Source organism: Leclercia sp. Colony189 (assembly GCF_009740165.1).
Classification (GTDB): Bacteria; Pseudomonadota; Gammaproteobacteria; order Enterobacterales; family Enterobacteriaceae; genus Enterobacter.
The window spans coordinates 1781111-1895102 of record NZ_CP046557.1 but is presented as its reverse complement, the minus strand read 5'-3'; the positions used below and the strand labels follow the sequence as shown (position 1 = coordinate 1895102).

General features: G+C 55.7%; 114 protein-coding genes, 2 tRNA genes and 2 other RNA genes (2 of these 118 cut by a window edge). 48 read left to right on the top strand and 70 right to left on the bottom strand.

Features of this window, described 5'->3' with window-relative positions; all coding sequences use genetic code 11:
- The 7 genes from GNG29_RS08910 to GNG29_RS08880 all read left to right on the top strand — a co-directional run.
- A protein-coding gene (locus tag GNG29_RS08910) for an NUDIX domain-containing protein (protein WP_103179178.1) crosses the window boundary here: on the top strand, window positions 1-195 show its 3' portion. Its footprint begins 279 nt before the window's first position; 195 of the gene's 474 nt are visible here — the last part of the coding sequence; the start codon falls outside the window, past its left edge; the stop codon is at window positions 193-195.
- Window positions 196-236: 41 nt separating this feature from the next.
- Entirely contained in the window at window positions 237-1346 is a 1110-nt protein-coding gene (mnmA, locus tag GNG29_RS08905; RefSeq protein ID WP_139156335.1) for a tRNA 2-thiouridine(34) synthase MnmA, read from the top strand.
- Between the two features lie 27 nt (window positions 1347-1373).
- Window positions 1374-2003: a high frequency lysogenization protein HflD gene (hflD, locus tag GNG29_RS08900; protein WP_103179176.1), complete on the top strand. Its 630-nt coding sequence runs from the start codon at window positions 1374-1376 to the stop codon at window positions 2001-2003.
- Window positions 2004-2022: 19 nt separating this feature from the next.
- Window positions 2023-3393 (top strand): adenylosuccinate lyase, encoded by a 1371-nt coding sequence (gene purB / locus GNG29_RS08895; RefSeq protein WP_103179175.1) that lies wholly within the window; start codon window positions 2023-2025, stop codon window positions 3391-3393.
- 124 nt (window positions 3394-3517) lie between these two features.
- Window positions 3518-4189 (top strand): two-component system response regulator PhoP, encoded by a 672-nt coding sequence (gene phoP / locus GNG29_RS08890; RefSeq protein WP_039028964.1) that lies wholly within the window; start codon window positions 3518-3520, stop codon window positions 4187-4189.
- Entirely contained in the window at window positions 4190-5653 is a 1464-nt protein-coding gene (gene phoQ / locus GNG29_RS08885; protein WP_103179131.1) for a two-component system sensor histidine kinase PhoQ, read from the top strand.
- An 89-nt stretch (window positions 5654-5742) separates the two neighbouring features.
- Window positions 5743-6864, top strand: a complete 1122-nt coding sequence (locus GNG29_RS08880) for a cupin domain-containing protein (protein WP_103179130.1) — start codon at window positions 5743-5745, stop codon at window positions 6862-6864.
- A 139-nt stretch (window positions 6865-7003) separates the two neighbouring features.
- Here GNG29_RS08880 and GNG29_RS08875 read toward each other — a convergent pair whose 3' ends face one another.
- Together GNG29_RS08875 and pepT are read right to left on the bottom strand one after the other, a co-directional pair.
- On the bottom strand, window positions 7004-7495 hold the full coding sequence (locus GNG29_RS08875) for an REP-associated tyrosine transposase (RefSeq protein ID WP_103179129.1): 492 nt from the start codon (window positions 7493-7495) through the stop codon (window positions 7004-7006).
- Between the two features lie 88 nt (window positions 7496-7583).
- The gene (pepT, locus tag GNG29_RS08870; protein ID WP_156654294.1) at window positions 7584-8807 is read right to left on the bottom strand and encodes a peptidase T; all 1224 of its coding nucleotides are present in this window, start codon (window positions 8805-8807) and stop codon (window positions 7584-7586) included.
- 248 nt (window positions 8808-9055) lie between these two features.
- Between pepT and potA the strand changes: the two genes are divergently transcribed.
- From potA to GNG29_RS08845, 5 genes are all read left to right on the top strand, one after another.
- Window positions 9056-10192 carry a spermidine/putrescine ABC transporter ATP-binding protein PotA gene (potA, locus tag GNG29_RS08865; protein ID WP_103179126.1) on the top strand — a complete coding sequence of 379 codons (1137 nt, stop codon included), beginning with the start codon at window positions 9056-9058 and terminating at the stop codon, window positions 10190-10192.
- Window positions 10176-11033 (top strand): spermidine/putrescine ABC transporter permease PotB, encoded by an 858-nt coding sequence (gene potB, locus GNG29_RS08860; RefSeq protein WP_103179125.1) that lies wholly within the window; start codon window positions 10176-10178, stop codon window positions 11031-11033. Before potA ends, potB begins: the two co-directional genes overlap by 17 nt.
- Window positions 11030-11818: a spermidine/putrescine ABC transporter permease PotC gene (gene potC, locus GNG29_RS08855; RefSeq protein WP_103179124.1), complete on the top strand. Its 789-nt coding sequence runs from the start codon at window positions 11030-11032 to the stop codon at window positions 11816-11818. Before potB ends, potC begins: the two co-directional genes overlap by 4 nt.
- Entirely contained in the window at window positions 11818-12864 is a 1047-nt protein-coding gene (potD, locus tag GNG29_RS08850; RefSeq protein WP_156654293.1) for a spermidine/putrescine ABC transporter substrate-binding protein PotD, read from the top strand. The genes potC and potD overlap by 1 nt, the downstream gene beginning before the upstream one ends.
- A gap of 189 nt (window positions 12865-13053) precedes the next feature.
- Entirely contained in the window at window positions 13054-13932 is an 879-nt protein-coding gene (locus GNG29_RS08845; protein WP_156654292.1) for a DUF6708 domain-containing protein, read from the top strand.
- Between the two features lie 88 nt (window positions 13933-14020).
- Here GNG29_RS08845 and GNG29_RS08840 read toward each other — a convergent pair whose 3' ends face one another.
- The 6 genes from GNG29_RS08840 to lolC form a co-directional block, all read right to left on the bottom strand.
- Window positions 14021-14326, bottom strand: coding sequence for a hypothetical protein (locus GNG29_RS08840; protein ID WP_103179121.1), 306 nt, complete (start codon window positions 14324-14326; stop codon window positions 14021-14023).
- Window positions 14327-14391: 65 nt separating this feature from the next.
- On the bottom strand, window positions 14392-15213 hold the full coding sequence (gene cobB / locus GNG29_RS08835; protein ID WP_103179120.1) for a Sir2 family NAD+-dependent deacetylase: 822 nt from the start codon (window positions 15211-15213) through the stop codon (window positions 14392-14394).
- 15 nt (window positions 15214-15228) lie between these two features.
- Entirely contained in the window at window positions 15229-16140 is a 912-nt protein-coding gene (gene nagK, locus GNG29_RS08830; RefSeq protein WP_103179119.1) for an N-acetylglucosamine kinase, read from the bottom strand.
- Between the two features lie 51 nt (window positions 16141-16191).
- Window positions 16192-17436, bottom strand: coding sequence for a lipoprotein-releasing ABC transporter permease subunit LolE (lolE, locus tag GNG29_RS08825; RefSeq protein WP_156654291.1), 1245 nt, complete (start codon window positions 17434-17436; stop codon window positions 16192-16194).
- Window positions 17436-18137, bottom strand: coding sequence for a lipoprotein-releasing ABC transporter ATP-binding protein LolD (gene lolD, locus GNG29_RS08820; RefSeq protein ID WP_103179117.1), 702 nt, complete (start codon window positions 18135-18137; stop codon window positions 17436-17438). The genes lolE and lolD overlap by 1 nt, the downstream gene beginning before the upstream one ends.
- Complete coding sequence (gene lolC, locus GNG29_RS08815; protein ID WP_103179116.1) at window positions 18130-19329, bottom strand: lipoprotein-releasing ABC transporter permease subunit LolC; 1200 nt, start codon at window positions 19327-19329, stop codon at window positions 18130-18132. The genes lolD and lolC overlap by 8 nt, the downstream gene beginning before the upstream one ends.
- A gap of 271 nt (window positions 19330-19600) precedes the next feature.
- Between lolC and GNG29_RS08810 the strand changes: the two genes are divergently transcribed.
- The 3 genes from GNG29_RS08810 to GNG29_RS08800 all read left to right on the top strand — a co-directional run bounded on the left by GNG29_RS08810 (window position 19601) and on the right by GNG29_RS08800 (window position 25350).
- Complete coding sequence (locus GNG29_RS08810) at window positions 19601-20674, top strand: acyltransferase family protein (RefSeq protein WP_156654290.1); 1074 nt, start codon at window positions 19601-19603, stop codon at window positions 20672-20674.
- A gap of 120 nt (window positions 20675-20794) precedes the next feature.
- On the top strand, window positions 20795-24241 hold the full coding sequence (gene mfd / locus GNG29_RS08805) for a transcription-repair coupling factor (protein WP_156654289.1): 3447 nt from the start codon (window positions 20795-20797) through the stop codon (window positions 24239-24241).
- A 152-nt stretch (window positions 24242-24393) separates the two neighbouring features.
- Window positions 24394-25350, top strand: coding sequence for a L,D-transpeptidase family protein (locus GNG29_RS08800; protein WP_139156332.1), 957 nt, complete (start codon window positions 24394-24396; stop codon window positions 25348-25350).
- Window positions 25351-25427: 77 nt separating this feature from the next.
- Here GNG29_RS08800 and bhsA read toward each other — a convergent pair whose 3' ends face one another.
- The gene (gene bhsA, locus GNG29_RS08795; protein ID WP_103179112.1) at window positions 25428-25685 is read right to left on the bottom strand and encodes a multiple stress resistance protein BhsA; all 258 of its coding nucleotides are present in this window, start codon (window positions 25683-25685) and stop codon (window positions 25428-25430) included.
- 242 nt (window positions 25686-25927) lie between these two features.
- Here bhsA and GNG29_RS08790 point away from each other — a divergent pair, with 242 nt between their 5' ends.
- The gene (locus tag GNG29_RS08790; RefSeq protein ID WP_156654288.1) at window positions 25928-26563 is read left to right on the top strand and encodes a TetR/AcrR family transcriptional regulator; all 636 of its coding nucleotides are present in this window, start codon (window positions 25928-25930) and stop codon (window positions 26561-26563) included.
- Window positions 26564-27052: 489 nt separating this feature from the next.
- Here GNG29_RS08790 and GNG29_RS08785 read toward each other — a convergent pair whose 3' ends face one another.
- The 8 genes from GNG29_RS08785 to hinT form a co-directional block, all read right to left on the bottom strand.
- Window positions 27053-27592: a glycine zipper 2TM domain-containing protein gene (locus tag GNG29_RS08785; RefSeq protein WP_103179110.1), complete on the bottom strand. Its 540-nt coding sequence runs from the start codon at window positions 27590-27592 to the stop codon at window positions 27053-27055.
- A gap of 195 nt (window positions 27593-27787) precedes the next feature.
- Window positions 27788-29092 carry an NAD(P)/FAD-dependent oxidoreductase gene (locus GNG29_RS08780; protein WP_103179109.1) on the bottom strand — a complete coding sequence of 435 codons (1305 nt, stop codon included), beginning with the start codon at window positions 29090-29092 and terminating at the stop codon, window positions 27788-27790.
- Between the two features lie 233 nt (window positions 29093-29325).
- Complete coding sequence (ycfP, locus tag GNG29_RS08775; protein WP_103179108.1) at window positions 29326-29868, bottom strand: alpha/beta hydrolase YcfP; 543 nt, start codon at window positions 29866-29868, stop codon at window positions 29326-29328.
- A gap of 34 nt (window positions 29869-29902) precedes the next feature.
- On the bottom strand, window positions 29903-30928 hold the full coding sequence (nagZ, locus tag GNG29_RS08770) for a beta-N-acetylhexosaminidase (protein WP_156654287.1): 1026 nt from the start codon (window positions 30926-30928) through the stop codon (window positions 29903-29905).
- Window positions 30929-30939: 11 nt separating this feature from the next.
- Window positions 30940-31764, bottom strand: a complete 825-nt coding sequence (gene thiK, locus GNG29_RS08765) for a thiamine kinase (RefSeq protein WP_156655458.1) — start codon at window positions 31762-31764, stop codon at window positions 30940-30942.
- Window positions 31745-32395, bottom strand: coding sequence for a penicillin-binding protein activator LpoB (lpoB, locus tag GNG29_RS08760; protein ID WP_103179105.1), 651 nt, complete (start codon window positions 32393-32395; stop codon window positions 31745-31747). The genes thiK and lpoB overlap by 20 nt, the downstream gene beginning before the upstream one ends.
- 10 nt (window positions 32396-32405) lie before the next feature.
- Entirely contained in the window at window positions 32406-32774 is a 369-nt protein-coding gene (locus tag GNG29_RS08755; protein WP_103179104.1) for a YcfL family protein, read from the bottom strand.
- Between the two features lies 1 nt (window position 32775).
- Window positions 32776-33135 (bottom strand): purine nucleoside phosphoramidase, encoded by a 360-nt coding sequence (gene hinT / locus GNG29_RS08750; protein ID WP_139156331.1) that lies wholly within the window; start codon window positions 33133-33135, stop codon window positions 32776-32778.
- Between the two features lie 351 nt (window positions 33136-33486).
- Between hinT and fhuE the strand changes: the two genes are divergently transcribed.
- Window positions 33487-35676 (top strand): ferric-rhodotorulic acid/ferric-coprogen receptor FhuE, encoded by a 2190-nt coding sequence (gene fhuE, locus GNG29_RS08745; protein WP_156654286.1) that lies wholly within the window; start codon window positions 33487-33489, stop codon window positions 35674-35676.
- 205 nt (window positions 35677-35881) lie between these two features.
- Here the strand turns inward: fhuE and ptsG are convergent, their stop codons facing one another.
- The 14 genes from ptsG to yceD all read right to left on the bottom strand — a co-directional run bounded on the left by ptsG (window position 35882) and on the right by yceD (window position 48209).
- Complete coding sequence (ptsG, locus tag GNG29_RS08740) at window positions 35882-37315, bottom strand: PTS glucose transporter subunit IIBC (RefSeq protein ID WP_156654285.1); 1434 nt, start codon at window positions 37313-37315, stop codon at window positions 35882-35884.
- 297 nt (window positions 37316-37612) lie between these two features.
- Window positions 37613-38407: a metal-dependent hydrolase gene (locus GNG29_RS08735; RefSeq protein WP_103179099.1), complete on the bottom strand. Its 795-nt coding sequence runs from the start codon at window positions 38405-38407 to the stop codon at window positions 37613-37615.
- A gap of 10 nt (window positions 38408-38417) precedes the next feature.
- The gene (holB, locus tag GNG29_RS08730) at window positions 38418-39422 is read right to left on the bottom strand and encodes a DNA polymerase III subunit delta' (RefSeq protein ID WP_156654284.1); all 1005 of its coding nucleotides are present in this window, start codon (window positions 39420-39422) and stop codon (window positions 38418-38420) included.
- A complete protein-coding gene (gene tmk / locus GNG29_RS08725; protein WP_156654283.1) occupies window positions 39419-40060 on the bottom strand; it encodes a dTMP kinase in 642 nt (213 codons plus the stop codon). The genes holB and tmk overlap by 4 nt, the downstream gene beginning before the upstream one ends.
- Window positions 40050-41072: a cell division protein YceG gene (gene yceG / locus GNG29_RS08720; protein ID WP_103179096.1), complete on the bottom strand. Its 1023-nt coding sequence runs from the start codon at window positions 41070-41072 to the stop codon at window positions 40050-40052. Before yceG ends, tmk begins: the two co-directional genes overlap by 11 nt.
- Window positions 41073-41074: 2 nt before the next feature.
- Complete coding sequence (gene pabC / locus GNG29_RS08715) at window positions 41075-41884, bottom strand: aminodeoxychorismate lyase (protein ID WP_156654282.1); 810 nt, start codon at window positions 41882-41884, stop codon at window positions 41075-41077.
- Window positions 41885-42007: 123 nt separating this feature from the next.
- Complete coding sequence (fabF, locus tag GNG29_RS08710) at window positions 42008-43249, bottom strand: beta-ketoacyl-ACP synthase II (RefSeq protein ID WP_103179094.1); 1242 nt, start codon at window positions 43247-43249, stop codon at window positions 42008-42010.
- A 91-nt stretch (window positions 43250-43340) separates the two neighbouring features.
- The gene (acpP, locus tag GNG29_RS08705; protein WP_000103754.1) at window positions 43341-43577 is read right to left on the bottom strand and encodes an acyl carrier protein; all 237 of its coding nucleotides are present in this window, start codon (window positions 43575-43577) and stop codon (window positions 43341-43343) included.
- A 154-nt stretch (window positions 43578-43731) separates the two neighbouring features.
- Window positions 43732-44466, bottom strand: a complete 735-nt coding sequence (fabG, locus tag GNG29_RS08700) for a 3-oxoacyl-ACP reductase FabG (protein WP_103179093.1) — start codon at window positions 44464-44466, stop codon at window positions 43732-43734.
- 13 nt (window positions 44467-44479) lie between these two features.
- The gene (gene fabD, locus GNG29_RS08695) at window positions 44480-45409 is read right to left on the bottom strand and encodes an ACP S-malonyltransferase (protein ID WP_103179092.1); all 930 of its coding nucleotides are present in this window, start codon (window positions 45407-45409) and stop codon (window positions 44480-44482) included.
- A gap of 14 nt (window positions 45410-45423) precedes the next feature.
- Window positions 45424-46377 carry a beta-ketoacyl-ACP synthase III gene (locus GNG29_RS08690; protein ID WP_103179091.1) on the bottom strand — a complete coding sequence of 318 codons (954 nt, stop codon included), beginning with the start codon at window positions 46375-46377 and terminating at the stop codon, window positions 45424-45426.
- Between the two features lie 6 nt (window positions 46378-46383).
- Window positions 46384-47418, bottom strand: coding sequence for a phosphate acyltransferase PlsX (gene plsX, locus GNG29_RS08685; RefSeq protein WP_201304714.1), 1035 nt, complete (start codon window positions 47416-47418; stop codon window positions 46384-46386).
- 79 nt (window positions 47419-47497) lie between these two features.
- The gene (rpmF, locus tag GNG29_RS08680) at window positions 47498-47671 is read right to left on the bottom strand and encodes a 50S ribosomal protein L32 (RefSeq protein WP_003857964.1); all 174 of its coding nucleotides are present in this window, start codon (window positions 47669-47671) and stop codon (window positions 47498-47500) included.
- 16 nt (window positions 47672-47687) lie between these two features.
- Window positions 47688-48209: a 23S rRNA accumulation protein YceD gene (gene yceD / locus GNG29_RS08675; protein WP_103179089.1), complete on the bottom strand. Its 522-nt coding sequence runs from the start codon at window positions 48207-48209 to the stop codon at window positions 47688-47690.
- A gap of 141 nt (window positions 48210-48350) precedes the next feature.
- Here yceD and GNG29_RS08670 point away from each other — a divergent pair, with 141 nt between their 5' ends.
- The gene (locus GNG29_RS08670; protein WP_156654281.1) at window positions 48351-48935 is read left to right on the top strand and encodes a nucleoside triphosphate pyrophosphatase; all 585 of its coding nucleotides are present in this window, start codon (window positions 48351-48353) and stop codon (window positions 48933-48935) included.
- Window positions 48936-49015: 80 nt separating this feature from the next.
- Here the strand turns inward: GNG29_RS08670 and rluC are convergent, their stop codons facing one another.
- Complete coding sequence (gene rluC, locus GNG29_RS08665; RefSeq protein WP_103179087.1) at window positions 49016-49963, bottom strand: 23S rRNA pseudouridine(955/2504/2580) synthase RluC; 948 nt, start codon at window positions 49961-49963, stop codon at window positions 49016-49018.
- Between the two features lie 571 nt (window positions 49964-50534).
- Here rluC and rne point away from each other — a divergent pair.
- Window positions 50535-53750 (top strand): ribonuclease E, encoded by a 3216-nt coding sequence (gene rne / locus GNG29_RS08660; protein ID WP_156654280.1) that lies wholly within the window; start codon window positions 50535-50537, stop codon window positions 53748-53750.
- A 40-nt stretch (window positions 53751-53790) separates the two neighbouring features.
- On the opposite strand, the gene GNG29_RS08655 is transcribed toward rne, so the two are convergent.
- Window positions 53791-54729 carry a LysR family transcriptional regulator gene (locus GNG29_RS08655; RefSeq protein WP_156654279.1) on the bottom strand — a complete coding sequence of 313 codons (939 nt, stop codon included), beginning with the start codon at window positions 54727-54729 and terminating at the stop codon, window positions 53791-53793.
- Window positions 54730-54838: 109 nt separating this feature from the next.
- Here GNG29_RS08655 and GNG29_RS08650 point away from each other — a divergent pair, with 109 nt between their 5' ends.
- On the top strand, window positions 54839-56053 hold the full coding sequence (locus GNG29_RS08650) for an MFS transporter (RefSeq protein ID WP_156654278.1): 1215 nt from the start codon (window positions 54839-54841) through the stop codon (window positions 56051-56053).
- 79 nt (window positions 56054-56132) lie between these two features.
- Here GNG29_RS08650 and flgL read toward each other — a convergent pair whose 3' ends face one another.
- The 11 genes from flgL to flgB all read right to left on the bottom strand — a co-directional run bounded on the left by flgL (window position 56133) and on the right by flgB (window position 66040).
- Window positions 56133-57086: a flagellar hook-associated protein FlgL gene (gene flgL, locus GNG29_RS08645; RefSeq protein ID WP_156654277.1), complete on the bottom strand. Its 954-nt coding sequence runs from the start codon at window positions 57084-57086 to the stop codon at window positions 56133-56135.
- A gap of 14 nt (window positions 57087-57100) precedes the next feature.
- Window positions 57101-58747, bottom strand: a complete 1647-nt coding sequence (gene flgK, locus GNG29_RS08640) for a flagellar hook-associated protein FlgK (protein WP_156654276.1) — start codon at window positions 58745-58747, stop codon at window positions 57101-57103.
- 75 nt (window positions 58748-58822) lie between these two features.
- Window positions 58823-59776, bottom strand: a complete 954-nt coding sequence (flgJ, locus tag GNG29_RS08635; RefSeq protein WP_103179081.1) for a flagellar assembly peptidoglycan hydrolase FlgJ — start codon at window positions 59774-59776, stop codon at window positions 58823-58825.
- Window positions 59776-60873, bottom strand: coding sequence for a flagellar basal body P-ring protein FlgI (locus GNG29_RS08630; protein WP_103179080.1), 1098 nt, complete (start codon window positions 60871-60873; stop codon window positions 59776-59778). Before GNG29_RS08630 ends, flgJ begins: the two co-directional genes overlap by 1 nt.
- A gap of 12 nt (window positions 60874-60885) precedes the next feature.
- Window positions 60886-61584, bottom strand: coding sequence for a flagellar basal body L-ring protein FlgH (gene flgH / locus GNG29_RS08625; protein ID WP_039028917.1), 699 nt, complete (start codon window positions 61582-61584; stop codon window positions 60886-60888).
- Between the two features lie 57 nt (window positions 61585-61641).
- A complete protein-coding gene (gene flgG, locus GNG29_RS08620) occupies window positions 61642-62424 on the bottom strand; it encodes a flagellar basal-body rod protein FlgG (RefSeq protein ID WP_032617536.1) in 783 nt (260 codons plus the stop codon).
- 11 nt (window positions 62425-62435) lie between these two features.
- Complete coding sequence (locus tag GNG29_RS08615) at window positions 62436-63191, bottom strand: flagellar basal body rod protein FlgF (protein WP_103179079.1); 756 nt, start codon at window positions 63189-63191, stop codon at window positions 62436-62438.
- 20 nt (window positions 63192-63211) lie between these two features.
- Complete coding sequence (gene flgE / locus GNG29_RS08610) at window positions 63212-64474, bottom strand: flagellar hook protein FlgE (protein ID WP_156654275.1); 1263 nt, start codon at window positions 64472-64474, stop codon at window positions 63212-63214.
- A gap of 26 nt (window positions 64475-64500) precedes the next feature.
- Window positions 64501-65205 carry a flagellar hook assembly protein FlgD gene (gene flgD / locus GNG29_RS08605; protein ID WP_103179077.1) on the bottom strand — a complete coding sequence of 235 codons (705 nt, stop codon included), beginning with the start codon at window positions 65203-65205 and terminating at the stop codon, window positions 64501-64503.
- An 11-nt stretch (window positions 65206-65216) separates the two neighbouring features.
- Window positions 65217-65621 (bottom strand): flagellar basal body rod protein FlgC, encoded by a 405-nt coding sequence (gene flgC / locus GNG29_RS08600; RefSeq protein ID WP_103179076.1) that lies wholly within the window; start codon window positions 65619-65621, stop codon window positions 65217-65219.
- Window positions 65621-66040, bottom strand: coding sequence for a flagellar basal body rod protein FlgB (gene flgB / locus GNG29_RS08595; RefSeq protein ID WP_103179075.1), 420 nt, complete (start codon window positions 66038-66040; stop codon window positions 65621-65623). Before flgB ends, flgC begins: the two co-directional genes overlap by 1 nt.
- Window positions 66041-66200: 160 nt before the next feature.
- On the opposite strand from flgB, the gene flgA reads away from it, so the two are divergent.
- From flgA to flgN, 3 genes are all read left to right on the top strand, one after another.
- Window positions 66201-66857 carry a flagellar basal body P-ring formation chaperone FlgA gene (gene flgA / locus GNG29_RS08590; protein WP_156654274.1) on the top strand — a complete coding sequence of 219 codons (657 nt, stop codon included), beginning with the start codon at window positions 66201-66203 and terminating at the stop codon, window positions 66855-66857.
- A gap of 94 nt (window positions 66858-66951) precedes the next feature.
- Window positions 66952-67239 (top strand): flagellar biosynthesis anti-sigma factor FlgM, encoded by a 288-nt coding sequence (gene flgM / locus GNG29_RS08585; protein WP_103179073.1) that lies wholly within the window; start codon window positions 66952-66954, stop codon window positions 67237-67239.
- Window positions 67240-67246: 7 nt separating this feature from the next.
- Window positions 67247-67669 carry a flagella biosynthesis chaperone FlgN gene (gene flgN, locus GNG29_RS08580; RefSeq protein WP_103179072.1) on the top strand — a complete coding sequence of 141 codons (423 nt, stop codon included), beginning with the start codon at window positions 67247-67249 and terminating at the stop codon, window positions 67667-67669.
- Window positions 67670-67724: 55 nt separating this feature from the next.
- Here the strand turns inward: flgN and murJ are convergent, their stop codons facing one another.
- The 4 genes from murJ to rimJ all read right to left on the bottom strand — a co-directional run bounded on the left by murJ (window position 67725) and on the right by rimJ (window position 71578).
- Window positions 67725-69260, bottom strand: a complete 1536-nt coding sequence (gene murJ, locus GNG29_RS08575) for a murein biosynthesis integral membrane protein MurJ (protein ID WP_103179071.1) — start codon at window positions 69258-69260, stop codon at window positions 67725-67727.
- A gap of 150 nt (window positions 69261-69410) precedes the next feature.
- A complete protein-coding gene (locus GNG29_RS08570) occupies window positions 69411-70334 on the bottom strand; it encodes a Gfo/Idh/MocA family protein (protein WP_156654273.1) in 924 nt (307 codons plus the stop codon).
- A gap of 2 nt (window positions 70335-70336) precedes the next feature.
- Window positions 70337-70984 (bottom strand): YceH family protein, encoded by a 648-nt coding sequence (locus tag GNG29_RS08565; protein WP_103179069.1) that lies wholly within the window; start codon window positions 70982-70984, stop codon window positions 70337-70339.
- Between the two features lie 9 nt (window positions 70985-70993).
- Entirely contained in the window at window positions 70994-71578 is a 585-nt protein-coding gene (gene rimJ, locus GNG29_RS08560; protein WP_103179068.1) for a ribosomal protein S5-alanine N-acetyltransferase, read from the bottom strand.
- A gap of 358 nt (window positions 71579-71936) precedes the next feature.
- On the opposite strand from rimJ, the gene mdtH reads away from it, so the two are divergent.
- The 9 genes from mdtH (at window position 71937) to GNG29_RS08515 (ending at window position 78639) form a co-directional block, all read left to right on the top strand.
- On the top strand, window positions 71937-73145 hold the full coding sequence (gene mdtH, locus GNG29_RS08555; RefSeq protein ID WP_103179067.1) for a multidrug efflux MFS transporter MdtH: 1209 nt from the start codon (window positions 71937-71939) through the stop codon (window positions 73143-73145).
- Between the two features lie 119 nt (window positions 73146-73264).
- The gene (locus tag GNG29_RS08550) at window positions 73265-73825 is read left to right on the top strand and encodes a lipoprotein (RefSeq protein WP_103179066.1); all 561 of its coding nucleotides are present in this window, start codon (window positions 73265-73267) and stop codon (window positions 73823-73825) included.
- Between the two features lie 109 nt (window positions 73826-73934).
- A complete protein-coding gene (gene pyrC / locus GNG29_RS08545; protein WP_156654272.1) occupies window positions 73935-74981 on the top strand; it encodes a dihydroorotase in 1047 nt (348 codons plus the stop codon).
- Window positions 74982-75055: 74 nt separating this feature from the next.
- Window positions 75056-75301, top strand: coding sequence for a DNA damage-inducible protein I (gene dinI, locus GNG29_RS08540; protein WP_103823692.1), 246 nt, complete (start codon window positions 75056-75058; stop codon window positions 75299-75301).
- A gap of 273 nt (window positions 75302-75574) precedes the next feature.
- Complete coding sequence (gene bssS, locus GNG29_RS08535; RefSeq protein WP_103179063.1) at window positions 75575-75829, top strand: biofilm formation regulator BssS; 255 nt, start codon at window positions 75575-75577, stop codon at window positions 75827-75829.
- Between the two features lie 116 nt (window positions 75830-75945).
- The gene (gene solA, locus GNG29_RS08530) at window positions 75946-77064 is read left to right on the top strand and encodes an N-methyl-L-tryptophan oxidase (protein ID WP_156654271.1); all 1119 of its coding nucleotides are present in this window, start codon (window positions 75946-75948) and stop codon (window positions 77062-77064) included.
- Between the two features lie 56 nt (window positions 77065-77120).
- Complete coding sequence (locus GNG29_RS08525; RefSeq protein WP_103181065.1) at window positions 77121-77234, top strand: YceO family protein; 114 nt, start codon at window positions 77121-77123, stop codon at window positions 77232-77234.
- Between the two features lie 261 nt (window positions 77235-77495).
- Window positions 77496-78062: a cytochrome b gene (locus tag GNG29_RS08520; protein ID WP_103179062.1), complete on the top strand. Its 567-nt coding sequence runs from the start codon at window positions 77496-77498 to the stop codon at window positions 78060-78062.
- A 1-nt stretch (window position 78063) separates the two neighbouring features.
- A complete protein-coding gene (locus GNG29_RS08515; RefSeq protein ID WP_103179061.1) occupies window positions 78064-78639 on the top strand; it encodes a YceI family protein in 576 nt (191 codons plus the stop codon).
- 39 nt (window positions 78640-78678) lie between these two features.
- On the opposite strand, the gene GNG29_RS08510 is transcribed toward GNG29_RS08515, so the two are convergent.
- On the bottom strand, window positions 78679-79728 hold the full coding sequence (locus GNG29_RS08510) for a rhodanese-related sulfurtransferase (protein WP_156654270.1): 1050 nt from the start codon (window positions 79726-79728) through the stop codon (window positions 78679-78681).
- Between the two features lie 220 nt (window positions 79729-79948).
- Here GNG29_RS08510 and GNG29_RS08505 point away from each other — a divergent pair, with 220 nt between their 5' ends.
- The 3 genes from GNG29_RS08505 to GNG29_RS08495 all read left to right on the top strand — a co-directional run bounded on the left by GNG29_RS08505 (window position 79949) and on the right by GNG29_RS08495 (window position 82745).
- On the top strand, window positions 79949-80875 hold the full coding sequence (locus GNG29_RS08505; protein WP_103179059.1) for a Kdo(2)-lipid IV(A) acyltransferase: 927 nt from the start codon (window positions 79949-79951) through the stop codon (window positions 80873-80875).
- 146 nt (window positions 80876-81021) lie between these two features.
- A complete protein-coding gene (mdtG, locus tag GNG29_RS08500) occupies window positions 81022-82272 on the top strand; it encodes a multidrug efflux MFS transporter MdtG (protein WP_156654269.1) in 1251 nt (416 codons plus the stop codon).
- Between the two features lie 98 nt (window positions 82273-82370).
- The gene (locus tag GNG29_RS08495) at window positions 82371-82745 is read left to right on the top strand and encodes a MysB family protein (protein WP_103179057.1); all 375 of its coding nucleotides are present in this window, start codon (window positions 82371-82373) and stop codon (window positions 82743-82745) included.
- Here GNG29_RS08495 and GNG29_RS08490 read toward each other — a convergent pair whose 3' ends face one another.
- The 3 genes from GNG29_RS08490 to mdoG all read right to left on the bottom strand — a co-directional run bounded on the left by GNG29_RS08490 (window position 82746) and on the right by mdoG (window position 87150).
- The gene (locus tag GNG29_RS08490) at window positions 82746-82973 is read right to left on the bottom strand and encodes a YceK/YidQ family lipoprotein (protein WP_103179056.1); all 228 of its coding nucleotides are present in this window, start codon (window positions 82971-82973) and stop codon (window positions 82746-82748) included.
- A 120-nt stretch (window positions 82974-83093) separates the two neighbouring features.
- Window positions 83094-85622 (bottom strand): glucans biosynthesis glucosyltransferase MdoH, encoded by a 2529-nt coding sequence (mdoH, locus tag GNG29_RS08485; RefSeq protein ID WP_103179055.1) that lies wholly within the window; start codon window positions 85620-85622, stop codon window positions 83094-83096.
- Window positions 85615-87150 (bottom strand): glucans biosynthesis protein MdoG, encoded by a 1536-nt coding sequence (gene mdoG / locus GNG29_RS08480; protein ID WP_139156330.1) that lies wholly within the window; start codon window positions 87148-87150, stop codon window positions 85615-85617. Before mdoG ends, mdoH begins: the two co-directional genes overlap by 8 nt.
- Window positions 87151-87423: 273 nt before the next feature.
- On the opposite strand from mdoG, the gene mdoC reads away from it, so the two are divergent.
- Window positions 87424-88584, top strand: coding sequence for a glucans biosynthesis protein MdoC (gene mdoC / locus GNG29_RS08475; protein WP_156654268.1), 1161 nt, complete (start codon window positions 87424-87426; stop codon window positions 88582-88584).
- Between the two features lie 34 nt (window positions 88585-88618).
- Here mdoC and GNG29_RS08470 read toward each other — a convergent pair whose 3' ends face one another.
- The 6 genes from GNG29_RS08470 to csgB form a co-directional block, all read right to left on the bottom strand.
- Window positions 88619-90103: a phospholipase D family protein gene (locus GNG29_RS08470; protein WP_197431847.1), complete on the bottom strand. Its 1485-nt coding sequence runs from the start codon at window positions 90101-90103 to the stop codon at window positions 88619-88621.
- Entirely contained in the window at window positions 90039-90581 is a 543-nt protein-coding gene (gene ymdB / locus GNG29_RS08465; RefSeq protein WP_103179050.1) for an O-acetyl-ADP-ribose deacetylase, read from the bottom strand. Before ymdB ends, GNG29_RS08470 begins: the two co-directional genes overlap by 65 nt.
- Before the next feature lie 84 nt (window positions 90582-90665).
- The gene (locus GNG29_RS08460; protein WP_231736605.1) at window positions 90666-90968 is read right to left on the bottom strand and encodes a type 1 fimbrial protein; all 303 of its coding nucleotides are present in this window, start codon (window positions 90966-90968) and stop codon (window positions 90666-90668) included.
- Window positions 90969-91122: 154 nt separating this feature from the next.
- Window positions 91123-91449: a curli assembly chaperone CsgC gene (csgC, locus tag GNG29_RS08455; protein WP_103179049.1), complete on the bottom strand. Its 327-nt coding sequence runs from the start codon at window positions 91447-91449 to the stop codon at window positions 91123-91125.
- A gap of 61 nt (window positions 91450-91510) precedes the next feature.
- A complete protein-coding gene (csgA, locus tag GNG29_RS08450) occupies window positions 91511-91960 on the bottom strand; it encodes a curli major subunit CsgA (RefSeq protein ID WP_156654267.1) in 450 nt (149 codons plus the stop codon).
- A 40-nt stretch (window positions 91961-92000) separates the two neighbouring features.
- Complete coding sequence (csgB, locus tag GNG29_RS08445) at window positions 92001-92450, bottom strand: curli minor subunit CsgB (RefSeq protein ID WP_103179047.1); 450 nt, start codon at window positions 92448-92450, stop codon at window positions 92001-92003.
- A gap of 746 nt (window positions 92451-93196) precedes the next feature.
- Between csgB and csgD the strand changes: the two genes are divergently transcribed.
- Genes csgD through csgG form a run of 4 tightly spaced genes read left to right on the top strand, consistent with a single transcriptional unit; the run spans window position 93197 to window position 95528 of the window.
- Window positions 93197-93847, top strand: a complete 651-nt coding sequence (csgD, locus tag GNG29_RS08440) for a biofilm master transcriptional regulator CsgD (RefSeq protein ID WP_103179046.1) — start codon at window positions 93197-93199, stop codon at window positions 93845-93847.
- 4 nt (window positions 93848-93851) lie between these two features.
- Complete coding sequence (gene csgE, locus GNG29_RS08435) at window positions 93852-94241, top strand: curli production assembly/transport protein CsgE (RefSeq protein ID WP_103179045.1); 390 nt, start codon at window positions 93852-93854, stop codon at window positions 94239-94241.
- A 13-nt stretch (window positions 94242-94254) separates the two neighbouring features.
- Window positions 94255-94668 (top strand): curli production assembly/transport protein CsgF, encoded by a 414-nt coding sequence (csgF, locus tag GNG29_RS08430; RefSeq protein WP_103179044.1) that lies wholly within the window; start codon window positions 94255-94257, stop codon window positions 94666-94668.
- 26 nt (window positions 94669-94694) lie between these two features.
- Window positions 94695-95528, top strand: coding sequence for a curli production assembly/transport protein CsgG (gene csgG, locus GNG29_RS08425; protein ID WP_039032323.1), 834 nt, complete (start codon window positions 94695-94697; stop codon window positions 95526-95528).
- A gap of 42 nt (window positions 95529-95570) precedes the next feature.
- Here the strand turns inward: csgG and GNG29_RS08420 are convergent, their stop codons facing one another.
- The 4 genes from GNG29_RS08420 to ghrA form a co-directional block, all read right to left on the bottom strand.
- The gene (locus GNG29_RS08420; protein ID WP_201304715.1) at window positions 95571-96053 is read right to left on the bottom strand and encodes a DUF1097 domain-containing protein; all 483 of its coding nucleotides are present in this window, start codon (window positions 96051-96053) and stop codon (window positions 95571-95573) included.
- Between the two features lie 96 nt (window positions 96054-96149).
- Window positions 96150-96704 carry a molecular chaperone gene (locus GNG29_RS08415; protein WP_156654266.1) on the bottom strand — a complete coding sequence of 185 codons (555 nt, stop codon included), beginning with the start codon at window positions 96702-96704 and terminating at the stop codon, window positions 96150-96152.
- Window positions 96705-96724: 20 nt separating this feature from the next.
- On the bottom strand, window positions 96725-97462 hold the full coding sequence (locus GNG29_RS08410) for a phosphatase (RefSeq protein ID WP_103179042.1): 738 nt from the start codon (window positions 97460-97462) through the stop codon (window positions 96725-96727).
- Between the two features lie 83 nt (window positions 97463-97545).
- Window positions 97546-98484 carry a glyoxylate/hydroxypyruvate reductase GhrA gene (gene ghrA / locus GNG29_RS08405; RefSeq protein WP_103179041.1) on the bottom strand — a complete coding sequence of 313 codons (939 nt, stop codon included), beginning with the start codon at window positions 98482-98484 and terminating at the stop codon, window positions 97546-97548.
- 228 nt (window positions 98485-98712) lie between these two features.
- On the opposite strand from ghrA, the gene GNG29_RS08400 reads away from it, so the two are divergent.
- A tRNA-Ser gene (locus GNG29_RS08400) sits at window positions 98713-98800 on the top strand.
- Between the two features lie 537 nt (window positions 98801-99337).
- Here GNG29_RS08400 and GNG29_RS08395 read toward each other — a convergent pair.
- Window positions 99338-100243 (bottom strand): LysR family transcriptional regulator, encoded by a 906-nt coding sequence (locus GNG29_RS08395; RefSeq protein ID WP_103179039.1) that lies wholly within the window; start codon window positions 100241-100243, stop codon window positions 99338-99340.
- Between the two features lie 110 nt (window positions 100244-100353).
- Between GNG29_RS08395 and GNG29_RS08390 the strand changes: the two genes are divergently transcribed.
- The 5 genes from GNG29_RS08390 to GNG29_RS08370 all read left to right on the top strand — a co-directional run bounded on the left by GNG29_RS08390 (window position 100354) and on the right by GNG29_RS08370 (window position 102511).
- The gene (locus GNG29_RS08390; RefSeq protein WP_103179038.1) at window positions 100354-101214 is read left to right on the top strand and encodes a pirin family protein; all 861 of its coding nucleotides are present in this window, start codon (window positions 100354-100356) and stop codon (window positions 101212-101214) included.
- Window positions 101215-101234: 20 nt separating this feature from the next.
- Window positions 101235-101912, top strand: coding sequence for an isochorismatase family protein (locus tag GNG29_RS08385; RefSeq protein ID WP_103179037.1), 678 nt, complete (start codon window positions 101235-101237; stop codon window positions 101910-101912).
- 146 nt (window positions 101913-102058) lie between these two features.
- A tRNA-Ser gene (locus tag GNG29_RS08380) sits at window positions 102059-102146 on the top strand.
- Between the two features lie 46 nt (window positions 102147-102192).
- Window positions 102193-102329: non-coding RNA, RtT sRNA (locus GNG29_RS08375), on the top strand.
- 46 nt (window positions 102330-102375) lie between these two features.
- A non-coding RNA gene (locus GNG29_RS08370) (RtT sRNA) lies at window positions 102376-102511 on the top strand.
- Between the two features lie 45 nt (window positions 102512-102556).
- On the opposite strand, the gene GNG29_RS08365 is transcribed toward GNG29_RS08370, so the two are convergent.
- From GNG29_RS08365 to efeU, 5 genes are all read right to left on the bottom strand, one after another.
- A complete protein-coding gene (locus tag GNG29_RS08365; protein WP_156654265.1) occupies window positions 102557-104050 on the bottom strand; it encodes a sodium:alanine symporter family protein in 1494 nt (497 codons plus the stop codon).
- 451 nt (window positions 104051-104501) lie between these two features.
- Entirely contained in the window at window positions 104502-105293 is a 792-nt protein-coding gene (gene phoH, locus GNG29_RS08360) for a phosphate starvation-inducible protein PhoH (protein ID WP_168192048.1), read from the bottom strand.
- A gap of 501 nt (window positions 105294-105794) precedes the next feature.
- Complete coding sequence (gene efeB / locus GNG29_RS08355) at window positions 105795-107078, bottom strand: iron uptake transporter deferrochelatase/peroxidase subunit (protein WP_103823669.1); 1284 nt, start codon at window positions 107076-107078, stop codon at window positions 105795-105797.
- Window positions 107079-107082: 4 nt separating this feature from the next.
- Entirely contained in the window at window positions 107083-108210 is a 1128-nt protein-coding gene (efeO, locus tag GNG29_RS08350; RefSeq protein WP_156654264.1) for an iron uptake system protein EfeO, read from the bottom strand.
- Window positions 108211-108253: 43 nt separating this feature from the next.
- Window positions 108254-109087 (bottom strand): iron uptake transporter permease EfeU, encoded by an 834-nt coding sequence (efeU, locus tag GNG29_RS08345; protein WP_156654263.1) that lies wholly within the window; start codon window positions 109085-109087, stop codon window positions 108254-108256.
- 250 nt (window positions 109088-109337) lie between these two features.
- Between efeU and GNG29_RS08340 the strand changes: the two genes are divergently transcribed.
- Window positions 109338-110522: a NupC/NupG family nucleoside CNT transporter gene (locus tag GNG29_RS08340; RefSeq protein WP_156654262.1), complete on the top strand. Its 1185-nt coding sequence runs from the start codon at window positions 109338-109340 to the stop codon at window positions 110520-110522.
- 96 nt (window positions 110523-110618) lie between these two features.
- On the opposite strand, the gene GNG29_RS08335 is transcribed toward GNG29_RS08340, so the two are convergent.
- The gene (locus GNG29_RS08335; protein ID WP_156654261.1) at window positions 110619-111038 is read right to left on the bottom strand and encodes a DUF3574 domain-containing protein; all 420 of its coding nucleotides are present in this window, start codon (window positions 111036-111038) and stop codon (window positions 110619-110621) included.
- Between the two features lie 103 nt (window positions 111039-111141).
- A complete protein-coding gene (gene putP / locus GNG29_RS08330) occupies window positions 111142-112650 on the bottom strand; it encodes a sodium/proline symporter PutP (RefSeq protein ID WP_103179028.1) in 1509 nt (502 codons plus the stop codon).
- 420 nt (window positions 112651-113070) lie between these two features.
- Between putP and putA the strand changes: the two genes are divergently transcribed.
- Window positions 113071-113992: the 5' end (the start) of a trifunctional transcriptional regulator/proline dehydrogenase/L-glutamate gamma-semialdehyde dehydrogenase gene (gene putA, locus GNG29_RS08325; RefSeq protein ID WP_156654260.1), read on the top strand. The gene runs 3041 nt beyond the window's last position; only the first 922 of its 3963 coding nucleotides appear in the window; it begins with the start codon at window positions 113071-113073; the stop codon falls past the right edge of the window.

Here is a 113992-nt window from a genome sequence, read left to right as displayed (position 1 = left end):
ACTGAGCCGCACGACAGCGACATCGATCGTTGCCTGTGGGTGGATGCCGACACCATCCTTAACGCAACACATCTGCGCTCCCCGCTGGTTGCGGAGAGCATTCGCAGCTACCTGACCGGCCAGCGTCTGCCGCTGGAGACCATCGGCGAATTTAACTGGCCGTTTACAGAGGGTGTCAATGCCGGGGGCGCGTGATAGAATACGCCGCCTTGAAGTTCAATGTCGTGAGTATTCCAATGTCTGAAAGCCAAAAAAAAGTGATCGTCGGCATGTCCGGCGGCGTCGATTCTTCCGTCTCTGCCTGGCTGTTGCTGCAACAGGGCTATAAGGTTGAAGGCCTGTTCATGAAGAACTGGGAAGAGGACGATGGCGAGGAATACTGCACCGCCGCCGCGGATCTGGCTGATGCCCAGGCGGTATGCGACAAGCTCGGCATTGAACTGCACACCGTCAATTTTGCCGCAGAATACTGGGATAACGTGTTCGAGCATTTCCTGGCTGAATACAAAGCCGGCCGCACGCCAAACCCGGATATTCTGTGCAACAAAGAGATCAAATTTAAAGCCTTCCTCGAGTTCGCCGCTGAAGATCTGGGTGCTGACTACATCGCCACCGGCCACTACGTGCGCCGCGCGGATGTCGACGGCAAAAGCCAGCTGCTGCGCGGGCTCGACGGTAACAAAGATCAGAGCTACTTCCTCTATACCCTCGGCCACGAACAGATTGCCCAAAGCCTGTTCCCGGTGGGCGAGCTGGAAAAACCAGAAGTGCGTAAAATCGCCGAAGAGCTGGATCTGATTACTGCGAAGAAAAAAGACTCAACCGGGATCTGCTTTATTGGTGAGCGCAAATTCCGTGAGTTCCTGGGCCGCTATCTCCCTGCCCAGCCGGGTAAGATCGTGACCGTGGATGGCGATACCATCGGCGAGCACCAGGGTCTGATGTATCACACCCTGGGCCAGCGTAAGGGCCTCGGTATCGGCGGTATCAAAGAGGGTAGCGAAGATCCGTGGTACGTCGTCGATAAAGATGTTGAAAACAATATTCTGATTGTGGCCCAGGGTCATGACCATCCGCGTCTGATGTCCGTCGGGCTGATTGCCCAACAGCTGCACTGGGTCGACCGCGAGCCGCTGAAAGGCACGCTGCGCTGCACGGTGAAAACCCGCTATCGTCAGACCGATATCCCCTGCACCGTGACTGCGCTTGATGATGAACGCATTGAGGTGCGTTTCGACGAGCCGGTCGCCGCCGTGACCCCGGGTCAGTCTGCTGTCTTCTACAGCGGTGAAATCTGCCTTGGCGGCGGTATCATCGAACAACGCCTGCCGCTGACCGCGGTTTAATGCGATAACACACAGAAAGGAGCAAGTGTGGCGAAGAACTATTATGACATCACCCTGGCGCTGGCAGGAATTTGCCAGTCTGCCCGTCTGGTGCAACAGCTGGCGCATCAGGGTCACTGCGATGCTGACGCGCTGCACGTTTCGCTCAACAGCGTCGTGGATCTGAACCCCAGCTCCACCCTCGGCGTGTTTGGTGGTAGCGAAGCGAATCTTCGTCTTGGTCTGGAAACCTTGCTCGGCGTGTTAAATGCCAGCAACCGTCAGGGGCTTAACGCCGAACTGACGCGTTATACCCTCAGCATGATGGTGCTGGAGCGCAAGCTGAATGCCGCCAAAGGGGCGATGGATACCCTCGGCGAGCGCATTACCGGCCTGCAGCGCCAGCTGGACCATTTCGAGTTGCAGTCCGATACCTTACTCAGCGCCATGGCGGGCATCTATGTGGATGTCATCAGCCCACTGGGGCCGCGTATCCAGGTGACCGGCTCCCCTGCCGTATTGCAAAGCCCGCAGGTGCAGGCCAAAGTACGCGCCTCCCTGCTTGCCGGTATTCGTGCCGCGGTACTGTGGCAACAGGTCGGCGGTGGCCGCCTGCAGCTCATGTTTTCTCGTAATCGCCTGACCACTCAGGCAAAACAAATTCTTGCTCATTGTTAACCTCCCGGAGTTGCGAACTATGGAATTATCCTCACTGACCGCCGTTTCCCCTGTCGATGGACGCTACGGCGATAAAGTCAGCGCGCTGCGCGGGATCTTCAGCGAATATGGTCTGCTGAAATTCCGTGTACAGGTTGAAGTACGCTGGCTGCAAAAGCTGGCCGCGCAGGCAGCAATCAAGGAAGTTCCTGCTTTTGACAGCCAGGCAAACGATTACCTCGATAAAATCGTCGCAGAGTTCAATGAAGAAGATGCCGCGCGCATTAAGACCATTGAGCGCACCACCAACCACGACGTGAAAGCGGTTGAGTATTTCCTGAAAGAGAAGGTGGCAAGCGTCCCGGCCCTGCACGCGGTATCAGAATTTATTCACTTCGCCTGTACCTCAGAAGATATCAACAACCTCTCCCACGCGCTGATGCTCTCTACCGCGCGTGAAGAAGTCGTACTTCCTTACTGGCGCAAAATCATCGACGCGGTGAAAGCCCTGGCGGTGGAGTATCGCGATATCCCGCTGCTCTCCCGTACCCACGGCCAGCCTGCAACCCCGTCCACCATCGGCAAAGAGATGGCGAACGTCGCCTACCGTATGGAGCGTCAGTACCGCCAGCTTGAGCAGGTGGAGATCCTCGGTAAAATCAACGGCGCCGTGGGTAACTATAACGCCCACATCGCCGCCTACCCGGAAGTGGACTGGCACCAGTTTAGCGAAGAGTTTGTCACCTCTCTGGGGATCCAGTGGAACCCGTACACCACCCAGATTGAGCCGCACGACTACATTGCCGAGCTGTTTGACTGCATCGCGCGCTTCAACACCATTCTGATCGACTTCGACCGCGACATCTGGGGTTACATCGCCCTGAACCACTTCAAGCAGAAGACCATCGCCGGCGAAATCGGTTCATCCACCATGCCGCACAAGGTCAACCCAATCGACTTCGAAAACTCCGAAGGCAACCTGGGCCTGGCAAACGCGCTGCTGCAGCACATGGCCAGCAAACTGCCGGTTTCCCGCTGGCAGCGCGACCTGACCGACTCCACCGTGCTGCGTAACCTGGGTGTGGGCATTGGCTACGCGCTGATCGCCTATCAATCCACCCTGAAGGGCGTGAGCAAGCTGGAAGTGAACCGCGAGCGTCTGCTCGACGAACTGGATCACAACTGGGAAGTACTGGCGGAGCCAATCCAGACCGTAATGCGTCGCTATGGTATCGAGAAGCCGTACGAAAAACTGAAAGAGCTGACCCGCGGCAAGCGCGTCGATGCCGAAGGCATGAAGCAGTTTATCGACGGTCTGGCCCTGCCAGAAGAGGAGAAAACCCGTCTGAAAGCGATGACCCCGGCAAACTACATCGGTCGCGCTATCGCGATGGTTGATGAGCTGAAATAACGCTTTTTACCCTCTTTCCGCCCGGAAAGAGGGTTCCTTTCCCCCGGTTTACGAAATGTTTATCCCCTCCGCAACATAATCAGCGTTAAACTACTCTGACCATTCATATTAGGGAGAAGCGATGATGCGCGTACTGGTTGTTGAGGATAATGCGTTGCTACGTCATCACCTGAAAGTTCAGCTTCAGGAAATGGGGCATCAGGTGGATGATGCTGAAGATGCCAAAGAAGCCGATTACTATCTCAATGAACATCTGCCCGATATCGCCATCGTTGACCTGGGTCTGCCTGATGAAGATGGTCTGTCGCTGATCCGCCGCTGGCGCAGCCACGATGTCTCTTTGCCGGTGCTGGTGTTAACCGCCCGCGAAGGCTGGCAGGATAAGGTTGAAGTGCTCAGCGCCGGTGCCGATGACTACGTCACCAAACCCTTCCATATTGAAGAGGTTGCCGCCCGCATGCAGGCGTTGATGCGCCGCAACAGCGGTCTGGCCTCGCAGGTGATCTCCATTCCGCCGTTCCAGGTCGATCTCTCCCGTCGCGAACTGGCGATAAATGACGAGGTGATTAAGCTGACGGCCTTTGAGTACACCATTATGGAGACGCTGATCCGTAACAGCGGCAAGGTGGTGAGCAAAGATTCCCTGATGCTCCAGCTCTACCCTGATGCGGAGCTGCGCGAAAGCCATACCATCGATGTTCTGATGGGCCGTCTGCGTAAGAAAATTCAGGCGCAGTACCCGGAGGATGTCATCACCACCGTGCGCGGGCAGGGCTATCTTTTCGAATTACGTTAAATGAAAAAACTGTTTCGTCACTTTCTGCCGCTGTCGCTGCGGTTTCGATTCCTGCTGGCGACAGCAGTAGTGGTGCTGGTGCTCTCCCTGGCCTACGGCATGGTCGCGCTGGTAGGCTACAGCGTCAGTTTCGACAAAACCACCTTCCGCCTGCTGCGCGGCGAAAGCAATCTCTTCTATACCCTCGCCAGATGGGAAGACAATAAAATCAGCATCGATATGCCGGAGCATCTGGATCGCCAGAGCCCAACCATGTCGCTGATTTATGATGAAAAAGGCAAGCTGCTGTGGGCCCAGCGTGACGTGCCGTGGCTGATTAAAAGCATCCGCCCGGAGTGGTTAAGAGCCAACGGCTTTCATGAGCTGGAAGCCAATGTTGATGCCACCAGCGTGCTGGTCGGTAACGATCGGAACATGCAGCGGGAGCTGGCCGAGATCCGCGAGGATGACGACGACAGCGAGCTGACCCACTCGGTGGCGGTAAATATTTACCCCGCGACACTCCAGATGCCCCAGTTGACCATTGTGGTCATCGACACCATTCCGGTTGAGCTTAAACGCTCCTATATGGTGTGGAACTGGTTCGTCTACGTGCTCGCCGCCAACCTGCTGCTGGTGATCCCCCTGCTCTGGCTGGCCGCCTGGTGGAGCCTGCGCCCTATCGAGTCGCTGGCGAAAGAGGTGCGCGAGCTGGAAGAACATCACCGTGAAAAACTCGACCCGAACACCACCCGGGAACTCACCAGTCTGGTGCGCAATCTTAACCGTCTGCTGAAAAGCGAGCGCGAACGTTACGATAAGTACCGCACCACCCTCACCGATCTGACCCACAGCCTGAAAACCCCGCTGGCGGTCATGCAGAGCACGATGCGATCCCTGCGCAGCGCGAAGCTGAGCGCCGAGGAAGCAGAACCCGTGATGCTGGAGCAGATCAGCCGTATCTCGCAGCAGATTGGTTACTACCTGCACCGCGCCAGCATGCGCACCGGCAGCACCCTGCTGAGCAGGGAATTGCACCCCGTCGCCCCGCTGCTCGACAGTCTGACCTCGGCGCTGAACAAAGTTTACCAGCGCAAGGGGGTGAACATTACTCTCGATATCTCCCCGGAAATCAGTTTCGTCGGCGAAAAAAATGACTTTATGGAAGTGATGGGCAACTTGCTGGATAACGCCTGTAAATATTGCCTGGAGTTCGTTGAAGTCTCTGCCCGTCAGGGAGAGGACCAGCTGCATATTATCGTTGAGGATGATGGCCCCGGGATCCCTCAGGGCAAACGTGACCAGGTCTTCGATCGCGGCCAGCGCGCCGACACATTGCGCCCGGGTCAGGGGGTCGGTCTTTCGGTCGCCCGGGACATTGTGGAGCAGTATGGCGGCAGAATCGAAACCAGCGACAGCCTGCTGGGCGGTGCCCGAATGGAGGTAATTTTTGGTCGCCAGCATCTGACAAGCGACGATAGTTAAACGCCAGGGTGAAAAAAGCGTGATTCTCACACGCAGGCTGCCGAGCTTCCGTTATAATCCGAGTCATTAAAAGCCTGCGGAATATAAATATGGATTATCAATTAGCCCTTAACTGGCCCGACTTTATCGAACGTTACTGGCAAAAACGTCCGGTTGTCCTGAAACGCGGCATCACCAATTTCGTCGATCCGATCTCTCCCGATGAGCTGGCTGGCCTGGCCATGGAGAGCGAAGTCGACAGTCGTCTCGTCAGCCATCAGGACGGTAAATGGCAGGTGAGCCACGGCCCGTTTGAAAGCTACGACCACCTGGGTGAGAGCAACTGGTCGTTACTGGTGCAGGCGGTTAACCACTGGCACCAGCCCGCCGCAGCCCTGATGCTGCCATTTCGCGCCCTGCCCGACTGGCGGATGGACGATCTGATGATCTCCTTCTCCGTGCCCGGGGGCGGCGTTGGCCCGCATCTGGATCAGTACGATGTGTTTATTATCCAGGGTACCGGCCGCCGCCGCTGGCGCGTGGGTGAAAAGGTGCCGATGAAACAGCACTGCCCGCACCCCGACCTGCTGCAGGTCGATCCGTTTGTTGGCATCATCGACGAAGAGCTGGAGCCGGGCGATATTCTCTATATTCCACCGGGTTTCCCGCATGAGGGTTACTCCCTTGAGAACTCAATGAACTATTCGGTTGGTTTCCGCGCCCCAAGCGGTCGCGAGATGATCAGCGGGTTTGCCGATTACGTCCTGCAGCGCGAACTGGGCAGCCACCGTTTCAGCGATCCGGCGGTCCCTTCCCGCGAACATCCGGCCGATATTCTGCCGCAGGAGCTGGATCAGCTGCGCGGAATGATGCTGGAGATGATCAACCAGCCGGAACATTTCAACCAGTGGTTCGGGGAGTTTATCAGCCAGTCCCGACACGAGCTGGACGTCTCCTTGCCGGAGCCGCCGTATCAGCCGGATGAAATCTACGATGCCCTTCAGCAGGGCGACAAGCTGGCGCGTCTGGGTGGATTGCGGGTGTTACGTATTGGCGAAGCGGTGTATGTCAATGGCGAGCAGCTGGATTCCCCGCACCGTCCGGCACTGGAGGCCCTTGCCAGCCATATGGTGCTGACTGCCGATCATTTCGGCGATGCGCTGGACGATCCGTCGTTCCTCGCGATGATGGCCGCCCTGGTGAACAGCGGGTACTGGTTCTTCGAGGACTGAGACGTTAGTGGGTTGCCGGGCGGCACTGCGTTTGCCCGGCCTACAACGTTGTCTGTGACAATGCCCGGTGGCGCTTCGCTTACCGGGCCTACAAAATCGCAACCGTAGGCCGGGTAAGGCGTAGCCGCCACCCGGCTTTTTATCGCCGCTCTCCGGTGTCAAAATCCTCTATCTCCCCAGCCCAATCTTCCGGGTATATCCCTTCCCGTACATCACGATGAAAGGTGGAATAGGGCCACGCTTTCACGCGCGTCACATAGCCATGCTTCAGCGGGTTGATATGGATGTAATCCGTATGTCGCCGCAGGTCGTTGTCGTCCCGGATGGTATGTTCCCAGAAGCGTGGCTGCCAGATGCCTGGCATCCCCAGCACGCGGGTGAAGGTCTTTTTGATGTCTCGCCAGCGGCCGGAGTAGTCCGCGTCATTTTCGGGTAACGTCCAGATACAGTGCATATGTTCCGGCAGGATCACCCAGGCATTAATCAGAAAGGGTTTGCGGCGTTTAACACCTTGCGTTGCCGCACGAAGCGTATCGATATGTCGCGTCAGCAGATCGCTGCGCCGGTTTTGCAGGTTAACGGTGAAAAACCAGGTTCCGCCTGGCACATAATGTCGACGGTAGTTTGACATATGAGGTTCCCTCCTCATGTGTGGAAATGCCGGGCGGCACGTTGTTTGCCCGGCCTACGCGTAGACCGGGTAAGGCGTCAAACGGCGACTATTGTTTTGCGGTGAGCTCCGCAATCCGCACAATCACCTGCACCGCTTTTTCCATTCCTTCCAGGGTCACGAACTCATGCTTGCCGTGGTAGTTATATCCCCCGGTGAACAGATTCGGGCACGGCAGCCCCATAAAGGAGAGCTGCGCGCCATCGGTGCCGCCGCGGATCGGCTTGAGCTGCGGCTCGACGTCGCAGTCGCGCATCGCCTGCTGTGCCACCTCAAGGATGTAGGGATGCTCGATCACCTTTTCATGCATATTGTAATAGCTGTCTTCGATGACCAGCTCAATGTAGCAGTCCGGGTGAAGTCCTTTGCCCACCTTCTTTGCGATATCCATCATCTTGCGTTTGCGCGCTTCAAACCCTTCGCGGTTGAAATCACGGATGATGTAGTGCATATCCGCGCGGTCCACCGTCCCTTTGATGCTGGTCAGATGGTAGAAGCCCTCATAGCCTTCGGTTTTTTCCGGGCTTTCATCCGCCGGAACTTCAGCATGAATGCGGGCCGCCAGCGACAGCGCGTTCACCATCACCCCTTTCGCGGTGCCTGGGTGGACATTGTTGCCAACGATGCGGATATTCACCGACGCCGCATTGAAGTTCTCGAACTCCAGCTCCCCCACGCCGCCGCCATCGACGGTGTAGGCCCAGCGGGCATCGAACGCCTCAACATCAAAATGCTTCGCCCCTTTGCCCACCTCTTCATCGGGGGTAAAGGCCACGCGGATATCGCCGTGCGGCACGTTGTTGTTCTTCAGCACCGCCAGCGCGGTCATGATCTCGGCAACGCCCGCTTTGTCATCAGCCCCCAGCAGCGTTTTGCCGTCGGTGGTGATCAGGGTCTGGCCAAGCAACTGGTGTAATACCGGGAACATCACCGGCGACAGCACTTCGTCACCGACGCCAAGGGCGATATCACCGCCCCGATAATTCTCAACAATCTGCGGATTGACGTTTTTGCCGCTAAAATCCGGTGAGGTATCGACATGGGAAATAAAACCAATGGCAGGAATATCACCGCTCACATTCGCAGGTAGCGTGCCCATCACCGTCCCTTTTTCACTTAAGGTCACGTTAACGAGCCCCAACTCCTCCAGTTGGCTTTTTAACAGCTGCAACAGCTTCCACTGCCCTTCGGTGCTTGGCACCTGGCGGACACCCGGCTTAGATTGGGTATCCAGCGATACGTACTGTAAAAAACGCTCAAGTAATTTATCCATGCAGTCACCCTCACTTTTCGTGACAACATTATCAGTAAGCAGCAAAACCCAAATATTGCGTCAGGTCACTTTTATCCCGTAAACGAGAATATTTCCGGTTCTCTCATCGTTTGCTAATAAATGTAGCTTATCAATGGGTAACAAGGATTGGCGATTGCAGCGCTTTCCCGTAGAATGTCCGCCCTCATTACGTTTCACCAAGGTGGTTAACCACAAACCCCGCTGCGATAAGCATTTGCAGCGTCGATATGGGACTGAATCAAAAATTGAATACACAACCAGCTTCACTGTCACCGTTGGTGCAACTGGCCGGAATTCGTAAAAGCTTTGACGGAAAAACCGTCATTTCCGACCTGGATTTAACGATCAACAACGGCGAATTTCTTACACTACTTGGCCCTTCAGGCTGTGGTAAAACGACAGTGCTTCGCCTTATCGCCGGGCTGGATAACGTCGATCGCGGTCACATCCATCTGGACAATCAGGACATTACCCTGGTTCCTGCTGAACAGCGCCACGTCAATACCGTCTTTCAAAGTTACGCACTTTTCCCGCACATGACGGTTTTCGAAAACGTCGCCTTTGGCCTGCGGATGCAAAAAACGCCCGCCAGCGAAATCACGCCACGCGTCACCGAGGCCCTGCGCATGGTTCAGCTTGAAGCGTTCGCCCAGCGTAAACCGCACCAGCTTTCGGGTGGACAGCAACAGCGTGTCGCCATCGCCCGTGCCGTGGTTAATAAACCGCGCCTGCTGCTGCTGGATGAGTCTCTTTCCGCACTCGACTACAAGCTGCGCAAGCAGATGCAGAACGAATTAAAGGCGCTGCAGCGTAAGCTCGGGATCACCTTTGTTTTTGTCACCCACGACCAGGAAGAGGCATTGACCATGTCCGATCGCATCGTGGTGATGCGCGAGGGCAAAATCGAGCAGGACGGTACGCCGCGCGAGATCTACGAAGAGCCGAAAAACCTGTTTGTCGCCAGCTTTATTGGTGAAATCAACATCTTCAATGCTACCGTTATTGAACGACTCGACGACCAGCGGGTGCTGGCTAACGTCGAGGGCCGCGCCTGCAACATCTTCGTCAATTTTGCCGTTGAGCCGGGACAGCAGCTGAACGTCCTGCTGCGTCCGGAAGATCTGCGCGTTGAAGAGATCCACGACGAAACCGAAGTCGAAGGGCTAATCGGCTATATCCGCGAGCGAAACTACAAAGGCATGACGCTTGAGTCGGTCGTTGAGCTGGAAAACGGCAAGATGGTGATGGTCAGCGAATTCTTTAACGAAGACGATCCCGATTTCGACCACTCGCTCAATCAAAAAATGGTCATTAACTGGGTAGAAAGCTGGGAGGTTGTGCTGGCTGATGAAGAACACAAGTAAATTCCAGAATGTGGTGATCGCCACTATCGTCGGTTGGCTTGTGTTATTTGTCTTTTTACCCAACCTGATGATCATCGCGACCAGCTTCCTGACCCGTGACGACGCCCATTTTGTCTCGCTGGTCTTTACGCTGGAAAATTACGCGCGCCTGCTGGACCCGCTCTATTTCCAGGTCCTGCTCCATTCGCTCAATATGGCGCTGATAGCCACCGTCGCCTGCCTGGTGCTGGGGTATCCCTTTGCCTGGTTCCTGGCGAAGCTGCCGACGAAAGTGCGACCGCTGCTGCTGTTCCTGCTGATTGTGCCCTTCTGGACCAACTCGCTGATCCGCATCTACGGCCTGAAGATCTTTCTCAGCACCAAAGGCTACCTGAACGAGTTTCTGCTGTGGCTGGGCGTCATTGACACCCCGATCCGCATCATGTTCACTCCCGGCGCGGTGATTGTGGGGCTGGTCTACATCCTGCTGCCGTTTATGGTGATGCCGCTCTACTCCAGCATTGAGAAGCTGGATAAACCCCTGCTGGAGGCGGCAAGGGATCTTGGCGCCAGCAAACTCCAGACCTTTATCCGCATTATCATACCCCTGACCATGCCGGGGATCATTGCCGGCTGCCTGCTGGTGATGCTGCCGGCGATGGGGCTGTTTTACGTCTCCGACCTGATGGGCGGGGCTAAAAACCTGCTGATCGGTAACGTCATCAAGAGCCAGTTCCTCAATATTCGCGACTGGCCGTTCGGTTCAGCCACCAGTATCACCCTGACCCTGGTGATGGGCCTGATGCTGCTGGTCTACTGGCGCGCGTCGCGGCTGCTTAACAGTAAAGGGGAACTTGAATGATCGGTCGACTACTCCGCGGCGGTTTTATGACCGCGATTTATGCGTACCTCTACATTCCGATCATTATCCTGATCGTGAACTCCTTTAACAGCTCGCGCTTTGGCATTAACTGGCAGGGTTTTACCACCCAGTGGTACAGCCTGCTGGTGAATAACGACAGCCTGCTGCAGGCGGCGCAGCACTCCCTGACGATGGCGATCTTCTCGGCCACCCTCGCCACCCTGATTGGCTCCCTGACGGCGGTGGCGCTCTATCGCTACCGCTTTCGCGGTAAACCCTTCGTCAGCGGCATGCTGTTTGTGGTGATGATGTCTCCGGACATCGTAATGGCTATCTCGCTGCTGGTGCTCTTTATGCTGCTGGGGGTACAGCTGGGCTTCTGGTCCCTGCTCTTCTCACACATCACCTTCTGCCTGCCGTTTGTGGTGGTGACGGTCTACTCCCGTCTGAAAGGCTTTGACGTGCGGATGCTGGAGGCGGCAAAAGATCTGGGTGCCAGCGAGATGACCATCCTGCGCAAAATTATCCTGCCGCTGGCGATGCCCGCCGTGGCCGCGGGATGGCTGCTCAGCTTTACCCTGTCGATGGATGACGTGGTGGTTTCGTCATTCGTCACCGGGCCGAGCTATGAAATTCTGCCGTTGAAGATCTATTCGATGGTGAAAGTTGGCGTCTCACCGGAGGTGAACGCGCTGGCGACCATACTGTTGATGTTATCGCTGGTCCTGGTGATCGCCAGTCAGCTTATTGCTCGTGATAAAACAAAATCTCAGGGGACGTATTAATGAAAAAATGGTCACGCCACCTGCTCGCGGCAGGCGCTCTCGCAATGGGTATTAGCGCTGCGCACGCGGACGACAGTAAAACGCTCTACTTCTATAACTGGACCGAGTATGTGCCGCCAGGCCTGCTGGAGCAGTTCACTAAAGAGACCGGCATCAAGGTTATCTACTCGACCTACGAGTCGAATGAAACCATGTATGCCAAGCTCAAAACCTATAAAGATGGCGCCTACGACCTGGTGGTCCCGTCGACCTATTTCGTCGACAAGATGCGCAAAGAGGGCATGATCCAGAAGATCGACAAATCGAAGCTAACCAATTTTTCAAACCTCGATCCGGAGATGCTCAACAAGCCGTTTGACCCGAATAACGATTACTCTATTCCGTACATCTGGGGCGCAACGGCGATCGGGATCAACAGCGAAGTGATGGATCCTAAATCGGTGACGAGCTGGGCTGACCTGTGGAAACCAGACTATAAAGGCGAATTGCTGCTGACCGACGACGCCCGCGAAGTGTTCCAGATTGCGCTGCGTAAGCTGGGCTACTCTGGCAACACCACCGATCCGAAAGAGATTGAAGCGGCTTACCATGAGCTGCAAAAACTGATGCCTAACGTGGCCGCCTTCAACTCCGATAATCCGGCGAACCCGTATATGGAAGGGGAAGTCAACGTGGGGATGGTGTGGAACGGGTCGGCATACGTCGCGCGTCAGGCCGGTACGCCGCTGGAAGTGGTGTGGCCTGCAGAGGGCGGGATCTTCTGGATGGATAGCCTGGCTATTCCGGCCAATGCTAAAAACGTGGACGGTGCCCTGAAGCTGATTAACTTCCTGCTGCGCCCGGATGTGGCAAAACAGGTGGCAGAGACCATCGGCTACCCGACGCCAAACCTCGCCGCCCGCAAGCTGCTGAGCCCGACCGTTGCAAATGACAAGTCGCTCTACCCGGATGCTCAGACCATCAGTAAAGGCGAGTGGCAGAACGATGTGGGCGACGCCAGCCGCCTGTATGAAGAGTATTACCAGAAGTTGAAGGCAGGTCGTTAATGCAATACTATGCCGGGTTTCGACCCGGCATAACTCAATGGTACAAGGATAAGTACATATGAAGCTGAACAATAACGTTCTTTATTCTCTTTTTTCTGCATCGACATTATTTTTACTACCGTTAACAAGACATAGGCATTGAGTTTCCTGATTTAAAGGATTACAGGCAACATCATAAAATGACTCATTATGTCAAAAAAAACGCAGAGAAAAGCGCCGCCCCTATTCGGTGTAGTCGCCGTCAATGATATTAATTGCGATATCATAAGAAACGTCCCCAGAAGCGAATGGCTTGGCGTAACGATGCCGCTTCTGACCATATTCCCATTTCTGTTATCTATTTTATTTATTGGCCCAATTATTGGGTATTCTCCCATATTTATTCTGGTTGAGATTATACTTATCCTGATGTTCTATAGCAGCATCCACGCACTGCGTGTCGTCATTACCCACCCCAAAACGTTAATCGTCAGGCTGAATCGCAAGCGCCAACGGGTGTATGTTCAAACGTATCGTCCCACGCGTAATATCTTTGCGAAATGGCCTGTCGAAACGCTGATTTATGACTGGAAGGACATTGAAGCCCATTTTAGTAACGGTTCCGGAACCGCGGGTTCCCGGACATGGTATAAGTGGCAAGCACCCTCGACTGACGGGAAAAAAAACTGGATAATCATCAGCGATGATAACGCGCCTTTATTTTATCAAGTCTCTCGCTTCTCTACCGATATCGCAGATACTCTTTTGAGTTATGCGGAATCCTGGGCGTGGTGCAGAAACTATATGAATGGCCTGATGACACCCGTTCATTTAATATCGATAGAAAATAACTACTCCTTTAAATATTGCGTGACGAGATTGAGCAGCCGGATGTTGTCGCGAGTCAATGAACAGGATAAATGGACAACCATTTTTCCCGTCAGGAATCCTTTTTTCTGGCTCATTTCTTTTATTATGGTGCCAACCATTTTACTGGACGCTCTGGCAATGAGGAAAATTATGCGCAGGCTGCCGGAGACGCCGTGGTCTGATGAGGCACAGGGCGAATCAACAACAGATAAACAATAGATTAATTATTTATTTTAACTGCGTAAGGTCCTGCGTTGTCGTCAGGGCTTTGCGGGTAATCTGGCGTTGATTCGCCCCGCTCAACTATTTACTCCGATATTTTTTGCAACGCGTCATCAATTTTGCCAATCACATACATCAGCGGTTTCCACAGCACGACCAGCGTAACAATCGTGCCGAACAGCTGCACATCGCCATGCGCAAGTTGTCCGGTAAACAGAAGATATACCAGGTTAAATATACACGAGCCAGCGGAGACAATGCCGAGGTATAAAAAGAGAATGAACAGGATATTTCTGCTGTCAGAAAGGCGAGGCAGGCAACACTGGCTCCACAGACCTATCCCTACCGCCACAATAAAAATAATGGCCGATACAATTAGCGGGTTATCCATAACCTGTTCCTGTCGTTCCCTGGAAATTTGCGCGAAAAGCGTCTGCTCTTCGCGCAGTGAACCACTTACAATCCCTTAAGAAGCTTATCCACAAACTGCGGCACCACTTCGCTCGCCAGTCCGTAGGTTTTCTCTTCAAACTCGCTGCCCACCTGGCTCGGCTCAAGGTTCAGCTCCACCGTATGCGCCCCCTGCAGCTTCGCTTCGTGAACAAATCCCGCCGCCGGATAGACATGCCCCGAGGTGCCAATGGCGATAAACAGATCCGCCATCGCCAGGGCGTTGTAGATCTCGTCCATTCCCAGCGGCATTTCGCCAAACCACACCACGTGCGGGCGCAGCGGCGACGGGAACTGACAGCAGTGGCATTTGTCATCGGAGGTGACATCGCCGGTCCAGCTAAAGACCTGGCCGCTGCTGGAGCAACGCACCTTCAGCAATTCACCGTGCATATGAAGTACGTTGCGGTTGCCCGCGCGCTCATGCAGGTTATCAATATTCTGCGTTACCAGCAGGAAGCGATCCCCCAGCGCCTCTTCGAGTTTAGCCAGCGCCAGATGCGCCGCATTAGGGGCGATCTCCGGCGACTGCAACTGACGGCGGCGGGCATTGTAGAATTCCTGCACCAGCTGCGGGTTACGGGCAAAACCTTCCGGCGTCGCCACATCTTCAACCCGATGCTCTTCCCACAGCCCGTCGGTCGCGCGAAACGTTCGAATGCCCGACTCGGCGGAGATCCCCGCCCCGGTCAGGACCAGTACTCTTGGTTTTTCCATCAATTCCGGCATTGCCACATCCTGGAAGAAAATTCGCTGGCGTAAGCGCTCACGCAAGCGGCGTTTGTTTTTGCGAAAACGGCTGAGTCGAAGTGACCGTCGCGACAGCATAAAAACCTCGTATGGCTAGCGGGTGAGATGGAGGAATGCGGCGCCGCGCATTCCTCCGGCATCGCCATGTCGCGCGCGCTCAATGCGCGGGACACGGGCAACCGGCAACAAATGACGCGGCAACCGACCGGACAACCGTTCGGCGATGGCCGTAAAGTTCGATAATCCTCCGCCGATCACCAGCAGGTCAGGATCGACAATGGTCAGGATATTCCCCAGACAGACCGCCAGCAGATCGAGATAGCGCTCAACGTGCTCTACAGCCTGTTCATCTCCCTGCTCCCACAGGGCAATGATTTCCGGAGCCTGACGTTTTTGATGATAGAAGTGTTCATAAAGCCATGCAAATCCACGGCCGGAGAGGTAGTTCTCAATGCAGCCGTGCTGGCCGCAACCGCAGCGGAGGAGCGGGAAATCACGCCCCACCACCTCCAGCGCATCCACCGGCAGGCGAATATGACCAAACTCGCCGGTGATATAGCTGCGTCCGGTCACCGGTTTGCCATTCACCACAATCCCGCCGCCGACACCGGTGCCGAGGATCAGCCCCATCACCAGGGGGTATTGCTGGAACTCATCGTCCCAGGCTTCGGAGAGGGCAAAACAGTTAGCGTCGTTGTCGAGGCGCACGTCACGCTCAAGGAGGCGGGTCAGGTCGGCGCGCAGCGGCCTACCGCTTGCCGCCGGGACGTTGGCGGCGTACAGCGTACCGTCGTCGGTTTCCGGCATCCCCGGAATGCCTATGCCCACCGTGCCCTTCACGCCGAAGCGTTCATCGGCCTGGGCCACCAGCGCGGCAATGGCGGTTAAAAATTCATCGTAGCTTTCGTGGGGAGTGGGAACCCGGGTTTCCCACTGCAATTTCAGGTTGGTATCAAATACGCCAAGGGCAATTTTGGTGCCGCCAATATCAAATCCGTAATACATAGTGCATTCCTCTTTTGACCCGGCGGCAACGCTCACCGGATCATGACGTAATTACTGGCCACTTAATACCCTCGCCGGATCAATTCGGCTTGCGCGACGCGCCGGATACCAGCTTGCCAGCAGACTCAGTAAAAGTGCTGTAACCAGCACATAAAAAACATCCAGCCAGTGCAATTCAGACGGCAGGAAGTCAATAAAATAGATATCGCCCGACAGGAACTGATGCCCGATCAGGGCCTCAAGACCGTTAATAATCGGCGTCAGCTGCAATGAAACCACCACCCCGATAACCACACCGCACAGGCTGCCCAGCAGCCCCGCCAGCAGACCATACCAGACGAAGATGGCACGAATAAGACCATCTTTTGCGCCGAGGGTGCGCAGCACCGCGATGTCGCCGCTCTTGTCTTTCACCGCCATCACCAGGGTAGAGACGATGTTAAAGCAGGCCACGCCGATCACCAGCACCATCGCCAGGTACATAATGGCGCGGATCATCTGGATATCACGATACATATACCCGTAAGTGCCGATCCAGCTCTTGATGTAGACATAGCTGTCGGTCACTTCCCCGGCGTCGCGCACCAGTTTGTTGGCGTTGAAGACGTCGTTAACCTTGATGGCGATCCCGGTGACGCTGCTGCCCATATCGAGATACTGGCGCGCATCTTCCAGCGGCACCATAGCAAAGCTGTGATCGAGCTGACCGCTTAGCTGCAAAATACCGGTCACGTGCAGACGCACGCGCTTCGGCTGCTGCAGCTTATGATCGGCGCTGGCGTTCGGGATCATGATCGACACCCAGTCGCCCTGCTTCACTTTCAGCGCGTCGGCCACTCCCTTACCGAGGATAATCTGCTGATCGCCAGCTTTAAAGTTGGCCCAGGCCTCTTTCTGGATAAACTGCGGCAGCGCGCTGAGCTTCTCTTCCTGGCGCGGGTTCACCCCTTTCACCTGGATAGCGCGCAGGTTTGCGCCGCTCTCCACCAGTCCGGTGAAATTGATATAGGGCGCAGCCGCGGCAATGCCCGGCACCTTTTCCACTTTATTCAGGGCGTCGTTCCAGTTATTCCACGGCTGGTTAACCGGCTCAATTTCGCCGTGCGGCACGACTGCCAGAATGCGGTTGTTCAGCTCACGCTCAAAGCCGTTCATGGCGCTGAGGCCAACAATCAGTACCGCCACGCCCAGCGCGATACCGACGGTGGAGATGACCGAGATGAGCGACACCATGCCACTGCGGCGGCGACCCCGGCTAAAACGCAGGCCGATGAGTAACGATAACGGTGAAGCCATCAATCTGCCCCCATCAGGGTCAGTTCGGTATTCAGGCGACCGTCACGCATCTCCAGCTGGCGGGACATGCGTTTTGCCAGCTGCAAATCGTGCGTCACCACCAGGAAGGCGGTGCCCTGGGAGGCATTCAGTTCGCCGAGAAGCTGGAAGATGCTGTCGGCGTTGCGGGCATCCAGGTTACCGGTCGGTTCATCCGCCAGCACCAGGCGCGGATTATTTACCAGCGCACGGGCAATCGCCACACGCTGGCGCTCGCCGCCGGAGAGCTCGGATGGCCGATGATTACCGCGGTGGCCCAGCCCGACCGCTTTCAGCATATCGCTGGCGCGGGCGTTGATTTCAGCCGGTTTCTTTTTGCCGATCAGCAGCGGCATCGCCACGTTTTCCAGCGCCGTAAAGTCCGGCAGCAGGTGGTGGAACTGATAGATAAAGCCCAGCTCGCGGTTACGCAGATCGGCCTTCGCGCTCGAAGACATCGAACTCAGCGGCGTGCCGGAGAAGACCACATCGCCGGAGGTCGGCGTATCCAGCCCGCCAAGCAGGTGCAGCAGGGTACTTTTCCCGGAGCCGGAGGTGCCGACGATCGCCATCATCTCCCCTTCCCCGACGCTGAAGCTGACATTGTGCAGGACATCCGTCTGCACCGTGCCTTCCTGATAGCGTTTGCACAGGTTGTCGCATTGCAACAGGATCTTATTCATAACGTAAAGCCTCAGCGGGTTGGGTGGCGGCAGCGCGCCATGAAGGATAAAGCGTGGAGAGTAAGGCAACGGCCATCGCAGCCAGCGCAATGCCCACTACCTGCAGCGGCTCAATGGCCACCGGCAGTGCCGCGCCGTCGAGCAGCGCGCCGATAATCGGCATTAAATTATTGAGCTGGCTGGCAAGCAGCGTACCGAGCAACGCGCCGAGCAGCGCGCCGACAATCCCGGCGCTGGCGCCCTGCACCATAAAGACCGCCATGATCTGCCGCGGCGTCAGCCCCTGGGTTTGCAGGATCGCCACTTCGCCCTGCTTCTCCATCACCATCAGGCCCAGCGAGGTAATGATGTTAAAGGCGGCAACCGCCACAATCAGGCTCAGGAGCAGGCCCATCATGTTTTTTTCCATCCGCACGGCCTGAAACAGCTCGCCCTTACGTTCGCGCCAGTCCTGCCATTGGGTGCCTTCCGGCAGGGTTTGCTGGCTTAACACATCGACCTTCAGCGGCTCGTTGAGCCACAGACGCCAGCCGGTGATATTGCCGAGCGGGTAACGCATCAGGCGCGACGCGTCCTGGATATTGACCAGCATCTGATAGCCGTCCACTTCGCTGTTGGCGGCGAAGGTGCCGATCACATTAAACAGGCGCTGGCTCGGGAGCCGCCCCATCGGGGTAAACTGGCTGGCAGACGGCACCATCACCCGTAGCTGATCGCCGCGATTGACCCCCAGCTGTCCGGCAAGCTGTTCGCCGAGAATGACGTTGTACTGGCCGGGAGCCAGATCGCTCTGTTTGACGTTAACCAGAAACGGCGTCAGGGGATCCTTTTGCGCCGGGTCGATGCCGAGCATCACTCCGACCGCCACGCTGCGGGCGCTCTGTAGCACCACGTCACCGGAGGTGATCGGCGCCACGCGGCTTACGCCCTGGAGCTTGACGGCGCTTTGTGGCAGCTGCTGCGGATTCACCGACCCGCTGCTGGATGAGAGGATCGCCTGCGGCATCAGCCCCAGAATGTTATTTTGCAGCTCGCGCTCAAAGCCGTTCATGACGGAGAGAACCGTCACCAGCGCCATCACGCCAAGCGTAATGCCAATGGTAGAAAGCCAGGAGACGAAGCGACCGAAGCGGTCCGCGGCGCGCCCACGCATATAACGTAAGCCTATGAATAGTGCGACAGGTTGGTACATGAAATCCGTCTGTTTGCTGATAGCAGACCCACGAGTATATAAGCGAATCCGCTAAGGGTAAATGACTGAAACCGTAAGCTTTGCTTATCATTTGTCTGAAAAAGCGCGGTAAATCAGCGTAATACCCCCCTTTCGTAAGACGACCTGCCCCGCGCAGGTGTTTGCAGCTTTTCTGAAAAACATCCGGATACAGACTCTTACCCATTACATCCCGCCCGCCGCGCAACACACTTACCCGCTCGATTAAGGTAATAACAGGACCCGGAACGCGATGAAACAAAAAGCACTATGGATTAACCAGATAAAAGGACTCTGCATCTGCCTGGTGGTGATTTACCACTCGGTGATCACCTTTTATCCCCATCTCGAGGCGCTGCATGCTCCCCTTTCGGTGCTGCTCGCCAAATGTTGGGTAACGTTCAATCTCTATCTCGCCCCCTTCCGTATGCCGGTGTTCTTCTTTATTTCGGGGTATCTGGTCCGGCGCTACATTGACGAGGTCGACTGGAAAACCTGCCTGGACAAACGGCTCTGGAGCATTATCTGGGTGCTGGCGCTGTGGGGAGTATTACAGTGGCAGGCGTTGACCCATCTCAATGCGTGGCTGGCGCCGGAGCGGGATCTCAATACCGCGTCGAACGCCGCCTATGCCGACTCGCTGACCGGTTTTATCACCGGCATGCTCACTGCCAGCACCAGCCTGTGGTATCTCTACGCTCTGGTGGTCTATTTTACGCTCTGCAAGCTGCTGAGCCGCTGGCGGACGCCGCTGGTCGCGCTGCTGGCGCTCGCCAGCATCGCCATCAACTTTATGCCGCTGCCGTGGTGGGGGATGAACAGCGTGGTGCGCAATATGATCTATTACAGCCTCGGGGCCTGGTACGGCGTGCAGCTGATGGCGTGGATGCAGAGCCGGGTGTGGCGCCGTGACGCGCTGGCGGTAGCGGCGTTCGGGGCGGTCTCCGTCGTGCTGTGGTTCGTCGGGGTTCCCCTGCCGCTGTCGCTGCTGTCGATCCTGCTGATTATGGCCCTGTTCTACCGCCTGGAGCAGCGCTTCGCCGTGGGCCCTGACAATGTGCTGAACGTGGTTGGCTCCAATACCATTGCGATTTACACCACCCACCGCATTCTGATCGAAGGGGTCAGCCTGTTAATGATCCACCAGTTGAATGGCGGTACCTGGCCGGTGTGGGCAGAGCTGACGCTGGTGCTCTTCTACCCGTTTGCCAGCCTGCTGATCTGCACCCTGGTGGGGCTGGGGGCGCGTAACCTCTCCCGCGCGCTGGCCGGTGATATTTTCTTTACCCCACCCGCCCGGCTGACGCTGGTTCAGGCGACACGCTAGCGCGCCTGTGAGAGGGGGGCTTTGCGCTGCGTGCGGTTACGGTTTGCTAATGTAAAACGATCAAGGATAATAAAGACATTGTGTATCAGTGATATGCCCATACGAGATCCTGACAAAGCCATGCCTGAACAAAATCGTTTTTCCCTGCCCGTCAAAGCGGGCGACCAACGCCAGTTAGGTGAACTGACCGGGGCAGCCTGCGCCACGCTGGTGGCGGAAATTGCAGAGCGTCATCAGGGCCCGGTGGTACTGGTCGCGCCGGACATGCAAAACGCCCTGCGTCTGCATGATGAGATCCGCCAGTTCACCGATCAGCTGGTCACCAGCCTTGCCGACTGGGAGACGCTGCCTTACGACAGCTTCTCGCCGCACCAGGAGATCATCTCCTCGCGCCTCTCCACGCTGTATCAACTGCCCTCCATGCAGCGCGGCGTGCTGATTGTGCCGGTCAATACCCTGATGCAGCGCGTCTGTCCGCACAGCTATCTGCACGGCCACGCGCTGGTGATGAAAAAAGGCCAGCGCCTCTCGAGGGATGGCCTGCGCGTGCAGCTCGACAGCGCGGGCTATCGCCATGTCGATCAGGTCATGGAGCACGGGGAGTACGCCACCCGCGGCGCGCTGCTCGACCTCTACCCTATGGGCAGTGAACAACCTTATCGTCTGGACTTTTTCGACGACGAAATCGACAGCCTGCGCCTGTTTGATGCCGATACCCAGCGCACGCTGGAGGAAGTGGAGGCCATCAACCTGCTGCCGGCCCACGAATTCCCGACCGACAAAACCGCTATTGAGCTCTTCCGCAGCCAGTGGCGCGATAAGTTTGACGTCAAGCGCGACGCCGAACATATCTACCAGCAGGTGAGCAAAGGCACCCTGCCGTCAGGGATCGAATACTGGCAGCCGCTGTTCTTCAGCGAGCCGCTGCCTGCCCTGTTCAGCTATTTCCCGGCCAATACGCTGGTGCTCAACACCGGCGATCTGGAGACCAGCGCCAGCCGTTTCGAGAGTGAAACTCGCGCCCGCTTTGAAAACCGGGGGGTTGATCCGATGCGCCCGCTGCTGGAGCCCGAGCTGCTGTGGCTGCGCACCGATGAGCTGTTCAGCGAGCTGAAACGCTGGCCGCGCATGCAGCTCAAAACCGACAGCCTGCCGGAGAAAGCTGCCAATACCAACCTGGCCTACCAGCCGCTGCCGGACCTCGCGGTGCAGGCGCAGAACAAATCGCCGCTGGATAACCTGCGTAAGTTCCTCGAATCCTTTACCGGTCCGGTGATCTTCTCTGTGGAAAGCGAAGGGCGCCGTGAGGCGCTGGGCGAGCTGCTTGGCCGCATTAAGGTCGCACCGAAGCGGATCCTGCGCCTGGACGACGCCAGCGGCAACGGACGCTACCTGATGATCGGCGCCGCCGAACATGGGTTTATTGATACGCTCAATAATCTGGCGCTGATCTGCGAAAGCGATCTGCTGGGTGAGCGCGTGGCGCGCCGCCGTCAGGACAGCCGCCGTACCATCAACCCGGACACGCTGATCCGCAACCTGGCGGAGCTGCATCCCGGCCAGCCGATTGTCCATCTGGAGCATGGCGTAGGCCGTTACGCCGGGATGACCACCCTGGAAGCGGGCGGCATCAAGGGTGAATACCTGATGCTCCTGTACGCCAACGACGCCAAACTCTATGTGCCGGTGTCGTCCCTGCACCTGATCAGTCGCTACGCGGGCGGTGCGGAAGAGAATGCCCCGCTGCACAAGCTCGGCGGCGATGCGTGGGCGCGGGCGCGGCAAAAAGCGGCGGAGAAAGTGCGCGACGTAGCCGCGGAGCTGCTGGATATCTACGCCCAGCGCGCGGCGAAGGCGGGCTACGCCTTCAAGCATGATAAAGAGCAGTATCAGCTCTTCTGCGACAGCTTCCCGTTTGAAACCACCCCGGATCAGGCCCAGGCAATTAACGCCGTGCTGAGCGACATGTGTCAGCCGCTGGCGATGGATCGTCTGGTCTGCGGCGATGTGGGCTTCGGTAAAACCGAAGTGGCGATGCGCGCCACCTTCCTGGCGGTGGAGAATAACAAGCAGGTGGCGGTGCTGGTGCCCACCACCCTGCTGGCACAGCAGCACTACGATAACTTCCGCGACCGCTTTGCCAACTGGCCGGTGCGCATCGAGATGATGTCGCGTTTTCGCAGCGCCAAAGAGCAGGCGCAGATCCTGGAGCAGGCAAGCGAGGGCAAGATCGACATTCTGATCGGTACCCATAAACTGCTGCAGAGCGACGTGAAGTGGAAAGATCTGGGGCTCTTGATTGTCGACGAAGAGCACCGCTTCGGCGTGCGCCACAAGGAGCGCATCAAAGCGATGCGCGCCGATGTCGATATCCTGACCCTCACCGCCACGCCGATCCCGCGCACGTTAAATATGGCGATGAGCGGCATGCGCGATCTGTCGATTATCGCCACGCCGCCTGCCCGCCGTCTGGCGGTGAAAACCTTTGTCCGTGAGTACGATAACCTGGTGGTGCGCGAGGCGATCCTGCGTGAAGTGCTGCGCGGCGGCCAGGTTTATTATCTCTACAACGATGTCGAGAATATCCAGAAAGCGGCGGACCGTCTGGCGGAGCTGGTGCCGGAAGCGCGGATTGCCATCGGCCACGGGCAGATGCGCGAGCGCGAGCTGGAACGGGTGATGAACGATTTCCATCACCAGCGCTTTAACGTGCTGGTTTGCACCACCATCATCGAAACCGGTATCGATATTCCTACCGCCAATACCATCATTATTGAGCGAGCGGATCACTTCGGCCTGGCCCAGCTCCACCAGCTGCGTGGCCGTGTCGGACGTTCGCACCATCAGGCCTATGCCTGGCTGATGACCCCACACCCGAAAGCGATGACCCCCGATGCGCAGAAGCGTCTCGAAGCCATCGCCTCGCTGGAAGATCTGGGCGCCGGTTTTGCGCTGGCCACTCACGACCTGGAGATCCGCGGCGCGGGCGAACTGCTTGGGGAAGATCAGAGCGGCTCGATGGAAACCATCGGTTTCTCGCTCTACATGGAGCTGCTGGAAAACGCCGTCGATGCCCTGAAGGCGGGACGCGAGCCGTCGCTGGAAGATCTCACCAGCCAGCAAACGGAAGTGGAACTGCGGATGCCGTCCCTGCTGCCGGATGATTTTATCCCGGACGTTAACACCCGCCTGTCGTTCTACAAACGCATCGCCAGCGCCAAAGACGAAGCCAGTCTGGAAGAGATAAAAGTGGAGCTGATTGACCGCTTTGGCCTGCTGCCGGATGCAGCGCGTAACCTGCTGGATATCGCCCGTTTACGCCAGCAGGCGCAGAAGCTCGGGATCCGCAAGCTGGAGGGGAATGAAAAAGGCGGCATGATTGAGTTTGCCGAGAAGAACCACGTCGATCCGATGTGGCTGATCGGCCTGCTGCAAAAACAGCCCCAGCACTTCCGTCTCGATGGACCGACGCGCCTGAAATTCACCCAGGATCTGGCGGAGCGCAAAACCCGCATGGACTGGGTACGTAACTTTATGCGTCAGCTTGAAGAGAATGCCGTAGCCTGACCCTGTGCCGGGCTACCATCGGGTTGCCCGGCATGATTTTCCCTGCGCAATTTACAACTCTTTGCAATCCCCCTGGATTTCCCGACACACTCATTCGCCATAATTATCATTTAACGTTCAGATAATAATAATCTTTATTGCTATGGATTCTGGTGATGATAAAAACGTCGCGTTTTACCCGTTGGATATCGGTGGTTGCGCTCCTCGCGACCGTAGCGCTTGCCCTGCCCGCCCAGGCGAATACCTGGCCCCTGCCCCCGGCGGGTAGTCGGCTGGTGGGCGAAAATCGTTTTCATGTGGTGGAAAACGATGGTGGTTCGCTGGAGGCGATTGCCAAAAAATATAACGTCGGTTTCCTGGCGCTGCTGCAGGCTAACCCGGGCGTCGATCCCTACGTCCCCCGTGCAGGCAGTGTTCTGACCATCCCGCTTCAGACCCTCCTCCCCGATGCCCCGCGGGAAGGGATTGTGATCAACCTGGCTGAACTGCGGCTCTACTATTATCCGCCGGGTAAAAACGAGGTCACGGTTTACCCCATCGGTATTGGTCAGCTGGGGGGCGATACCCTGACGCCAACTATGGTCACCACGGTGTCGGACAAACGCGCCAATCCGACCTGGACCCCAACCGCCAACATCCGCGCCCGCTATAAAGCCCAGGGTATCGATCTGCCAGCGGTGGTCCCCGCCGGACCGGATAACCCGATGGGTCATCACGCCATTCGCCTGGCTGCCTACGGTGGGGTCTATCTGCTGCACGGCACTAACGCCGATTTTGGCATCGGCATGCGCGTCAGCTCCGGCTGTATTCGCCTGCGGGACAATGACATCGAGACGTTGTTCCGTGTGGTCCAGCCCGGTACCAAAGTGAATATCATGAACACGCCGATTAAGGTGTCAGAAGAGCCTGGCGGCGTGCGCCTGGTGGAGGTACATCAGCCGCTGTCGAAAGCGCTGAATGACGATCCCCAGACCCTACCGATTGTCCTGAATGCTGCGCAGCAGGGCTTTAAAGCCAGCGCTGACGAGGTCGTTATGGAGCGCGCCATGGAAGCGCGTTCGGGTATGCCGGTAGATGTGACGCCTCACCCCGCTACCCAGGCGCTGTAGCCTTAACAGATAAAAAAACGCTCTGCACAGGCAGAGCGTTTTTTTTCGCAGTGGCATTAATGAGGGTTAAGCCATGCTTATTTGTAGATCACTGCAGTACCGTGCAGGGTGTTCGGGCCGGTTACAGAAGTAATACGGAAAGATTTCGCCCCCATTTCATCCGCTTTTTGCGCTAACTGGCTTTCAAGAGAGCTCAGGTTAGTCCCGGCGTTCGCAGAGATGGTGCCCACCTTTTGTTGATCGGCAGGGGTAGACTGAACTTCAACCGCAGCGAAGCTGGCAAATGAGAGTGAGCTGAGTACTGCAGCGGCGATGATTGTTTTTACGTTTTTCATGATAAGGACCTTTTGCAAGTGAACGGGATGTCGTAAGCATTAACTTAACGATCGATAAAAAAATGATAGATGTGATCTACATCACACGTCAATTTATTTTTATAACGATCATTAAAATAATTTTAAAAGCGTTTAAATTCATATTGATATGATGAATAAATTTTTATTCATGCGGCGCTGGCTGCGGAAAGGGATTATTTTTATAATGGTCGTTCAACAATCCAACAGAGGTACAACGGCTCATGACAACCGATGACACGCGTTGCGAAAAGAAAAGCCGTGGCCGACCAAAAGTGTTCGACAGGGAAGCGGCGCTGGACAAGGCCATGACGCTGTTCTGGCAGCATGGGTATGAAGCCACATCACTGGCTGACCTGGTTGCCGCGACGGGGGCGAAAGCGCCTACGCTGTATGCAGAATTTACCAATAAAGAGGGGCTGTTCCGGGCGGTGCTGGATCGCTATATCAGCCGTTTTGCCGCCCGCCATGAAGCGCAGCTGTTTTGCGAGGAGAAGCCCGTTGAACGGGCGCTGGAAGACTATTTCACCGCGGTGGCGACCTGCTTTACCAGCAAAGAGACCCCTGCGGGCTGTTTTATGATTAACACGTCGGCCACGCTTGCAGCCTCTTCTGAAGAGATTGCCCATACGGTTAAATCTCGCCATGCCATGCAGGAAGAGACGCTGTGCCAGTTTTTACAGCAGCGTCAGCAGCGCGGTGAGATCCCGGCGCAGTGCGATCCGAAGAAACTTGCCCAATATCTGAGCTGCATTTTGCAGGGTATGTCCATCAGTGCCCGCGAAGGGGCCAGCCTGGAAAAACTGCTGACTGTCACCCAGATAACCCTGCGGTTATGGCCTGAACTGCTGAAAGTCTGATTTTCAGGGCGCTCTGCCGCCCTGCTCCCCCTTTTCTCGCCGCAGCTTCCGCTATACTTCGTAGAAAGATAGTTAAAAACTATCACCACGGCTTCACCGCTTGCTATGCTTAACCAGTGATTATTGATGTACTAATGATTAGTTGCATTAGTTATGGTGAAGGCGTTCTGGCTATTCACATTCAGAAGGAGAATATAATGGTTTTGCTGTTACCTTTTTTTAAGGTGTTAATAGGCATTACATTGTTATTCGGTCTCTGGGTTTTATGTGGTGGGTCAGTTTTATTTGCTTTTCTTTCCGTCCTGATAACGGGATTTATGTTACTGCGCCAGTATAATGAATTCGACCTTTGACCCCGACACCCAGCAGCATCTCCAGGAAAGACCTTACTTCTGGCGCAAGTCGCCCCGCTGTTAAGGTCTTTTTTATGCGCAAAAAAAGCTCCCCAGCCTGAGCGAATGGGGAGCTAAATGCAGAGAACAGATTTTTTTATGCTTTGTTATTCAGTACCAGCTGACCGTCGCCATTAAGGGGGATCTGCGTGCCGGGATCTTTATCCATACGGATCTTGCCCTGCTGATCGCCAATTTTGTAGGTTACATCGTAGCCGAGCATTTTTTCTGACTTGTCATAGACCGTCTTACAGCGCTGCTCGGTGGTGGTGTAGGTATCACGCTCCTGCAGGGCACCCTGCGCCTGGTTCCCCGCGTAACCGCCACCCAGTGCGCCCACGACCGTCGCGACATCTTTACCCCGTCCGCCGCCAAACTGATGACCAATCACCCCACCGGCCACCGCACCCAGTACAGAACCGGCAATGCGGTTTTCATCCTGTACAGGACGGCGATGCGTTACGGTCACATTGCGGCACTCCTGACGCGGTGTTTTCACCGTCTCTTTAATAGGCGTAGCCGAAACCACCTGCGCATATTGTGGGCCACGATCAAAAACATTAAGACTGGCAACTGCCGCCACACCTAATGCGGCGACCACGCCAATCCCTATACCTGCCACCATGGATTTATTCATGTGACGTTCTCCTTTGTATTGCTATTGGTAACAATTCTGCGACTAAAGGTGTGTGCAGGCAAATCAGAGAAAGGATTAAAAATGTGGGAACAAGCGCAAAATGAGCCGGTTTAGGAGGACTCTTAACCCTGTGAGGGCGATTTACAGAACGATATGCTGAAAAAGCCCCTTCGCGAGAGCGAAGGGGCAAAGGCATTAGTGCAGCTTCAGTCGCGGTCGGATGACGCGGTTGATGCTACCTACCAGCATCATCAGCCCGGTTTTGAAATAGCCGTGCAGCGCAATCTGGTGCATACGGTACAGCGAAATGTAGACGAAGCGGGCAATACGTCCTTCTACCATCATCGAACCGCGCATCAGGTTACCCATCAGGCTACCGACGGTGGAGAAGTTCGAGAGCGACACCAGTGAACCATGATCTTTATAGACATAGTTCTTCAGAGGCTTGCCCTTCGCCTGCGCCAGAATATTGTGCAGCGCCAGGCTGGCCATCTGGTGTGCGGCCTGGGCGCGCGGTGGCACGAACCCACCTTCCGGACGGGCACAGGAGGCGCAGTCGCCAATGGCAAAGATATCCGGGTCGCGGGTGGTTTGCAGCGTCGGCTCCACCACCAGCTGGTTAATGCGGTTGGTCTCCAGTCCGCCGATCTCTTTCATGAAATCAGGGGCTTTAATGCCTGCCGCCCAGACCATCAGATCGGCTTTGATATGTTCGCCATCTTTGGTGTTCAGACCCTGTTCATCGGCACTGGTGACCATCGTCTGAGTCAGAACACGCACGCCCAGTTTGGTCAGCTCGTTGTGCGCCGCGCCGGAGATACGCGGCGGCAGCGCAGGCAGAATACGTTCGCCCGCTTCCACCAGCGTCACGTTCAGCGCGTCGTTGGTTAAGCCTTTGTAGCCATAGCTGTGCAGCTGTTTCACCGCGTTGTGCAGCTCCGCAGAGAGCTCAACGCCCGTCGCGCCACCGCCGACGATAGCGATATTCACCTTGCCGCTTGCGCCGAGGTTATTGGAATACTTCAGGAACAGGTTCAGCATCTCCTGATGGAAACGACGCGCCTGGTGCGGGTTGTCGAGGAAGATGCAGTTCTCTTTCACGCCCGGCGTGTTAAAGTCGTTGGAGGTACTGCCCAGCGCCATCACCAGGGTGTCGTACGCCAGCTTGCGCTCCGGCACCAGCAGCTCGCCCTTCTCATCGCGCAGCTCTGCCAGGGTAATGGTTTTGCTTTCACGGTTGATATCCATCACCGAGCCCAGCTGGAACTGGAAACCGTGGTTGCGTGCATGCGCCAGATAGCTCAGGGCGTCAACGCCCTCATCCAGAGAACCGGTCGCCACTTCATGCAGCAGCGGTTTCCACAGGTGGCTGTGGTTGCGATCGACAAGCGTAACTTTGGCTTTTTTACCGCGTCCGAGCTTCTTACCCAGCTGCGTAGCCAGTTCCAGACCGCCAGCACCACCACCCACAATCACTATCTTTTTCAATGGCGTAGTCAACGTGACCCCCTAAATTATTAACCAATTGTTAACTAAAAGTTATGAAAATAACCTTTAATTAACAACAGGTTACATCGCTGAAACCGTTCAATGGACATGAGAATAACATGTTCGGTGCATTGGTCATACCAAAATTGATATGCATCAAGTTTTGCCGCTTAAAATTCACCCAAGCTTAGCAAAAAGAAAGCCCGGCTCACCTGCGTGGCCGGGCTTAGTTGAAAAAATGAGCCTTATCCTAAAGTCTTGAACGCTTTGATCCGCTGCAGATGAGGGGCGATATTTTTGAACTTGTGGGTCTGCTCTTCATCCCAGACAATTTCGTAGTAGTGGTGCAGCAGCTCCGCGGCTCGCGGGCTGTTCAGCGCCTCATCGTTGCGGGAGAGGATCACCAGGCAGCGATCGCGATTTTTCTCACGGAAATTGCTCACGCACTTGGTGGCAATATCAACATACTCTTCCGGCCTGTCGATTTTGCCTTCCATGTTCTCGTTCGGGAACAGGTTAGGATTGAACACCACCTGGCGAATATCACATAAGAACCCAATGCGCTCCGCCCAGTAGCCTCCCAGACCGACACCACAGATCAACGGGCGCTCGTCAACGTTCAGCTGCAGCATCTTGTCCACTTCTTTCAGCAGATGCTGCATATCATGTTTCGGATGGCGCGTACTGTAGCTAATCAGCCGCACATCCGGATCGATAAACTGCAGTTGCAGGACCTTCTCGTGATTCCCGGGACTGTTCGAATCAAAACCGTGCAAATAGATGATCATCGTATCCTCGTCACACTACGCTTGTCAGGAGGGATCATTGCCCCGCTTTATGCGCTTCCCAGCCCTCATGAAGCGCTTCAAGTTGAGCATTGACGGCTTTCCAGCGTGCTGAATCCCGCAGTTCCTGACGGCTAAAAGAACCTTTATGATACAATTGTGTAACACGTTCAGCCTTGATCGGCGACAGGTTATCTAACACGCTTACTGCGCCTTTACGATTATTGCAGACCAGGATCATATCGCAACCTGCATCCAGCGATGCCTGACCGCGTTCAGCGTAGCTCCCCATGATCGCCGCCCCTTCCATCGACAGATCGTCGGAAAAAATCACGCCATTAAAACCGAGTTCCTGGCGCAGGACGGTTTTTAGCCAGTGCGGCGAGCCGCTGGCCGGACGCGGATCGACGTCGGCATAGATCACGTGCGCGGGCATGATGGCATCAAGCTTATTGTCGCTGATAAGCGATTTAAAAATCGACATATCCCTGGCGCGGATCTCCGCCTGTGGCCGTGGGTCACGCGGGGTTTCTTTGTGGGAATCTGCCGTAACGGCGCCATGACCCGGAAAGTGTTTCCCCGTGGTTTTCATCCCGGCTTCGTGCATGCCGTCGATAAAGCGGGTCGCCATTTGCAGCGCCTTCTGCGGTTCGTCATGGTATGCACGCTCACCGATGGCGGCGCTGATATGGCCGACGTCCAGCACCGGGGCAAAGCTGATATCAATATCCATGGCAATCATCTCGCTTGCCATCAGCCAGCCCGCCTCCTGCGCCAGCTTGCCCCCCTCTTCCAGCCCAAGCAGCGCGGCAAACGACTGGGCAGCGGGCAGACGGGTAAAGCCGTCGCGGAATCGCTGCACGCGGCCTCCCTCCTGATCCACCGCCACCACCAGCCGGTGACGGGAGGCCTCCCGGATCTGGCGAACCAGCTCGCGCAGCTGCGCCGGATCGTGATAATTACGCGTAAACAGGATCAAGCCGCCTACCAGCGGGTGCGCCAGAATTTCGCGCTCCTCCGCATCCAGCTCATAACCTTCAACATCCAACATGACCGGACCCACACGAACCTCCCTTATTCTGTTGTTTCTAACTGGCGCCAGATCTCATCGGCCAGCGTCATAAATTGTTTATCTTGTGATTGCTGCCAGCGTAGCTCAAACCAGCCTGCCATCAGCATCAGTACCCAGGGACGCCAGCGCTTCACCTGGCGTTGCAACTGCGTCAGGTCAAGCTGAGCAGCATGGGCGTAAGCGGCGAGCAGCTGCTGACGCTCTGCGTCACTGTCCGTCCAGACGCTTGCCAGCTCCAGCGCCACATCTCCGTCACCCGCGTACTCCCAGTCCAGCAGCCGGATACCGGCATCCGTATGCACGATATTACCGGCATGAACGTCCATGTGCAGCGGCGCCAGCCGCAGTGGGCGCGGCTCCCCCCGTTTTTGCAGACGTTTGTGCCATCGCAGCCATAGCGGCGTGCGCCGGGTGGGCGAGGCCTGGAGCCAGTACTGCTCCAGTAGCGGCATCAGGGTGATACGCCAGCCAAACACGGGCTGTTGATGGAGATGATACAGCATCCCGGCCAGTGCGGGTGCAGCGGGCAACCTGGTTTTGACCTCCCCCGCCAGATAGTCCACCGCTATCCAGCCCGGACTGTAAAAGTGCGGCTGAGGAGCAATGTCGGCGGGAAGATGGCGCAGGGCATGGTACTGACGGCGAAAATGAGCAGGCGTTGCCAGGGCATCATGACGCTGGCGTAGCACCAGACGACGCGCAGCATGCTCAATAATGCAGCTCGCGCCGCTCAACCCGGTATGGGACGGCGGCGCGACGATGCGAAACTGCGGAAAATAGCGCGACAGCAGCGTGTCGCGCGTCAGGTTACTGTTGCTGAACTGCACCTTTACCCGACCAGATAATCTCACCTGTCTGAACCAGCATCAGCTGCATTTGCAGCGCCGGGGAATTGACGTTGCCGGTTGCGCTGGAGTAAAGCACATACTGCGCGCCCACGTTACGGGCAATGCCGATGGCTTTACTGCGTGAGCCCAGGCTGTCCTGCGGGGAAAGGCCCAACTGCTGCTTGGCGACAGCAAGCTGCTGCGCAGACACCAGCGTAAATTTGCCGTTATTGGCCAGCGCATTACGCAGCGTTTCGGTCGCCTCACCAGCATTCAGGCTGCCGTTAGTGCGGTTGTTGACGCTGTCCACCAGCAGCACGCTGCCTGCGTTAACGCCCTGCGCCTGGAGCATCTTACCGACCATAGGCTGCATTGCGCCGTTCCAGTCGTAGTGACGTTCACGCGGTGCAGGCTGGGCGGGCTCTTCCTGATGCTCTATCGGACCAGGCTGCGCGGGAACGCTCGGCACGGTAGGAACAACAGGAACCGGCTGGGTTGGCTGAACCGGCTGCTCGACGCCCGGTTTGACCTCTTCCACCGGTGCTGGTGGTTGCTCAGTGCGGCTAATACAGCCCGACAGGAACAGTGCAAAAGCCGTGACAAGCGCGTAACGACCGATCTGTTTAATCAAAATTCACCCCTCAGAGATATAAATAAAGTCTGACCTTATGCGCACCCAGATAATTTGCGCTGCCATATAGCTTAACCGACGATTTTGCCGGAATGGTTACGCTGCGCGGCGCCTCAAGTGGATGCATTTCCAGGCCGCGGGCGTCATACCAGAAAAAACGGTAGTGTACGGTAACTGGCGCATCTCTTTCATTGAACAGCACAGAGGAGGCGGACGGTTGAATTTCGCTGACCGACAGCGAAGGCTGATCGGCGGTAATCCCTGCCGCCAGCACCGATGACTCCATAACCAGCGTTTGATCGTCATTAACGGGAATCGACGGTTGCGAACTGCATCCCGCCAACGCTATCACCAGCGCCGCCATCCATCCTCTTTGCATCTTAAAGACCTTTATGCGCCAGCATCGGGCCCAGCGGACGACCGCCCAGCAGATGCATATGAATGTGATAAACTTCCTGACCACCGTGGCGGTTGCAGTTCATGATCAAACGGTAACCGTCCTCGGCAATGCCTTCCTGCTCAGCAATTTTCGCTGCTACTGTCAGCATACGGCCTAATGCCAGTTCATGCTCAGTTTTCACGTCATTAACCGTCGGAATCAGAATATTAGGAATAATGAGGATGTGCGTAGGCGCCTGGGGGGAGATGTCGCGAAAAGCGGTAACCAGTTCATCCTGATAGATGATATCTGCCGGGATCTCGCGGCGGACAATTTTACTGAAAATGGTTTCTTCAGCCATGAGGTTTTCCTTATTCATTAGTCTGGCGACGAGCCCGGAAACAACCCGCCCGGTGCAGGCGCAATATTTTGTGGCAAGACTAAAGAGTATGAGCGACTTTCTCCTGTCCTTTCAACCTTATCCCATGAATTCTTTGCGTGTGCGGCCCGATCTGCTCGCGGAGTAACCACCTCCCCTCCACCCGCTCTGAAACATTATTTCACTTACCGCCGCAACATCTGTTTACAGTGATAAATCGAATGCGTATATTTCGCATTTGCATTTTCATGCGCAATTTATACCTAGAAAAATGATTTCAGTCCGTCGATACGGGACTGATGCACACCATTCACCGTTCATAAGGGTTTAATGATGTCTTTCACCATTCAATCCAGGGAAGGGCAATCCCGGTCTGTCGCAACACCTTCGTTGCTGGCAGCCTGCATTGCTATGGCATTGATGCCAACCACCGCTTTCGCCGCCTCCACCGAAGATACCGTCATTGTTGATGGTTCTTCTCAGTCGGACGCCTCCGCTGATGACAGCCAGGACTACAGCGTAAAAGCCACGTCCGTGGGCACCAAAATGCAGATGATCCAACGTGACATCCCGCAGTCGGTTACCATCGTCAGCGAACAACGTATGGAAGACCAGCAGCTTCAGACCCTGGGCGAAGTGATGGACAGCACGATGGGGATCAGCAAAAGCACGACTGACTCCGATCGCAGCAACTATTACTCCCGTGGTTTCGAAATCGACAACTACATGGTCGATGGCATCCCAACCTATTTTGAGTCGCGCTGGAATCTGGGTGATTCCCAGTCAGATATGGCGCTGTTTGAACGCGTCGAAGTCGTGCGCGGCGCCACCGGGCTGATGACCGGGACGGGTAACCCGTCGGCGGCCATCAATATGGTGCGCAAGCATGCCACCAGCCGTGAATTTAAAGGCAACCTGTCTGCAGAGTACGGCAGCTGGAACAAGCAACGTTACGTGATGGACATGCAAAGTCCACTGACGGAAGATGGCAACCTACGGGCGCGTATTGTGGCGGGTTATCAGGACAGCGACTCCTGGCTCGACAACTACAATCAGAAGCGCACCTTCTTCTCCGGGATCCTGGACGCGGACCTGGCCACCAGCACTTCACTGTCGGCAGGCTACGAATACCAGCGTATCGACATCAATAACCAGACGTGGGGTGGTTTGCCGCGCTGGAACACCGATGGCAGCGTCAGACATTACGATCGCGCGCACAGCACCTCACCTGACTGGGCTTACAACGACAAAGAGTTCAACAAGGTCTTCTTCACGCTGAAGCAGCGCTTTGCCGACAACTGGCAGGCCACGTTGAATGCGACCCATACCGAGGCGAAATTCGACAGTAAAGCGATGTATCTCGATGCTTACGTCAATAAAAGCACCGGTATGCTGGAAGGCCCTTACGTGAACTACGGTCCGGACTACGGCTACATTGGCGGCACCGGCTGGAACAGCGGCAAGCGTAAAGTAGACGCAGTGGATCTCTTCGCTGACGGCGGCTACGAGCTATTGGGTCGCCAGCACACCATGATGATCGGCGGCAGCTTCAGCCGTCAGACGAACCGCTACACTAACTCGTGGGCCAACGTCTACCCGGAGGAGTTCGGCAGTTTCTACGACTACAACGGTTACTTCCCGGAAACCAACTGGGGATCGCAGTCGCTGGCCCAGGATGACACCACGAATATGAAATCGCTGTACGCCGCGACGCGCATTTCCCTGGCCGATCCTCTGCATTTAATTCTTGGCGCCCGTTATACCAACTGGAGCATTGAAACCCTGACCTACGGCATGGAGAAGAACCATACCACCCCTTATGCCGGTCTGGTCTACGACATCAATGACAACTGGTCAGCCTACGCCAGCTATACCTCTATCTTCCAGCCGCAGAACTACCGCGACAGCTCGGGCAAGTATCTTGATCCGATCACCGGGAATAACTACGAAGCGGGCCTGAAATCTGACTGGATGAACAGCCGTCTGACCACCACGCTCTCTGTCTTCCGCATTGAGCAGGATAATCTGGGCCAAAGCACCGGCCGGACGATTCAGGGATCAACGGATACAGCTTACGAGAGCGTAGACGGTACCGTGAGTAAAGGCGTGGAGTTTGAAATCAACGGCGCGCTGACCGATAACTGGCAGATGACCTTTGGCGCAACGCGTTACGTGGCGGAAGATAACGATGGCAAGGCGGTAAACCCGCAACTGCCGCGGACCACGGTGAAACTCTTCACCAGCTACCGCCTGCCGGCGATGCCTGAGCTGACCGTTGGCGGCGGCGTTAACTGGCAAAACAGCGTCTACACCTATCAGGACACCCCTTATGGCACCTGGCGTGCATCGCAGGGCAGCTATGCGCTGGTGGATCTCTTTACCCGTTATCAGGTCACAAAGAACTTCTCCCTGCAGGGTAATGTGAATAACCTCTTTGATAAGACATACGACACTAACATTGAGGGCGAAATTGTCTATGGCGAACCGCGTAACGTGAGCCTGACCGCAAGCTATCAGTTCTGATTAAGCATGCAGCGTCTAAGGGAGCCAAATGGCTCCCTTTTTTGTGCGCGCTGTTCGCCGGGTGGCGGCTGCGCCTTACCCGGCCTACGGTTCGTGCGGTTGTTGCCTTTGTAGGCCGGGTAAGTGTAGCGCCACCCGGCATGCCACAAACTACAGATATAAAAAAGGCAGCCATTCGGCTGCCTTAGTCTCCCCAGGTCACAACTTAGTTGCTGCGGATGTACTCATCCATTTCGGTTTTCAGGTTATCGGATTTAGTACCGAAGATAGCCTGTACACCGGAACCTGCAACAACTACGCCAGCTGCGCCCAGTTTTTTCAGACCCGGCTGGTCAACTTTCGCAACATCGGCAACGCTAACACGCAGACGAGTGATACATGCGTCCAGGTTAGTGATGTTCTCTTTACCGCCGAAGGCTGCAACCAGTGCCGGAGCCATTTCGCTGGTCGCACCCGCTTTGCTGTCTTCTGTTGCATCTTCACGACCTGGTGTTTTCAGGTCCAGCGCTTTGATCAGCACACGGAAGATGGTGTAGTACAGCACCGCGTAGCCCGCACCAACGATTGGGAACAGCCACAGTTTGCTGCTGTTACCGGACAGGACGATAAAGTCGATCAGACCGTGCGAGAAGGAAGTACCGTCACGCATACCCAGCAGGATACAGATTGGGAACGCCAGGCCAGCCAGAATCGCGTGGATAATGTACAGGATCGGCGCAACGAACATGAAGGAGAACTCGATCGGCTCGGTGATACCGGTCAGGAACGAGGTCAGCGCTGCGGAGATCATGATACCGCCCACTTTTGCACGGTTCTCTGGTTTAGCAGAGTGCCAGATTGCAATCGCAGCAGCCGGCAGGCCGTACATTTTGAACAGGAAGCCGCCAGACAGTTTGCCTGCGGTTGGGTCGCCTGCCATGTAGCGTGGGATATCGCCGTGGAAGACCTGACCCGCAGCGTTGGTGAATTCGCCGATCTGCATCTGGAAAGGAACGTTCCAGATGTGGTGCAGACCAAACGGCACCAGGCAACGCTCGATGAAGCCGTAGATACCAAACGCCACAACCGGGTTCTGGTAAGCCGCCCACTGAGAGAAGGTCTGGATAGCGGAACCAATCGGTGGCCAGATGAAGGAGAGGATCACACCCGTGAAGATCGCCGCCAGGCCAGAGATGATTGGAACAAAACGCTTACCGGCAAAGAAGCCCAGATACTCAGGGAGCTTGATGCGATAGAAGCGGTTAAACATATACGCCGCAATAGCACCCGAGATGATACCGCCCAGAACCCCGGTGTCAGCCAGGTGTTTAGCAGCGATCTCTTCCGGTGGTAAGTGCAGCACCAGAGGTGCAACCACAGCCATGGTTTTAACCATGATGCCGTAGGCAACGACAGAGGCCAGCGCAGATACGCCGTCGTTATTGGTGAAGCCAAGCGCAACGCCGATGGCGAAGATCAGTGGCATATTAGCAAAAACAGAACCGCCTGCTTCCGCCATCACATGAGAAACTACGGCTGGCAGCCAGCTGAAGTTTGCAGAACCGACGCCCAGCAGAATACCTGCGATAGGCAGTACGGATACCGGCAGCATCAGCGATTTACCGACCTTCTGCAGGTTAGCAAATGCATTCTTAAACATAATTGAGAGTGCTCCTGAGTATTTGTGCTTTTTTTACGTTTTCACGCATTGGCCCGGGGGGAGAACCGTGCCGTGGACAGGACATCTAAGCGCCCTTTATTTATTACGCAGAGTAAAATAAATCTGCGGATCTTTGTTTGACGGCTATCACGTTTCAGCGTTCGTTACCTGAAAAACTTTCAGATTTTTACAAAATAGATGTCTAAATGTTACCAGAAACGCATTCACCGCCCCTGTTTGGGCGGTGAACTTTACTCGCTTTAGCTATTAATTACGAGCCCAAAAAAAACTGACGAATCATACTGATTGCAGGCGGGAGGGGTCAATGTGAAACAGACTGGCGAAGTTATGAGTGGTAATGCGTGCCAGTTCTTCAACATCGACGCCTTTCAAAACGGCCATATACTCGGCCACATCCCGTACCATCGCGGGTTGGTTCTCTTTACCGCGGTGCGGTACCGGTGCCAGATAAGGGGAATCTGTCTCCACCAGCAGGCGATCGAGCGGGACGTATCGCGCAGCGTCGCGAAGCTGCTCTGCGTTACGGAACGTCACGATCCCGGAAAACGAGATATAAAAACCCAAATCCAGCAGTTTGCCCGCTGTTTCTCTGTCTTCAGTGAAACAGTGTAGTACGCCACCACAATCCGTCACCTTTTCTTCTGACAGGATCGCCAGCGTATCGGCACGGGCATCGCGGGTGTGGACAATCACTGGCTTGTTCAGCTCCCGGCCAATACGGATATGATCGCGGAATGATTCCTGCTGACGGGCTTTCGTTTCCGGAGTGTAAAAATAGTCCAGCCCGGTTTCACCCATCGCGACGACGCCCTCTTCTGCCGCCAGACGGCGTAAATCCTCGACATCATAGGCCTCATCCTGGTTCAGCGGATGCACGCCGCAGGAGAAAACGACATTGTCGCGCACGCCCACCAGCTCACGCATGGTGCGGTAGCCCGGTAACGTCGTGGCGACCGCCAGACAAAATTTCACATCGCGGGCTGCGGCTTTTTCCAGCACGTCATCGACGTTTTTATGCAGGGATTGATAATCCAGGCCATCAAGATGGCAGTGTGAGTCGACTAAAAACATAATGTCTCTCTCAGAGATGGGATACAGGCAGCGTTGTGCCCGGTTGCAGGTAATGCTCGATAGTGAGTAACAGGTCGGTCAGCACAAGCTCCCGATTCAGCCCCGTTACGCTGAGTAATTGTTCGCGACACTGGCATACGTCATGAAGGATAGCCCGTAATGACACACCAGGCAGGCGCCGGGCGAGGCTGTTTACCAGCTGCCAGGCATCAGCATTGCTGATCAAGGTCGCCCCCTGCTGAATTTTAAGGGCATCCAGCAACAATGCCGCCAGCCAGTGCAGACGATCGGGCGCCTGTTCATGATTGAGCACCGGCAGCAGACTCATCCAGTCACCACTGTCAGGTACAGCCCCAAGCGCCTGGCAAAGCTGTTCGCGTTGTCCCCAGACGTTGGGCTGCAACAGCGCCAGCGCGGCTGCAGGCGCGCCGCCGCACAAACGCAGCGCGCTGAGCGCAGCTTCTTGTGACGTTGTCACTTCTCGCGCAAGCCAGCTGATAGCCCACGCCTCCTGCGGCACGTTGAGATGATGCAAGCGACAGCGGCTTCGGAGAGTCGCCAGCAACCGTCCGGGCTCACGGCAGGCCATCAGGAACCAGGTATTTTCCGGCGGCTCTTCCAGGGTTTTTAACAGCGCGTTGGCCGCAGCTTCGGTCAGCTGGGCGGCATCCTTGACCCAGACCACTTTCGCCCCGCCAAGCCGCGCGCGCTCGTAGAGCTTCTCGCTGACCGCGCGAACCGCATCAATACCCAGCGTCGTTTTGCCCTTCTCTGGCTCAAGCGCGTAATAATCCGGGTGCGTCTGCGCCTGCATCAACTGACAGCCGCGGCACTGGCCACAGCTTTTATGCCCCTGGGGTTGCTGGCACATCAGAAAACGGCTGATAGCGTAGATCAGCGCATCATCGCCCATTCCCGGCAGCGACTGGATCAGTAACGCATGATGCCCCCGACCGGACTGATAGCTGTTCACCAGCTGTTCTAAGTGCGGGCGCAACCATGGATACCATTTCATGCCTGTTGTTCCTTCAGCCAGTCGGTGACCGTTTTACGAATGGCGTCCATCACCGCTTCCAGTGGCTGGGTGGCGTCGATGGTGCGGATGGTGCTGTCCTGCGCGGCCAGCTCAAGATAGCGGGCGCGGGTACGGTTGAAGAAGTCCAGCGACTCCTGCTCAATACGATCCAGTTCGCCACGGGCGCGGGCGCGCTTCAGGCCCACTTCTGGCGTCACGTCGAGATAGAGCGTCAGGTTCGGGCGGAAATCCCCCAGCACCGCATCGCGCAGCGTGGCGAGCATCGTCTGGTCAATGCCGCGGCCACCGCCCTGGTAAGCCTGGGTGGAGAGATCGTGGCGGTCGCCGATGACCCAGCACCCACGCGCCAGCGCAGGTTTGATGACGGTTTCGACCAGCTGGACACGCGCGGCGTAGAACATCATGACTTCGGCTTTATCCGTAATGACTTCATCGCCGACCGATTTAATGTCCAGCACCAGACTACGCAGTTTTTCCGCCAGCTGTGTGCCGCCCGGTTCGCGGGTGAAGATCATCTCTTCGATGCCGCACTGTTTTAGCGTCTCGACGACCGTATCGCGTGCGGTGGTTTTCCCGGCGCCTTCCAGCCCCTCAATGACGATGTAGTTACTGCGCATTTTTTTCCTTAAGTGCCTTCAGATAGTCCTGGACCGAACGATTATGACCGGCAAGATTGGTGTTAAAAGTATGTCCACCCTTTCCGTCAGCGACGAAATAGAGATACGGCGTTTTGGCCGGATGCGCGGCGGCATTCAGCGATGCCTGACCCGGCGTGGCGATCGGCCCCGGGGGTAATCCGCTAATGACATAGGTATTATAATCCGTTGGGGTTTCGAGATCTTTACGCGAAATGTTGCCCTTGTAGTTCTCACCCATCCCGTAAATCACCGTAGGGTCAGTCTGCAGCCGCATACCGATACGCAGACGATTGATAAACACAGAGGCCACCTGATCGCGTTCGCTGGCGACCGCCGTCTCTTTCTCGACGATAGAGGCCATGGTCACGAACTGGTTCTGATCTTTATACGGCAGGTTTTCCATCCGCCCTTCCCAGGCTTTATCCACGGCTGCAACCATCTTTTTATGCGCACGCTGCAAGAGTGCTACATCGGTGGTGCCCGCGGTGTACATCCAGGTATCGGGCCAGAACCAACCCTCTATCCTGTCAGGATGCTCAAATTTCAGGGCCTCGGCGACGGCGGCATAGCTGTCGTCCGGCAACGTATGCTTGATGTAGGGCGCATCGCGCAGCTGCTTCAGGTAGTCGCTAAGACGCATCCCTTCGACAAAACGCAGCGGGAACTGCGCCTCTTTACCGCTTTCAAGCAGCTCCAGCATCTCCTTCACAGTCATTCCTGGCGTAAAGCGGTACGTACCGGCTTTAAAATGCGACAGCTCCGGCTGCACGCGTAATAACCACTGGAATACCCGCGGGCGGTTAATGATCTTGTCGCCGTACAGCTGCTCACCCAGCGCCAGCCGTCCGGTACCGGGTTTCAGGGTAAATACCGTCTCGTCGGCGATCAGGATTTTGCTCTCCGCCAGCTGGCGAACTTTCCACATCCCCACGCCAGCGGCAATGCCCAGCACGACAACGACGAGGAGAATAAAGCGCAACATTTTCTTCATGACTATCTGGTTTGCTCACACAGAGGGGCTAAAAACGAGTACAACTCACGCGATGTAAAATGGTGAGAACCATACTGGCGCACCGGCACAACAGGCATCAGCGCATTGCATACGACGATCTCGTCAGCATCGGTCAGCGCAGCCTCGCGCGCCTGCACTTCGACCACGCGAAATCCGGAGTGCGCCAGTTGCCGCAGACAAAACTGCCGCATCAGGCCGTTAACGCCAGCCTGATCCAGACAGGGGGTAAACACATCCTTACCCTGCCGCCAGAATAAATTCGCCGCACAGCATTCCGTAATGAACCCTTCGCTGTCAAGAACCAGCGCTTCATCGGCGTCGGTCTGTTCAAGATGGGAGCGAATCAGCACTTGCTCAAGCCGGTTGAGGTGTTTTATCCCCGCAAGCTGCGGATTACGTCCCAGCCTCACCGGGCTTAATGCCAGGGTAATGCCTTCCTTGCGCCAGCGATCGTAATGGGCAGGCCAGGCTGATACCGACAGAATGCGAGCCGGATCCAGGCAGCCAGACGCGCTGTATCCTCTTCCGCCGCTTCCCCGGGTAATAATGACTTTTAATACGCCCCGATCGACGCCCTGCGCCTGGCCTGTCATTTCATTTTCTAACGCTGCCCACTGGACAAAGGGAATGAACAGTTTTTCACAGGCCGTCCGCAATCGTTGCAGATGTGCCTCAAGCAAACAGACCCTGCCTTCGACAATGCGGGCCGTTGTGAAGCAGCCGTCACCAAACTGAATCGCCCGGTCACTCGCCGGAAGCTGTGCCTGCTTTATACCATTTATCAAGAACATGGTGGCTCCTTTAAGATGGTCGAATAGTCTGGCAGGAAGGATGGCTCTGGACAAGGGAAGAAAACCGAATAAAAAAGGCCCGACAAGCGGACCTTTTTTTACTGCACTAACGACTGGTTAGCGTCAGACCTTTTTAAAGATCAGAGAGCCGTTGGTGCCGCCAAAGCCGAAGGAGTTACACAGGGTGTACTCCATACCGCTGACCTGACGCGCTTCGTGCGGAACGAAGTCCAGATCGCAACCTTCATCCGGATTATCCAGGTTGATGGTTGGCGGAACAGCCTGGTCGCGCAGCGCAAGGATGGAGTAGATAGACTCTACTGCACCCGCCGCACCCAGCAGGTGACCGGTCATGGATTTGGTTGAGCTGACCATGACGCGGCGGGCTGCATCGCCAAACACAGACTTAACGGCCTGCGCTTCAGCGATATCGCCCGCAGGCGTTGAGGTACCGTGCGCGTTCACATAGCCAATCTGACCCGGCTCGATACCCGCATCACGGATAGCGTTAACCATGGCCAGCGCAGCACCTGCGCCATTCTCCGGCGGAGAGGTCATGTGATAGGCATCGCTGCTCATGCCGAAGCCAACGACTTCTGCATAAATTTTCGCGCCGCGTTTCTTCGCATGCTCGTACTCTTCAAGTACGACCATACCGGCACCGTCACCCAGCACAAAACCATCACGGTCTTTATCCCACGGACGGCTCGCCGCCTGAGGATTATCGTTGCGGGTAGACAGCGCACGCGCTGCACCGAAACCGCCCACACCCAATGGGGTGCTGGCTTTTTCTGCCCCACCAGCAACCATCGCGTCAGCATCGCCATAGGCAATCATACGCGCCGCCTGGCCGATGTTGTGCACACCAGACGTACAGGCAGTTGCAATCGAAATGCTTGGACCGCGCAGGCCATACATGATGGTCAGGTGACCTGCCACCATGTTAACAATCGTTGACGGAACGAAGAACGGGCTAATCTTACGTGGACCACCATTGACTAAAGAGCTATGGTTTTCCTCAATTAAGCCAAGGCCGCCAATCCCGGAGCCAATAGCGGCGCCAATACGGGTTGCGTTCTCTTCCGTAATTTCAAGGCCAGAATCCTGCATGGCCTGAACGCCAGCGACAATTCCATATTGAATGAAGGCATCCATCTTGCGCTGTTCTTTGCGCGAGATGATCTCTTCACAGTTAAAATCCTTTACTAAGCCAGCAAATTTCGTTGCATAGGCGCTAGTATCGAAATGGTCGATTAGGCTAATGCCACTCTGACCGGCAAGGAGAGCTTTCCAGGTGGACTCTACGGTATTGCCGACAGGAGATAACATGCCAAGTCCGGTCACAACTACACGACGCTTAGACACGCTTGTCCTCCAGGGAGGGATAAAAAAAGAAAAACGAGGGACTACAAAAGAAAAAACTCAGGCGGTCGAATGACCGCCTGGAGATGTTCACTTACGCCTGGTGACCGTTGATGTAATCAATGGCAGCCTGAACGGTGGTGATTTTCTCAGCTTCTTCGTCCGGAATCTCAGTATCAAACTCTTCTTCCAGAGCCATTACCAGCTCAACGGTGTCAAGAGAATCTGCGCCCAGGTCTTCAACGAAAGAAGCATTGTTGGTCACTTCTTCCTGCTTAACGCCCAGCTGTTCGCCGATAATTTTCTTAACGCGTTCTTCGATAGTGCTCATACTCTTAAATTTCCTATCAAAACTCGCTTTCGCGATGGTTTTCGTAGTGTATAAAATGTTGAAAAATTTGCAACTAAATCCCGGCAGGTCTTACCACGATTTTACGTTATTTTGAGGCCAATGCCCCCAATAACGCAAATATTTTCGATCGTGATTAAACCATGTACATTCCGCCGTTGACGTGGAGAGTCTCACCAGTGATGTAACTCGCTTCGTCAGAGGCTAAAAATGCAACCGCGCTGGCGATTTCTTTAGGGTCGCCTAAACGACCCGCTGGAACTGCCGCCAGCGTACCCGCACGCTGCTCATCGGTCAGCGCACGCGTCATGTCCGTTTCAATAAAGCCCGGAGCAACAACGTTTACAGTAATTCCGCGGGACGCAACTTCGCGCGCCAGCGACTTACTGAAACCGATCAGGCCTGCTTTCGCCGCAGCGTAGTTTGCCTGACCAGCATTTCCCATGGTACCAACCACAGAACCGACAGTGATAATACGCCCATGACGCTTCTTCATCATAGCTCGCATTACCGCTTTTGACAGACGGAACACAGATGACAGGTTGGTTTCGATAATATCGTTCCACTCATCATCTTTCATTCGCATCAGTAAGTTGTCACGAGTGATTCCGGCATTATTGACCAGAATATCCACTTCGCCAAATTCTGCGCGAATATTTCCCAGAACAGATTCGATAGATGCCGGATCGGTCACATTCAACATCAGACCTTTACCGTTCGCTCCCAGATAGTCACTAATAGCCTGCGCGCCATTTTCGCTGGTAGCGGTGCCGATCACTGTCGCGCCACGCGCGACGAGGGTTTCAGCGATAGCACGACCAATACCACGGCTTGCGCCGGTGACCAGTGCGATTTTTCCTTCAAAACTCATGGTATTCCTCTTCTTACTGCGCAAGTGCCGCTGACAGTGCTTCAGGCTCGTTAATCGCCGATGCAGTCAGGGTATCAACAATACGTTTAGTCAGACCGGTGAGGACCTTACCCGGGCCCACTTCATACAGATGCTCTACGCCCTGCGCTGCCATAAATTCAACGGTTTTCGTCCACTGAACCGGGCTGTAGAGCTGGCGAACCAGCGCGTGGCGGATGGCCTCAGGCGCGGTTTCACATTGCACATCAACGTTATTGACCACTGAAATGGTCGGTGCGCTGAAGGTGATTTTTTCCAGCTCAACGGCCAGCTTGTCTGCAGCAGGCTTCATCAGCGCGCAGTGGGACGGTACGCTCACCGGCAGCGGCAGCGCACGTTTGGCGCCCGCGGCTTTACAGGCTGCGCCTGCACGCTCAACCGCCTCTTTATGGCCGGCGATAACCACCTGGCCCGGGGAGTTGAAGTTCACCGGTGAAACGACCTGGCCTTCTGCGGATTCTTCACACGCTTTTGCGATAGAAGCATCATCCAGACCAATAATGGCTGACATGCCGCCCGTGCCTTCCGGCACCGCTTCCTGCATGAATTTGCCGCGCATCTCAACCAGACGCACAGCATCCGCAAACGCAATCACACCCGCACAAACCAGCGCAGAATACTCACCCAGGCTGTGACCGGCCAACAGCGCTGGCGTTTTGCCACCCTGCTGCTGCCATACGCGCCACAGTGCGACCGATGCGGTCAGCAACGCAGGCTGCGTCTGCCAGGTTTTATTCAGCTCTTCGGCTGGCCCTTGCTGGGTCAGCGCCCAAAGGTCGTAGCCCAGCGCATCAGAAGCTTCACGAAAAGTCTCTTCGATTACCGGAAACTGCTCCGCCAATCCAGATAACATTCCCACGGCCTGAGAACCCTGGCCGGGGAATACAAAAGCAAATTGCGTCATTTTTTTTATCCTTTCTAGAAACGAACCAGCGCAGAACCCCAGGTGAAACCGCCACCGAAGGCCTCGAGCAAGACCAGTTGGCCCCGTTGAATTCGTCCATCGCGCACCGCTTCGTCAAACGCGCACGGTACTGATGCTGCAGACGTATTGCCATGACGATCCAGCGTCACCACAACGTTATCCATCGACATGCCGAGTTTCTTGGCTGTGGCGCTGATAATGCGCAGGTTAGCCTGATGCGGCACCAGCCAGTCAAGAGCGGAACGCTCCAGATTATTGGCTTCCAGCGTCTCGTCAACGATGTGTGCCAGTTCGGTCACTGCCACTTTGAAGACTTCGTTACCTGCCATAGTCAGGTAGATGGCGCTGTCCGGGTTGACACGATCCGCATTTGGCAGCGTTAACAGTTCGCCGTAGCGACCGTCAGCATGCAGATGCGTTGAGATGATGCCCGGCTCTTCAGATTGTCCTAACAGGACAGCCCCCGCACCATCACCAAAAATAATGATCGTCCCGCGATCGTTTGGATCGCAGGTGCGAGCCAGAACATCCGCGCCGATGACCAGCGCATATTTCACTGCGCCAGATTTTACATATTGATCGGCAATGCTCAGCGCATAGGTAAAGCCTGCGCAGGCAGCGGCAACGTCAAACGCCGGGCAGCCTTTAATGCCCAGCATGTTTTGCACCTGGCACGCAGCGCTTGGGAAGGCATGCGTGGCGGAAGTGGTCGCAACGATAATCAGACCGATGTCGTCTTTATCGACACCCGCCATTTCCAGCGCGCGCTGGGCGGCTTCATAGCCCATGGTGGAAACTGTTTCATCTGGCGCGGCAATACGACGTTCGCGGATACCTGTACGTGTGACGATCCACTCGTCAGACGTATCTACCATTTTTTCCAGATCGGCGTTGGTTCGCACTTGCTTTGGCAGATAGCTGCCGGTACCTAAAATCTTCGTATACATGTACGCTCAGTCACTTTTTGCTAATACAGATCCCAGGCGAGCGGCAATCCGCTGTGGGACTTGTCGCTGCACCGCCTGCACTGCCTGTTCAATGGCGACGGTAAACGCTCGCTGATTGGCCGCACCGTGACTCTTAATCACAATGCCGCGCAATCCTAACAGACAGGCGCCATTATACTGGTCGGGGTTGAGGTGACTGAATCGCCGCGCCAGGCTCTTTTGTAACCAACGCTTTAATAAAATCAGCCACCATGACCTTTTTTTACCCTCTCCCTGCGATTTAAGCAGAGAAAGAAACATCCTCACCACCCCTTCCATGGTTTTTAATGTAACGTTTCCTGTAAAGCCGTCACACACCAGTACATCCGTCTTCCCGGTCAATAATTCGTTGGCTTCGAGATATCCAATATAGTTGATGGAGTGCTCTTTTTTTAGCCACTCCGCTGCATCACGGATGCTGTCGAGACCCTTGGTCTCTTCTTCGCCAATATTTAATAAGGCAACGCGGGGATGAGAAATCCCCACCACTTCCTCTGCCAGCACCGAGCCCATGACGGCAAACTGCGCCAGCATAACGCTGTCGCAATCGACGTTCGCGCCTAAATCCAGCACTACCGTTTTGCCCTTCTGCTGATGCGGCAGTACCGTCACCAGCGCGGGACGCTCAATACCTTCAATCGGTTTGAGCAGTAATTTTGCTAACCCCATCAACGCGCCGGTATTGCCGGCGCTGACGCAGGCTTGTGCGCGGCCCTCTTTAACCAGTTCAAGCGCGATGCGCATTGAACTTCCGCGGCTGCTGCGGATCGCCTGTGAGGCCCGGACATCACTGGCAATAACTGACTGGGCAGGAATAATCTGCAGACGTGAACGTTGTTCGAAGTCAGCTTTTGCGAGTAATGGCGTGATAGCGTCGGGATTACCGACTAAAAGGAGAGCGAGTTGCGAATTAGAGTTCAGTGCCTGCAATGCTGCAGGCACTGTCACGGAAGGGCCAAAATCGCCCCCCATGACATCTAACGCCAGGGTTAGACGTGTCAAGGTATCGTCGCAGCCTGGTTCGGTATATCCCCGTTTGCACGGGGAAACCCTCACTAAGCCTAATCACGCAAACGCGTGATTACTTAGTGATAACCTTGCGGCCGCGGTAGAAACCGTCAGCAGTGATGTGGTGACGCAGGTGTTTTTCACCAGAAGTCTTGTCTACAGACAGGCTGGTAACTGCGGTCAGCGCGTCATGGGAACGACGCATGCCACGTTTGGAACGGGTTGGTTTATTCTGTTGTACGGCCATGGACCTTACTCCTTAATTACTTACGCTTTAAGCTGGCTAATACGGCAAATGGGTTTGGTTTTTGCGCTTCATCAGGCAGTTCCCCAAAGACCATGTCCGCCTCGGACACTTCACAGTGTTCAGAATCATGCACCGGAACCACTGGCAGAGCGAGGATGATTTCATCTTCAACTAACGCCAGCAGATCGATTTCACCGAATTCGTTAACCTCAATCGGCTCATACGCTTCCGGGAGTGCTTCAGCCTGTTCGTCTGAACGAACCGGACTGAAACAATATGTTGTGTGAACATGAAGTGGGAACGGTTTCCCGCAACGCTGACACTCGAGCGTAACCGAAACCTTTGCATCACCGGTTAATACGGCGAGGCGCTGGTTATCGATAGCGAACGACATGGAGCATTCCACATCACTGTCCACACTGACTACGGATTCGGCAATACGTTCAGCCTGGTCACGGGTATAAATACCTTCGTAATCGAGGCGTTTTTGAGCCGTACGAACCGGATCAAGAGTCAGGGGTAATTTTACCTTTTGCATAGGGCGCGCATATTAACTTTGTAACGTCATAGAGTCAAAGAAAAAGGCAACCTCAGGCTGCCTTTTGCCAATTATTCGCACACATTGCGGCCTGTAGTTTAAAATGGCTGGCATCGATACGCTATATCTGGTGAAAAAAATATGCCAAATCTTATTCTCGCCTCGACTTCACCCTACCGCCGCGTGTTGCTGGAAAAGCTTGGCGTACCCTTTGAATGCGCCGCGCCGAACGTGGATGAAAGCCCACAACCCGGTGAATCGCCACGGCATCTGGTGGTACGTCTGGCGCAGGAAAAAGCAAAAAGCCTGGCAGCGCAATTTCCTGACCATCTTATTATAGGTTCCGATCAGGTTTGCGTCCTGGATGGCGCTATCACGGGTAAACCGCATACCGAAGAGAAGGCGCGTCAGCAGCTGTTGAAAGCCCGCGGCAATATCGTCACGTTCTATACCGGCCTTGCTCTCTATAACAGCTCAACAGGCCATTTGCAGACGGAATGTGAGCCCTTCGACGTGCACTTCCGCCATCTCAGCGAACAAGAGATTGATGACTACGTCCGTAAAGAGCGTCCGTTAAACTGCGCGGGCAGCTTTAAGAGCGAAGGGCTGGGGATTGCATTGTTTGAGAGGCTGGACGGGCGCGACCCGAACACGCTGGTGGGATTACCGCTGATTGCGCTGTGCCAGATGCTGCGTCGGGAGCATTACAACCCGTTAATGGCCTAGCCTACTGCTTCGCCCGGCGGCGCTACGCTTGCACGGGCCTACGGTTTCCCAGGCCGGGTAAGCGCAGCGCCACCCGGCAATTAACCGCGCAGAACTTTAAGGCAGCGCTTCAGATGCTCATCCATAGGCGCTTCGATACGCATCACCTCGCCGGTACCCGGATGGGTAAACTTCAGCGCGGCGGCATGCAGAAACAGACGAGACAAGCCCGTACCCGCCAGCTGCTTATCAAACTCACGGTCGCCATAGCGATCGTCGAAGGCGATGGGGTGACCTGCATGCAGGGTGTGAACACGGATCTGATGAGTACGACCGGTCACAGGACTGCAGCGCACCAGGGTAGCGAATTCATAACGCTCTTCGACTTTGAAGCGGGTTTCAGACGGTTTGCCTTCCTGACTCACGCGAACGATACGCTCACCGCTTTGCAGAATGTTTTTCAGTAGCGGCGCCTGGACCACTTTGACATGGGACTGCCACTGGCCGCGCACCAGCGCGAGGTAATCCTTCTGCATCCCCTTCTCACGCAGCTGTTCATGCAGCGAACGCAGCGCCGAACGCTTTTTCGCCACCAGCAGTACGCCGGAGGTGTCGCGGTCAAGGCGATGAACCAGTTCAAGGAAGCGGGCTTCGGGACGCAGCGCGCGTAGGCCTTCGATCACGCCGAAGCTCAATCCGCTGCCGCCGTGAACGGCTATGCCGGAGGGTTTGTTGAGCACCAGGATATGATCGTCTTCATATAAGATCACCTCCGTCAGCGCGGCGACTTTATTCAGATGCGGCGACACCGCCTCCTCTTCCCGCTCAGCTACGCGCACGGGCGGGATGCGCACTTCATCACCCGCTTCCAGTTTGTACTCGGGTTTGATGCGCTTCTTATTCACACGCACCTCACCCTTACGCAAGATGCGATAAATCATACTCTTTGGCACACCCTTCAGTTGGGTGCGCAAAAAGTTGTCGATACGTTGCCCCGCTTCATCATCGGTAATGGCAACCATTTTTACGGCTGGAGTCTCTGTTTTCATGGGGGGCGATTCTAATTATCGGCAGCCATTAGCGCCACTCATTTTTCTATGCTTATATTTAGTTTTACCCGGTTACTGTTTCATTCACGCAATCGATTTGATGGTTATTAAACCAATCGTATGAGAGAAGTGAAAAAACTGTGAGTAACCGGGTGATAATTGGCAAAAGTCATCTTGCTATAACCCGGTTAGCAATGGAATAATGCTGCTGTTTTCCGCGTTAAATCCGGGTTTTGTAAGGATCTCGACGGAATGACCAATTTTGTCTGACCGATCATCCACGCAGCAATGGCGTAAGACGTATTGATCTTTCAGACAGTTAGCGGGCTGCGGGTTGCAGTACTTACCGGTAAATGGAATCTTCTCTGGAGAGTTTTACCCAGGCTATTCCCCTGATAATCGCGCTGTATTTCCGTATGAAATACAGGCAACCGACACTTTGCGCCTCTTAAGCGAGCGACAACCGTGAGGTTGGCGACGTGAATAGACACGAGGCCATCGGTTCATACCCCGGAAAGCGTCACCTTGCCCGCAGCTTAGTCGTCAATGTAAGAATAATGAGTAAGTTACGATGAAAAGAATGTTAATCAACGCAACTCAGCAAGAAGAGTTGCGTGTCGCCCTTGTGGATGGGCAGCGTCTGTACGATCTGGATATCGAAAGTCCCGGACACGAACAGAAAAAAGCGAACATTTACAAAGGCAAAATCACCCGCATTGAACCCAGCCTTGAAGCCGCATTTGTCGATTACGGTGCCGAGCGTCATGGTTTCCTCCCGCTGAAAGAGATCGCTCGCGAGTACTTCCCTTCCAACTATAATGCCCATGGCCGTCCTAACATCAAAGATGTTCTGCGCGAAGGTCAGGAAGTTATTGTCCAGATTGATAAAGAAGAGCGCGGCAACAAAGGCGCTGCACTGACTACCTTTATCAGCCTGGCAGGCAGCTACCTCGTGCTGATGCCAAACAACCCGCGTGCGGGAGGTATCTCTCGCCGTATCGAAGGGGACGACCGTACCGAACTGAAAGAGGCGCTGGCAAGCCTGGAGCTGCCAGACGGCATGGGTCTGATTGTCCGTACCGCAGGCGTGGGCAAATCTGCCGAAGCGCTGCAGTGGGACCTGGGCTTCCGTCTGAAGCACTGGGAAGCGATTCAGAAAGCCGCTGAAAGCCGCCCTGCTCCGTTCCTGATCCACCAGGAAAGCAACGTTATCGTGCGTGCCTTCCGCGACTATCTGCGTCAGGACATTGGCGAAATTCTGATTGATAACCCGAAAGTGCTTGAGCTGGCCCGCCAGCATATCGCTGCGCTGGGTCGTCCCGATTTCACCAGCAAAATCAAACTGTACACCGGTGAGATCCCGCTGTTCAGCCACTACCAGATTGAATCGCAGATTGAATCCGCCTTCCAGCGTGAAGTCCGTCTGCCATCCGGTGGTTCTATCGTTATCGACAGCACCGAAGCGCTGACCGCCATCGACATCAACTCCGCCCGTGCAACCCGCGGTGGCGATATCGAAGAGACGGCCTTCAACACCAACCTGGAAGCGGCCGATGAGATTGCCCGCCAGCTGCGTCTGCGTGACCTGGGCGGCCTGATCGTTATCGACTTCATCGACATGACGCCGGTACGTCACCAGCGCGCGGTGGAAAACCGCCTGCGTGAAGCGGTGCGTCAGGATCGTGCACGTATCCAGATCAGCCATATTTCCCGTTTTGGCCTGCTGGAGATGTCCCGCCAGCGTCTGAGCCCGTCACTGGGTGAATCCAGCCACCACGTCTGCCCACGCTGTAGCGGTACCGGCACCGTGCGTGACAACGAATCGCTGTCCCTCTCTATCCTGCGTCTTATCGAAGAAGAGGCGCTGAAAGAGAACACCAAAGAAGTTCACGCCATTGTGCCTGTGCCGATTGCCTCCTACCTGCTGAACGAAAAACGTGCCGCGGTAAGTGCGATCGAAGCCCGTCTGGGCGGTGTACGCTGCGTGATCGTGCCTAACGATCAGATGCAGACCCCGCACTACTCCGTGCTGCGCGTGCGCAAAGGCGAAGAGACCTCCACCCTGAGCTACATGCTGCCTAAGCTGCATGAAGAGGCGATGGCGCTGCCGTCCGAGGAAGAGTACTCAGAGCGTAAACTGCCTGAACAGCCTGCACTGGCAGCGTTTGTGATGCCAGAAGCACCGCCTGCGCCAGCGCAGGAGACCGTGGCGGCTAAACCTGCAGCCAAACCGGCGGCAGAAGTGAGCCAACCGGCTGAACAGCCTGGTCTGCTGAGCCGCTTCCTCAGTGCGCTGAAGAAGATGTTCGCGGGTGAAGAGCCGCAGCCTGCCCCGGCACCGGTTGAGAAGAAAGAAGAGAAACAGGAGCGTTCCCCGGATCGTCGTAAGCGTCAGAACAACCGTCGTGACCGCAATGAGCGCCGCGATAACCGTTCAGAGAGCAACGAAGGCCGTGAAGGCAGCGAAAGCCGTGACAATCGTGATAACCGCGAAGGTCGCGAGCGCCGTGAAGGACGTGACGAAAACCGTCGCAACCGCCGCGAGAAGCCGCAGCAGAACGCGGAAGAGCGTGAAATTCGCCAGCCGGTCAGCGAAGAGTCTGACAAAGGCAGACAGCGTGATGAGCAGCAGCCGCGCCGCGAACGTAACCGTCGTCGTAACGATGACAAACGTCAGGCCCAGCAGGAAGTTAAAGCGCTGAATCGCGACGAAGAGACCGCTCAGGATACTGAACAGGAAGAACGCGTTCAGGTGATGCCGCGCCGTAAGCAGCGTCAGATGAACCAGAAAGTGCGTTTCCAGTCTCAGGCTGAAGAAGCTGCGGTTGAAGCGATCGCACCACAGGCCGAGCCTGCACAGCGTACCGAGCTGGCTAAAGTTGATCTGCCTGCGGTGATTGAAAACGCACCTGAGCAGGAAGAAAATGCTGAAGGCCGTGAAAACGCCGGCATGCCTCGCCGTTCACGCCGCTCTCCGCGTCACCTGCGCGTGAGTGGTCAGCGTCGCCGTCGTTATCGTGACGAGCGTTATCCGCTGCAGTCGCCAATGCCGCTGGCTATTGCCTGTGCCTCCCCAGAAATGGCATCAGGTAAAGCCTGGATCCGTTATCCGGTAGCTCGCCCTCAGGAGCCACAGTTTGAAGAGCAGACCGTCGCTCAGGAAACTGCGCTCCCTGTTGCGCCAGTCGAAGTTGAAGCGATCGCTGACGCTGCTGCCGTTGTGATCCCAGAGCCGCAGGTGGCTGAAGTTGAAACTTCACATCCGGAAGTGATTACTGCGCCAGTGACAGAACAGCCGCAGATCGTCACTCCTGACGATGCGGTCGTCGCGAAGCAGATTGCAGAGGACGCTGCCGTAGCTGAACCTGCTGTCGAACAAGCCGCTGCCGTTGAAACGACTGAAACCACCGAAGCAGCCGTCGAGCCGCAGCCGGTCGTGGAAGTTGAAGTAGAAACGGAAGTTCAACCTGAGATTGAAATCGATGTTGAACCGGTTGAGGCCGCTGAAGTGGAACCTGAAGTCACTGACGTCGCTCACGTCGACGAGCCAGAAGTGAAGCCGGTTCCTGCAGTGAAGCCAGCGCCAGCCGCTCAGGTTCACGCTGAAGCCCATCACGCGACGGCTCCGATGACCCGTGCGCCGGCACCGGAATATGTTCCGGAAGCGCCGCGCCAGAGTGACTGGGTACGTCCGGCATTTGAATTTGACGGTAAAGGCTCTGCGGGGGGGCACAGCGCCACCCATCACGCCACTGCGCCAGCCACGCGCCCACAGCCGGCTGAATAAGCCTGCTTAAGCGCAAAAGCCGACCTTCGGGTCGGCTTTTTTATTGCCTCTGTTCTGGCCTGCGCATCCCTGCGATTTCAGGCATCACCTCTCTCATCATCTCCAGAAAACGACGCAGTCGCGCCGGATAGTAGCGAGACCAGGGATAGACAAGATGAACCGGCAACGCGGCGGGCTGCCAGTCAGGCACCAGATGAATCAGCCTGCCCTCACGGATATCCGCTTCGACAGTCCAGCTTGAGACCACGGCAACACCCAGCCCGGTGAGCGCGCTTTTACGCGCTACGTAGAGGCTGTCGGTACTCAAGCGCGGGGAGATAGCCACCCGCAGCGGTTGTGCGGCTTCCGCACTGAACAGTTCAACATGCTGACGATAAAAAGTATTGAGCGCCACCCAGGGCAGTGCGGAGAGATCTTCCGGTTTTTCTATTGGCGCAAACCGTGCCAGCAGCTCGGGTGACGCCACAATGCTGCGCGGCACCTCGGCCAGCAATACCGACACCGTAGCCGGGTCGATCTCCGCCCCTACCCGGATAGCGCAGTCGATATTGTCACTTAAAAAATCAGCCGAGCGGTCGTTGAGCATCCACTCCACATTGAGTCGTGGATAGCGCAGCAGGAACGCCGTTAATGGCTCCAGCAACTGCTCCTGTCCAAAGGCATGCGGCGCACGCACGCGAAGCACCCCGACCGGCTCATCTTCTGTTTGCCCGACTTCATCCTCCAGCGCGTACCAGCTGTCAATGACCCGCCGGGCATGTTGATAGCAGCGTTCGCCGTCATCCGTCAGCTTCATGGCGTGTGTCGTTCGCAGGATCAGGCGCACGCCCAGCAGCGTCTCCAGTGATTGCAGACGACGGCTGACGGTGGCCTGGCTGGTCGCCATCTGCACCGCTGCGGTAGAAAGAGAGCCCGTCTCCACGATGCGCACAAAAGTACGCATCAGCTCTACCCGGTCTATACGTTCCGAACGTTTCATTTTTAATCCGGTTATACGTTACACGTATAAGTGTTTTAACACCGGGCCCGCTACCACCGCAAGGCGTGGTGATAAAGAATAGCGACACACCCGAAATGAGGAACTGCATATGAACTCCAGTACCCTGAGCCCAGCCGTCAGCCGTTGGGTAATTTTCATCCTTGCCATCGGCGCGGGCTTTAGCGTCGCCGCCATCTATTATGCTCAGCCGCTACTGCCGCTGATGGGCGCAGATTTGCATCTCAGTATTGAAGGGATGGGGATGGTGCCCACCCTGACGCAGGCAGGCTATGCGCTGGGGATCCTCTTCCTGCTGCCGCTTGGCGATCGCTATGACCGCCGCACCCTGATTGTGGTGAAAAGCATCGCGCTGGCATTGCTACTTTTGGCCTGTAGCCTGACGGCTCAGATGCATTCCCTGCTGCTGGTCAGCCTGCTGATTGGGATGACCGCCACCATGGCGCAGGATATCGTTCCGGCTGCGGCGATCCTCGCCCCGGAGGGTAAACAGGGGAAAACCGTCGGTACGGTGATGACCGGCCTGTTACTGGGGATCCTGCTTTCCCGTACGGTGAGCGGCGTGGTAGGTGAAGCTTTTGGCTGGCGCGTGATGTACCAGCTGGCGGCAGGCAGTATTGCGATCCTCGCCGCCGTAATGTGGTTTATTCTGCCCCGCTTCGCGGTGCCGTCGAACCTGCGTTATCCGCAGCTGATGCGCTCCATGGCACACCTGTGGCGTCGCTACCCCGCTCTGCGCCGCGCCGCACTGGCACAGGGTTTTCTCTCCATCGCCTTTAGCGCCTTCTGGTCTACCCTCGCGGTGATGCTGATGGAACACTACGGTCTTGGCAGCGCCGTTGCCGGTGGCTATGGCATTGCCGGTGCCGCAGGCGCTCTGGCCGCGCCACTCGCTGGCGGTCTGGCGGATAAACTGGGCGCTGGTAAAGTCACTCAGCTGGGTGCCGCGCTGGTAACCATCTCCTTCGCCCTGATGTTTTTCATGCCGGCATTAGGTGTACAGGGCCAGCTGATCCTGATTGCCGTTGCCGCGGTAGGTTTTGATCTCGGTCTGCAGTCGAGCCTGGTGGCTCACCAGAACCTGGTTTATAGCCTTGAGCCCCAGGCCCGTGGCCGTCTGAACGCTCTGCTCTTTACCGGTGTGTTTATCGGGATGGCGTTAGGTTCCGCGCTCGGCAGTCAGCTCTATACCATGGCCGGTTGGCCGGGCGTTATTGCGCTGGCGACCCTTACAGCAGGCGTGGCGCTGATTATCCGTATGACTGGAAACGTCCGCACCCGCTCATCGGCCCTGCAAAATTCCTGAAAAAAAAGCCCAATCCGCAAAACGGATTGGGCATACAGAACATAACCAGTTTCAAGCCATGTTCAAAAGGTCAAGTCAGTTATTTATTCAACTGGAACAGAGATATACCCTGCATATCGCTGAATGCTTTATAAGATGCCTGAAGCGCCGCCTGCTGCATGGTGTAGGAGGAAATTGCAGCGTTCCAGTCGACATCAACCAGATCGCTCATCTGCTTCGACAGGCCTAATGAACGGTCGCTACCCAGCGTATCAAGTGATTCGAGCTCATTTAATTTGACACCCAGATCGGCGCGCACGGTAAGCACATTATCAAGGGAATTCCTTAAACCCCGGTTTGCTTTATCGATATCTTCCGCAAACTGGTCGGCCTTCGTCTGATCGCCTTCAACAGGAACTTTTAATGCTGCAATTGCGCTATCAAAAATTTTGAAAAGATTCTTTTCCTGGCTGCTCCCAGCGGGTTCCGGCACTGCATTGCTGGTGAAGGATTCAAACACTGCAGTACCTGTATGGCTGATTTGCATGCTACGAGCAGAATCTACCTGCTGGCTGATTGGTGTAGTACCGCCGTTATACGTCCCGGTCGCTTGATCGAATGCCGCCGCATCAGTTTTATAACCTGCAAAAATATAGCGTCCATTACCATCAGTGCTGTTTGCCAGGTTCATCAGCTGATCGCGGATACCCTGCAGATCGGTAGCAAGCGAGTTACGATCGCTATCACTCAATGTGCCATTACCTGCGTAGACAATCTTTTCCTGCGCAGCCTGCAACGCTATGGTGACCTGCCCCAAAATGTTCTCTTCCAGCGACACTTTCTGTGTAGCAAAAGAGCGGGCCAGCTTGAACTGGTCATTCTGGGCCTGCGCCTGGGACAATACTACCGCCTGAGACGCAGCGATAGGATCGTCAGAAGGACGGTTAACACGTTTACCGGTGGACATCTGCTCACCGTAGCTCAGCCACTTGCTCTGGGAGTCGGTGATCCCACGCATGTTCTGCTGGTACATCATCTGGGTGCTAATACGCATCGTTCACCTCGGCCTTAGCGAATATTGATTAACGCGTCAAAGAGCGTGCTGGCAGTTTGCAGCACCTGGGCATTGGCCAGGTAGTACTGCTGGTAGCGCTGGAGGTTGCCATACTCTTCATCGAGGTTAACCCCGGAGATCGACTGCTGCTGGTTGCTCAGCTGCGTCGTCACGTTTGCCTGGGTGGTGCTGCTGGTTTTCAGCGTCGCGGTTTTGCTGCCGACGGTACTGACCAGCGAGGCGTAGGCATCATTAAAGGTTTTATTGCCGCCGACCACTTTGCTACTTTGCAGATCCAGCAGCGCCTGGCCGTTACGGTTATCGCTTTCACCGCCGGTGGCGTCAGACGCCAGCGCCAGTTTAGACTCATCGCTAATCGCCACATCCATATTGACGATGGCATTGACGACAGGCTTAACGATAAAGCTGTCTTTGTTATTCGCCGTGCCCGATACGTTCACCGTCAGGCCATCAAAGGACAAGTTACCTTTGCCGTCATCAACTGGCTTAACCGTGGTTTTATCCGAGAGGCGGGTGATCTTCCAGCTGCCGCCGTCAAACTCCATCTTGTAGTCGGTAGCCTGTACTTTAGCGCTGTCTGCCACGTTAATGGCGGCAGTGACGGAGGCCGAGCCGGTATTTTTGGTGTTTCCCAGTACCGCGGGAGCACCAATTTTAAAAAACTCACCGCCAGCGTTACCTTCTGGATCAAAGCCCTTTGCGTGTTGGCTGTTCATCTCGTTAGCGAAAGAGAGCGCCAGCTGGTTAAGAGTGTTACGTGCCGCGTCGAGCTCTTGGGTACGGAAAGTCAACATGCCGCCCAGAGAGCCGCTGGTCAGCAGTTTTTCCGGGATCTCTACGGGGCCCGAGGTGCCGTCAACAAACGCCACCGTAGTGCGGGATGGATCGGCGCTCGACTTCACGGCCGCCAGCTGATTAGCGGTGCTGCCCTGAACCAGGTTGTAGCCATTGCCAAAGGAGACGTTATAGGTGCCGCTATCCTGAACGGAGACTTCAACCCCCACGATCTGGTTCAGCTCGCTCACCAGCTGGTCACGCTGGTCGAGCAGATTGTTCGGGGATGCGCCCGCACCCACGCCGGTCAGGCGGGAAATCTGATCGTTCAGGTTGGCAATCTGTTTAGCGTAGTTGTTGATCTGATCAACGCTGGTACCGATGGCGGTGTTGATCTGCTTATCCTGATCCCGCAGATACTGATCGTTCACCTTGAACTGGTTCACCAGACCATCAGCCTTGCCCAGTACCGTCTGGCGCGCCGCCGGATCTTCGGCGTTGCTCACCAGAGTCTGCAGACTGGTAAAGAAACCCTGCAGGGTGGTCGCCAGGCTGTTGGTGCTGCCAGAGAGAATGTCGTCAATTTTGGACATCTGCTGGTAGCGGGTCGTCAGGGCACTGCTCTGGTTCTGCGCGGTGCGCAGCTGGTTGGTAATGAATGCATCATATTCGCGTTGTACCCCAGAGACATACACGCCGTTGCCAACCCAACCGCCGCCCGTCAGCGTGCTGTTTGAGGCACTCAGCACCGTCGTCTGACGGGTATAGCCCGTCACGTTGTAGCTCGAAATGTTATTACTGGCGGTATTCAGCGCAGCCTGTGCTGCACTGAGGCCACTCATGGCGCTGTTGATCAAACTGGACATGGGGGTTCCTTTTATACTTTCAGACACGAGTCCTGCTGGAGATTATCGGCAGGCCCCAGCCGGACTTGAGAACTTTCAGAACAGATTTTCGATATCGTTGCTGTAGGCTTTGCTGACTTTTTCACCCATCGCTTTCAGCTGCTGGATCATGCTGGTCAGCTTGCGGGCATACTGTGGATCGGTGGCATAGCCCGCGTTCTGCAACGCCTGCGCACCCTGCTCTGCCGTCGCGGCCTGGGTCACTGCCGCATAGCGCGGGTTACGACTCAACAGGCCGACATAGTCTGAAAGTGCCTCGAGATAGGAGCTGTAGACGCGGAATTTGGCTTTGATCTTCTTCGCTTCGCCGTTTTCATACTCGGTGGTGGTGATCTCGGTAGTCGGCCCTTTCCAGCTCCCCGAGGCCTTCACCCCAAAGATGTTAAAGCTCGGCTCACCGTTCTCACGACGGATCTGCCGTTGCCCCCAGCCCGACTCCAGCGCCGCCTGGGCGAGGATCAGGTGATGCGGCACCCCGCTCTGCTGGCTGGCGAGACGCGCCGGCAGGGAGAGCTGCGCCAGGAAGTCTTTGCTGTCGCCGGTAAGGGGTTCATCATTGCTCTCAGGCACCTTCGGCACCGCTTTACGCACCATCTGCGTCAGAGCCTGGTTTTGATAGCTGGTGACCCTTTCCAGATCGAACTTCATCGGCACCTGCTGCGGTGCCTCTTCTGGCGGCACGCCCTGCGCGGCCGCCATCTGCTTAACGATCACATCGGCAAGTCCTAACCCTTTACCGGCAGTCATCTGCTGCGAAATCTGCTGGTCATACATGCTGGTGTACAGACGCGTGGAATCGCTGCTGAAGATGCCATCTTTTGGCAGGGCTTCACGCATGCTTTTCAGCATCATCTGGACAAACATCCCCTCCACCTGGCGGGCAACCGGGCGGATATTGCCCGCCGGATCTTTACCCGCTTTAGACTTCAGTTCGTTGAGCGACTGGGTATCCCAGGCCGCGCTGCTCAGCAGTTTGCTATCGGTCAGCATCAGATAATTTCCAGTTTGGCGCGCAGGCAGCCCGCGCTCTGCATGGATTGCAGAATCGACATCAGATCCATCGGGGTGGCGCCCAGCGCGTTCAGGGCACGTACCACGTTGTTCAGGTTGGCGCTGGAGCGCACGCTCTGCAGCGAGCCGCCGCTCTGACGCAAATCGATTTGGGTCTGCGGCGTCACCACCGTTTCACCGCCGCCAAACGGCGTATCTGGCTGGCTGACGTTAGCCGAGCGGTTGACGGTCACCGACAGGTTGCCCTGCGCCACGGCGCAGCTATCCAGCGTCACCTCACGGTTCATCACCACCGAGCCGGTGCGGGAGTTGATGATCACTTTGGCATCCTGCGGCGTGACGTTCACTTCCATATTCTGGATATCCGCCAGCAGACGCACCTGGTTACTGCCGCCGCTGGAGACGCGGATCTGCACGGTGCGGGCATCCAGCGCGGTAGCGCTGCCGTAGCCGCGGTTGCGGTTGATGGTGTCCGCAATCTGCTGCGCCATAGTGAAGTCGTCATTATTCAGCTGCAGGTTAATGGTGTTGCCGCTGCCGAACTGGGTCGGCAGTTCACGCTCAATAACCGCCCCGTTGGTAATACGGCCGCCGTTAAGCTGGTTGACCTGCACGCTGCTGCCGCCTGCGGAGGCACCCGCCCCGCCGACAAGGATATTACCCTGCGCCAGGGCATACACCTGGCTATCTACCCCTTTCAGGGGGGTCATCAGCAGAGTCCCGCCGCGCAGGCTTTTCGCATTCCCCATGGAGGAGACCACCACGTCGATGGTTTGCCCCTGGCGCGCAAAGGCCGGGAAAGAGGCGGTGACCATTACCGCCGCCACGTTTTTCAGCTGCATGTTGGTCCCGGCGGGCACCGTGATGCCGAGCTGGGAGAGCATATTATTCAGACTCTGGGTCGTGAACGGCGTCTGGGTGGTCTGGTCACCCGTCCCGTCAAGCCCCACAACCAGACCGTAACCGATCAGTGAGTTTTCCCGCACACCCTGTACGCTTGTGAGATCGCGAATACGGTCGGCCTGGGCACATGTCGCCACCAGCACCAGCAGGAACCCGAAGAGGGATTTAAACATAGGTCACCTCGATTACATCGGTGATAAGTTAAGGAAGAAACGCTGCAACCAGCCCATATTCTGCGCCTCATTGATGTAGCCGTTGCCGACATACTCAATGCGCGCATCGGCCACCTGAGTGGACGGTACGGTGTTGGAGCCACTGATGGTGCGAGGGTTAACCACACCGGAGAAGCGAATGAATTCCGTGCCCTGGTTGATGGCGATCTGTTTTTCACCCACTACATGTAAATTGCCGTTCGCCAGCACCTGGTCGACGGTTACCGTCAACGTGCCGCTAAAGGTGTTGCTGGCATTGGCGCCGCCTTTACCGTTAAAGGAGTTGCCGCCAGACGCCTCGGCATCGGCGCGCGCGTTACCGAAGAGTCCTTCGAGATAGCGTGGCACAGTGTCGAAGCCAAAATTGGTTTTCCCGTCGCGGCTGGCATTCGCCGACGAGCTCTTACTGGCGCTGACGTTTTCCTGTAGCTGGATGGTCAGCGTATCGCCGATATTACGTGGGCGACGGTCTTCAAACAGCGGCTGATAACCGTAGTTAATCGGCTGCGCGGTCTGGAAAATTGAGCCATTCACTACCGGCGTCGGGCCAGGAATGGGTTGGGCGGAAGTCGCACCCTGCACCAAAGGTTGAGACGGAACCCAGGCGCAACCGCTGAGGGTAACGGCCAGGAGAGTCACTATGGGATAACGAATCGCCGCGTGTTTTTGCATTGCCTTCATCTTCGAAAACAGGGAGCCGGTGCGGCGTGAACCGCACCGGGCTACACCTTAGAGTTGCGTCAGTTTCTGCAGCATCTGGTCGGTCGTCGACACTGCTTTACTGTTAATTTCGTACGCGCGTTGAACCTGGATCATATTCACCAGCTCTTCCGCGACGTTGACGTTTGAGGTTTCCACATACCCCTGATACAGCAGACCTGAACCGTTCAGACCCGGCGTGCTCTCGTTCGGTGCGCCGGAGGACTGGGTTTCGATGTACAGGTTTTCACCGATACTTTCCAGACCGGTGTCGTTCATAAAGGTGGTCAGGTTAAGCTGGCCAACCTGCACCGGCGCAGCCTGGCCCTGCTGGGTCACGCTCACGATCCCGTCACGCCCGATGGTAATGCTCAGGGCGTTCGCCGGAATGGTGATCGCCGGCTGCACCTGGAAACCGCCCGCGGTCACCAGCTGGCCGTTCTGATCCACCTGGAACGAACCGTCACGGGTATAGGCAGAGGTCCCGTCCGGGAGCTGAACCTGGAAGAAGCCCTGGCCCTTGATCGCCACGTCTTTGCTGTTGTTGGTCTGGGAGAGGTTGCCCTGGCTGTGCAGACGTTCAGTCGCTACCGGGCGAACACCGGTACCAATCTGCAGACCGGAAGGCAGCGTAGTCTGTTCAGACGACTGTGCCCCTGGCTGGCGAATGGTTTGATAAAGCAAATCTTCGAAAACCGCACGCTGACGCTTAAACCCATTGGTGCTGACGTTCGCCAGGTTGTTGGCGATGACATCCATATTGGTTTGCTGCGCGTCGAGGCCGGTTTTCGCGATCCATAAAGAACTGATCATAAGTAGTCCTGTTAACTCATTGACAGCAGTTGGTTGGCGCGACTGGCGTTTTCATCAACGCTGGAAATTACCTTCATCTGCATTTCAAAACGGCGGGCGCTGGCGATCATGTCGGTCATCGCGGTTACTGGCTTAACGTTACTGCCTTCCAGCACGCCAGACATGACGCGAATGGTCGGGTCAGCCTGTAACGTTGCGCCACGGGTAGCCTGCGCCGCCTGGGTCAGACGGAACATGCCGTCGTCGCCACGCTGCACTTCAAAACCTTCGGCTTTTACCAGCTTCAGGCGGCCAACCGGCGCGACGGTGTTTGGCGGATCGCCCGGGTTCAGGGCGGAGATGGTGCCGTCGGCCGCGATGGTGATCTCCGAGCCTTCCGGCACGGTGATCGGGCCACCTTCACCAATAACCGGACGTCCCTGGATGGTCAGTTGCCCGACCGCGTCCACCTGGATGTTCCCGTTACGGGTGTAGCCTTCGCCGCCGTCTGCGGTCTGAACCGCCAGCCAGCCGTCCTGCTGCAGCGCCACATCAAGCGGGCGCGAGGTGTAATCCATCTGCCCGGGCGTCATATCGGCTCCCGGGGTGGAGGCGGTCACCAGCGTACGCGTCGGCAGGGAGAGCCCTTCCACCGGGACGGCGCGCATCGCATTGAGCTGCGCGCGAAAGCCCGGCGTCGAAGCGTTCGCCAGGTTGCTGGCGGTGACGGCCTGCTGATTGAGCGTCTGACTGGCGGCGCCCATCGCGGTATATATTGCGTGATCCATTAAGCTATCCCGTCAGCCACTTAGCGGAGGTTAACCAGCGTGTTGAGGATCTGATCCTGGGTTTTGATGGTCTGCGCGTTCGACTGATAGTTACGCTGCGCGACGATCATATTGACCAGCTCTTTACTCAGGTCGACGTTGGAGGCTTCCAGCGCGCCGTTGGTCAGGGTACCGAAGTTACCGGAACCGGCGGTGCCCAGCAGCGCCACGCCTGAAGACTGCGTGGCAGACCAGACGTTGTTCCCCTCAGACTGCAGACCTTCGTTGTTGGCGAAGTTTGCCAGTACGATCTGACCCAGCACCTGGTTCTGTTCGTTGGAGTAGTTACCTACCACGGTACCGTCGTCGTTGATCTGATAGCTCACCAGGTCGCCCGGCTTGTAGCCGTTCTGGTTGGTCGCCACGATGTTGTTCGCCCCGGTGTTCTGCTGCATGGAGTTCAGGAAGCTCAGGGAGAAGGTCACCGGCAGCGCGCCGCTCAGCGGATCGGTGGTCACGTTAATGGCCGGATTGGCGTTTGGCGTCGCACTCAAAACACCGGCTGGGCTGTAGTTATAGATCCCTTCCAGGTTGCCGTTGGGGTCGAAGCTCATCTGGGCAGATTTGGTGATCTGGCCGTTCGCGGCGCTACCGTCCTGGGTGTAGAGATCCCACTTGTTGTCCGCCGTTTTCACGTAGTAGACATACATGTTGTGGGCGTTACCCTGGTTGTCATAGACGGTGATGGTGCCTTTCTTGTTGAAGCTGTCTGAATCCGGGTTGGCACTGGTCACGTCAAACGGGATGTTAGGCACGCTGTCCGTGGAGTTCAGGTTGATCTGCTGGGCTGCGGTGCTGGTCGCTTTAGCGGCCATCAGATTGTTAGGAATGGTGATCGGCTGCGGGTTCGCGCCGGTCTGTACCGTTGGCGGGCTACCCGCTGCCGGATAGCCGGTCACCTGCAGACCCTGCATGTTTACCAGGTTGCGGTTTTCGTCCAGGCTGAACTGGCCGTTACGGCTGTAATAGACGGAACCGTTGCTGTCGAGCATACGGAAGAAACCGTTCTGGCTGATCGCCACGTCCAGACCACGACCGGTATTAGTGGTGGTACCGTCGCTGAAGTCCTGAGTGATCCCGGCGACTTTTACGCCCAGACCGACTTTGGAACCGGCGAACATATCTGCGAACGACGCGCTACCAGACTTAAAGCCATAGGTCGCGGAGTTGGCAATGTTGTTACCAATGACGTCGAGGTTAGTGGCTGCAGCATTCAGGCCGCTGACCGCTTGTGAAAAGGCCATTTGTTACTCCTGATAAAGGTTAAGGCTTATATAATCTGCCGAACTTCGTCGAGCGTAGTTGTACCGTAAGTCCCCAGATCCAGCGTGTTACCGTTGCTGCTGCGGATCACACCCTGCACCATCGCGAACTGCAGTGGCTGGGCCACCAGCTGCGTACTGCCGCTGCTGGCGGAGATGGCAACGTTATAGGAACCATTTGGCGCACTGCTGCCGTCGGTCATCGTGCCGTCCCAGGTAAAGGTGTGTACTCCCGCTTTCAGTTCGCCGATATCAATGGTACGAACCACCGCACCGTTCCTGTCGGTGATGGTGGCGGTCACTTTATCGGCGCTCTGCTGCAGCTCAACACCAAACGGCGTGGTGGAGGTGGTGCTGGTGCCGTCGGTGCTGCTACTGCCTGCCAGAATGGTGGAGCCCGGGATCATCACGCCATGCCCAATCAGCGTGCTGGCCTGCATCGACTGGCTGCTGTCGAGCTGCCCGGAAATAGAACCCAACGTGGTGTTCAGTTTCTCGATGCCGCTCACCGTACTGATCTGCGCAAGCTGCGTGGTCAGTTCGTTGTTCTGCATCGGGTTGGTTGGATCCTGGTTTTTCAGCTGTGCGACCAGCAGCGTCAGGAAGCTGCTTTGCAGATCGGACGCGTTGCTGCCGGTAAGCGAACTGTTGCCGGTGGTGCCGCTGACGCCTGTGGCACTCGACCTGTCATTGACATTGACTGCAATGGACATTGATCTCTCCTTTACTGGCCCAGAGTGAGCGTTTTAAGCATCATGCTCTTCACGGTGTTCAGTACTTCAACGTTGGCCTGGTAGCTGCGGGACGCTGACATGGTGTTCACCATCTCGCCCACTACATCCACGTTCGGCATTTTGACGTAGCCGTTGGCGTCGGCCAGCGGGTTGCCCGGCTCGTAGACCAGTTTGTCCGGTGCCTGGCTCTCAATTACGCTGGCGACTTTTACCCCGCCGGTTGCGGCGCCCGGTGCCGCATCGACCTGGAACACCACCTGTTTGGCGCGATAAGGTTGCCCGTCCGGACCCGCCACGCTGTCGGCGTTCGCCAGGTTACTGGCGGCGACGTTCAGTCGTTGCGATTGCGCGGTCAGGGCTGAACCCGCGATATCAAAGATATTGAGTAAGGCCATTAACCATTGCCTCCCTGCAGAACATTCATCATGCCTTTAATCTGCCCGCCGAGAACGGTCAGCCCCATCTGGTACTGCAGGCTGTTATCGGCGAACTGCGTACGCTCCCGGTCCATATCGACGGTGTTACCGTCCAGGGATGGCTGATCGGGAATGCGATAAAGTAAATCGATACTCGGGGTGGTCACGGTCTGTGCGGGAATGTGGCGTGCAGACGTCAGCGCAAGGGCGACACCGCTATTTTCGGCCCGACCGCGCTCCATCACTTTCTTTAATTCACTGGAAAAATCGATATCGCGCGCCTGAAACCCGGGGGTGTCGGCGTTAGCGATATTGGCGGCCAGAATCTCCTGACGCTGGGCGCGTAAGTTGAGCGCTTCCTGCTGAAAACGTAGCGCGGCGTCGAGTTTATCGAGCATGTCTCCTCCGCTGATGGCAAAATTTCAGTGGATAGCTTAAATCTCACCCCGTCTACTTCATCGACGGAATAAGCACAAAATGCGTCGCTATTTATTGCGTTGATGGCAAACCCCTACAGGTAGAATTCTGCTCATCATTAAACCGACGGTAACGGGCGATATGGCACTCAAACGTGGTTTCACCGCAACCCTGCTCCTCTGGAGCGCCCTCACGCAGGCGCAGGATCTTGATGCCCAGCTGACAACATTTTTTGCGCAGCGGCTGGCGGGGTTCAGCGATGAGGTTTCGGTGCAGGTTCGCACGCCAGCCAACATGCGTCCTTCGTGCGAGACGCCTGCATTCAGCGTTCTCGGCAATACGAAGCTGTGGGGCAACGTCAGCGTTACCGCCCGATGTGGCAATGAAAAACGATTTATACAGGTTGCAGTTCAGGCCACGGGCGATTATGTTGTCGCGTCCCGGAGTATCCCCCGGGGTGCCGCCCTGCAGCCGGACAGCGTTACGCTAAAGCGCGGCAGGCTGGATCAGCTTCCGCCCCGGGCCATCCTGGACATTAACCAGGTGCAGAATGCCGTCAGCCTGCGCGATCTGGTGCCAGGGCAGCCTTTGCAGCTATCGATGCTGCGTCAGTCCTGGCGGATCAAAGCGGGGCAGCGGGTGATGGTTATCGCCAGCGGCGACGGCTTTAGCGTTAACGGTGAAGGTCAGGCGCTAAACAATGCGGCGGTTGCGCAAAACGCCCGGGTGAGAATGTCTTCGGGCCAGGTGGTGAGCGGAACGGTGGATTCTGATGGGAATATTCTGATTAACCTATAATCTTTTTAAAGATTATGCGGCGGCTGCCGATATAGAAGTAACTTAATGATGATGTCAGGCGCCAACGCCGCGAACCCTCGATGAGGACAATATAATGAGCATTGATCGTACATCGCCCCTGAAGCCGGTTAGCCCAGTTCAACCGCGCGAAATGAATGACACTGCCACTGCAAAGACTCGCCCGCAAAAATCGGCGACCGCCAACAGCACCAGCGTCACGCTGAGCGATGCCCAGGCGAAACTGATGCAGCCTGGTAGCAACGATATCAACATGGAGCGTGTTGAAGCGCTGAAAACCGCCATCCGCAATGGCGAGCTGAAAATGGATACCAGTAAAATCGCTGATGCGCTGATCCAGGATGCGCAAAGTTTCTTAGAGTAACCACTGTATGAGTCGTCTGACGGAAATAATGGATCAAATGACGGTCGTGTTGAACGACCTGAAAACGGTCATGGACGCCGAACAGCAGCAGCTCTCTGCCGGAAATGTTCATGGCAGCGCGCTGCAGCGCATTACAGAAGATAAAAGCTCACTGCTGGCCACGCTGGACTACCTTGAACAGCAGCGACGCAGCGAGCAATCCGCGCGCCATAGTGCAAATGATGATGTCGTCGAACGCTGGCAAACTATTACTGAAAAAACGCAGCATCTGCGCGATCTGAATCAGCACAACGGGTGGTTACTGGAAGGGCAGATCCTCCGTAACCAGCAGGCGCTTGCCGTGCTTAAGCCGCATCAGGAGACAGGACTGTATGGCGCCGATGGCCAGACAGCCAGCTCACGCAGCGGCGGAAAGAAAATTTCGATTTAATCAGGCGATAGCCACAGGAATGGGGAGCACCGACAGGCGCTCCCCTTTTTTTGCATTACGCCGTGCGGCGGGCAAACTCTTTCACCTTAAAGCCCAGCACCGCGAGGGTGGCAAAGTAGGCCACTACCCCCACCAGCACGACCGCCATCAGGCGCAGCAGACGATATGGCATGGTGCCCAGCGACCAGTCCGGCATTACGTAGAGCATCCCCACCAGCGCGGCCGCCATTACCAGCACCGCAATCACCAGACGCAGCAGGAAGCGCGACCAGCCCGGCTGCGGGGTAAAGATCTGCTGCTTACGCAGTTGCCAGTAGAGCAGCCCGGCGTTGAGACAGGCCGCCAGACCGATGGATAACGACAGACCGGCATGCTTCAGCGGACCGATAAATGCGAGGTTCATCACCTGGGTCATAATCAGCGTCACAATGGCGATCTTCACCGGGGTTTTGATGTCCTGGCGCGAATAGAAGCCCGGGGCCAGCACTTTCACCACGATAAGGCCCATCAGTCCCACGGAATAGGCGATCAGCGCCCGCTGGGTCATGGCAGCATCAAAGGCGGTAAATTTACCGTACTGGAACAGGGAGACGGTGAGCGGTTTCGCCAGGATCCCCAGCGCTACGGCGCTTGGCAGCGCCAGCAGGAAGCAGAGGCGTAACCCCCAGTCCATCAGGCGGCAATATTCGTCATGGTTGCCACTGGCGAAACTGCGGGAGAGTGAAGGCAGTAAAATGGTGCCCAGCGCCACCCCCAGCACCCCGGAGGGAAACTCCATCAGGCGATCGGCGTAGTACATCCAGGAAACCGACCCGGAGACGAGGAAGGAGGCGAAGATGGTGTTGATGATGAGTGAAATCTGGCTCACCGACACGCCAAGGATCGCCGGCCCCATCTGCTTCACCACGCGCATCGCGCCGGCATCGCGCAGGTTAATGCGCGGCAGGACCAGCATGCCGATTTTCTTCAGGTGCGGCAGCTGATACGCCAGCTGGAGTACCCCCCCTACCGTCACAGCCCAGGCCAGCGCCAGTACTGGCGGATGGAAATGCGGCGCGGCAAACAGCGCAAAGCCGATCATGCTGACGTTAAGGAAGGTCGGCGCAAAGGCCGGTACCGAGAAGCGGTTCCAGGTGTTGAGGATGGCTCCGACCAGCGACGCCAGGGAGATCAGCAGTATATAAGGAAAGGTGATGCGCAGCAGCTGCGTAGTCAGGGCAAACTTGTCGGCGGTATCGGCAAAGCCGGGGGCGGTCACCATGATCACCCAGGGCGCCGCCAGCATCCCAATCACGGTGACGATGGCCAGCGCGAGGGTCAACAGCCCCGACACATACGCGACAAAGACCCTGGTGGCGTCTTCACCCTCCTTACTTTTATATTCCGCGAGGATAGGCACGAACGCCTGGGAAAAGGCGCCTTCGGCAAAAATTCGACGCAGCAGGTTGGGCAGTTTGAACGCGACAAAAAAGGCGTCAGTGGCCATCCCTGCGCCAAAGACCCGCGCCACAATGGCGTCGCGCGCAAAACCCAGCACGCGCGAAAACATGGTCATCGAGCTGACGGCGGCCAGCGATTTTAATAGGTTCATTAACGTGAGCTTCCACTACCTGAAACAAAACGCCTGCAAAGCAGGCGTCATTTCGCCGGGTATCGCTATGCTTACCCGGCCTGGAAAACGCAAAACGCGCCTAGTCTACTCGTAAAAACAGGAATTGCTATGGGCAGATGTTACAGAGGGTTATTCGCTCATGGCATCGCGCCAGAGCTTCTCCACGATGCGCTGGGCACGGATCGCCTGTTCACCCGAGGTTTCAGGAACCGTCTGATTTTGCACGCATTCAATAAAGTGGCGCGCGCAGCCCGCAAAACCACGCTGCTCCAGGATGCTCTGCCAGCCAGGAATAGCCGGCGTAACCACTCCAGCGCCCCGCTCTTCGCGCCACTCGCGCATATCGGTCACGTCCAGCAGCGCGCCGTCCGTTACCGCCTGGACCCACTCCCGCTGGCTGCCTGCCCGGCGGTGCATGGAGGTGGTGATCTGCATATTGCCCGTGCTGAAATGGTGCTCAGCATAGATCATCGCCCCCTGCTCGTTGGTTTGCAGCGTGCCGCCGGTGAGACGCGCATTATCTCCCGCCAGCCACAGCGCGGTGTCCACCACGTGCAGATAATCATCCAGCAGGGTAAAACGCAGATCGTTGGGGCCGACGCTGTCGGCGCGATGCTTATCCATCCGCAGGGATGCCGCCTCCTGAAGCCCATTTTTCAGCTGCTGATAGAGCGGCGCAAAGCGACGGTTGAAACCGACCATCAGGGTGCGTTTTTTCTGTGCAGCGAGCTCAATCAGGCGCTCGGCGTCGGCCAGATTGTCCGCCAGTGGTTTATCAACACAGACATGCACCCCGGCATGCAGTAGCTCGCTAACCACCTGGTAATGGGTGGCGGTGGAAGTATGGACAAAGACTGCATCACAGGCGCGGGCCAGCTCCTGCAACGACTCATAGTAAGGCATACGCAGCGATCCACAGATCCTGATCGCCTTATCCCGAGAGGGTGACCAGGCCCCCTGCAATGTCCAGTCTGACGCGGCGCTCAGCACCGGCAGCCAGGCTTTCTGGGCGATCCCCCCCAGCCCTACCACGCCCACTCGTAATTTTGTCACCGTTAATCTCCCAGATGTGCCAGCAGCGAATCGAGGCGCTGCTTCAGTTCTTCGACTTCGTTTTCCAACGCTTCAACGCGGGCCAGTAAGGTTTCTTCCGTGGCGGGAGCCACTGTCTCAGCGGCGGCGGCAGTTTCAACCTCTCCGCTGAAGAGATGCATATAGCGGCTTTCACGCTTGCCCGGCTCCCGCGCCAGGCGCAGGACAAACGGGCCATCCTCTCTTGCCGCCAGGCCTTCGAGGGTCTGTTCCACCTCCTGCATATCGGCGAATTCATGCATGCGCGCCGCCCGGGTGCGCAGCTCGCCCGGGGTCTGTGCCCCGCGCAGCAGCAGGGTGGCGATCAGCGCCACTTCGGCGGAGTTTAGCTTCAGGGCGCCAAACTCGGAGTTGCAAAAACGCTGCTCATATTTGGTGACGCGATTGCCAAAGCCGCTGACGGTGCGCAGGTAGTGGCGTTTCACCAGCGCATCCAGCAGATCCTGTACCTCATGTTCGGCAAGGTTCATCACCGGTTCACGGTTGGTTTTTTGGTTGCAGGCCAGGGTGACCGCATTTACCGAGAGCGGATACTGCTCCGGCGTCGTGACCTGCTTCTCCAGCAGGCAGCCAATGACGCGCGCTTCAGTGGCGCTTAACTGATATTTCATCTCTGTTCCTTAGCGCCCCGCGCTCCACTCTTTGGTTGTCAGCGCCGTCAGGACATGATCGCGCCATTCGCCGTCAATCAGCAGGTAATCTTTGGCGTAGCCCTCCTTTTCAAATCCGAGGCGCGCCAGCAGACCGCCGCTGCGCTGATTGTGCGGCATATAGTTGGCCATAATGCGGTGCATGTGCTGGGTACGTTGCATATAGCGGATTGCCGAGGTCAGCGCTTCAAACATCAGCCCCTGCCCCTGCCATTTTTGCCCGATGGAGTACCCCAGATAGCAGGCATGAAACGAGCCCCGCACCACGTTAGAGAAGTTGGCGATGCCAATGATCTCTTTTTCATCGGGGTCCAGCAGGGCAAAGTAGAACGCTGAGCCCTGCTTGTGAAACTCGGCGATCATGCTCAGCCGGGCCTGCCAGCCGGAAGGATAGCAGTGGCTCTCATCCCGCACGGGTTCCCAGGGTTTTAAAAACTGACGATTCTCAGCGTAGTAGTCCGCCAGACGCCAGGCATCACGCTCATGCACGAGGCGAACCACCAGCCGGTCGGTCGTCAGGCGTACTTTCGGCACATTACTGCGATAGCCAAACATGGATACTACTCCTTCATGTTACAACTTTGACCCGTTAGCTTTACTATACCTGCGCCGCTGCCTTCTGGGAAAACAGTGACATACCATTTTGAAGACTTTTCACATTTTTCGATTAAAACCCTCAATCAAAACCCCTTTTTGATAAAAAAATATTGTCGCCTGCGTAGTGGGAAAAAACCTGCCGACACCGCAGAATATTAGCGCGCTCATTATCTTGATACCCTAAATAATTCGAGTTGCAGGAAGGCGGCGACGCAGCGAATCCCCTGGAGCTTACTCCGGTAAGTGACAGGGGTGAGCGAGGAGGCCAACGCACCGGCAACCTGAAGTATGACGGGTATATTTCCCTGGAGGGGAAATGTCCCATATCTCACAGGCCCGGAGCCTGGGTAAATATTTCCTGCTTGTTGATAACATGCTGGTTGTACTAGGCTTTTTTGTCGTTTTCCCCCTCATCTCTATTCGCTTTGTCGATCAGATGGGCTGGGCAGCGTTGATGGTCGGCATTGCGCTGGGGCTGCGCCAGTTTGTCCAGCAGGGGCTGGGGGTGTTTGGCGGCGCGATTGCCGACCGCTTTGGCGCGAAACCGATGATTGTCACCGGCATGCTGCTGCGGGCGGCGGGTTTTGCCACGATGGCGATTGCCCATGAACCCTGGCTGCTATGGGTCTCCTGTATTGTTTCCGGGCTTGGCGGCACGCTGTTCGATCCGCCGCGCACGGCGCTCGTCGTGAAGCTGATCCGTCCCCGGCATCGCGGGCGTTTTTTCTCGCTGCTGATGATGCAGGACAGCGCGGGCGCGGTGGTGGGTGCGCTGCTGGGAAGCTGGCTGTTGCAGTACGATTTTCGGCTGGTCTGCGCCACTGGGGCGGTGCTGTTTATTCTGTGTGCGGCCTTTAACGCCTGGCTGCTGCCCGCCTGGAAGCTCTCCACCGTCAAAGCGCCGGTACGGGAGGGACTCGACCGCGTCTGGCGCGATAAACGTTTCATTACCTACGTGCTGACGCTGGCGGGCTATTACATGTTGGGCGTACAGGTGATGCTGATGCTGCCGATCATGGTTAACGATATCGCCGGATCGCCGGCGGCGGTGAAGTGGATGTACGCCATTGAGGCCTGCCTCTCCCTCACCCTCCTCTACCCTATTGCTCGCTGGAGCGAAAAACGCTTCCGCCTCGAGCATCGCTTGATGGCGGGCCTGCTGCTGATGTCCCTGAGTATGCTGCCCATTGGGATGGTGAGCTCCCTGCAACAGCTGTTTATGCTGATTTGTACCTTCTATATCGGCTCCATCATCGCCGAACCCGCCCGTGAAACGCTGAGCGCCGAGCTGGCCGATCCGCGCGCGCGGGGCAGCTATATGGGCTTCAGCCGTCTCGGTCTGGCGATTGGTGGCGCGCTGGGCTATGCCGGGGGCGGCTGGCTGTTCGATGCCGGGAAAGCCTTTAACCAGCCTGAACTGCCGTGGGTGATGCTGACTTTGATTGGGGTAACTACTTTCTTCGCGCTGGGCTGGCAGTTCAGCCACAAGCGCGCTGCACCCGGCGTGCTGGAGCCCGGAGCCTGACCGGGACTCAGGCACTATTCCTGTTCTTCGCCGTTATCAGTTTATTCTGCTGGTCTGAGGGACACTCCCCTGACATACTGGCGCGTCAGGATTGAAGCGCCAGTATGTCGAGGAAAACCATGAAAAAGATTGTTATTGCCACTGCGTTGATCATCAGCGGTCTGCTGGTTGGTTGTAATCAGCTCACCCAGTACACGGTCAGTGAACAGGAGATTAACCAGGCCCTGCAGAAGCGCAATAACTTTGCGAAAGATATCGGTGTGCCCGGCGTCGCCGATGCGCATATCGTCCTGAGCAATCTTGCCAGCCAGATTGGCCGCGAAGAGCCGAACAAAGTGATGCTCTCCGGCGACGCCAGTCTGGACATGAATTCGCTGTTCGGCAGCCAGAAAGCCAATATTAAGCTGAAGTTAAAAGCGTTGCCGGTCTTCAATAAGGATCAGGGCGCCATCTACCTGCAACAGATGGAGATCACCGACGCCGTGGTCTCGCCGGAGAAGATGAAACCGGTTCTGCAGACGCTGATGCCATACCTGAATCAGTCCCTGCAAAACTACTTTAATCACCAGCCGGCTTATATCCTGAGCGAAGACAACAGCAAGGGCGAAGCGCTGGCGAAAAAATATGCAAAAGGTATCGAAGTGAAGCCGGGTGAGATTGTCATCCCCTTCGTCGATTAACCCGTGAGGCGCTTCGGCGCCTTTTTTTACAGAAAAGAGTGCAAACGAAAACGTTTCCCCCTATTCTTTGTGTCCGGCAAAAATCATCTCACTCAGCCGGAGCCTATCCATGACTGCACAATCCCAGGTTTTGAAAATCCGCCGCCCAGACGACTGGCATATCCATCTTCGCGATGGCGATATGCTGAAAACCGTCGTGCCGTATACCAGTGAAATTTATGGCCGCGCGATTGTCATGCCAAACCTGGTGCCGCCGGTCACCACGGTCGATGCGGCGATCGCCTATCGCCAGCGCATTCTTGATGCCGTGCCTGCCGGTCACGATTTTACCCCGCTGATGACCTGTTATCTGACCGACACGCTCGATGCGAATGAGATTGAGCGCGGCTTTAGCGAAGGGGTCTTTACCGCCGCCAAACTCTATCCGGCCAACGCCACCACCAACTCCAGCCACGGTGTCACCAGCATTGACGCGATTATGCCGGTGCTCGAGCGCATGGAAAAACTGGGGATGCCCCTGCTGGTCCACGGCGAAGTGACTCATGCCGACGTCGACATTTTCGACCGTGAAGCGCGTTTCATCGAAACCGTGATGGAGCCGCTGCGCCAGCGCCTGCCGGGTCTGAAAGTGGTGTTTGAACACATCACCACCAAAGATGCCGCGGAGTACGTGCGCGATGGCAACGAGCTCCTGGCGGCCACCATCACCCCGCAGCACCTGATGTTCAACCGCAACCATATGCTGGTAGGTGGCGTGCGTCCGCACCTCTACTGCCTGCCGATCCTCAAACGCAATGTCCACCAGCAAGCGCTGCGCGAGCTGGTTGCCAGCGGCTTTGCGCGCGCCTTCCTCGGCACCGACTCCGCGCCCCATGCCCGTCATCGTAAAGAGGCCAGCTGTGGCTGTGCAGGCTGCTTTAATGCCCCGACCGCCCTTGCCAGCTACGCGCAGGTTTTTGACGAGATGAATGCCCTGCAACATTTCGAGGCGTTCTGCTCCCTGAACGGGCCGCGTTTCTACGGTCTGCCGGTGAATGAGGGCGTTGTTGAGCTGGTGCGCGAAGAGAGCAGCGTCGTGGAATCCATCCCCCTGACTGACGACACCCTGATCCCCTTCCTCGCGGGTGAAACCGTTCAGTGGACGGTGAAGCGTTAAAAATTGTTTGCCCCCTGTTGTAAGTTCAACAATATAACTGTATAAATACACAGTATATAACACAGGGGGCAATTATGCGTATTGAAGTGACCATTGCCAGAACAACGCCTTTGCCTGCTGGTGCGCTGGATGCACTGGCGGGTGAATTATCCCGCCGTATAAACAACTCCTTTCCCGAACGCGAAGGTGCCGTCACCGTGCGTTATGCGGGGTCAAACAATCTCTCGGTCATCGGTGGCGCAAAAGATGACAAAGAGCGTATCAGCGAAATTTTACAGGAAACCTGGGAGAGCGCTGACGACTGGTTTATTACCGATTAAATTTTCTCCTTCATTGTGTTTTTTTGCCGGGTCGCCCCGGCTTTTTTTCCTCTTTTTATGTGAAAGCACGAATAATCTGACTGACTTCGTCAAAAATCATCAGCAAGATGACGTTTTAATGTTCAAACAATCCTAAAACGCATAAATATTTGGGACTGCCTGTTTCTTTTTCCCTTCAGAAGCCTTATTTATTGATATACTGAAATTGCTTCAGAAAAACACGCATTGAACCTCACAGTCGTTGTCTTTTTAACACGTATTCAGGGGGTTATGATGGAAAAGAATAATGAAGTCATCCAGACCCATCCGCTTGTAGGCTGGGATATCAGCACTGTAGATAGCTACGACGCACTGATGCTGCGTTTGCACTACCAGACTCCAAATCATCCTGACACTGAAGAAGCGGAAGTTGGGCAGACGTTGTGGTTAACCACAGATGTCGCACGCCAGTTTATTTCTATTTTAGAAGCCGGTATTGCAAAAATAGAATCCAGTGACTACCAGGAAAATGAGTACCGGCGACACTAGCGTCACGACACTTTTTCACCCAACAGGCACCTCACGGTGCCTCGTTTATTTCTCCCTTGTATAACCCTGCCTTCTTAATTACCCTGCTAACCAACGAAACGCGTAAAGAGAGCCTCATGAAATACGATCTTATTATTATTGGCAGCGGATCTGTCGGCGCGGCGGCAGGCTATTACGCAACGCGAGCCGGTCAGAACGTACTGATGATCGATGCCCATATGCCGCCCCACACCGAAGGGAGCCACCACGGTGATACCCGTCTGATGCGCCACGCTTACGGCGAAGGTGAACGCTATGTGCCGCTGGTGTTACGGGCGCAGGCGCTGTGGGATGAACTGGCGCAAATCAGCGGTGAGCCGGTCTTTGAACGCACGGGGGTAGTCAATCTTGGGCCCTCCGACTCGCCATTTCTGGCGACCGTTGAACAGAGCGCCCGCCAGTTCAGCCTCAAACTTGAACGACTGGACGCGGCAGCGATCATGGAGCGCTGGCCTGAGATCAACGTCCCGGCGGACTATATCGGCCTGTATGAATCCGGGTCGGGCGTACTGCGCAGCGAACTGGCGATTAAAACCTGGATTGCGCTGGCCAAAGAGGCCGGTTGCGCCCAATTGTTTAACTGCCCGGTGAGCGCCATTACCCATCATGAGGACGGCGTCACCGTTGATACCCCGGAAGGCCCCTACAGCGCAAGCCGCCTGCTGGTAAGCGCCGGCACCTGGGTTTCACGTCTGGTTCCCGGCCTGCCGGTGCAGCCGGTACGCAAAGTTTTCTCCTGGTTCCAGGCTGACGGGCGCTACAGCCATCAGAATCACTTCCCTGCCTTTACCGGCGAACTGCCTGACGGCGACCAGTTTTACGGCTTCCCGTCCGAAAAAGATGCCCTGAAGATCGGCAAACATAACGGCGGGCAGGTGATTAACTCGCCGGAAGAGCGTAAGCCGTTTGGCGCGTATCCTGGAGATGGCTCTGAAGCATTCAAATTCCTGCGCAATGTACTGCCGGGTATCGGCGGCCTGTTACACGGTGCAGCCTGTACCTATGACAACACGCCGGACGAAGATTTCATCATCGATACCCTGCCGGGTCATGATAATACGCTGCTGATCACCGGCCTGAGCGGGCACGGGTTCAAGTTTGCCAGCGTGCTGGGTGAAATTGCCGCGCAATTCTCTCAGAATATCGCGCCGCCGTTTGATCTCACGCCTTTCTCCCTGTCTCGCTTTAGCCGATAATGGTGTCAGGCTTCGGGTTTCCGAAGCCTTTCATGCATCTTTTTACCGGTTTTCTCATGCGTCGTATCGTTAACTATCTGGTCAATAATATTCGCGAGCATCTGATGCTCTATATTTTGCTGTGGTCGCTGTTAGCAGTCCTCGATATTCTTTACATTGTATTTTTCTGATGAGATTCATTGACAAAAACTGACATTTCTTAAAATAACTATAATTTCCCCATAAATTATTTGAACATCATAAAAATATCACAACCCGCCAAAAATCAGCCGCTCCAGCAAATCATTAACAGCGCCATTGACTATCATTTCTAATATTCATTCAAAATAATCGAACAAATAAAATTAATATTGAATATGTGTAAATATCATTTGCATTAATGTTTTGCTCACGCCATTTTTAGCGCTTGCGAATTAATAATGGTGCTCAAAATGCAGGTGCGAAATTCCCCCACACGCTATGGCGTTATTTCCATGAGTCTGCACTGGCTGATGGCGATTGCGGTTTACGGCATGTTTGGTCTTGGCCTCTGGATGGTGACCCTGAGCTATTACGATGGCTGGTATCACCAGGCACCGGAGCTGCACAAAAGCATCGGCTTTATGCTGATGCTGGCGCTGGTGGTGCGGCTGCTGTGGCGCCATATCTCCCCTGTTCCGCCGGCGCTGAAAAGCCAGACTCGCTTTACACGTATTAGCGCTGCCGCCGCCCATATCGCCCTGTACGCCTTGCTTTTCGCCATCCTGATCAGCGGCTATTTGATCTCCACCGCTGACGGAAAACCTATCAGTGTCTTCGGCCTGTTTGACGTCCCCGCCCTGCTGGCCGATGCCGGCCCCCAGGCCGATCTGGCTGGATCCGTGCATTTATGGCTGGCCTGGGGCGTAGTTATTCTCTCCGTATTACATGGACTTGCCGCCATGAAACATCACTTTATCGACAAAGACGCCACCCTGACACGTATGTTGGGCAAAGCGTCCCCTGACTCTGGAGCATAAAATGAAGAAAAGCCTGCTGGGATTAACCTTAGCGTCTCTGCTGTTCACAACCGGCGCCGCCGTGGCAGCGGACTACAAAATTGATAAACAAGGCCAGCACGCCTTTGTGAACTTCCGTATTCAGCATCTGGGGTACAGCTGGCTGTACGGCACATTCAAGGATTTCGATGGCTCATTTACCTTTGATGAGAGCAATCCGGCGAATGATAAAGTCAATGTCACCCTGAACACCAACAGCCTCGATACTAACCACGCCGAGCGCGACAAGCATCTGCGCAGCGCAGACTTCCTCAACGTGGCGAAATACCCGCAGGCGACCTTTACCTCGACCGAGGTGAAAAAGGATGGTGACGGGCTGGATATTACCGGCAACCTGACGCTGAACGGCGTAACGAAACCGGTTAAGCTGGATGCAAAACTGATTGGTCAGGGTGACGATCCGTGGGGCGGGAAACGCGCCGGGTTTGAGGCATCAGGTAAAATTCACCTGAAAGACTTCAACATCACTACCGATCTGGGCCCGGCGTCGCAGGACGTAGAGCTGATCATTTCGGTAGAAGGGGTTCAGCAGAAATAATACCCTCGCCCGGTCACGCGACCGGGCAAGGTTTCAGGGTCACTCCGGGTCAGGAATGCCCAGGCGGGTATTCAGACGCCCCCGCGACTTATTAAAGATCTTATTGCCATTTTCGCGCCCGGCACGGCGGCGGCGCTGCTCCTCTTCAGGCAACATGCTCTCTTCGCTACACAGCTCGCTGCAGCAGCCGTTAAACTTCTCAGCGCAGGCCGGACACTGAATAAACAGCAGATGACAACCGTCATTTTTGCAGTTGGTATGGGTGTCGCAGGCGGTGCCGCACTGATGACAGTGGGCAATCACATCATCAGAGATGCGCTCACCCATGCGCTCGTCAAAGACGAAGTTCTTGCCGATAAAGCGCACTGGTAGCCCCTGCTCGCGGGCGCGACGGGCATACTCGATGATCCCGCCTTCGATATGCCACACCTTGTTAAAGCCGTTGTGCTTCATCCAGGCGCTGGCTTTTTCGCAGCGGATCCCGCCGGTGCAGTACATGACAATTTTTTTGTCCTTATGCTCCTGCATCATCTCAACGGCTTTTGGCAGCTGCTCACGGAAAGTATCTGCCGGGATTTCCAGTGCGTTTTCGAAATGACCCACTTCATATTCATAGTGGTTACGCATATCGATAAACACGGCGTCAGGATCGTCCAGCATGGCGTTCACTTCTGACGCTTTCAGGTAATCGCCCACGTCGCTGGCATCAAAGGTCGGGTCATCAATGCCGTCCGCCACAATGCGCTCCCGCACCTTCATGCGCAGCACCCAGAAGGATTTACCATCATCGTCCAGCGCAATATTCAGGCGCAGGCCGTCCAGAGCCGGATCGAAGCCATAGAGGAAGCTGCGCAGCTCATCGAGCCTGCTTTCAGGCACGCTGATCTGAGCATTGATGCCCTCATGGGCCAGATAGATACGGCCAAAGACGTTCAGCGCGGTTAACGCCTTGTACAGCGCGTCGCGGGTAGCCTGCGGGTTAACGATGGTGAAATATTTATAGAACGAGATCGTCGTGCGCGGCTCGGTTTCAGCCAACATGCGCGCTTTCAGCTCTTCGTTCGAAATGAGGTTGTGTAACACTGGCATGGTGTACGGTTCCTGCAATCGTATGAGAATGAAAATCGGTCGGCATCATATAGCAAACATTGGGAATTTACATCCCTTCATTTTGCGCTACATTTCTCACGTTAAAATGCCGAGGGTATAACATTTGCTCTATTCATGACCATTCCATAGCGATGCATTTTGGTTATCAATGGAAAAATGCGACACTACGCCAACAGGACGTATCACAAACAGGAACGACATGACTCAACTCCCTAAATTTTCCATTGCGCTTCTACATCCTCGTTACTGGCTGACCTGGGCTGGCATCGGTTTATTATGGTTACTGGTGCAGCTGCCCTACCCGCTGATCTACCGTCTTGGCTGCGGTCTGGGTCGACTGGCGATGCGCTTTATGTCCCGCCGCGCCCGCATTGCCCGCCGTAATCTGGAACTCTGTTTCCCGGAGATGAGCGAGCACGAGCGCGACACCATGGTAGTGAAAAATTTTGAATCCGTTGGCATGGGGCTGATGGAGACCGGAATGGCCTGGTTCTGGTCCAATAAGCGTATGGCGCGCTGGACGGAAGTGACCGGCACCGGCATGGATCCGGTGCACAATCTGCAGGCCAATAAAACTGGCGTTCTGCTGATCGGCGTCCATTTTCTGACGCTGGAGATCGGCGCGCGGATGTTTGGCATGCAGGCGCCCGGTATTGGCGTCTATCGCCCGAACGACAACCCGGTGATCGACTGGCTGCAGACCTGGGGGCGGATGCGCTCCAACAAGAGCATGATCGACCGTAAAGATCTCAAGGGGATGATCCGCGCCCTGAAATCCGGGGAGGTGATCTGGTACGCGCCAGATCATGACTACGGCCCAACCGCCAGCGTCTTTGTGCCCTTCTTTGCGGTCGACGAGGCAGCTACCACCACCGGCACATGGACGCTGGCCCGTCTGTCGAACGCGGCGATTGTTCCTTTTGTGCCGCGTCGCAAACCTGACGGCAAGGGCTACGAGCTGATGATGCTGGAACCGGAGTGCTCCCCGCCGTTGGATGATGCCAGAACCACTGCCGCGTGGATGAATGAGGTGGTGGAAAAGTGCATTCTGCTGGCGCCCGAACAGTACATGTGGCTACATCGCCGCTTTAAAACCCGTCCGGAAGGTGTCCCTTCCCGCTATTAATCCTCCCCTGCGGCCTCCGGGCCGCACTGCTCTTTAAGCTTATAATGCTCTCCGTCATTGCAGCAACCATCACCCAGGCGCATAATTAGCAGGCTTATTACCTTCTTTTATAAATGATGCCGTCGCGCATCATAACGCGGATAGCTATGTCTCCCTCAGAAACGCCAATAAACTGGAAGCGGAACCTTATGGTTGCCTGGCTGGGCTGCTTTCTCACGGGCGCCGCTTTTAGCCTGGTGATGCCTTTTCTGCCGCTCTACGTAGAACAACTCGGCGTCAGCGGCCACAGCGCGCTCAATATGTGGTCCGGGCTAGTATTCAGCATCACGTTTCTCTTCTCCGCTATCGCCTCCCCTTTCTGGGGCGGGCTGGCCGACCGCAAAGGGCGCAAGATTATGCTGCTGCGTTCGGCGTTGGGAATGGCCATCATCATGCTGCTGATGGGGCTGGCGCAAAACATCTGGCAGTTTCTGGTATTGCGCGCGCTACTGGGTCTGCTGGGCGGCTTTGTGCCTAATGCCAACGCGCTTATCGCCACGCAGATCCCCCGCCATAAAAGCGGCTGGGCGCTGGGAACACTCTCTACTGGTGCGGTAAGCGGCGCCCTGCTTGGCCCACTGGCCGGGGGATTAATGGCGGACAGCTACGGTTTGCGGCCAGTATTTTTTATCACCGCGGGGGTACTGTTTGCCTGCTTCCTGGTGACCTTATTCTGCATCCGGGAAAATTTTACCCCGGTGCCGAAAAAAGAGATGCTGCATGCCCGCGAGGTCTTTGCCTCCCTTAAAAATCCTCGCCTGGTCATCAGCCTGTTTGTCACCACCATGATTATTCAGGTCGCTACCGGCTCCATTGCGCCGATCCTGACGCTCTACGTGCGCGACCTGGCCGGGCATGTGGGCAATATCGCCTTTATCAGCGGCATGATTGCCTCGGTGCCCGGCGTGGCCGCCCTGATCAGCGCCCCGCGACTAGGGAAACTGGGCGATCGGATTGGTCCGGAAAGGATCCTGATCGTCGCGCTGGTGATCTCTGTGCTGCTCCTCATCCCGATGTCATTTGTGCAATCCCCGTGGCAGCTGGGTGTTCTGCGCTTTTTACTCGGGGCGGCCGATGGTGCCCTGCTGCCTGCGGTGCAGACCCTGCTGGTCTATAACTCTACCAATCAGATTGCCGGACGAATCTTCAGCTACAACCAGTCGTTCCGCGATATCGGCAACGTCACCGGCCCTCTTCTGGGGGCCGGTATTGCCGCCAGCTACGGTTTTCGCGCGGTATTTATCGTCACCGCCTGCGTGTTGCTATTCAACGCGATCTATTCGTGGTTCAGTCTGTCCCGTGCCGTGCGCCGACCCAGGGCTATTCCGGAATCAGATAAGGTCTCTGCCGCCGATTAAGACCGCTGCGTGAAGGCTTTTGCCGCTTTCATACTTGCAATTATGGAGAATCAGCTATTCTTTCCCTGAACACCACGTCAATTCACAGGGAGACGCCGATGACTATGTTTGCCACTTTAGAGGAAGCGATTGATGCCGCGCGCGAAGAGTTTCTCGCCGATAATCCCGGCATTGAGGAAGAAGACGCGAATATTGAGCAACTCAATATCCAGAAATATGTCATGCAGGATGGGGACATTATGTGGCAGGCCGAATTTTTTGCCGATGACGGCGAAGACGGCGAGTGCCTGCCCGTACTGAGCGGCGAAGCGGCTCAGGCGGTGTTTGATGGCGATTATGACGAGATTGAGCTGCGTCAGGAGTGGCTGGAAGAGAACACCCTGCATGAATGGGATGAGGGTGAATTCCAGCTTGAGCCGCCGCTGGATACCGAAGAGGGACAAACCGCAGCGGATGAGTGGGACGAACGTTAATTATTCATAGGGCCCGTGCTGAGCGTCGATGGGCAGCAGTAGCGTATCGAAGACCAGGGAGAACGGCAGATCGAGTATCGTCAGGTAGCGCCATGCGGAGTCACGGACATCCCATTGCACGCCCGGGTAATATTGATTGCCGTGTCCTTGACCTGGGATCGTCCGGCTAATGATACTGCCGCAGCCGCTCAGTAATAGCGCCATTGTGATGACGATGAAAAATCTCATCCAGTACCTCAAAAGATAAAAATACCGGCTCCAGGGCCGGTATTTATTTGCCTGGCGGCGCTGCGCTTGCACGGGCCTACAGATTTTGTAGGCCGGGTAAGCGTAGCGCCTTCCGACACATCACTTCGCTTTCAATGCCTGCGGATTCAGCTTCAGCGTCTGGTAATAGTTCACCCACGAAGAGTATTTCTCCGGGGCGGCCCAGACACGATGATGCATCCGCGCCATGGTGACAGGATCGCTTAGCAGCACCAGACGACGGTCGCGGTTCAGCTTCTCTGGCGTCTCGTTCAGCGCCTGCTCAACGTGACGATCGCGGGCGATCTCCAGCACACGGCTGGCACGGTGACGGGCAGTCGCCATAGCGATGGCCAGGGCGTTGAATGACGGGTTAAACACCGCATGCATAAACCCATCTTCCAGCGAACGACTGCGGTTGAGCTCCAGATACTTGTCTGTATCAACCAGCACCTGCGGCGGTGAATACTCTTCCGGGATCAGGAACAGCTTCCAGCGTTTGGTGCGCAGACCCACCGTCGAACGGCTTGAAATCACCGACACAAACGGGGAGAGGATCAGCGAGAAGACAATCGGCGCCAGCCAGAACAGGAAGCGCAAGTCCAGCCACGCCATGCCCACCGCCCAGACCAGACCGAGCAGCATCTGCGAACCGTGACGCATAAACGCTTCGCTCCACGGCGTAGAGTCATCGTCACGCTGCGGCGAGTTCCAGACCACTTCCCAGCCGAGGAAGGCGCTGACCACGAAGACGGTGTGGAACAACATACGCACCGGCGCCAGCAGCACGGAGAATAAGACCTCCAGCAGCAGGGAGAGCGTCACGCGGAAGAAACCACCGTACTCCTTCGAGCCCTTGCACCAGATGAGCACAATACTCAGCAGCTTCGGCAGGAAGAGCAGCACCATCGTCGAGGCAAAGAGCGCTATCGCCAGCTCAGGGCGCCACTGCGGCCAGACCGGGAACAGCTGGCGCGGCTGCAGGAAGTACTGCGGCTCGGTCAGGGCATGTACCACCTGCAGGGCAGTCGACAGGGCCAGGAACATAAACCACAGCGGCGCGGAGAGGTAGGACATTACGCCGGTCAGGAAGACGGCGCGGTGTACCGGGTGCATCCCTTTCACGAGGAACAGACGGAAGTTCATCAGGTTCCCGTGACACCAGCGGCGGTCACGCTTCAGTTCATCCAGCAGGTTTGGCGGCAGCTCTTCATAGGAGCCAGGCAGGTCATAGGCGATCCACACCCCCCAACCGGCACGGCGCATCAGCGCAGCTTCCACGAAGTCGTGCGACAGGATCGAGCCCGCGAACGAGCCTTCACCCGGCAGCGGCGCCAGCGCACAGTGCTCAATGAACGGCTTCACGCGGATAATGGCGTTATGCCCCCAGTAGTGCGACTCACCCAACTGCCAGAAGTGCAGACCGGCAGTAAACAGCGGCCCGTAGACGCGGGTCGCAAACTGCTGGCAACGCGCGTACAGCGTATCCATGCCCGACGCTTTCGGCGAAGACTGAATGATCCCGGCATTCGGGTTCGCTTCCATCAGGCGCACAAGGCCCGTCAGACACTCACCGGTCATCACCGAGTCGGCATCCAGCACCACCATATAGCTGTACTGACTGCCCCATCGACGGCAGAAGTCATCGATATTACCGCTTTTACGCTTCACGCGACGACGACGACGGCGGTAGAAGATCTGCCCTTCGCCCTGCACTTCGGCAATAAGCTCCATCCACGCTTTCTGTTCTGCCACGCAGATGTCCGGGTTGTAGCTGTCACTCAGGATGTAAACGTCGAAGTGTTCGGCGTTACCGGTAGCTTTCACCGACTCCCAGGTGGCGCGCAGGCCGGCAAAAACGCGATCTACATCTTCGTTACAGATAGGCATGATAAGCGCGGTACGGTGTTCAGGATTGAGGGGTTCATCCCCCACCGTAGAGTGCGAAATGCTGTACTTATCCCGGCCTATCAGCAGCTGCAGGAAGCCCATCAGCGCGGTCCAGAAACCGGCCGATACCCAGCAGAAGAGGATGGCGAACAGCAGCAGGATGCCGCTTTGCAGAATATAAGGCAGCAGCTGCATAAACGAGACCAGCAGATCCTGGTCGAACATATCGGCCGGATTGATCAGCGCCCAGCCCTGGTAGGGAAGAATCGTCTTCATGTACCAGGTGGCGACGACGGTCTGCGCGATGGTCAACAGCAGCAGGATGTAGCGGCGAATACTGCCAACGGTACGCCATTTTTCCTCGCTGGCCTGCTGCTCTTTAGAGAGGCGAGAGAGATAGCGCGGATTGGTGTCGCGGCCGCGCAGGCGATCCCAGAAACGGCCCACCGGGTTGGTGCGCCAGGGATCCGGGAACATGGAGGAGCGCGTCGCTTTCGGCATCGCCTCAAGCTGGGTGCGCCCTTCGTCATCGCGGATCAGCTGGCCTTCAGCCAGTGAATCGGGCCAGGCCTGTTCGAGACGGCTTTTAACCGAGCCCAGCGGGGTATCATCTTCACGCGTGAACGGATGATGATCGGCATCCAGCGCGGTGTGAACCGCGCTGATGTCACCCTTCGGCAGTGCCGCCTTCTCGATATCGGTCAGCGGCATGGCATCGATATACTCAGTTATCTTATTCATTGGCAGGTAGCTGATAGCTCCAGGTTTCACTCAACGGCTGATCGGCGTTGACCAGGGCGGCACGCATCTCAGTCGGCTGTTTCGCGTCTTTCACTTTAATGCGCAGGGTTAAACGCCAGCCTTTGGTGACCGGGTTATACCGCACGCTATTCTCAACGATCTCACCATTGTCACCAATGCTCGCCTGAGCGGTGACCGGGGTTTCCGGTGCCAGGCTCTTCATATCCTGGCCGGTGAAATCAACGACAAACGCGATGGTGCCATCAGGCTGGCGAATCAGATTGGACTGTTTCACATCCCCTGTTGAGCGGCGGGTTTGCAGAACATACGCGTTGTCCGGCGCATGCAGCTTGTCTTCATCGCGGCTCATGGTGATGCTGTAGTTGAAGTTCATCTCTTTACCGGCTTCCGGCAGCTGGTCCGGCGTCCAGTACGCGACGATGTTGTCGTTGGTTTCGTCGTTGGTTGGGATCTCTACCAGCTCCACTTTGCCTTTGCCCCACTCGCCTTTCGGAGTGATCCAGGCGCTTGGGCGCAGATCGTAACGATCGTCCAGATCTTCAAAGCGGGAGAACTGACGGCCACGCTGGAGCAAGCCAAACCCCTGCGGGTTCTCCATGCTGAAGCTGCTTACCGCCAGGTGTTTCGGGTTGTTCAGCGGACGCCAGATCCACTCACCGTTGCCAGCAAGAATCGACAGACCGTTAGAGTCGTGCAGTTCCGGGCGGAAGTTGGTGGCAGGAGAAGGCTGGTTTGGCCCGAACAGGAACATACTGGTCAGCGGAGCAACGCCCAGTTTGCCGACTTTATCGCGCAGATAGACTTTAGACTGCACGTCGACCACCGTATCGCGGCCAGGAATAATGACAAAGCGATAGGCGCCCGTTGCGCGCGGGGAATCCAGCAGCGCATAGATGGTCAGGCGTTTGTCGGTTGGTTTTGGACGTTCGATCCAGAACTCGCGAAAGCGTGGGAACTCTTCCCCGGAAGGCAGCGCGGTATCAATCGCCAGACCGCGTGCAGAGAGGCCATAAACCTGGCCGCCGCCAATCACACGGAAATAGCTTGCCCCCAACATGCTGACAATTTCGTCGTTTTTATCTTTACTGTTGATGGGATAAAGCACTTTGAAGCCCGCGAAGCCTAAATCTTTCACGGTGTCTTTATCGTGTTGCACATTGCCGAAATTAAAGTAGTCCGGGCTGTACTTGATTTTGCGTACCGCGTTAGCGGTCACTTCATTAATGGTGACAGGCGTGTCGAAGTACATCCCCTGATGATAAAACTCGAGCTTGAACGGGGTTTTAATTTTATTCCAGTAAGCTTTATCGTGATTAAACTGGATCTGCTGATAGTCCGCATATTTCATGTCGCGGAAAACGGAGGGTAAGTTACTTTTTGGCGCTTCGTACCCTTTACTGGCCATCGATTTTGCCTGTTTTGCGACATCGTCGATGGTAAAGGCCAGGGCCGATGAGGTATACAGAGACAACAGGACTGCCGCTCCTAACCAACGCATTTTCATCATTTGTGGTTTATGTTTCATAATAAGTAAGCACTTCCCCCTTTGTGTGCTTATATCGATCCGATCCATTTTAATGGAAAATCAGGCATTCCGACAACATAATCACCGCTTTGTTCAGCGTGCTGGCTCATGGTTTAAGCAAGTGAAAGTAACCCGTTTTCACTTTGCGTGCTTATCCTGGAGACAGTGTGTCAGACTTCGTGTAGGGTTGGCACCGAATGTAAACACTATTGGTCTTAGGGATAAGACGAAAAGTCTGAGAATGCGCAACGTTATATGAGTACCGTACCCGCACAACGCGAATATTTCCTTGATTCCATCCGGGCATGGCTCATGCTGCTGGGGATCCCTTTTCACATTTCCTTGATTTATTCGAGCCACGTCTGGCACGTCAATAGTGCGGAGTCGTCGTGGTGGCTGACGCTGTTTAACGATTTTATCCACTCCTTCCGGATGCAGGTCTTTTTCGTTATTTCGGGCTACTTCTCTTACATGCTTTTTTTACGCTACCCGCTTAAACGCTGGTGGAAAGTGCGCGTGGAGCGCGTCGGTATTCCGATGCTTACCGCCATCCCCCTGCTGACGCTGCCGCAATTCATCATGCTGCAACATGTCAAAGGCAAAGCGGATAGCTGGCACACCCTGTCGCTGTACGATAAATACAACACCCTCGCCTGGGAACTGGTCTCTCATCTGTGGTTCCTGCTGGTGCTGGTGGTGATGACCACGGTCAGCCTGTGGCTCTTCAGCCGCATGCGCCAGCATCTCAGCGCCCGGTCGGACGCCTTTTTTGGCGATATCACCTGGGGCAAGCTGTCGGTGCTGTTTTTAATCCTGGGTATCGTCTATGCCGCGCTGCGCCGCACGCTTTTACTCGTCTGGTCACCGATCCTCAGCGACGGCCTGTTTAATTTTGTGGTAATGCAGACCCTCTTCTACCTGCCCTTCTTCCTGATTGGCGCCCTGGCGTTTGTGCATCCGAAGCTGAAAGCGCTGTTTACCACGCCGTCACGCGGCTGCGCCCTCGGGGCGTTGTTGGCATTTATCGCGTATCTGCTCAACCAGCGTTATGGCAGCGGCGATGCCTGGATGTATGAAACCGAAAGCGTGATCACCATGCTGCTGGGGCTGTGGATGGTGAATGTGGTCTTTGCGCTGGGACACCGCCTGCTGAACTTTAAATCGGCGCGCGTCACCTATTTCGTCAACGCCTCGCTGTTCATTTATCTGGTGCACCATCCGTTAACGCTCTTCTTTGGCGCCTACATTACGCCGCATATCAGCTCAAATCTGCTTGGCTTTATCTGTGGGCTGGTGTTTGTGGTAGGCATTGCCATTGCGCTATACGAAATTCATCTGCGTATTCCGCTGCTGCGCTTTCTCTTTTCCGGCAAACCGGCCGCCAAGGCGGAAAAATCACCGCAGGTTACCAGCTAAGCCGTTGCGCGCCGGTCGCTGAACCGGCGCGTCATTACAGCAACCACTCTACCGGCAGCCAGTAGGCCAGACGCACCAGCATCCGCTGCCAGAAGCGGGTTTTGGGCTCCTTTTTATGCACGATCTCCTGCCCCTCCTTACGCTCAATCCAGTTCAGACGTCCCATTTTATCCAGCCGGAGTTGCCAGGCTTCATGGCGCTGGCTGCGCACGAACCGGGTATGGATCATCCTTGCCAGCTTCTCGCTTTCAATGACAAAGCCCATCTCGGTATTGAGCATGGTTGAACGGGGATCAAAATTAAGTGAACCGATAAACACTTTCTCGCCGTCGACGCTGAACGTCTTGGCATGCAGGCTGGAGCCGGAGTTCCCGGTGATCCCGCGATCGTGCGCCGGCGGTACGCCATCCTGAATGGGCTTTAGTTCATAAAGCTCGATGCCGTGGCGCAACAGCTTTTTTCGCCAGCGGGCATAACCGGCATGCACAACGGAGACGTCGTTCGCTGCCAGCGAATTGGTGAGGATGGCGACTTTCACCCCTTTGCGCACCATCTGTAGCAGCAGCGCCACCCCCGCACGGGTCGGAACAAAATAAGCGGAGATGATATCGATTTGCTGCACTGGCGAGCCCATCACCCCCATCAGGCGCTGCGGCAGCAGCGAGTGCCGTTTTGCCCGCCCCTGCCCTTTACGCGGATCGTCACTGAGTAGCCGGGTTTTGGCCCAAATCAGCGGCAAATTGCCCGCTTCCAGATTGGTAATAAAGTCGCTGGACTGTAATTTATCCAGATATCGGCGGGTGATGTCGTCGCGATACCACTCTTCGGGGGGATGAATTTTATCTTCAATTTCCGCCTCGGAAAGCTCCAGCACCTGCTGGAGCGTGGAGACCGAGGCGCAGTTCCAGTAGCGCTCAAAATCGTTGGCCACATCCTGCACCACCGGGCCAGTCGCCATCACGTCCAGATCGGAAAAGAGCGGCTCTTCACCTGCGCCAAAATAGGCATCACCGATGTTTCGCCCACCGATAATGGTGACCTCGCCGTCCACGGTAAAACTCTTGTTGTGCATCCGGCGATTGAGACGGGCGAAATCGGTGAGATAGCCCAGCGCGCGCAGGGAGCGGAACGAAAAGGGATTGAACAGCCGGACATCAAAGTTAGGATGCGCGTCCAGCAGGCGCAGGATGCTGTCCAGCCCCTGGGTATTGTTGTCGTCGAGCAACAGGCGCACGCGGACGCCGCGCATGGCGGCGGACAATAAGACGGAAAACAACAGGCGTCCAGACATGTCGTCTTCCCAGATGTAGTACTGCACATCCAGCGTCTTTTCCGCCATCTCCGCCAGCCGGTAGCGGCAGGCGAAGGCGTCAAGACTGTTATCAAGAGGGAGAAGCCCACAAAGGCCAGGATGTGAAGAGCTGACCGGTGCAATCGCGCGTCCCAGTCGCGTGTTATGCGTCGGTTTCCTGTCCTCGTTGGGTAAGCAGTCGCTTGTATAGTCGGGCATTTTCTTCATCATAGCAGACAAAGTATACCCGCTCCGGCAGAGGCTTGAGGGTGAGATAATCCGAAACCGTGTTAACGGCGATTTCAGCCGCCGCCGCGCGGGGATAGCCATAAACGCCAGTACTGATTGCCGGGAAGGCGAGAGTCTGATAACCGTTGGCCGCCGCCAGGTTCAGGCTGTTGCGGTAGGCCTCTTCCAGGAGCCGTGCTTCATGATGTTCGCCCCCATGCCAGACGGGGCCAACGGTGTGGATCACCGCTTTGGCGGGCAGGTTTCCGGCAAGCGTAATCACCGCCTGCCCCGGGGCGCACTCGCCCTGCTGCTGGCGAACCAGCTTACACGCCTCCAGCAGGGCGGGTCCTGCCGCCCGATGAATAGCCCCGTCCACGCCACCACCGCCCATTAATGAAGGATTGGCTGCGTTAACGACCACATCCACATGCAGCGTGGTGATATCACCATGAAAGACTTCAATTCGGGAGTACATAATCAACCTCTGCATACCGTTTTTTCTTAAGTGTATCGCAGAGGTTGGGTTGTGGAAGTCCGGTTGACAGAAAACGGCCCTGCCTCAGCGGTAATCAACCTGCACGATGGCGAGCGATTTTTCCGGATTGATGTACTTAATGCTGACAGTGGCGAGATCTGCGGCATTCACCCTGCCGTCAAGCGCCTCTTTATAGCTGACCTGTTGAACAGACATTCTATTATTTTGCGGACAGGAGACGGTTAAGGCGCGCGCATCAGGGGTGATGTTACAAGGCTCTTCGACAATCCGGCCGATAAAATGGATAACATTGGCCGTGCAGACTGGCGTAAGCGTAACCGCAGCAACAAAGGCTGCGGCCAGGGTGATATGGGACGAAACCATCATTGTAATCCTCATTGATATCGTCCCTGACGCTTAAACAACGCCCCTCATGGAGGGCTGTCGACTGGCATCGGCGACACCAGCAACATGAGAATAACAATGGAATAACATCCGCGCTACTTTAATCAATATATTGATTTCATGAATGTTTTGAACATCAGGCTTTCGACGGAGGCCATTGTTGCGACAGATGCAACGACTTACCATCCGAGACCGTCACAATGACGTTTATCTTGTCATTGGGTCCGGAGTTCAGGGTCATACGGGAAAGGTTGACCGTTTTATTTGCCGGTAATGAGACGGTGTTTTGTTGACGCGAGGTGCTCTGACCGCCTGGGCCACTGCGCGAGGTGAGGATTTGCACCTGGCATAAACACGGTTCTGTGACGGTCACCTGAGGAATAATGGTCACGTTCTCACCTTCGGTGGTGGTTTGAAAGGTAATCTGACTGGTCAGCGCGGCAAGTAATAAAAGTGTATTCATCATCTTCTCCCCAAAAAAAAACAGGGCCTCAGCCCTGTTTTTTCGACGTACAGCGGCAGTATTAGTGCTGACCAGCAGTCACGGTGTTGCCGAAGCCAACCTGAGTGATGTTAGCAGACGCGCCGTTCATAGTTTGACGAAGATCGACTTCGTTACGACCACCAGACTGGCTTACAGTTGCAGAGAGGTTACGGCCACTCCACTGGCTGATGGTTGCGTCGTTACCCTGGCCACGCTGGGTCAGGCTGATTTCGCTGCTGTCAGCACCCTGAGACAGATCGGCATCGTTACCGAAGCCATTCTGACGAACGGTGATTTCAGAGCCACGGGCATCGCTTTGCAAAGCGTCCACATTGTTACGGTCACCATATTGATAAACGGTCAGCGATTCTGGGCTGACGTTGTTATTTCCATTACCACCATGGTTATTACCCCACTGTGGAACAGAACCAGCCATAGCACTGCCAGAAACCACGATTGCTGCAATTACTGCCACTTTTAAAAGTTTCATTGTAAAGCCCCCATCGGATTGATTAATTATCGCTCAATAGCTAGCGTTGGATTACGCGAATTGCCATTTGCGACTGTCTCTGTACTACAACTGCCGTTTTTTGCGTACCGTACTGCGTAATATTCGCTTTATTACCAGAACCTTTCTGAATAATCACTGCGGTATTACCATATGCACCTTGATTAATACTCGCATTGTTCGAGTTCCCTTTTTGATCAATATAGGCAAGGTTATAACTCCCTGATTGATCAATGTTCGCCCGATTATTTCCGCCCTCCTGAGAAACGACAGACAACAATTTCTGGCCGTGTTGTTGAACGTTAGCGTTATTATTTACGCCAGCTTGTCCAATGATTGCAGCCTGGTTATATGAGGATTTACTCAGCTCATTAACCGCAAAATTGTATTCTGCCGAAGCTAAATCAGTCGCTGCGAAAACAAATCCAGGTGCACCCAGTAATGTCAACATCAATAACAACTTGTTCTTCATGTTATCACCCTGGACCTGGTGGTATAATAACTGCGTTAACAAGAGCAAATATTTTGTTAACCCGGCGTTACGATGAAGAGTATGTCTGCCGAAACAATTTTAATATCTCACCCGCCAGTTGTATTTTTATTCTTTCGTTCACCCCAAAGTATTAATTAAAATTAAATACCGTGGCGATACAACGATTTTACAGAGGGTCAGCAAGGACCATTTTCACTTTGCAGAAATGGAAAACCGCAAATGCGTGGATTTGCCGTTTCGCTGGTCCAGAAGAGAGAAAACGGAATATATCCATGATTGCGTGACAAAGTCCGTGATTTCTTAAGGCGTTTACACATTGTAAAAATAGGCTTAGCGTTTTGCCCTGGCTCATACCTTATCGCTAATAGCCTAAAATTTATATGACCTATAAAAATCAATAACTTAATACAATTTGTATGACTTTTAAAATGTGTGCACCAATATCTTAATGTACAACTTTTTGATGATTTCTAATCAATTCATGAACTCATTTTTTACAAAGTAATATTGATTTTTACATCCTGTTACACGTTTAACACTTGCTTTAAAAAACGTTAAAGCTAGATTGAAAACAGAAGTTCGGCATTGCGAATTAATTTTCCCTTCTCTCTAAGGGATATGGTCTTTCTTCTACACACAGCAGTGCAACATCTGTCAGTACTTCTGGTGCCCCCAATAATATATTGGGGGCAACTGCCAGGTGTTTCATAAAAAGGGGTTTCATCATGTTTAATGAAGTCCATAGCTTGCATGGTCAGAGTTTATTGTTAGTGACCAAACCTTCTTTACAAGCGACAGCTTTACTACAGCATTTAAAGCATAGTTTAACGTTGAGCGGAAAATTGCATAGCATTCAACGCTCTTTCGATGACATTGCGCCTGGCAGCATTATTCTTTTCGATATGATGGAAGCGGATAAAAAACTTATCCAATACTGGCAAGATATTTTAAGCAGGAAAAACAACAATATCCGTGTGTTGTTGTTAAATACGCCCGAAGAATACCCCTTCAGGGATATTGAAAGTTGGCCACATATCAATGGCGTCTTTTATGTCAATGAGGATGAAACCCGCGTGGTTGAAGGCTTGCAGGGGGTTCTGCGTGGTGAATGTTACTTTTCACAGAAACTTGCCAGCTACCTCATAACGCACTCCGGAAATTATCGCTATAACAGTTCAGAGTCCGCTTTGCTGACCCACCGCGAAAAAGAGATTCTGAATAAATTACGTATCGGTGCTTCAAATAATGAAATCGCCCGTTCGTTATTTATCAGCGAAAATACGGTTAAGACTCATCTTTACAATCTTTTCAAGAAGATAGCTGTCAAAAACCGGACTCAGGCGGTTTCATGGGCAAATGATAACCTCAGGCGTTAACCCTATGAAACGCACAGTGAGTTGGATTGCCGCAGCAGGCTTATGGCTTGCTGCCGGGAATCTTCATGCGGTTGAAGTAGAGATCCCGGGATTGTTAACTGACCACACCGTCTCCGCAGTCGGCCATGCTTTTTATCGCGGCTTCAGCGACAAATGGGAAAGTGATTATCCCGGTAACTTAACTATCAGTGAACGGCCCAGCGCACGTTGGGGAAGCTGGATCACCATAACGGTTAATCAGGACGTTATTTTCCAGACCTTTTTATACCCCACGAAAACTGACCTGGATAAAAATGTGGTCTTTGCTCTGGCTCAAACCGAAGAGGCATTAAATCGCCTGCAGATCGATAAAGCTCTGCTGGGTACGGGCGATTTAGCACCAGACGAATTTTAATTCGGAGGCATCCATGCGTGTTGTCCATGCAGTTGTAGCTTTAATGCTTATTCCATCTCTGAGTTGGGCCGGAAATATGACCTTCCAGTTCCGCAACCCGAACTTTGGTGGAAACCCTAATAACGGTTCTTTTCTTTTAAACTCGGCCCAGGCACAAAACTCTTATACGGATCCAAATTCTGACGACTTCGGGTTTGAAACCCCGAGCGCGCTGGATAACTTTACCCAGGCAATCCAGGCCCAGGTTCTGGGCGGGCTGCTGACCAATATTAACACCGGCAAACCCGGCCGTATGGTGACCAGCGACTTTATAGTCGACATCGCTAATGCGGACGGACAAATGCAGCTGAACGTGACAGACCGCAAAACGGGGAAAACGTCCACCATTCAGGTTGCTGGCTTGCAAAGCGGTTCTACCGACTTTTAAATAATGTCGAGATAAGGATAATAATCATGCAGCGCTTTCTCCTCCTTGTTGCAGTGTGCTTATTGAGCGGCTGTTTAACTGCTCCTCCGAAAGAAGCAGCGAAACCGACATTAATGCCTCGCGCCCAGAGCTATCGTGATTTAACCAAATTGCCATTGCCAACGGGTAAGATCTACGTGTCGGTTTATAATATTCAGGATGAAACCGGGCAGTTTAAACCGTATCCGGCAAGTAACTTCTCAACGGCTGTACCGCAGAGCGCCACCGCCATGCTGGTCACTGCGTTAAAAGATTCTCGCTGGTTTATTCCTCTGGAACGTCAGGGGCTGCAAAACCTGCTCAACGAACGTAAGATCATTCGTGCTGCGCAGGATAACGGTACCGTGGCAATGAACAACCGTATTCCGTTGCATTCGCTCACGGCGGCGAACGTGATGGTTGAAGGTTCGATTATCGGCTACGAAAGTAACGTGAAATCGGGCGGTGTGGGGGCCCGGTATTTCGGTATTGGCGGCGATACGCAGTACCAGCTTGACCAGATTGCGGTGAACCTGCGTGTGGTCAACGTCAGTACCGGCGAAATTTTGTCGTCCGTGACCACCAGCAAAACCATTCTCTCGTATGAAGTGCAGGCCGGGGTGTTCCGTTTCATCGACTACCAGCGTCTGCTGGAGGGAGAAATCGGTTATACCTCTAACGAGCCGGTCATGCTCTGCCTGATGTCTGCTATCGAAACCGGGGTGATCTTCCTGATTAACGACGGTATCGATCGCGGATTGTGGGACCTGCAAAACAAAAATGAAGTGAAAAACGATATTCTGGTGAAATACCGCGAGATGTCGACGCCGCCAGAATCCTGACAGAAAGCGCATTAAAAAGGCGAGACCCTGGTCTCGCCTTTTTTATTCGCTCAACGCCGTGACGTTTCGCGTTTTCTCCCTGCGCGCCGCCAGCCACAGGCCGCTGTTTTTCATGGCGTAGCCAAACACCAGTCCCAGCGCCAGCGAAGGCACCACCAGCCGCCACTCCCCCTGCCCTGCAAAAGTGGCGCAGGCGCCCATAAAGGTGCCGGGCACAAACGAGAGCAGCAGATGTTTCGCCTGGATACACATCAAAAACGCCACCACGCCGGTCATAACGTAGCCAACGATTTCCAGATGGGGTGCCAGCGCGCTGCCGTGGATGATAATCATCGCCCACGCCACGCCGCTCATCAGCGTACAGGCCGAGATAAACAGCCCCTTCACGCCCCCCTGCGGGCAGGCGAAATAGGCCGTGCAGCCAAGGAAGCCCGCCCAACTGAGGAGTCCGAGAGAGACGGCAACCCAGCCCCATAAACCGGAGAGGATGCCTGTCGTGATTGCGATAGAAAGTAGAATGTTCATGGCGCGCATCTTAACAGATACGCGGCCATGAAATGAGATCAGGAACACATAATATGCAGATTGATATTTGCTGTTACATACAGATAGTGATCTAAATCACTCTTCATTCTCTTCCTGTAGCTCATCCCACATCGCGGCAATGGCATCGCGAGTCAGTGGGGCCATGGTACGCCAGAAGGACGAGGTGGCGTGCGCTTCAACCTTCCCGAGGAACGTCCCGCACCAGGGCAGGATATACTCCCCGAAGAGGGTTTCCAGCGCCTCGTTTTCATCTTCCGCCGCATGATCTTCAATCCACGAGGCCGCCAGCAGCAGCGTGCCGAGATGGTCGGCTGGGGTATCGGTCAACGGCATCCCGCGTTCAGAGAGAAATGCGCGTACTTCGGCTTCGGTAGCGCCCTCTTCCCAGGCAGAGCGATACGGCGACACGCGGCACTCCTCGCCAACAAACAGCGCATTGTAGTCGGCGGCGATCTGCTGCATGTCGCAGCTGTTTTGCAGACGCAGCAACAATTCATCCTGCTCAAGCGGCCAGTTCTGGGCCAGCTTGCCTTCGCGGATCAAGGTAAACAGCGGCACCAGCAGCGGATCCTGCGGCTGGCGATAATAGAGAGAACCCAGTACGCGACAGAGGATGGAAAACTCATTCATTTATTTAGTCCATTACACAGTTAAAAATCAGCAAATTCATTGATTGGCGCCATGCCACGCGACGCCAGGAAATCGAGTAGCCGGCGCGGGGAGACGTTCAGGATGCGATCTTCCGGGAAGTCCACCGCGTCGAGGATTTTGCGGCATTCGCTAAAATCGCCCAGCGTGAAGGCGGTATGGGAATCGGAGCCCAGCGCCACATAGCCACCCGCCTCCTTCACCGCAGCCGCCACTGCCCGGCAGTTTGCTTCGCTCCCTTTACGGGAGTGAATAAAGGAGGAGTTGTTGATCTCCAGCGCCACGCGATGCTCCGCCGCAGCCTGCGCGACCGCCTGGATATCAATCGGGTATTTCGGGTTCCCCGGATGGCTGATGATATGTACGTTACCGCTGGCGATAGTGGCGATCATCGCCTCGGTATGGGTGGCTTGATCCTGAGGTGCGAAAACCGGCTCATGGAAACCGGCGAGGATCAGATCCAGAGAGGTGAGCATCGGGCCGGTACAGTCAATGTCGCCCTGGGTATTTTTGATGTTGGCCTCAATGCCGCGCAGGATCCCAACGCCATCCACTACCCGCGGCCAGATGCGCATGTTCACAAAGTGCCAGTAGTGCGGCGCATCCGCCATATCCGGACCATGATCGGTGATCGCAAAGAGCTTAATGTTTTTTTGTTTTGCCTGGGCGATGTAGTCATGAAGGTTGCTGTAGGCGTGGGTACTGGCGACGGTGTGCATATGCAGGTCAACGGGGTACATCGTTCTCTCCTCTCGTGTTTCCCAAAGGATAGCAGTTATCACGGGCGTTTATCAGCAAAAACCCGGCAATCGCCGGGTATAACTCAGTAACCGCGCTGTCTGTCGACCTGCCCGGTAACCTGTTCGCCCTTCTCCAGCTGCGAGATGGTGCGGGCGATATAGTCGATGGCTTCTGCCGGACGCGTCACCGCCGCAATGTGCGGCGTCATGGCCACGCGCGGGTGCGCCCACAGGGGATTGTCCGCCGGTAACGGCTCTTTGCTGTAGACATCCAGCATCGCGCCTTTCAGCTTGCCGCTCTCCAGTGCCGCCAGCAGATCGGCTTCCACCACGTGTACGCCACGCGCCAGGTTCATCAGGTAGCTGTTGTCCGCCAGCTGGTTGATGAGCGCCTTATTAATGATCCCAACCGTCTCAGCCGTATTCGGCAGCAGGTTAATCAGCACCCGCGTGCCGTCTAAAAACTGCGGTAACTCTTCCTTCCCGGCAAAGCTGGTGACGCCAGGGTAGTGCTTGCGGGTGCGGCTCCAGCAGCGCAGCGGGAAGCCCCACGGTGCCAGCGCTTCGGCCACTTTCGATCCCAACACCCCGGCCCCGAGGATCCCGATAGTAAAATCTTCGCGCTGATAGTCGGCCAGCGGCTCCCAGCGGGCCTGCTGTTTCAGCGCCTGATAATCGTCAAAGCGGCGGAACCAGTGCAGCACCTGGCTGACCGCATACTCCTGCATCTGCTGGCCCATGCCGGTATCTTCCAGGCGAAACAGGGGGATCGACTCCGCCAGCATTTCCGGGTGCGCCTTGAGCTTGCTGAGGATAGAGTCCACCCCTGCCCCAAGGGCAAACACCGCTTTCAGGTTTCGCCCCTGCAGCATCTCAACCGGTGGGTGCCACACCAGCGCATAATCTGCGGGTTCGTTATCGCCGCGCTTCCACTCCCGAACCCGGGCGCCTGGCAGCGCCGCCGAAAGTGTTTTTATCCAGTAAGCGTTATCAAATGTTGGGTGATAAAAAATAATATCCATTGCGATTGCCTTCTGTTGCGCTGTTTTATGTTCATTATCAACTGGATTGCAGCATAACAAATTTTGCGAGTGCGGTCGTTGCTGATAAAAAAGGCACTTTCAGCGCAATTAAAAATCATGTTGGCTGAAGTTTGTCTGAACGCGCTAATTTACTGAAAAAGTTGATTGACGTAAGTCAGGCTTTTCCTTACATTAGCGCCCGTCCCAGCAACAACGGGATGACAATATGGTGAGGTGTCCGAGTGGCTGAAGGAGCACGCCTGGAAAGTGTGTATACGGCAACGTATCGGGGGTTCGAATCCCCCCCTCACCGCCATCTTTAAAGAAGAGCTCGCATGCAAATGCGGGCTTTTTTTTCGCATGTTGCTCGCCTGTGGGGGGATGAGAACCCCCGACCGGGGTTCGACAACTGGCGCAGCCAGTTGGACAGACTGAGAGCGCAGCGAACAGGCTGCCCGAACAAAAACGCAGGGAGCGTTTTTGAACAACGCTTGCGTTGGCCCCGAAGGGGCGAGGCCCATGGATGGGCCGAGTAACGGCGAGCGCAGCGAGTCAATCCCCCACTCACCGCCATCTTTAAAGAAGAGCTCGCATGCAAATGCGGGCTTTTTTTTCGCATGTTGCTCGCCTGTGGGGGGATGAGAACCCCCGACCGGGGTTCGACAACTGGCGACAGCCAGTACATGTCGGGTGGCGCTACGCTTACCCGACCTATGAAACCCAAATCCAGCCTCGATTCCGTAGGCCTGATAAGCGCAGCGCCATCAGGCATTTTGCCTTAATGCAATACCGCGCGCTCTGGAAGCGTCGGGTGGCGCCAGGCTTACCCGACCTACGAAACCCAAACCCGGCCTCACTCCTCCACCATCCGCGCATACTCCCCGGTCAAAAAATCCACCAGCGTCCTGACTGACGGCAACAGCCCGCGCCGGGAGGGATAGACCGCATGGATCACTTCCCGGCGTGGCTCCCACTCTTCCAGCACTTTTATTAATGTCCCGGACGCCAGTTGCTCTTTGACCATCAAAATGGGTAACTGCACCAGCCCCACGCCCGCTATCGCCGCCTCCCGCAGCGCCAGCATATCGGTGGTCATCAGGCGCGGCTGAAAATGGATCTCCGCTTTTGCCCCCTCCGGCCCGCTTAGCGCCCACTTATGAACCTGTCTCCCCTCCCCCAGACTCAGGCCCGGCCAGGCGCTGAGCTCCGATGGCGTGGCCGGCACACCCAGACGCTGGATCAACTGCGGACTCGCCACCAGGCAGTGCCCTCTGTCGGCAAGCACCCGCAACACCAGATCGCTGTCATCAAATGGGCGAGGACGCACACGGATGGCGATATCAACACCCTCCGCCACCAGATCCACCCGCCGGTTGGTCGCCTCAAGCTGCAGATTAATACCGGGGTAATGCGCCATAAACTTAGCCAGCATCGGCCCGACGTGGACGTGCAGCAGCGTGACCGGACAGGTGATCCGCACCAGGCCACGCGGTTCCGCCTGCAAGGCCGCGACCGCCTCCTCCGCTGCCTCGGCTTCTATCAGCATCGCCTTGCAGTGTTGATAGAAGGTCTGCCCCACTTCAGTAACCGTAAACTGCCGCGTTGTCCGCTGGATCAGACGTACCCCAAGCCGTGCCTCCAGTTGGGCAATCCGTCGGCTGAGCCGGGATTTTGGCAGATCGAGCGCCCGCCCGGCTGCCGCGAAACCGCCGTACTCGACCACTTTGACAAACCACGCGAAATCATTGAGATCCTGCATAACGTCCTCATCGTTCCATAAATGGAACAGTGCATGTCATTTTCACTATCTACCGGAATATTAACCCTGAATATAAGCTAATTACATCAACAGAACATCAGGAGAAACCGATGAAAAACGTAACAGGCATTTATACCGCACCCCGGCCGCACTGGGTTGGCGACGGTTTTCCGGTGCGTTCGATGTTTTCATACCAGACCCATGGTGAGCCACTGAGCCCATTTTTACTGCTGGATTACGCCGGGCCTTACTCGTTCCCGGCGGATGGCGCGAAACGCGGCGTGGGCCATCACCCGCACCGCGGCTTTGAAACGGTGACCATCGTCTATTCCGGCGAAGTTGAACACCGCGATTCCACCGGTAAAGGCGGCGTGATTGGCCCGGGTGACGTGCAGTGGATGACCGCAGGCTCCGGCATTTTGCATGAGGAGTTCCACTCAAGGGCCTTTGCGCAAAACGGAGGGGAACTAAAAATGTTGCAGCTGTGGGTCAACCTGCCCGCGAAGGACAAGATGACGGCGCCGGGCTATCAGAGCATCACAAAACGTCAGATCCCGGTGGTGACGCTACCTGACGACGGCGGATCGCTACGGGTGATCGCCGGACGCTACGAGGAGACCACCGGTCCGGCGCACAGTTACTCCCCGCTGAACGTCTGGGACATCGCCCTGCATCAGGGTAGCCATCTTACGCTCAGCCAACCTGAGGGCTGGAGCACCGCGCTGGTGGTGCTGGAGGGCAGCGTGACGGTGAACGGCGTCGCACAGGCAGGTGAAGCCCAGCTGGTGGTACTGAGCCAGCAAGGGGAGAAGCTGCATCTGGAAGCCAGCAGCGATGCCAAAGTGCTGCTGATGGCCGGGGAGCCGCTGAATGAACCCATCGTCGGCTACGGCCCGTTTGTGATGAACAGTAAAAGCGAAATCGCCGAAGCCGTTCGCGATTTCAATTCCGGCCGCTTCGGCCAGATCTGAAGGTAATAAAGGAGAGAATCATGTCTACCCCTGCTAACTTTAACGGCGCCCGTCCGGCCATTGATGTCGATGATGCGGTGATGTTGCTTATCGATCACCAGAGCGGCCTGTTCCAGACCGTGGGTGATATGCCGATGCCGGAACTGCGTGCCCGCGCCGCGGCGCTGGCAAAAATCGCTACTCTTGCGAATATCCCGGTGATCACCACTGCCTCCGTACCGCAAGGGCCAAACGGGCCGCTGATCCCGGAGATCCACGCCAATGCACCCCATGCGCAGTACGTGGCGCGTAAGGGTGAGATTAACGCCTGGGATAATCCGGACTTCGTCGCTGCTGTGAAGGCGACCGGGCGCAAGACGCTGATTATCGCCGGTACCATTACCAGCGTCTGCATGGCCTTCCCGTCGATCAGCGCGGTGGCCGACGGCTATAAGGTATTTGCGGTGATCGATGCGTCAGGCACTTACAGCAAAATGGCGCAGGAGATTACCCTGGCACGTATCGTCCAGGCTGGCGTCGTACCGATGGATACCGCCGCCGTCGCCTCGGAGATCCAGCGCACCTGGAATCGTGAAGATGCATCGCAGTGGGCAGAAGTCTATACCCATATCTTCCCGGCTTATCAGCTGCTGATTGAAAGCTACGGTAAAGCGCAAGAGGTCGTAAAGAACGGGGAAGCACTCGATTCACAGCGCTAATCGCCCGCTCCACGGCCTGAAAACCGTGGAGCTGCTTATTGCTTAACCGAACGCGCAGTAAAGCAGAAAATCTGCTTGACCGTTTTAGCCTGACTCCCTATAGTAGCGCCCCGTTGCCCCCGAGAGGAAAGGCAGCAAAACAATATGGTGAGGTGTCCGAGTGGCTGAAGGAGCACGCCTGGAAAGTGTGTATACGGCAACGTATCGGGGGTTCGAATCCCCCCCTCACCGCCATATTTAAAGAAGAGCTCGCATGCAAATGCGGGCTTTTTTTTCGCATGTTGCTCGCCTGTGAGGGGGGATGAGAATCCCCGACCGGGGTTCGACAACTGGCGCAGCCAGTTGGACAGACCGCGAACGCAGTGAGTGGGCTGCCCGTAGGGCGAGCGCAGCGAGTCAATCCCCCCCTCACCGCCATATTTAAAGAAGAGCTCGCATGCAAATGCGGGCTTTTTTTTCGCATGTTGCTCGCCTGTGGGGGGGATGAGAATCCCCGACCGGGGTTCGACAACTGGCGACAGCCAGTTGGACAGACCGCGAACGCAGTGAGTGGGCTGCCCGTAGGGCGAGCGCAGCGAGTCAATCCCCCCTCCCTACGCTATTAAAAAAAAGCCCGTACTTTCGTACGGGCTTTTTTCGCGCCATCAGCTTATTGTACGGCCTCCCGGCAGAGAAGATGTCTGATCCGGGTTCACACCTTTTTCATCTTTACGTTCCTTAACCCAGTGATCGGCATTTTTAATCCCAAGCCGGATCGGGTCAAATTGTGGATCGATACCTTGCGCTTTCTGCGTTTCATAATCTTTAAGGCTGGCAAATGCTTTTTTATGTAAAAGAACAATTGCAATAATGTTAAGCCACGCCATCAACCCGACCCCAATATCGCCCAGACCCCATGCCAGCTCCGCAGTACGCACGGTGCCATATACCGTGGAGGTTAACAGGAATATTTTCAGCAAGAACGTCAGCCATGGGCGGTTAATTTTGCGGTTGATAAAGGCAATATTTGTTTCAGCAATATAGTAGTAGGCAATAATAGTGGTGAAGGCAAAGAAGAACAGCGCAATGGCGACAAAGTAGTTACCAAAACCAGGCATCATACTTTCCATCGCGGTCTGCACATAGCCAGGGCCTGCTGCCACACCTGCGATGCCGGTGTAGATTGCCGCGCCATCAACGCCCTGAACATTATACAAGCCGGTGATCAACAGCATAAAACCGGTAGCGGAGCAGACGAACAGCGTGTCGATATAGACTGAGAAAGCCTGAACCAGCCCCTGTTTCGCCGGATGACTGACTTCGGCCGCTGATGAAGCATGTGGCCCTGTACCCTGCGCCGCTTCGTTGGAATAAACCCCGCGCTTAACGCCCCACATGATCGCCTGCCCCAGAACGGCGCCAAAGCCCGCTTCGAGGCCAAATGCACTTTTCCAGATCAGCAGAATAACGGAAGGAAGCTGTTCAATATTAATGGCGATAATAACGCAGGCCACAATAATATAACCGAGCGCCATAAAAGGAACGACCATGCTGCTAAAGCTGGCGATCCTTTTTACACCACCGAAAATAATGAAGCTTAACAGTATGGCCAATATTGCGGCGGTAACATTCGGATTAAGTCCGAAGGCAATATCCAGGCTGGCACCAATAGAGTTTGCCTGTACGCCTGGAAGTAATAAGCCGCAGGAGAAAATAGTCACTACAGCAAATAACCATGCATACCATTTTACGCCCAGCCCTTTTTCAATATAAAAGGCAGGACCGCCACGATATTCACCGTTAATTTTCTCTTTATAAACCTGACCCAGCGTGGATTCAACAAAAGCAGAGCTGGCACCCAAAAAGGCTACCATCCACATCCAGAACAGCGCGCCAGGACCACCAAAGGTAATGGCGGTCGCTACGCCGGCAATATTCCCGGTCCCCACACGTCCTGCCAGCGTCATCGTCAGTGCCTGAAACGACGACACCCCTGCATCGGTGGCGCGCCCCTGAAACATCAGCGCGACCATATGTTTAACATGGCGTAATTGCAGAAAGCGACTACGCAGTGAGAAATAGAGGCCGACACCCAGGCATAAAAATATTAACGCCGGGCTCCAGATAACACCATTAATTGCACCAACCAGTTCGTTCATGTATGGCCCTCAGCGTGATGGTCCAGAGAAAACGGATTCCCTGGAAGTTTCTTTATAGAATTGTGTTTGGATTACTACGAAACATAGATAATAGCCCGAAAGAGACCAACTTAATATTCGCGTGGCAGTAATGAATTGTGACAACATTCACGTTTAATTGATTATTTATAATTAGCCTGCTCATGATTTTCATACATATTTTGTGGGTATTATGATTTAATATCACACTTCTGCATTTTTTATTAAAAAGCCCATTTGAATTAACGTTAAGACTTATAGATACAGCAAAACGTTGCGTAATACCCGGCATTTTCTATACGAAATAAGTATGACATCATCATAATGTGATCTTTAAATAGACAACCCCACAGAAGTGTTTTGACAGACGCAGCTTCCCGGCATTGCGCCGGGAAGGGATTGCAGAAGAAAGTAAAACGAGAAGGTTATACCATTACCGGGAATAGACCTGCAGCGTCCGCTGGCACAGCGCCGAGCGCACGCAATCGTCTTTATTGAAACGCACAATGCCCACCATCTCATCTTCCTCAAAACGTGCCAGCGCGTCGCTCAGCCCGGACGGAACCCCCGCCGGCAGGTCGCACTGGGTGATATCGCCATTGACGATAACCGTCACGTTCTCCCCGAGGCGCGTTAAGAACATCTTCATTTGCGCAGCAGTTACGTTCTGAGCCTCGTCGAGAATCACAACTGCATTTTCAAATGTACGTCCGCGCATATAGGCGAACGGCGCAATTTCAACCTTACCGATTTCGGGACGCAGGCAGTACTGCATAAAAGAGGCCCCCAGACGCTTCACCAGCACGTCATAAACGGGCCGGAAATACGGCGCAAATTTCTCCGAAATATCACCGGGCAAGAAGCCGAGATCTTCATCGGCCTGCAACACCGGCCGGGTGACAATGATCTTGTCGACATCTTTGTGAATCAGAGCCTCTGCCGCTTTGGCTGCACTTATCCACGTTTTCCCACACCCGGCTTCACCGGTGGCGAAAATAAGCGACTTATTCTCAATAGCATTCAGGTACTGCGCCTGAGCGTCGTTGCGTGCCGCAATTGGAGTTGTATCACGGCAGTCCCGCGCCATGCCAATTGCTTCAACACCACTCATCTGCACAAGCGAGGTGACCGACTCTTCTTCACGCTGTTTATGGCTACGTGAATCCCGTCTCAGCACACGTTTTGCTTCACGACGAGCTTTGATCACTGCTTTTTGTCTTCCCATGGATAGCACCTTGAGTTGTTGGTATTCATCACTCGCACCAGAGTCGGTGCGATTAGGCGAACAAACATCTGAGGGTTGGCTTCCTTCTAAGCCATAGCTTGCTTGGTTAAATGACCCGGCCGAATCGCTATGCTCACCATTCGTCAGGTCGGAAAAATCAGGATTTGCTGTGGAGGGGGAGAATTTTTCGGTGAAGAGATCGCTGCCGGAGTGTGGGCCTCCGCGCCGTGTGCTGCGGTTGTTGCGTTTACCATGTCCAGTTGAGGACCCAACCATTCGCGATCTCCAGAGTGATTCATGTTCACTGTAAGGTTTACCGCTTTCTTAATTTAAGTACATCAGGATTTAGCATGAATGCAACATTATTTTTACCTGAATGCAACTTTTAAGATTCGCCTGACAGCGATACTTAGTCTGCTATGGGGATATTACAGAATTATAACAAAGAGATAGCGGGACGAGAAAAAAACTGTCCCGCTTAAGGGGTAAGCGGGACGGTATTCAGGCCTCAAGCAGCCCCTGAGCAAGCCAGCCGTTTTTATCCTGTACGCCAGGCAGCGCAAAGAAGTAGCCTCCGCCAATGGGTTTGACGTACTCTTCCAGCGCCTCGCCGTTCAGGCGTTTCTGCACGGTCAAAAAGCCCTTCTCCAGATCGTGCTGGAAACAGACAAACAGCAGCCCCATATCCAGCTGACCGGAATTGGTCACCCCCAGCGAGTAGCTGTAGCCCCGGCGCATCATCAGGTTTTGTTCGGTCTCCTGAGTGCGCGGGTTGGCGAGGCGGATATGACTGTCGAGGGCGATAACATTGCCCTCCGGGTCGCTGGCGTAATCCGGCACGTCGTGCTCGTTCTTCATGCCCAGCGGCGCACCGCTCTGCTTGTCGCGGCCAAAAATGGTCTGCTGTTCTTTCAGCGGCGTCCGGTCCCAGAACTCCACGCGGAACTGAATAATGCGTACAGCCTGATAGCTGCCGCCCACCGCCCAGGCCGGTTCGCCCTGATCGGCGGTCACCCACACCACCCGATCCATTAATGGCCCATCCTGGCTGTTGGGGTTGGCGGTGCCATCCTTAAAGCCGAGCAGGTTCACCGGGGTCTCTTTGCCTTTGCTGCGCGCGGCGTGGTCAGAGATAAACCCTTCCCGCTTCCAGCGCACGCTTAACAGATCCGGGGTGTGCTTGATGAGATCCCGCAGGGCGTGGATCACCGTGTCCTGGGTATTGGCGCAGATCTGGATCAGCAGATCGCCATGGCACAACGCCGCATCCAGGGAGTCATTCGGGAAGCGCACCATCTTCTGCAACGATTTCGGTTTCTGCGCCGCCAGACCAAAGCGGTCATCAAACAGCGAGGCTCCCAGCGACACCGTCATGGTGAGGTTATCCGGGGCGATATAGCTCCCCAGAATACCGGAATCCATCGGCGGCAGACGCGGGTTCGGCGTCTCAGGTGCCGGGCCGCCGGTGGTCAGAAAAGTAATGCGCTGGGTCAGGAGGCGGAACAGGCGCTCCAGCTCGCTTTTATCGCTGGCGAGCACGTCAAAAGCCACCAGCATCATCGAAGCCTGCTGCGGGGTTAAGATCCCGGCCTGATGCAGGCCGTGAAACGGCTGCGTCTCCATTCGCGCATCCGGGGAGAGCGTGCCCGGCGCACTCTGCGGTTTTGCCGCATGCGCCACCGGACAGCCACCCGCCAGAGCAAGGGCGCCGCCAAGCGCCCCTACCCCTTTTAACAACCGACGTCGTGAAGGTTCAGCCACGTCGTACTCGTCATGCTTGTTCATCAACTTAGTCCAGACCCAGTACGCCACGCAGCTGCGCCAGATCTTCCGCCAGGGTGGTAATCGGCCCTTTCAGGGCATTACGGTCGGCATCGGTCAGCTTGTCGTAAGTCTCAAAGCCCTCTTTGGTGCGGTACTTCGCCAGAATGGTATTCACTTTCTTAAAGTTGGCATCCACTTTTTCCAGCAGGGCGCTGTTATCTTTTTGCAGCTGAGGACGCAGCAGGTCAACGATCTTCTGCGCGCCTTCGACGTTGGCCTGGAAGTCCCACAGGTCGGTATGGCTGTAGCGATCTTCTTCCCCGCTGATCTTGCTGGCGGCCACTTCTTCAATCAGCCCTGCCGCGCCACCCACCACTTTTGAGGGCGGGAAGGCCAGCTCGCTGATGCGTTTTTGCAGCTCCAGCACGTCGCTGTTCAGCTGCTCCGCGTACTGCTCCATCCCTTTGGTGGAGTTGTCGCCAAACAGCGCTTTCTCCAGGCGGTGGAAACCGGTGAATTTCGGATCGGCGGCTTTCTGCTCGTAATCGTCTTCACGGGCGTCGATGCTGCCATCGAGATCCGAGAAGAGCTCGGCAATCGGCTCGATACGCTCGTAGTGCTGACGGGTCGGCGCATAGAGGGATTTCGCTTTTTCCATATCGCCCGCTTTCACCGCGTCGGTAAAGGCTTTGGTACCCGCGACCAGATCCGCGGTCTCTTGAGTGACGTACGCTTTATAGGCGGTAATGGCATCGCCGAGGCTCAACAGCGCGTCGCCTTTGGCGGCATCGGCGGTGGCGGCACCTTTCACGATCAGCTTGCCTTTCGGGTTGGTCAGCAGGCCGCAGGTCATGTCGTATTCGCCCGGCTCAAGGTTGGCGGTCATCTTCTGGCTAAAGCCCGGCGCGATGTTTTCCCGCTCTTCCACCACCATCACCCCTTTCAGGATCTCCCACTCCAGCGCTTTCTGGCTGTGGTTCTGAATGATGAACTGCGTTTTACCGCTATTGACCGTGATGGTCATCGGCTCACACTGTTTATCATTGACGGTAACTTTTACCTGTGGAACATCCGCGGCCTGTGCGGCGAATGCAGAAACGATCAGCGCTGCCACGCTAGCCTGTAATGCACTGCGACGAAAGTGGATTGCCATGACTTTTCCCTTTTAAAAGTATGTTGTAACTACAATGAGCACTTCAGGGCGCAGTACGCGACGGCTGAGCGCTGGGGCGCGATGGCATAAAGAACAGCGCCAGCGCCGGAATAAGATAGATAAAGTACACCGCCACTTCGCTGACGCTCGGCGTCTCCTGATAGCCAAAGATCCCCTCCAGCAGGGTGCCGGTCAGCGAATGGGTAGAGAGGACGTTACTAAGATCGAACGCCACCTCCTGGAAGTGGTTCCACAGGCCCGCCTCATGGAAGGCGCGGATCGCTCCCGCGGCCAGTCCGGCGGCCACCAGCAGAATAAACAGGCTGGTCCATTTGAAGAAGGCGCCCAGATTGAGACGAATGCCGCCCCAATAGAGCAGGAAACCGAGCACCACCGCGGTCGCCAGGCCCAGCACCGCGCCCAGCGGCGGCCAGATCCCAACATCCTGCTGGAAGGCGGCCAGCAGGAAGAAGACCGACTCCAGCCCTTCACGCGCCACGGCGAAAAAGACCATCATGATCAGCGCCCAGCCGTGGCTCTTGCCCTTCGCCAGCGCGCTGTCCACCGCCTGCTCCAGCTGGACTTTGACGTTACGGGACACTTTACGCATCCAGAAGACCATCCAGGTGAGGATCACCACCGCAATCAGGGCCACGATCCCTTCAAACAGCTCCTGCTCTTTTTGCGGGAATTCACCGGTGGTTTCGTTGATGGCAATGCCCAGGCCCAGGCAGAGGGCGGCAGCAAGGAAGACGCCAATCCACATCACGCCGATCCAGCGGCTCCGCTGGGTACGTTTCAGATAGCTGGCGATAAGACTGACAATTAAGGCTGCTTCGAGCCCTTCACGTAACATAATGAGGAATGGAACAAACATGCGACACCTTAAATGTTTTTCGCCGTCAACTGATGCAAAGAAAGGTAAATTCTTGTGATAGTGATTATCATTACGGCAATAAGAAATACAAGCGAAATATGCTGCATTTTGATGACAGGATGTAAACCCGTACCGGGAAAATAGTCACATAAGTGACTAAAAGGTGAATAAGTTATAACGTAAATGCCCATTTACGCTCTCAGCAGGCTGTGGCTAAATATGCGCCTCATTAATCTGCTGAAAATCAACTATGTATCAATTCCTGCACTTCTTGCTGGCGCTGGTGGTTATCCTTGCGCTGGCCTGGCTGGTGAGCTTCGACCGCCGCAACGTCCGTATTCGCTACGTCATTCAACTCATTGTCATTGAGATTGCGCTGGCCTTCTTTTTCCTCCATGCCGAAAGCGGCCTGTTTGTTATTCAGTATGTCTCGGGCTTCTTTGAATCGTTGCTGAAATATGCCGCCGAAGGGACCAACTTTGTCTTTGGCGGGATGGGAGAAAAAGGGCTGGCATTTATTTTCCTTGGAGTGTTGTGCCCGATTATTTTTATTTCCGCACTGATCGGCATTCTGCAACACTGGCGTATTCTGCCGGTGGTAATTCGCATAGTCGGCACCCTGCTGTCGAAAGTGAACGGCATGGGCAAGCTGGAGTCGTTTAACGCCATCAGCTCCCTGACGCTGGGCCAGTCGGAAAACTTTATTGCTTACAAAGGGGTGCTGGGCGATCTCTCCTCGCGTCGTCTGTTCACCATGGCGGCCACCGCCATGTCCACCGTGTCGCTCTCCATCGTCGGCGCCTATATGACGATGCTGGAAGCAAAATATGTGGTCGCGGCGCTGATCCTGAATATGTTCAGCACCTTTATCATCCTCACGGTGATTAACCCGACCCGCCCGGAAGCGGAGCCGGAAATTAAGCTGGAGAAGATGCATGAGTCCCAGAGTTTCTTTGAGATGCTGGGGGAATATATTCTGGCTGGCTTCAAAGTGGCGATGATAATTCTGGCGATGCTGATTGGCTTTATTGCCCTGATCAGCGCCGTCAACGCTCTCTTCTCCAGCCTGTTTGGCTTGAGCTTCCAGCAGATTCTGGGCTATGTCTTCTATCCCCTGGCCTGGCTGGTGGGTATTCCGCTGAGCGATGCCCTGCACGCGGGCGGCATTATGGCGACTAAACTGGTGGCGAACGAGTTCGTGGCGATGATCGAGCTGCAAAAAATTGCCGTAGAGATGACCCCGCGCGGGCTGGGCATTTTGTCGGTGTTCCTGGTCTCCTTCGCGAACTTTGCCTCTATCGGTATTGTCGCCGGGGCGATTAAGGGGCTGAATGAGAAGCAGGGCAACGTGGTGTCACGCTTCGGTCTGCGTCTGGTGTATGGCGCGACGCTGGTGAGTCTGTTGTCGGCGAGCTTTGCGGGATTAGTGTTGTAGTTTGTTGCCCGGCGGCGCTGCGCTTGCGCGGGCTTACAGGATAAGTAGGCCGGGTAAGCGCTAGCGCCACCCGGCAAACAGGCCGCACCGGTCTTATCAGAACTGCACGCACACCGGCTGGTCAACGCGCATCACCGACTCCTGGGCGAAGCGCGTTTTATAGATCCCGCGCAGCGCCTCGATATTGCTCTCACTTTGCGCATCTTTACCGTGGATCAGCATCAGCGCCTTGCTCGACTCACGCGCCACTTTTCCGTCGTTACCCAGCCACTGCCCGCGGGCATCAAACACCGTTAAGCCATCACGAAAACGCGGCGTCACGTCCTGATCCACAAACTGCTGCCATTCCTGGCCGGTGATCGCCTCCCCTGCCGGACGGTTCAGGCCGAAAAAGAGGGTGGTTTGCTGCATCTGGTTATCGGCTTTGCAGGTGTTGTCCGCGGTGCTGTGTGAGGGGGCATTACAGCCTGCCAGCAGTAAAATCGCGCCTGCCACAAGCCCGTTTTTAAATCTCATTCTTCGCTATCCTCATTGTAATTTGCCCTGCGATATCAGCGTAAATCACGGAAATTAGCAATAAAAAAAGCCGGGCAAGCCCGGCTTATAGCGTGTCTGTCACTTACTGCGCCTGCAACTTCGTTGGCGCGGTGGTGTGGTACTGGGCGTCGGCTTCCGCAAAGCGTTTCTGCATTGAGGTAGAGGGGGCTTTACCCATCAGGCTGAAGACCACGATCCCGATGCTGCCGAAGATAAAGCCCGGAATGATTTCATACAGGCCCAGCCAGGCGAACTGCTTCCAGACGATAACGGTAACCGCACCGATGATCATCCCCGCCAGGGCGCCATTGCGAGTCATGCGGGACCACATCACGGAGAACAGCACCACCGGACCAAAGGCGGCACCAAAGCCCGCCCAGGCGTAGCTCACCAGACCCAGCACGCGGTTTTCCGGGTTTGACGCCAGCGCGATGGCGACCAGCGCCACCACCAGCACCATAAAGCGACCGACCCACACCAGCTCTTTCTGGCTGGCGCCCTTACGCAGGAAGGCTTTGTAGAGATCTTCCGTGATGGCACTGGAGCAGACCAGCAGCTGGCAGCTCAGGGTGGACATCACCGCCGCCAGAATAGCGGAGAGCAGAATACCGGCGATCCACGGGTTAAACAGCACCTGCGCCAGCTCGATAAACACACGCTCGGCGTTCTGGTTTACTGCACCTGCCAGCGACGGGTTGTTGTTGAAGTAGGCGATACCGAAGAAGCCCACCGCACAGGCGCCGCCCAGGCAGAGGATCATCCACGCCATACTGATACGACGGGCATGGACGATGGTGTGGTGCGAATCCGCCGCCATAAAGCGCGCCAGGATGTGCGGCTGACCGAAGTAACCCAGCCCCCAGCCCATCAGCGACACGATGGCAACAAAGTTCAGCCCTTTCAGCATATCGACGTTTTCGATGCTCTTCTGCTGAATCACCGCCAGGGAGTCACCCAGGCCGCCTACCGACAGGATCACAATCACTGGGGTCAGGATCAGGGCAAAAATCATCAGGCTGGCCTGCACGGTATCGGTCCAGCTGACGGCCAGGAACCCGCCTACGAAGGTGTAGAGGATGGTCGCCGCCGCGCCCGCCCACAGTGCGGTTTCATAGCTCATGCCGAAGGTGCTTTCGAACAGGCGCGCGCCTGCCACGATGCCGGAGGCACAGTAGATGGTGAAGAACAGCAGAATAACTAACGCGGAGATAATACGCAGGATGCGGCTGTTATCTTCGAAACGGCCGGTGAAGTAGTCCGGCAGGGTCAGGGCGTTGTTGTTAGCTTCGGTGTGCACGCGCAGACGCCCGGCCACCAGCTTCCAGTTAATCCATGCCCCCAGCGTCAGACCGATGGCGATCCAGCTTTCTGAAATACCGGAGATAAAGATGGCGCCCGGCAGCCCCATCAGCAGCCAGCCGCTCATATCCGACGCGCCCGCAGAGAGCGCCGTCACGAACGGCCCAAGGCTTCGCCCGCCGAGGATGTAGTCGTCAAAGTTCTTGGTAGAACGCCACGCAAGGAACCCTATCAGGATCATGCCAAAAATATAGATAAGAAATGTCACCAGCATCGGTGTGCTAATTGCCATTTAAATACTCCGCAAAGATGTTCGACAGCCTTTTTGACCGTCTTTATTACACCCCCGGAACGAGAGGGTGATGATGTGTGTTTCTGTTGGCCGCGCGTATCCTGCCGTATGCGCCTCCATGACACAAATGATTTAACACTGCATTTACATGAATTTCATCCCCGGTTTCACACCAGATTCCTGGAGGTTGCACTCGCTCACGTTTTTTGAGGTTGCACCTGCAAAAAGTGTTAAGCGCCGCATGAAACCAGGGTTGATCGCTAAAATCCACAACTTTTTTGCGGTTAACTATCACGTAACATTCCATTCATTTTCCAGCTTGCAAACCGGGTCACATTTAACGTGGTTGCACAAAGTTGCAACATAGTGGATATTTCACGTTAACTACACTAGCGCTACTGAATCACAGGAGTTTTTGGCATGGGCATGACCACCATGGGGGTTAAGCTGGATGATGCGACCCGCGAACGGATTAAATCGGCTGCGACCCGAATTGACCGCACGCCACACTGGTTAATCAAGCAGGCTATCTTTAACTATCTGGAAAAACTGGAGAGCGACGACGCCCTGCCAGAGCTGCCTGCCCTGCTGGCCGGTGCCGCCAACGAGAGCGACGATAGCGCCGAGGCGATCGAAGAGGTCCACCAGCCGTTCCTTGAATTTGCCGAGCAGATCCTGCCCCAGTCGGTGAGCCGCGCGGCCATTACCGCCGCTTACCGTCGCGCCGAGACCGACGCCGTGCCGATGCTGCTGGAACAGGCGCGTCTGCCGGAGCCAGTCGCCTCCCAGGCCCACAGTCTGGCGTATCAGCTTGCCGAAAAACTGCGTAACCAGAAAACGGCCTCCGGGCGCGCCGGCATGGTGCAGAGCCTGCTGCAGGAGTTCTCCCTCTCCTCCCAGGAGGGCGTGGCGTTAATGTGCCTGGCGGAAGCGCTGCTGCGTATCCCGGACAAAGCGACCCGTGACGCGCTGATCCGCGACAAGATCAGCAACGGTAACTGGCATTCACACATTGGCCGCAGCCCGTCGCTGTTCGTTAACGCCGCCACCTGGGGCCTGCTGTTTACTGGCCGTCTGGTCTCCACCCACAACGAAGCGAGCCTCTCCCGCTCTCTGAACCGCATTATCGGCAAGAGCGGTGAACCGCTGATCCGTAAAGGCGTGGACATGGCGATGCGCCTGATGGGCGAGCAGTTCGTCACCGGCGAAACCATCGCCGAAGCGCTGGCTAACGCCCGCAAGCTGGAAGATAAGGGCTTCCGCTACTCCTATGACATGCTGGGCGAAGCGGCGCTGACCGCCGCCGACGCGCAGGCCTATCTGGTTTCTTACCAGCAGGCGA

What these genes read in the sequence shown, in the direction of transcription:
- potB (WP_103179125.1), top strand. Translation starts at nt 10,176, where the DNA reads ATGAAGAACACAAGTAAATTCCAGAATGTGGTGATCGCCACTATCGTC.
- flgE (WP_156654275.1), bottom strand. Translation starts at nt 64,474, where the DNA reads ATGGCCTTTTCACAAGCGGTCAGCGGCCTGAATGCTGCAGCCACTAAC.
- GNG29_RS08810 (WP_156654290.1), top strand. Translation starts at nt 19,601, where the DNA reads ATGAAACAAAAAGCACTATGGATTAACCAGATAAAAGGACTCTGCATC.
- GNG29_RS08525 (WP_103181065.1), top strand. Translation starts at nt 77,121, where the DNA reads ATGCGTCGTATCGTTAACTATCTGGTCAATAATATTCGCGAGCATCTG.
- lolD (WP_103179117.1), bottom strand. Translation starts at nt 18,137, where the DNA reads ATGAATAAGATCCTGTTGCAATGCGACAACCTGTGCAAACGCTATCAG.
- csgB (WP_103179047.1), bottom strand. Translation starts at nt 92,450, where the DNA reads ATGAAGAACAAGTTGTTATTGATGTTGACATTACTGGGTGCACCTGGA.
- mdtH (WP_103179067.1), top strand. Translation starts at nt 71,937, where the DNA reads ATGTCCCATATCTCACAGGCCCGGAGCCTGGGTAAATATTTCCTGCTT.
- purB (WP_103179175.1), top strand. Translation starts at nt 2,023, where the DNA reads ATGGAATTATCCTCACTGACCGCCGTTTCCCCTGTCGATGGACGCTAC.
- potA (WP_103179126.1), top strand. Translation starts at nt 9,056, where the DNA reads ATGGGACTGAATCAAAAATTGAATACACAACCAGCTTCACTGTCACCG.
- fabG (WP_103179093.1), bottom strand. Translation starts at nt 44,466, where the DNA reads ATGAGTTTTGAAGGAAAAATCGCACTGGTCACCGGCGCAAGCCGTGGT.
- fabD (WP_103179092.1), bottom strand. Translation starts at nt 45,409, where the DNA reads ATGACGCAATTTGCTTTTGTATTCCCCGGCCAGGGTTCTCAGGCCGTG.
- GNG29_RS08565 (WP_103179069.1), bottom strand. Translation starts at nt 70,984, where the DNA reads ATGAAATATCAGTTAAGCGCCACTGAAGCGCGCGTCATTGGCTGCCTG.
- ptsG (WP_156654285.1), bottom strand. Translation starts at nt 37,315, where the DNA reads ATGTTTAAGAATGCATTTGCTAACCTGCAGAAGGTCGGTAAATCGCTG.
- csgA (WP_156654267.1), bottom strand. Translation starts at nt 91,960, where the DNA reads ATGAAACTTTTAAAAGTGGCAGTAATTGCAGCAATCGTGGTTTCTGGC.
- flgN (WP_103179072.1), top strand. Translation starts at nt 67,247, where the DNA reads ATGAGTCGTCTGACGGAAATAATGGATCAAATGACGGTCGTGTTGAAC.
- dinI (WP_103823692.1), top strand. Translation starts at nt 75,056, where the DNA reads ATGCGTATTGAAGTGACCATTGCCAGAACAACGCCTTTGCCTGCTGGT.
- cobB (WP_103179120.1), bottom strand. Translation starts at nt 15,213, where the DNA reads ATGCTGTCGCGACGGTCACTTCGACTCAGCCGTTTTCGCAAAAACAAA.
- GNG29_RS08390 (WP_103179038.1), top strand. Translation starts at nt 100,354, where the DNA reads ATGAAAAACGTAACAGGCATTTATACCGCACCCCGGCCGCACTGGGTT.
- rpmF (WP_003857964.1), bottom strand. Translation starts at nt 47,671, where the DNA reads ATGGCCGTACAACAGAATAAACCAACCCGTTCCAAACGTGGCATGCGT.
- GNG29_RS08495 (WP_103179057.1), top strand. Translation starts at nt 82,371, where the DNA reads ATGACTATGTTTGCCACTTTAGAGGAAGCGATTGATGCCGCGCGCGAA.
- ghrA (WP_103179041.1), bottom strand. Translation starts at nt 98,484, where the DNA reads ATGGATATTATTTTTTATCACCCAACATTTGATAACGCTTACTGGATA.
- rimJ (WP_103179068.1), bottom strand. Translation starts at nt 71,578, where the DNA reads ATGTTTGGCTATCGCAGTAATGTGCCGAAAGTACGCCTGACGACCGAC.
- GNG29_RS08505 (WP_103179059.1), top strand. Translation starts at nt 79,949, where the DNA reads ATGACTCAACTCCCTAAATTTTCCATTGCGCTTCTACATCCTCGTTAC.
- flgJ (WP_103179081.1), bottom strand. Translation starts at nt 59,776, where the DNA reads ATGCTGACCGATAGCAAACTGCTGAGCAGCGCGGCCTGGGATACCCAG.
- potC (WP_103179124.1), top strand. Translation starts at nt 11,030, where the DNA reads ATGATCGGTCGACTACTCCGCGGCGGTTTTATGACCGCGATTTATGCG.
- GNG29_RS08510 (WP_156654270.1), bottom strand. Translation starts at nt 79,728, where the DNA reads ATGCCAGTGTTACACAACCTCATTTCGAACGAAGAGCTGAAAGCGCGC.
- csgG (WP_039032323.1), top strand. Translation starts at nt 94,695, where the DNA reads ATGCAGCGCTTTCTCCTCCTTGTTGCAGTGTGCTTATTGAGCGGCTGT.
- GNG29_RS08655 (WP_156654279.1), bottom strand. Translation starts at nt 54,729, where the DNA reads ATGAAACGTTCGGAACGTATAGACCGGGTAGAGCTGATGCGTACTTTT.
- csgD (WP_103179046.1), top strand. Translation starts at nt 93,197, where the DNA reads ATGTTTAATGAAGTCCATAGCTTGCATGGTCAGAGTTTATTGTTAGTG.
- flgG (WP_032617536.1), bottom strand. Translation starts at nt 62,424, where the DNA reads ATGATCAGTTCTTTATGGATCGCGAAAACCGGCCTCGACGCGCAGCAA.
- rluC (WP_103179087.1), bottom strand. Translation starts at nt 49,963, where the DNA reads ATGAAAACAGAGACTCCAGCCGTAAAAATGGTTGCCATTACCGATGAT.
- phoP (WP_039028964.1), top strand. Translation starts at nt 3,518, where the DNA reads ATGCGCGTACTGGTTGTTGAGGATAATGCGTTGCTACGTCATCACCTG.
- GNG29_RS08490 (WP_103179056.1), bottom strand. Translation starts at nt 82,973, where the DNA reads ATGAGATTTTTCATCGTCATCACAATGGCGCTATTACTGAGCGGCTGC.
- holB (WP_156654284.1), bottom strand. Translation starts at nt 39,422, where the DNA reads ATGAAATGGTATCCATGGTTGCGCCCGCACTTAGAACAGCTGGTGAAC.
- GNG29_RS08520 (WP_103179062.1), top strand. Translation starts at nt 77,496, where the DNA reads ATGCAGGTGCGAAATTCCCCCACACGCTATGGCGTTATTTCCATGAGT.
- GNG29_RS08875 (WP_103179129.1), bottom strand. Translation starts at nt 7,495, where the DNA reads ATGTCAAACTACCGTCGACATTATGTGCCAGGCGGAACCTGGTTTTTC.
- flgB (WP_103179075.1), bottom strand. Translation starts at nt 66,040, where the DNA reads ATGCTCGATAAACTCGACGCCGCGCTACGTTTTCAGCAGGAAGCGCTC.
- mdtG (WP_156654269.1), top strand. Translation starts at nt 81,022, where the DNA reads ATGTCTCCCTCAGAAACGCCAATAAACTGGAAGCGGAACCTTATGGTT.
- bhsA (WP_103179112.1), bottom strand. Translation starts at nt 25,685, where the DNA reads ATGAAAAACGTAAAAACAATCATCGCCGCTGCAGTACTCAGCTCACTC.
- GNG29_RS08335 (WP_156654261.1), bottom strand. Translation starts at nt 111,038, where the DNA reads ATGAGATTTAAAAACGGGCTTGTGGCAGGCGCGATTTTACTGCTGGCA.
- flgD (WP_103179077.1), bottom strand. Translation starts at nt 65,205, where the DNA reads ATGTCCATTGCAGTCAATGTCAATGACAGGTCGAGTGCCACAGGCGTC.
- GNG29_RS08735 (WP_103179099.1), bottom strand. Translation starts at nt 38,407, where the DNA reads ATGTTTTTAGTCGACTCACACTGCCATCTTGATGGCCTGGATTATCAA.
- fhuE (WP_156654286.1), top strand. Translation starts at nt 33,487, where the DNA reads ATGTCTTTCACCATTCAATCCAGGGAAGGGCAATCCCGGTCTGTCGCA.
- GNG29_RS08880 (WP_103179130.1), top strand. Translation starts at nt 5,743, where the DNA reads ATGGATTATCAATTAGCCCTTAACTGGCCCGACTTTATCGAACGTTAC.
- phoH (WP_168192048.1), bottom strand. Translation starts at nt 105,293, where the DNA reads ATGGGAAGACAAAAAGCAGTGATCAAAGCTCGTCGTGAAGCAAAACGT.
- GNG29_RS08550 (WP_103179066.1), top strand. Translation starts at nt 73,265, where the DNA reads ATGAAAAAGATTGTTATTGCCACTGCGTTGATCATCAGCGGTCTGCTG.
- flgH (WP_039028917.1), bottom strand. Translation starts at nt 61,584, where the DNA reads ATGCAAAAACACGCGGCGATTCGTTATCCCATAGTGACTCTCCTGGCC.
- mdoG (WP_139156330.1), bottom strand. Translation starts at nt 87,150, where the DNA reads ATGATGAAAATGCGTTGGTTAGGAGCGGCAGTCCTGTTGTCTCTGTAT.
- hinT (WP_139156331.1), bottom strand. Translation starts at nt 33,135, where the DNA reads ATGGCTGAAGAAACCATTTTCAGTAAAATTGTCCGCCGCGAGATCCCG.
- mdoC (WP_156654268.1), top strand. Translation starts at nt 87,424, where the DNA reads ATGAGTACCGTACCCGCACAACGCGAATATTTCCTTGATTCCATCCGG.
- GNG29_RS08470 (WP_197431847.1), bottom strand. Translation starts at nt 90,103, where the DNA reads ATGAAGAAAATGCCCGACTATACAAGCGACTGCTTACCCAACGAGGAC.
- csgF (WP_103179044.1), top strand. Translation starts at nt 94,255, where the DNA reads ATGCGTGTTGTCCATGCAGTTGTAGCTTTAATGCTTATTCCATCTCTG.
- putP (WP_103179028.1), bottom strand. Translation starts at nt 112,650, where the DNA reads ATGGCAATTAGCACACCGATGCTGGTGACATTTCTTATCTATATTTTT.
- lolE (WP_156654291.1), bottom strand. Translation starts at nt 17,436, where the DNA reads ATGGCTTCACCGTTATCGTTACTCATCGGCCTGCGTTTTAGCCGGGGT.
- mdoH (WP_103179055.1), bottom strand. Translation starts at nt 85,622, where the DNA reads ATGAATAAGATAACTGAGTATATCGATGCCATGCCGCTGACCGATATC.
- acpP (WP_000103754.1), bottom strand. Translation starts at nt 43,577, where the DNA reads ATGAGCACTATCGAAGAACGCGTTAAGAAAATTATCGGCGAACAGCTG.
- phoQ (WP_103179131.1), top strand. Translation starts at nt 4,190, where the DNA reads ATGAAAAAACTGTTTCGTCACTTTCTGCCGCTGTCGCTGCGGTTTCGA.
- ycfP (WP_103179108.1), bottom strand. Translation starts at nt 29,868, where the DNA reads ATGATCATCTATTTGCACGGTTTTGATTCGAACAGTCCCGGGAATCAC.
- GNG29_RS08395 (WP_103179039.1), bottom strand. Translation starts at nt 100,243, where the DNA reads ATGCAGGATCTCAATGATTTCGCGTGGTTTGTCAAAGTGGTCGAGTAC.
- GNG29_RS08840 (WP_103179121.1), bottom strand. Translation starts at nt 14,326, where the DNA reads ATGGATAACCCGCTAATTGTATCGGCCATTATTTTTATTGTGGCGGTA.
- csgC (WP_103179049.1), bottom strand. Translation starts at nt 91,449, where the DNA reads ATGAATACACTTTTATTACTTGCCGCGCTGACCAGTCAGATTACCTTT.
- flgK (WP_156654276.1), bottom strand. Translation starts at nt 58,747, where the DNA reads ATGTCCAGTTTGATCAACAGCGCCATGAGTGGCCTCAGTGCAGCACAG.
- ymdB (WP_103179050.1), bottom strand. Translation starts at nt 90,581, where the DNA reads ATGTACTCCCGAATTGAAGTCTTTCATGGTGATATCACCACGCTGCAT.
- GNG29_RS08420 (WP_201304715.1), bottom strand. Translation starts at nt 96,053, where the DNA reads ATGAACATTCTACTTTCTATCGCAATCACGACAGGCATCCTCTCCGGT.
- GNG29_RS08615 (WP_103179079.1), bottom strand. Translation starts at nt 63,191, where the DNA reads ATGGATCACGCAATATATACCGCGATGGGCGCCGCCAGTCAGACGCTC.
- GNG29_RS08340 (WP_156654262.1), top strand. Translation starts at nt 109,338, where the DNA reads ATGTATCAATTCCTGCACTTCTTGCTGGCGCTGGTGGTTATCCTTGCG.
- flgA (WP_156654274.1), top strand. Translation starts at nt 66,201, where the DNA reads ATGGCACTCAAACGTGGTTTCACCGCAACCCTGCTCCTCTGGAGCGCC.
- GNG29_RS08790 (WP_156654288.1), top strand. Translation starts at nt 25,928, where the DNA reads ATGACAACCGATGACACGCGTTGCGAAAAGAAAAGCCGTGGCCGACCA.
- GNG29_RS08785 (WP_103179110.1), bottom strand. Translation starts at nt 27,592, where the DNA reads ATGAATAAATCCATGGTGGCAGGTATAGGGATTGGCGTGGTCGCCGCA.
- GNG29_RS08690 (WP_103179091.1), bottom strand. Translation starts at nt 46,377, where the DNA reads ATGTATACGAAGATTTTAGGTACCGGCAGCTATCTGCCAAAGCAAGTG.
- flgC (WP_103179076.1), bottom strand. Translation starts at nt 65,621, where the DNA reads ATGGCCTTACTCAATATCTTTGATATCGCGGGTTCAGCCCTGACCGCG.
- pabC (WP_156654282.1), bottom strand. Translation starts at nt 41,884, where the DNA reads ATGTTCTTGATAAATGGTATAAAGCAGGCACAGCTTCCGGCGAGTGAC.
- mfd (WP_156654289.1), top strand. Translation starts at nt 20,795, where the DNA reads ATGCCTGAACAAAATCGTTTTTCCCTGCCCGTCAAAGCGGGCGACCAA.
- csgE (WP_103179045.1), top strand. Translation starts at nt 93,852, where the DNA reads ATGAAACGCACAGTGAGTTGGATTGCCGCAGCAGGCTTATGGCTTGCT.
- efeB (WP_103823669.1), bottom strand. Translation starts at nt 107,078, where the DNA reads ATGAACAAGCATGACGAGTACGACGTGGCTGAACCTTCACGACGTCGG.
- rne (WP_156654280.1), top strand. Translation starts at nt 50,535, where the DNA reads ATGAAAAGAATGTTAATCAACGCAACTCAGCAAGAAGAGTTGCGTGTC.
- yceD (WP_103179089.1), bottom strand. Translation starts at nt 48,209, where the DNA reads ATGCAAAAGGTAAAATTACCCCTGACTCTTGATCCGGTTCGTACGGCT.
- pepT (WP_156654294.1), bottom strand. Translation starts at nt 8,807, where the DNA reads ATGGATAAATTACTTGAGCGTTTTTTACAGTACGTATCGCTGGATACC.
- GNG29_RS08385 (WP_103179037.1), top strand. Translation starts at nt 101,235, where the DNA reads ATGTCTACCCCTGCTAACTTTAACGGCGCCCGTCCGGCCATTGATGTC.
- GNG29_RS08515 (WP_103179061.1), top strand. Translation starts at nt 78,064, where the DNA reads ATGAAGAAAAGCCTGCTGGGATTAACCTTAGCGTCTCTGCTGTTCACA.
- GNG29_RS08410 (WP_103179042.1), bottom strand. Translation starts at nt 97,462, where the DNA reads ATGTACCCCGTTGACCTGCATATGCACACCGTCGCCAGTACCCACGCC.
- efeU (WP_156654263.1), bottom strand. Translation starts at nt 109,087, where the DNA reads ATGTTTGTTCCATTCCTCATTATGTTACGTGAAGGGCTCGAAGCAGCC.
- potD (WP_156654293.1), top strand. Translation starts at nt 11,818, where the DNA reads ATGAAAAAATGGTCACGCCACCTGCTCGCGGCAGGCGCTCTCGCAATG.
- GNG29_RS08670 (WP_156654281.1), top strand. Translation starts at nt 48,351, where the DNA reads ATGCCAAATCTTATTCTCGCCTCGACTTCACCCTACCGCCGCGTGTTG.
- efeO (WP_156654264.1), bottom strand. Translation starts at nt 108,210, where the DNA reads ATGGCAATCCACTTTCGTCGCAGTGCATTACAGGCTAGCGTGGCAGCG.
- bssS (WP_103179063.1), top strand. Translation starts at nt 75,575, where the DNA reads ATGGAAAAGAATAATGAAGTCATCCAGACCCATCCGCTTGTAGGCTGG.
- solA (WP_156654271.1), top strand. Translation starts at nt 75,946, where the DNA reads ATGAAATACGATCTTATTATTATTGGCAGCGGATCTGTCGGCGCGGCG.
- GNG29_RS08365 (WP_156654265.1), bottom strand. Translation starts at nt 104,050, where the DNA reads ATGAACGAACTGGTTGGTGCAATTAATGGTGTTATCTGGAGCCCGGCG.
- GNG29_RS08845 (WP_156654292.1), top strand. Translation starts at nt 13,054, where the DNA reads ATGTCAAAAAAAACGCAGAGAAAAGCGCCGCCCCTATTCGGTGTAGTC.
- mnmA (WP_139156335.1), top strand. Translation starts at nt 237, where the DNA reads ATGTCTGAAAGCCAAAAAAAAGTGATCGTCGGCATGTCCGGCGGCGTC.
- nagK (WP_103179119.1), bottom strand. Translation starts at nt 16,140, where the DNA reads ATGTATTACGGATTTGATATTGGCGGCACCAAAATTGCCCTTGGCGTA.
- flgL (WP_156654277.1), bottom strand. Translation starts at nt 57,086, where the DNA reads ATGCGTATTAGCACCCAGATGATGTACCAGCAGAACATGCGTGGGATC.
- tmk (WP_156654283.1), bottom strand. Translation starts at nt 40,060, where the DNA reads ATGCGCAGTAACTACATCGTCATTGAGGGGCTGGAAGGCGCCGGGAAA.
- yceG (WP_103179096.1), bottom strand. Translation starts at nt 41,072, where the DNA reads ATGAAGAAAATGTTGCGCTTTATTCTCCTCGTCGTTGTCGTGCTGGGC.
- GNG29_RS08650 (WP_156654278.1), top strand. Translation starts at nt 54,839, where the DNA reads ATGAACTCCAGTACCCTGAGCCCAGCCGTCAGCCGTTGGGTAATTTTC.
- GNG29_RS08755 (WP_103179104.1), bottom strand. Translation starts at nt 32,774, where the DNA reads ATGCAAAGAGGATGGATGGCGGCGCTGGTGATAGCGTTGGCGGGATGC.
- lolC (WP_103179116.1), bottom strand. Translation starts at nt 19,329, where the DNA reads ATGTACCAACCTGTCGCACTATTCATAGGCTTACGTTATATGCGTGGG.
- GNG29_RS08415 (WP_156654266.1), bottom strand. Translation starts at nt 96,704, where the DNA reads ATGAATGAGTTTTCCATCCTCTGTCGCGTACTGGGTTCTCTCTATTAT.
- murJ (WP_103179071.1), bottom strand. Translation starts at nt 69,260, where the DNA reads ATGAACCTATTAAAATCGCTGGCCGCCGTCAGCTCGATGACCATGTTT.
- GNG29_RS08630 (WP_103179080.1), bottom strand. Translation starts at nt 60,873, where the DNA reads ATGTTTAAATCCCTCTTCGGGTTCCTGCTGGTGCTGGTGGCGACATGT.
- pyrC (WP_156654272.1), top strand. Translation starts at nt 73,935, where the DNA reads ATGACTGCACAATCCCAGGTTTTGAAAATCCGCCGCCCAGACGACTGG.
- GNG29_RS08460 (WP_231736605.1), bottom strand. Translation starts at nt 90,968, where the DNA reads ATGATGGTTTCGTCCCATATCACCCTGGCCGCAGCCTTTGTTGCTGCG.
- flgM (WP_103179073.1), top strand. Translation starts at nt 66,952, where the DNA reads ATGAGCATTGATCGTACATCGCCCCTGAAGCCGGTTAGCCCAGTTCAA.